The 113936-nt window shown below is 65.2% G+C and carries 106 protein-coding genes and 1 riboswitch (2 of these 107 cut by a window edge); of the genes, 54 read left to right on the top strand and 52 right to left on the bottom strand.

Translation table 11 applies throughout. The annotated features are described in order from the left end of the window. The 3 genes in view from J5251_RS06605 to J5251_RS06595 are tightly spaced (at most 45 nt apart) and all read left to right on the top strand, a layout consistent with a single transcriptional unit that may run on beyond the window. Positions 1–190, top strand: partial view of a DedA family protein gene (locus tag J5251_RS06605; protein WP_139004184.1) — the 3' portion only. 434 nt of this gene lie to the left of the window's left edge; only the last 190 of its 624 coding nucleotides appear in the window; the start codon falls outside the window, past its left edge; it ends in the stop codon at positions 188–190. Positions 191–224: 34 nt separating this feature from the next. Then, positions 225–1082: a tryptophan-rich sensory protein gene (locus J5251_RS06600; protein WP_208575580.1), complete on the top strand. Its 858-nt coding sequence runs from the start codon at positions 225–227 to the stop codon at positions 1080–1082. Positions 1083–1127: 45 nt separating this feature from the next. Beyond that, positions 1128–2024: an alpha/beta hydrolase gene (locus J5251_RS06595; protein WP_208575579.1), complete on the top strand. Its 897-nt coding sequence runs from the start codon at positions 1128–1130 to the stop codon at positions 2022–2024. 26 nt (positions 2025–2050) lie between these two features. Here the strand turns inward: J5251_RS06595 and J5251_RS06590 are convergent, their stop codons facing one another. Together J5251_RS06590 and J5251_RS06585 are read right to left on the bottom strand one after the other, a co-directional pair. Beyond that, the gene (locus J5251_RS06590; protein WP_208575578.1) at positions 2051–2359 is read right to left on the bottom strand and encodes a hypothetical protein; all 309 of its coding nucleotides are present in this window, start codon (positions 2357–2359) and stop codon (positions 2051–2053) included. Positions 2360–2368: 9 nt separating this feature from the next. Then, the gene (locus J5251_RS06585; RefSeq protein WP_208575577.1) at positions 2369–3310 is read right to left on the bottom strand and encodes a LysR family transcriptional regulator; all 942 of its coding nucleotides are present in this window, start codon (positions 3308–3310) and stop codon (positions 2369–2371) included. 100 nt (positions 3311–3410) lie between these two features. Here J5251_RS06585 and J5251_RS06580 point away from each other — a divergent pair, with 100 nt between their 5' ends. Then, on the top strand, positions 3411–4436 hold the full coding sequence (locus J5251_RS06580) for an MBL fold metallo-hydrolase (protein ID WP_208575576.1): 1026 nt from the start codon (positions 3411–3413) through the stop codon (positions 4434–4436). A gap of 62 nt (positions 4437–4498) precedes the next feature. After that, positions 4499–5842: an MFS transporter gene (locus J5251_RS06575; protein ID WP_244250832.1), complete on the top strand. Its 1344-nt coding sequence runs from the start codon at positions 4499–4501 to the stop codon at positions 5840–5842. Positions 5843–5933: 91 nt separating this feature from the next. On the opposite strand, the gene J5251_RS06570 is transcribed toward J5251_RS06575, so the two are convergent. The 12 genes from J5251_RS06570 to J5251_RS06515 all read right to left on the bottom strand — a co-directional run bounded on the left by J5251_RS06570 (position 5934) and on the right by J5251_RS06515 (position 20240). Further along, entirely contained in the window at positions 5934–7484 is a 1551-nt protein-coding gene (locus J5251_RS06570; protein ID WP_208575574.1) for an aldehyde dehydrogenase family protein, read from the bottom strand. Next, positions 7481–8254, bottom strand: coding sequence for an HD domain-containing protein (locus tag J5251_RS06565; protein WP_208575573.1), 774 nt, complete (start codon positions 8252–8254; stop codon positions 7481–7483). Before J5251_RS06565 ends, J5251_RS06570 begins: the two co-directional genes overlap by 4 nt. An 8-nt stretch (positions 8255–8262) precedes the next feature. Next, positions 8263–9585, bottom strand: coding sequence for an NAD(P)/FAD-dependent oxidoreductase (locus tag J5251_RS06560; protein ID WP_208575572.1), 1323 nt, complete (start codon positions 9583–9585; stop codon positions 8263–8265). A gap of 2 nt (positions 9586–9587) precedes the next feature. Further along, positions 9588–9908, bottom strand: a complete 321-nt coding sequence (locus tag J5251_RS06555) for a 2Fe-2S iron-sulfur cluster-binding protein (RefSeq protein ID WP_139004173.1) — start codon at positions 9906–9908, stop codon at positions 9588–9590. A 35-nt stretch (positions 9909–9943) separates the two neighbouring features. After that, positions 9944–10750: an SDR family NAD(P)-dependent oxidoreductase gene (locus J5251_RS06550; RefSeq protein ID WP_208575571.1), complete on the bottom strand. Its 807-nt coding sequence runs from the start codon at positions 10748–10750 to the stop codon at positions 9944–9946. Positions 10751–10845: 95 nt separating this feature from the next. Further along, entirely contained in the window at positions 10846–12705 is a 1860-nt protein-coding gene (locus J5251_RS06545; protein ID WP_244250830.1) for a PEP-utilizing enzyme, read from the bottom strand. A 62-nt stretch (positions 12706–12767) separates the two neighbouring features. Next, a complete protein-coding gene (locus J5251_RS06540; protein WP_208575569.1) occupies positions 12768–13949 on the bottom strand; it encodes a PEP/pyruvate-binding domain-containing protein in 1182 nt (393 codons plus the stop codon). Positions 13950–13954: 5 nt separating this feature from the next. Then, positions 13955–15232 carry a cytochrome P450 gene (locus J5251_RS06535; RefSeq protein ID WP_208575568.1) on the bottom strand — a complete coding sequence of 426 codons (1278 nt, stop codon included), beginning with the start codon at positions 15230–15232 and terminating at the stop codon, positions 13955–13957. A 174-nt stretch (positions 15233–15406) separates the two neighbouring features. Next, complete coding sequence (locus J5251_RS06530) at positions 15407–16192, bottom strand: IclR family transcriptional regulator (RefSeq protein WP_208575567.1); 786 nt, start codon at positions 16190–16192, stop codon at positions 15407–15409. A gap of 81 nt (positions 16193–16273) precedes the next feature. Beyond that, the gene (locus tag J5251_RS06525) at positions 16274–16960 is read right to left on the bottom strand and encodes an HD domain-containing protein (protein WP_208575566.1); all 687 of its coding nucleotides are present in this window, start codon (positions 16958–16960) and stop codon (positions 16274–16276) included. Positions 16961–17035: 75 nt separating this feature from the next. Further along, on the bottom strand, positions 17036–19825 hold the full coding sequence (ppc, locus tag J5251_RS06520; protein ID WP_208575565.1) for a phosphoenolpyruvate carboxylase: 2790 nt from the start codon (positions 19823–19825) through the stop codon (positions 17036–17038). A gap of 28 nt (positions 19826–19853) precedes the next feature. After that, on the bottom strand, positions 19854–20240 hold the full coding sequence (locus J5251_RS06515; RefSeq protein ID WP_208575564.1) for a VOC family protein: 387 nt from the start codon (positions 20238–20240) through the stop codon (positions 19854–19856). A 146-nt stretch (positions 20241–20386) separates the two neighbouring features. Between J5251_RS06515 and J5251_RS06510 the strand changes: the two genes are divergently transcribed. Beyond that, on the top strand, positions 20387–21205 hold the full coding sequence (locus tag J5251_RS06510; RefSeq protein ID WP_208575563.1) for a DUF1684 domain-containing protein: 819 nt from the start codon (positions 20387–20389) through the stop codon (positions 21203–21205). A 5-nt stretch (positions 21206–21210) separates the two neighbouring features. Here J5251_RS06510 and J5251_RS06505 read toward each other — a convergent pair whose 3' ends face one another. After that, on the bottom strand, positions 21211–22401 hold the full coding sequence (locus J5251_RS06505) for an acyl-CoA dehydrogenase family protein (RefSeq protein ID WP_208576068.1): 1191 nt from the start codon (positions 22399–22401) through the stop codon (positions 21211–21213). Between the two features lie 34 nt (positions 22402–22435). After that, positions 22436–23212 carry an SDR family NAD(P)-dependent oxidoreductase gene (locus tag J5251_RS06500; protein ID WP_208575562.1) on the bottom strand — a complete coding sequence of 259 codons (777 nt, stop codon included), beginning with the start codon at positions 23210–23212 and terminating at the stop codon, positions 22436–22438. Positions 23213–23337: 125 nt separating this feature from the next. Between J5251_RS06500 and J5251_RS06495 the strand changes: the two genes are divergently transcribed. From J5251_RS06495 to J5251_RS06480, 4 genes are all read left to right on the top strand, one after another. Next, entirely contained in the window at positions 23338–24489 is a 1152-nt protein-coding gene (locus J5251_RS06495) for a glycoside hydrolase family 76 protein (protein ID WP_208575561.1), read from the top strand. Positions 24490–24652: 163 nt separating this feature from the next. After that, positions 24653–25708, top strand: coding sequence for an iron ABC transporter substrate-binding protein (locus J5251_RS06490; RefSeq protein ID WP_139004161.1), 1056 nt, complete (start codon positions 24653–24655; stop codon positions 25706–25708). Between the two features lie 293 nt (positions 25709–26001). Beyond that, positions 26002–27438 (top strand): ABC transporter permease, encoded by a 1437-nt coding sequence (locus J5251_RS06485; RefSeq protein WP_208576067.1) that lies wholly within the window; start codon positions 26002–26004, stop codon positions 27436–27438. 22 nt (positions 27439–27460) lie between these two features. After that, a complete protein-coding gene (locus J5251_RS06480) occupies positions 27461–28555 on the top strand; it encodes an ABC transporter ATP-binding protein (RefSeq protein WP_139004160.1) in 1095 nt (364 codons plus the stop codon). 20 nt (positions 28556–28575) lie between these two features. Here the strand turns inward: J5251_RS06480 and J5251_RS06475 are convergent, their stop codons facing one another. Continuing rightward, positions 28576–29166, bottom strand: a complete 591-nt coding sequence (locus J5251_RS06475) for a YdeI/OmpD-associated family protein (protein ID WP_139004159.1) — start codon at positions 29164–29166, stop codon at positions 28576–28578. A gap of 71 nt (positions 29167–29237) precedes the next feature. Between J5251_RS06475 and J5251_RS06470 the strand changes: the two genes are divergently transcribed. The 4 genes from J5251_RS06470 (at position 29238) to J5251_RS06455 (ending at position 32669) form a co-directional block, all read left to right on the top strand. After that, the gene (locus J5251_RS06470) at positions 29238–30005 is read left to right on the top strand and encodes a VOC family protein (RefSeq protein WP_208575560.1); all 768 of its coding nucleotides are present in this window, start codon (positions 29238–29240) and stop codon (positions 30003–30005) included. A gap of 160 nt (positions 30006–30165) precedes the next feature. Continuing rightward, a complete protein-coding gene (locus tag J5251_RS06465) occupies positions 30166–30705 on the top strand; it encodes an NUDIX hydrolase family protein (protein WP_139004158.1) in 540 nt (179 codons plus the stop codon). Positions 30706–30917: 212 nt separating this feature from the next. Beyond that, on the top strand, positions 30918–31820 hold the full coding sequence (locus J5251_RS06460) for a DUF6707 family protein (protein ID WP_208575559.1): 903 nt from the start codon (positions 30918–30920) through the stop codon (positions 31818–31820). A gap of 72 nt (positions 31821–31892) precedes the next feature. Next, the gene (locus tag J5251_RS06455; protein WP_244250828.1) at positions 31893–32669 is read left to right on the top strand and encodes an SRPBCC domain-containing protein; all 777 of its coding nucleotides are present in this window, start codon (positions 31893–31895) and stop codon (positions 32667–32669) included. Between the two features lie 44 nt (positions 32670–32713). Here the strand turns inward: J5251_RS06455 and J5251_RS20295 are convergent, their stop codons facing one another. Beyond that, the gene (locus tag J5251_RS20295; protein ID WP_244250827.1) at positions 32714–33259 is read right to left on the bottom strand and encodes an FUSC family protein; all 546 of its coding nucleotides are present in this window, start codon (positions 33257–33259) and stop codon (positions 32714–32716) included. After that, complete coding sequence (locus J5251_RS20290) at positions 33213–33713, bottom strand: hypothetical protein (protein WP_244250826.1); 501 nt, start codon at positions 33711–33713, stop codon at positions 33213–33215. Before J5251_RS20290 ends, J5251_RS20295 begins: the two co-directional genes overlap by 47 nt. A 104-nt stretch (positions 33714–33817) precedes the next feature. On the opposite strand from J5251_RS20290, the gene tgt reads away from it, so the two are divergent. Further along, a complete protein-coding gene (gene tgt, locus J5251_RS06445; protein WP_208575557.1) occupies positions 33818–35086 on the top strand; it encodes a tRNA guanosine(34) transglycosylase Tgt in 1269 nt (422 codons plus the stop codon). Here the strand turns inward: tgt and J5251_RS06440 are convergent. Then, positions 35052–35663, bottom strand: a complete 612-nt coding sequence (locus J5251_RS06440; RefSeq protein ID WP_139004154.1) for a DUF4126 domain-containing protein — start codon at positions 35661–35663, stop codon at positions 35052–35054. The two genes, tgt and J5251_RS06440, sit on opposite strands and share 35 nt — an antisense overlap. Positions 35664–35724: 61 nt before the next feature. Between J5251_RS06440 and J5251_RS06435 the strand changes: the two genes are divergently transcribed. Then, positions 35725–36516: a ZIP family metal transporter gene (locus J5251_RS06435; protein ID WP_139004153.1), complete on the top strand. Its 792-nt coding sequence runs from the start codon at positions 35725–35727 to the stop codon at positions 36514–36516. Between the two features lie 132 nt (positions 36517–36648). Next, the gene (locus J5251_RS06430) at positions 36649–37023 is read left to right on the top strand and encodes an SRPBCC domain-containing protein (RefSeq protein WP_244250825.1); all 375 of its coding nucleotides are present in this window, start codon (positions 36649–36651) and stop codon (positions 37021–37023) included. Positions 37024–37069: 46 nt separating this feature from the next. Here the strand turns inward: J5251_RS06430 and J5251_RS06425 are convergent, their stop codons facing one another. Further along, positions 37070–37774 carry a queuosine precursor transporter gene (locus J5251_RS06425; protein ID WP_208575555.1) on the bottom strand — a complete coding sequence of 235 codons (705 nt, stop codon included), beginning with the start codon at positions 37772–37774 and terminating at the stop codon, positions 37070–37072. A gap of 250 nt (positions 37775–38024) precedes the next feature. Here J5251_RS06425 and J5251_RS06420 point away from each other — a divergent pair, with 250 nt between their 5' ends. Further along, positions 38025–38525, top strand: coding sequence for a hypothetical protein (locus J5251_RS06420; RefSeq protein ID WP_139004150.1), 501 nt, complete (start codon positions 38025–38027; stop codon positions 38523–38525). Positions 38526–38614: 89 nt separating this feature from the next. Then, complete coding sequence (locus J5251_RS06415; RefSeq protein ID WP_208575554.1) at positions 38615–39460, top strand: hydroxymethylpyrimidine/phosphomethylpyrimidine kinase; 846 nt, start codon at positions 38615–38617, stop codon at positions 39458–39460. Positions 39461–39647: 187 nt separating this feature from the next. Here the strand turns inward: J5251_RS06415 and J5251_RS06410 are convergent, their stop codons facing one another. Next, the gene (locus J5251_RS06410; RefSeq protein WP_208575553.1) at positions 39648–40049 is read right to left on the bottom strand and encodes a VOC family protein; all 402 of its coding nucleotides are present in this window, start codon (positions 40047–40049) and stop codon (positions 39648–39650) included. A 171-nt stretch (positions 40050–40220) separates the two neighbouring features. Here J5251_RS06410 and J5251_RS06405 point away from each other — a divergent pair, with 171 nt between their 5' ends. From J5251_RS06405 to J5251_RS06395, 3 genes are all read left to right on the top strand, one after another. Further along, positions 40221–40652: an SRPBCC domain-containing protein gene (locus tag J5251_RS06405; RefSeq protein ID WP_208575552.1), complete on the top strand. Its 432-nt coding sequence runs from the start codon at positions 40221–40223 to the stop codon at positions 40650–40652. A 189-nt stretch (positions 40653–40841) separates the two neighbouring features. Then, the gene (locus J5251_RS06400) at positions 40842–42068 is read left to right on the top strand and encodes a glycine cleavage T C-terminal barrel domain-containing protein (protein WP_208575551.1); all 1227 of its coding nucleotides are present in this window, start codon (positions 40842–40844) and stop codon (positions 42066–42068) included. A gap of 118 nt (positions 42069–42186) precedes the next feature. Further along, a complete protein-coding gene (locus tag J5251_RS06395; RefSeq protein ID WP_205676776.1) occupies positions 42187–43413 on the top strand; it encodes an MFS transporter in 1227 nt (408 codons plus the stop codon). Positions 43414–43442: 29 nt separating this feature from the next. On the opposite strand, the gene J5251_RS06390 is transcribed toward J5251_RS06395, so the two are convergent. Next, complete coding sequence (locus J5251_RS06390) at positions 43443–44360, bottom strand: LysR family transcriptional regulator (RefSeq protein WP_208575550.1); 918 nt, start codon at positions 44358–44360, stop codon at positions 43443–43445. 273 nt (positions 44361–44633) lie between these two features. On the opposite strand from J5251_RS06390, the gene J5251_RS20285 reads away from it, so the two are divergent. Genes J5251_RS20285 through J5251_RS06370 form a run of 3 tightly spaced genes read left to right on the top strand, consistent with a single transcriptional unit; the run spans position 44634 to position 49555 of the window. Then, positions 44634–47006: a PrpF domain-containing protein gene (locus J5251_RS20285; protein ID WP_240792951.1), complete on the top strand. Its 2373-nt coding sequence runs from the start codon at positions 44634–44636 to the stop codon at positions 47004–47006. A 9-nt stretch (positions 47007–47015) separates the two neighbouring features. Next, positions 47016–49139, top strand: a complete 2124-nt coding sequence (locus J5251_RS06375) for a tripartite tricarboxylate transporter permease (protein WP_139004143.1) — start codon at positions 47016–47018, stop codon at positions 49137–49139. A 35-nt stretch (positions 49140–49174) separates the two neighbouring features. Next, a complete protein-coding gene (locus tag J5251_RS06370) occupies positions 49175–49555 on the top strand; it encodes a universal stress protein (RefSeq protein ID WP_139004142.1) in 381 nt (126 codons plus the stop codon). 64 nt (positions 49556–49619) lie between these two features. On the opposite strand, the gene J5251_RS06365 is transcribed toward J5251_RS06370, so the two are convergent. Beyond that, positions 49620–50915, bottom strand: a complete 1296-nt coding sequence (locus J5251_RS06365; RefSeq protein ID WP_139004141.1) for a Y-family DNA polymerase — start codon at positions 50913–50915, stop codon at positions 49620–49622. Then, positions 50908–51342, bottom strand: a complete 435-nt coding sequence (locus J5251_RS06360) for a LexA family protein (RefSeq protein ID WP_240792950.1) — start codon at positions 51340–51342, stop codon at positions 50908–50910. Before J5251_RS06360 ends, J5251_RS06365 begins: the two co-directional genes overlap by 8 nt. A gap of 198 nt (positions 51343–51540) precedes the next feature. Between J5251_RS06360 and J5251_RS06355 the strand changes: the two genes are divergently transcribed. Further along, positions 51541–52194: a response regulator transcription factor gene (locus tag J5251_RS06355; RefSeq protein WP_171059275.1), complete on the top strand. Its 654-nt coding sequence runs from the start codon at positions 51541–51543 to the stop codon at positions 52192–52194. Between the two features lie 606 nt (positions 52195–52800). Continuing rightward, positions 52801–55137 (top strand): glycoside hydrolase family 3 protein, encoded by a 2337-nt coding sequence (locus J5251_RS06350; protein ID WP_244250824.1) that lies wholly within the window; start codon positions 52801–52803, stop codon positions 55135–55137. Between the two features lie 71 nt (positions 55138–55208). Here the strand turns inward: J5251_RS06350 and J5251_RS06345 are convergent, their stop codons facing one another. From J5251_RS06345 to J5251_RS06330, 4 genes are all read right to left on the bottom strand, one after another. After that, positions 55209–56222: an ATP-dependent DNA ligase gene (locus J5251_RS06345; RefSeq protein WP_171059260.1), complete on the bottom strand. Its 1014-nt coding sequence runs from the start codon at positions 56220–56222 to the stop codon at positions 55209–55211. A gap of 22 nt (positions 56223–56244) precedes the next feature. Then, positions 56245–56493 carry a hypothetical protein gene (locus tag J5251_RS06340; protein ID WP_139004138.1) on the bottom strand — a complete coding sequence of 83 codons (249 nt, stop codon included), beginning with the start codon at positions 56491–56493 and terminating at the stop codon, positions 56245–56247. An 8-nt stretch (positions 56494–56501) separates the two neighbouring features. Further along, complete coding sequence (locus J5251_RS06335; RefSeq protein WP_208575549.1) at positions 56502–56816, bottom strand: hypothetical protein; 315 nt, start codon at positions 56814–56816, stop codon at positions 56502–56504. A 161-nt stretch (positions 56817–56977) separates the two neighbouring features. Further along, complete coding sequence (locus J5251_RS06330) at positions 56978–57928, bottom strand: AfsR/SARP family transcriptional regulator (RefSeq protein WP_240792948.1); 951 nt, start codon at positions 57926–57928, stop codon at positions 56978–56980. Positions 57929–58165: 237 nt separating this feature from the next. Here J5251_RS06330 and J5251_RS06325 point away from each other — a divergent pair, with 237 nt between their 5' ends. The 4 genes from J5251_RS06325 to J5251_RS06310 all read left to right on the top strand — a co-directional run bounded on the left by J5251_RS06325 (position 58166) and on the right by J5251_RS06310 (position 63088). Then, on the top strand, positions 58166–58696 hold the full coding sequence (locus tag J5251_RS06325) for a hypothetical protein (protein WP_139004136.1): 531 nt from the start codon (positions 58166–58168) through the stop codon (positions 58694–58696). A gap of 273 nt (positions 58697–58969) precedes the next feature. Then, positions 58970–60355: a multicopper oxidase family protein gene (locus J5251_RS06320; protein ID WP_240792947.1), complete on the top strand. Its 1386-nt coding sequence runs from the start codon at positions 58970–58972 to the stop codon at positions 60353–60355. Positions 60356–60441: 86 nt separating this feature from the next. After that, entirely contained in the window at positions 60442–60879 is a 438-nt protein-coding gene (gene lepB / locus J5251_RS06315; protein ID WP_240792946.1) for a signal peptidase I, read from the top strand. 337 nt (positions 60880–61216) lie between these two features. After that, a complete protein-coding gene (locus tag J5251_RS06310) occupies positions 61217–63088 on the top strand; it encodes a fibronectin type III domain-containing protein (protein WP_208575548.1) in 1872 nt (623 codons plus the stop codon). Positions 63089–63195: 107 nt separating this feature from the next. Here J5251_RS06310 and J5251_RS06305 read toward each other — a convergent pair whose 3' ends face one another. Beyond that, positions 63196–63894: an alpha/beta fold hydrolase gene (locus J5251_RS06305; protein ID WP_208575547.1), complete on the bottom strand. Its 699-nt coding sequence runs from the start codon at positions 63892–63894 to the stop codon at positions 63196–63198. A gap of 179 nt (positions 63895–64073) precedes the next feature. Here J5251_RS06305 and J5251_RS06300 point away from each other — a divergent pair, with 179 nt between their 5' ends. Continuing rightward, positions 64074–64400, top strand: a complete 327-nt coding sequence (locus J5251_RS06300; protein WP_139004132.1) for a GYD domain-containing protein — start codon at positions 64074–64076, stop codon at positions 64398–64400. Between the two features lie 916 nt (positions 64401–65316). Beyond that, positions 65317–67917, top strand: a complete 2601-nt coding sequence (locus J5251_RS06295; protein ID WP_208575546.1) for an ATP-dependent Clp protease ATP-binding subunit — start codon at positions 65317–65319, stop codon at positions 67915–67917. Positions 67918–68016: 99 nt separating this feature from the next. Here J5251_RS06295 and J5251_RS06290 read toward each other — a convergent pair whose 3' ends face one another. Both J5251_RS06290 and J5251_RS06285 read right to left on the bottom strand, forming a co-directional pair. Next, positions 68017–69639: a BCCT family transporter gene (locus J5251_RS06290; RefSeq protein WP_244250822.1), complete on the bottom strand. Its 1623-nt coding sequence runs from the start codon at positions 69637–69639 to the stop codon at positions 68017–68019. Positions 69640–69680: 41 nt separating this feature from the next. After that, positions 69681–70628, bottom strand: a complete 948-nt coding sequence (locus J5251_RS06285; protein WP_208575545.1) for a flavin reductase — start codon at positions 70626–70628, stop codon at positions 69681–69683. 119 nt (positions 70629–70747) lie between these two features. Between J5251_RS06285 and J5251_RS06280 the strand changes: the two genes are divergently transcribed. From J5251_RS06280 to J5251_RS06245, 8 genes are read left to right on the top strand one after another with little or no spacing between them, the layout of a single operon-like run. Then, complete coding sequence (locus J5251_RS06280) at positions 70748–71455, top strand: GntR family transcriptional regulator (RefSeq protein ID WP_432264413.1); 708 nt, start codon at positions 70748–70750, stop codon at positions 71453–71455. A gap of 48 nt (positions 71456–71503) precedes the next feature. Continuing rightward, entirely contained in the window at positions 71504–72622 is a 1119-nt protein-coding gene (locus J5251_RS06275) for an LLM class flavin-dependent oxidoreductase (RefSeq protein ID WP_139004128.1), read from the top strand. Then, positions 72615–73244, top strand: a complete 630-nt coding sequence (locus tag J5251_RS06270) for an amino acid synthesis family protein (RefSeq protein ID WP_208575543.1) — start codon at positions 72615–72617, stop codon at positions 73242–73244. Before J5251_RS06275 ends, J5251_RS06270 begins: the two co-directional genes overlap by 8 nt. Beyond that, entirely contained in the window at positions 73241–73792 is a 552-nt protein-coding gene (locus tag J5251_RS06265) for an amino acid synthesis family protein (RefSeq protein WP_208575542.1), read from the top strand. The genes J5251_RS06270 and J5251_RS06265 overlap by 4 nt, the downstream gene beginning before the upstream one ends. 2 nt (positions 73793–73794) lie before the next feature. Then, positions 73795–74547: an alpha/beta fold hydrolase gene (locus J5251_RS06260; RefSeq protein WP_208575541.1), complete on the top strand. Its 753-nt coding sequence runs from the start codon at positions 73795–73797 to the stop codon at positions 74545–74547. Then, positions 74540–76021 (top strand): aldehyde dehydrogenase, encoded by a 1482-nt coding sequence (locus tag J5251_RS06255; RefSeq protein WP_208575540.1) that lies wholly within the window; start codon positions 74540–74542, stop codon positions 76019–76021. Before J5251_RS06260 ends, J5251_RS06255 begins: the two co-directional genes overlap by 8 nt. Before the next feature lie 9 nt (positions 76022–76030). Continuing rightward, a complete protein-coding gene (locus J5251_RS06250) occupies positions 76031–76246 on the top strand; it encodes a tautomerase family protein (RefSeq protein ID WP_208575539.1) in 216 nt (71 codons plus the stop codon). Positions 76247–76251: 5 nt separating this feature from the next. Then, entirely contained in the window at positions 76252–76551 is a 300-nt protein-coding gene (locus J5251_RS06245; protein WP_208575538.1) for a hypothetical protein, read from the top strand. Between the two features lie 109 nt (positions 76552–76660). Here J5251_RS06245 and J5251_RS06240 read toward each other — a convergent pair whose 3' ends face one another. Both J5251_RS06240 and J5251_RS06235 read right to left on the bottom strand, forming a co-directional pair. Then, positions 76661–78076 (bottom strand): MFS transporter, encoded by a 1416-nt coding sequence (locus J5251_RS06240; protein ID WP_240792944.1) that lies wholly within the window; start codon positions 78074–78076, stop codon positions 76661–76663. Positions 78077–78092: 16 nt separating this feature from the next. Further along, the gene (locus J5251_RS06235; RefSeq protein ID WP_208575537.1) at positions 78093–79154 is read right to left on the bottom strand and encodes an MBL fold metallo-hydrolase; all 1062 of its coding nucleotides are present in this window, start codon (positions 79152–79154) and stop codon (positions 78093–78095) included. Positions 79155–79259: 105 nt separating this feature from the next. Between J5251_RS06235 and J5251_RS06230 the strand changes: the two genes are divergently transcribed. After that, on the top strand, positions 79260–80153 hold the full coding sequence (locus J5251_RS06230) for a LysR family transcriptional regulator (RefSeq protein ID WP_208575536.1): 894 nt from the start codon (positions 79260–79262) through the stop codon (positions 80151–80153). Positions 80154–80297: 144 nt separating this feature from the next. Beyond that, a complete protein-coding gene (locus J5251_RS06225) occupies positions 80298–80900 on the top strand; it encodes an NADPH-dependent FMN reductase (protein WP_208575535.1) in 603 nt (200 codons plus the stop codon). Between the two features lie 44 nt (positions 80901–80944). On the opposite strand, the gene J5251_RS06220 is transcribed toward J5251_RS06225, so the two are convergent. Then, on the bottom strand, positions 80945–82318 hold the full coding sequence (locus J5251_RS06220; RefSeq protein ID WP_208575534.1) for an FAD-binding oxidoreductase: 1374 nt from the start codon (positions 82316–82318) through the stop codon (positions 80945–80947). A 187-nt stretch (positions 82319–82505) separates the two neighbouring features. On the opposite strand from J5251_RS06220, the gene J5251_RS06215 reads away from it, so the two are divergent. Continuing rightward, a complete protein-coding gene (locus J5251_RS06215) occupies positions 82506–83234 on the top strand; it encodes a polysaccharide deacetylase family protein (protein WP_208575533.1) in 729 nt (242 codons plus the stop codon). 34 nt (positions 83235–83268) lie between these two features. On the opposite strand, the gene J5251_RS06210 is transcribed toward J5251_RS06215, so the two are convergent. The 3 genes from J5251_RS06210 to J5251_RS06200 all read right to left on the bottom strand — a co-directional run bounded on the left by J5251_RS06210 (position 83269) and on the right by J5251_RS06200 (position 86072). Further along, on the bottom strand, positions 83269–84297 hold the full coding sequence (locus J5251_RS06210; protein ID WP_208575532.1) for an NADP-dependent oxidoreductase: 1029 nt from the start codon (positions 84295–84297) through the stop codon (positions 83269–83271). A gap of 7 nt (positions 84298–84304) precedes the next feature. Continuing rightward, entirely contained in the window at positions 84305–85495 is a 1191-nt protein-coding gene (locus tag J5251_RS06205) for an NAD(P)/FAD-dependent oxidoreductase (RefSeq protein WP_208575531.1), read from the bottom strand. Between the two features lie 85 nt (positions 85496–85580). Next, complete coding sequence (locus J5251_RS06200; RefSeq protein ID WP_208575530.1) at positions 85581–86072, bottom strand: nucleoside deaminase; 492 nt, start codon at positions 86070–86072, stop codon at positions 85581–85583. A 54-nt stretch (positions 86073–86126) separates the two neighbouring features. Here J5251_RS06200 and J5251_RS06195 point away from each other — a divergent pair, with 54 nt between their 5' ends. Then, positions 86127–86411 (top strand): DUF6221 family protein, encoded by a 285-nt coding sequence (locus J5251_RS06195; RefSeq protein WP_208575529.1) that lies wholly within the window; start codon positions 86127–86129, stop codon positions 86409–86411. Between the two features lie 73 nt (positions 86412–86484). Here J5251_RS06195 and J5251_RS06190 read toward each other — a convergent pair whose 3' ends face one another. The 4 genes from J5251_RS06190 to treS all read right to left on the bottom strand — a co-directional run bounded on the left by J5251_RS06190 (position 86485) and on the right by treS (position 93253). Then, the gene (locus tag J5251_RS06190; RefSeq protein WP_208575528.1) at positions 86485–87945 is read right to left on the bottom strand and encodes an amino acid permease; all 1461 of its coding nucleotides are present in this window, start codon (positions 87943–87945) and stop codon (positions 86485–86487) included. 148 nt (positions 87946–88093) lie between these two features. Beyond that, positions 88094–89425: a serine hydroxymethyltransferase gene (gene glyA, locus J5251_RS06185; protein ID WP_208575527.1), complete on the bottom strand. Its 1332-nt coding sequence runs from the start codon at positions 89423–89425 to the stop codon at positions 88094–88096. Positions 89426–89573: 148 nt separating this feature from the next. Further along, positions 89574–89671, bottom strand: a riboswitch (glycine riboswitch). Positions 89672–89859: 188 nt separating this feature from the next. After that, complete coding sequence (locus J5251_RS06180; protein ID WP_208575526.1) at positions 89860–90750, bottom strand: hypothetical protein; 891 nt, start codon at positions 90748–90750, stop codon at positions 89860–89862. A 169-nt stretch (positions 90751–90919) separates the two neighbouring features. Further along, complete coding sequence (gene treS / locus J5251_RS06175; protein WP_244250819.1) at positions 90920–93253, bottom strand: maltose alpha-D-glucosyltransferase; 2334 nt, start codon at positions 93251–93253, stop codon at positions 90920–90922. Between the two features lie 244 nt (positions 93254–93497). Here treS and J5251_RS06170 point away from each other — a divergent pair, with 244 nt between their 5' ends. From J5251_RS06170 to J5251_RS06160, 3 genes are all read left to right on the top strand, one after another. Next, entirely contained in the window at positions 93498–94280 is a 783-nt protein-coding gene (locus tag J5251_RS06170) for an SDR family oxidoreductase (protein WP_208575525.1), read from the top strand. Positions 94281–94509: 229 nt separating this feature from the next. Then, a complete protein-coding gene (locus J5251_RS06165) occupies positions 94510–95733 on the top strand; it encodes an amidohydrolase (protein ID WP_208575524.1) in 1224 nt (407 codons plus the stop codon). Positions 95734–95757: 24 nt separating this feature from the next. Further along, positions 95758–96387 (top strand): trimeric intracellular cation channel family protein, encoded by a 630-nt coding sequence (locus tag J5251_RS06160; RefSeq protein WP_208576063.1) that lies wholly within the window; start codon positions 95758–95760, stop codon positions 96385–96387. A gap of 138 nt (positions 96388–96525) precedes the next feature. Here J5251_RS06160 and J5251_RS06155 read toward each other — a convergent pair whose 3' ends face one another. The 3 genes from J5251_RS06155 to J5251_RS06145 form a co-directional block, all read right to left on the bottom strand. Then, positions 96526–98112 (bottom strand): GMC family oxidoreductase, encoded by a 1587-nt coding sequence (locus J5251_RS06155; protein ID WP_208575523.1) that lies wholly within the window; start codon positions 98110–98112, stop codon positions 96526–96528. Further along, the gene (locus J5251_RS06150) at positions 98109–99548 is read right to left on the bottom strand and encodes an aldehyde dehydrogenase family protein (protein ID WP_208575522.1); all 1440 of its coding nucleotides are present in this window, start codon (positions 99546–99548) and stop codon (positions 98109–98111) included. The genes J5251_RS06155 and J5251_RS06150 overlap by 4 nt, the downstream gene beginning before the upstream one ends. A gap of 234 nt (positions 99549–99782) precedes the next feature. Next, a complete protein-coding gene (locus J5251_RS06145; protein ID WP_139004088.1) occupies positions 99783–100772 on the bottom strand; it encodes an NAD(P)/FAD-dependent oxidoreductase in 990 nt (329 codons plus the stop codon). Positions 100773–100890: 118 nt separating this feature from the next. Here J5251_RS06145 and J5251_RS06140 point away from each other — a divergent pair, with 118 nt between their 5' ends. After that, positions 100891–101478 carry a helix-turn-helix domain-containing protein gene (locus tag J5251_RS06140; protein ID WP_208575521.1) on the top strand — a complete coding sequence of 196 codons (588 nt, stop codon included), beginning with the start codon at positions 100891–100893 and terminating at the stop codon, positions 101476–101478. Here J5251_RS06140 and J5251_RS06135 read toward each other — a convergent pair. Continuing rightward, the gene (locus tag J5251_RS06135) at positions 101475–102191 is read right to left on the bottom strand and encodes an SOS response-associated peptidase (RefSeq protein ID WP_208575520.1); all 717 of its coding nucleotides are present in this window, start codon (positions 102189–102191) and stop codon (positions 101475–101477) included. The genes J5251_RS06140 and J5251_RS06135 overlap by 4 nt on opposite strands. Before the next feature lie 87 nt (positions 102192–102278). After that, positions 102279–102476, bottom strand: a complete 198-nt coding sequence (locus J5251_RS06130; RefSeq protein ID WP_208575519.1) for a hypothetical protein — start codon at positions 102474–102476, stop codon at positions 102279–102281. Between the two features lie 166 nt (positions 102477–102642). Here J5251_RS06130 and J5251_RS06125 point away from each other — a divergent pair, with 166 nt between their 5' ends. Continuing rightward, positions 102643–103884, top strand: coding sequence for a M14 family zinc carboxypeptidase (locus J5251_RS06125; RefSeq protein WP_244250818.1), 1242 nt, complete (start codon positions 102643–102645; stop codon positions 103882–103884). A 147-nt stretch (positions 103885–104031) separates the two neighbouring features. After that, a complete protein-coding gene (locus J5251_RS06120) occupies positions 104032–104625 on the top strand; it encodes a TMEM175 family protein (protein ID WP_208575517.1) in 594 nt (197 codons plus the stop codon). Positions 104626–104714: 89 nt separating this feature from the next. On the opposite strand, the gene J5251_RS06115 is transcribed toward J5251_RS06120, so the two are convergent. From J5251_RS06115 to J5251_RS06095, 5 genes are all read right to left on the bottom strand, one after another. Continuing rightward, complete coding sequence (locus J5251_RS06115) at positions 104715–105914, bottom strand: cytochrome P450 (RefSeq protein WP_208575516.1); 1200 nt, start codon at positions 105912–105914, stop codon at positions 104715–104717. A gap of 45 nt (positions 105915–105959) precedes the next feature. Beyond that, on the bottom strand, positions 105960–106922 hold the full coding sequence (locus J5251_RS06110) for a PDR/VanB family oxidoreductase (protein ID WP_208575515.1): 963 nt from the start codon (positions 106920–106922) through the stop codon (positions 105960–105962). A gap of 52 nt (positions 106923–106974) precedes the next feature. Then, a complete protein-coding gene (locus J5251_RS06105) occupies positions 106975–108306 on the bottom strand; it encodes an MFS transporter (RefSeq protein WP_244250816.1) in 1332 nt (443 codons plus the stop codon). Positions 108307–108463: 157 nt separating this feature from the next. Beyond that, positions 108464–109297 carry an IclR family transcriptional regulator gene (locus J5251_RS06100; RefSeq protein ID WP_139004079.1) on the bottom strand — a complete coding sequence of 278 codons (834 nt, stop codon included), beginning with the start codon at positions 109295–109297 and terminating at the stop codon, positions 108464–108466. Between the two features lie 133 nt (positions 109298–109430). Next, positions 109431–110228 (bottom strand): SDR family oxidoreductase, encoded by a 798-nt coding sequence (locus J5251_RS06095; protein WP_208575513.1) that lies wholly within the window; start codon positions 110226–110228, stop codon positions 109431–109433. Positions 110229–110384: 156 nt separating this feature from the next. Here J5251_RS06095 and J5251_RS06090 point away from each other — a divergent pair, with 156 nt between their 5' ends. From J5251_RS06090 to J5251_RS06080, 3 genes are all read left to right on the top strand, one after another. After that, entirely contained in the window at positions 110385–111764 is a 1380-nt protein-coding gene (locus J5251_RS06090) for an aldehyde dehydrogenase family protein (protein WP_208575512.1), read from the top strand. Between the two features lie 30 nt (positions 111765–111794). After that, positions 111795–112721, top strand: a complete 927-nt coding sequence (locus J5251_RS06085; protein ID WP_244250815.1) for an MBL fold metallo-hydrolase — start codon at positions 111795–111797, stop codon at positions 112719–112721. 83 nt (positions 112722–112804) lie between these two features. Next, positions 112805–113936, top strand: partial view of a CynX/NimT family MFS transporter gene (locus J5251_RS06080; RefSeq protein ID WP_432264420.1) — the 5' portion only. 32 nt of this gene lie beyond the right edge of the window; the window shows 1132 of its 1164 coding nt (coding positions 1–1132); the start codon lies at positions 112805–112807; the stop codon falls past the right edge of the window.

Here is a 113936-nt window from a genome sequence, read left to right as displayed (position 1 = left end):
CTGGGCGTTGTGGATGACCGGACTGGGACTTGCCACCGGGCTCGCCACCGATCTGCCGTTCTGGGTGAATCTTGTTTTGGGTACAGTGATTGGCATACTGGTGGGCGCGGCCATAGCTGCCGTCATCAGCCTGCGCCGCCGCAGCCTGCCGGCGCCAGTGCTCGGGGGTGCCATCGACATCGAGGAGTAGCAGGAGCGAACACCCCGCTTCGATCCAATCTGTTATGGACGCCGTAAAACCCTACCTCCACAACACCCGGAACTTCCTCGCCACCGACGTAGCACGCCAACTTGCGGTCAGCGCCAGCCTCGTGTTCGCGCTGCTGATCGGCGCACGGGGTACCGGCCTGCTGGGCGGCATCGCCATCAAGGAGGCGGCCGCGGGTGCGTTTGCCCCGGACTTCACCCTGCTGGCCCCGGCTTCGGGCGCTTTCAGCATCTGGTCGGTGATCTACCTGGGGCTGGCCGGCTACACCATCTTCCAGTGGCTGCCGTCGCAGCGCCGCACCCTGCGGCAGCGCGCGGCAGGCTGGCTGGTGGCCGCTTCGCTGGTCCTCAATGCCAGCTGGATCCTGAGCGCGCAGGCCTCGAATGTGGGGCTGAGCCTTATCGTCATGATCCTGCTGCTGGCCGTATTGCTGGCCGCGGTCTACGTCCTGACCCGGTATCCGGCCAGGTCCCTCGTGGAAGCGCTCCTCGCAGATGCTCCCGTGGGGCTGTACACCGGCTGGATTTTGGTGGCGGCCGGGGCCAATGCTGCCAGCTGGTTCATGCTGCGCGGCACCGACCTGTTCGGCTGGGGGGCCGACGTGTGGGCGGTCATCAGCCTTGGCGTGGTCTCCTTCGCCGGAGCGGTGGTGGCGATGACAGGCCGCGGCCGGATGTCAGCCGTAGCGGCCTTGTGCTGGGGGCTGGGCTGGATCGCCGTGTCCCGGCTCCTGGGTGATCCGGGCTCCGTGCCGGTGGTCATTGCGGCCGGATTCGGCTTCTTCTTTGTGCTCGTCTGCGGGGCGTCGCGCCGGTTCAGGGTGGGGCACGAGGAGCGCCGGGCCTTTCGCCGCGGCTACGTTCCGGAGATCTGAAATCCAAACAACGACGGCGGGCCACGGCGGCCAAGGGGAATCAGTATGACCAGCAACTACGGTACTTTCGTCCAATGTCCCGCAGGACCTGCCGGAGCGAGCGAGAGCACATGGTGGCAGTGGCGTGACATGGACGTCCATGTTGAGCGCATCGGTGTCCAGGATGCCCCGGTGCGGTTGGTGCTCTTCCACGGTGCCGGCGGCAACGCCGCTGCCATGCGTCCCTTCGCAGAACATCTGGCAGCGCTGGGAACCTATGTGAGCGTTCCGGATCTTCCCGGCTACGGCCTCACCCGGTCACCCGATCCGGCAGGTATCCGTTACGGACACTGGCAGCAGTTCGCCCAGGACTTCGTGCGCGCCGAATCCGACGACCGCCCGCTGGTCCTGATGGGAGCCAGCATGGGCGGGTTGCTCGCTTTCGAAGCGGCCGCCGCCACCTCGCTCGCCGCCGCCCTGGTGGTGACGTGCTTGCTGGATCCCCGGGACGAGAGGGTCCGGGCACGGCTGACCTGGCATCCGGTGCTGGGGAAAGTAGCCGGCCCTGCGCTGCGGCTCCTGGCCGGGTCGCTTGCCCGGGTGCGGGTTCCCATCCGCTGGGTTGCCGACATGCGCCATATCAGCAATGATCCCGGGCTGGTGCGTACCGTCCTCCGGGATGCACGCGGCGGCGGTGGCTCGATGTCCTTGGGCTGGATGCGCAGCTTCATGGAATGGCAGCCCGATGTTGAACCGGAAGACTTCCGCACAGGTCGGGTCCTGATGGTGCATCCCGCCGAAGACCGGTGGACGCCACTAGAGATCAGCAAGCCGTTTTTCGAGCGCATTGCGGCGACCAAACAGATCGTGATGTTGGAGAACGCGGGGCATTTCCCGATCGAGCAGCCCGGGCTGGATCAGCTCGTGGCTGCAGTCGGTCAGCTGGTGGCGGACCTCCGGTAGCGCTCTGCTGAGCCTGTAGGTCGAGGTCAGCGCAGCGTCTGCCACTTTCCCCGGCTGCGGCGCAGGACGGCGAGCCTCTCCGTGGTGGCTACCTGCTCAACGGCATGGCGCATGTTGACGGCAGCCTGGAGCGCTTGGCGGTTTTCGGCGTCGTACGCATTCGGATCCACGGTGAAACGCACGGTAATCCGCGGGACCCCTGCAACGACGTCGAGCTGGTTAGCTTCGACCACATGGGCGGAGCCGACGGCGTCCACGGCGGCCTCCATCACCTGCTCTGGAACGTGTCCGGGGCGCAGGCCAGTGATGTTGAGCTGGGCTCGGAAGGAAGGCACCGCTCAACTCTATCTGTGCGCGGCATCCTCCCCCGGCCCGTCGGGGGACGGAGCGGGCGCTACGGTCTGCCGGAGGAAACGGATCGCCTCATTGACCCGCCCCGGAATGCGCGTCCCCGGCGGCAGCGCCGCCACCACGGAGTTATGCGGCAGCTCGTCGGCCAGCGGAACATAAGCGACTTTGAGCCCGTCCCCCGTTGTGTCGTCTACCGGGCGGGTATTGACCATGGAATAGCCCAGACCGCGGGCGACGAGGGAGCGGATGGTTTCCATGTCCGTGCTGGGCCAGCGGAGCTTTGGCTCGACGCCTACGGCGCGTATCATGCCGGTCACTCTTTCGATGGTGGGCGGGACATCATGAAGGATGGCCCATTCATCCTGCACCTGGGCGAAGGTAATGGACTCCTGAGTTGCCAACGGGTGCGTCGCCGACAACATCAGGTGCGGCTGCACTCGGGCGATCTCCGCCAGCTCGACGCCGTCCACTGCCTGCAGCGAGTAGATCAGGGCAAGATCGATCCGCCCCTCCAGGACGTCCTGCTGCAGCTCGGCGGCGCTGGCCTCACGGAATGAGACGTCCACAGCCGGATACTCCCGGTTGTAATAGTCCACCAGACCAGGCAACAAGCGCGGGGACAGGGTGGGGCTGCACCCCGCACGCAACGGCCCGCGCATCTCATCGAAGCCGCCGGCCACGGCACCTTCGATGTCGCCGATCATGCTCAGGATGTGTCTTGCCCTCGCCGCGAGCTCCACTCCCGCCGGCGTTGCCACAACTTTCTTTGCGCGCGTCCGGATCAGCAGATCAACACCGACCGCGTGCTCCAGTTGGGCGATGGCCATGGACGCCGCCGCCTGCGAGATGTTCGATTCCCTCGCGGCCGCCGTGACGGAGCCGTGGTCCAGGACAGCAACGAAGTACTGCAGCTGGCGAATGGTGAATTCGGCCATCAACTCTCCTTATGAACTCCATCAAATTGATTGACTATACACCGTATGTGATGGGAGCCACACTTGAAGAAATCAACGATCTTCATTTCGAGGAGCATCCATGGCCGCGTCGAACCTCAAGCCCCGCATCGTCACCCTCGGCACGGCCGGCGGCCCCCGGTGGTGGACGCCCGCCGAGGAGAACAACCGGACCGGAATCGCCACCGCCGTCGTCGTCGGGGATTCCTTCTACCTGGTGGACTGCGGACACGGTGTTGGCCGCCGTTTGAGCCAGGCCGGCCTGAAGCTGACCAACCTCCGCGGCATCTTCCTCACCCACTTGCACTCCGACCACACTGTGGATCTGGCCAGCCTCGCCATCTTCGGACTTTACGACCTTCTCGACCGGCGCAACGATCCGGTCAGGATCATCGGTCCCGGAAACCGTGGCATGTTGCCGTACACCTCGCCCCGGGCCACGGTTGAGCCCGTCCCGGTGGCTCCGCACTGTCCCACTCCCGGAACCCGCGAAATGTTTGAGCAGCTGATGTACGCGCATGCCACTGACCTCAACGACAGGATCATCGACAGTCTGCGCCCGTCCCCGTTCGAGCTGTTCGAAGCCTCCGATATCGAGATTCCACAGGGCATCGGCTACCACCCGAATGAGAACCCGACGCCGGCCATGGATCCGTTCGTGATCTACGAAGACGACCTTGTCAAGGTCTCGGCCATCCTGGTGGAGCACCCGCCGGTGGCACCGGCCTTCGGCTTCCGCTTCGACACTGCCGAGGGCTCGGTGACGTTCTCCGGCGACACCACCTACACGCAGAACATGGTCACACTGGCTCAGGACACCGACCTGCTGCTGCACGAGGCGATCGACTTCGATTTTGTCGAGGCCCTGTACGCGGACAAGACGGATGAAGGTTCCCGCGCTGCCAGGGACCACCACTACAAGTCGCATACCAGCGTCCGCGACGCCGCGAAGGTCGCCAGCGAGGCCGGCGCCAAACAGCTGGCGCTGCACCACCTCGTTCCCGGCATGGCCGGAGATTCCGTCTGGAAACAGGCCGCCGAACATTTCCACGGCACCTTCCACGTACCGGCAGACCTCGAACACATCGGGCTCCGCCCGTCCCGCTGAATACCAGCGCTGCAATCATGAACCCCTCCCCAACTCCATCCACCCCGTCCTCAGGAGGAATTGTGTCCGAGTCACCGACGACCGTTACGCAGTCCGCACCGTCCGCACCGCAGCACCACTCCGGATCCGAGTCCTTGAACACGAAGGACATGCGCCGGATCCTGGCGTCCAGCTTCATCGGCAGCGCCATCGAGTACTACGATTTCATCCTGTACGCCACGGCAGCCAGCATCGTCTTCAATACCGTTTTCTTCGCCAATCTCAGCCCCGCCTTCGGTTTGTTCGCCTCCTTCGCGACGCTGGCCGCAGGCTACCTGGCGCGCCCGCTCGGCGGCATCGTTTTCGGTCACTTCGGCGACAGGCTCGGGCGCAAGAAAATGCTCGTGCTGTCCATGCTGCTGATGGGCGCCTCGACGGTCCTCATCGGCCTGCTGCCCACGACGGCCGTGATCGGAATCCTTGCGCCGGTCCTGCTGGTGACGTTGCGCGTCATTCAGGGCATTGCCGTGGGCGGCGAATGGGGCGGCGCAGCTTTGATGGCGCTGGAGTCCGCACCGCAGAAGAAGCGCGGCCTGGCCACTTCCTTCGCCACCGCAGGCGGTCCCGCCGGTGCCGTGCTGGCCACCCTGGTGGTTTCACTGACGTCCGCCCTGAGCGGCGACGCGTTCCTGCAGTGGGGCTGGCGCATTCCGTTCCTGCTCAGTGCGGTACTGATCGCCGTCGGCCTGATCATCCGGCTCAAGGTTGCTGAAACGCCCATGTTCCAGAAGCTGCAGGAAGCCGGCGAGAAGAAGCGCATGCCGCTCTTCGATGTGCTGCGCAACCATCCGCGGGCCGTGGTTGTTGCCCTGGTCGCGACCATGAGCTTCTACGCCTGCCAGGGCATCCTGACCGTATGGGGCGTGTCCATCGCCGTCGGCAATGGGGTGGACCGCTCCGGCGTGCTCAACTGGAAGGCGGCAGGCGCCGTCCTTACCCTGATCATGTGCTTCTACACCGCCCGGCTCAGTGACCGCATCGGCCGCCGCAAGGTCCTCACCGTTGCGGGCATCACCGGCATTGTGCTGGCCTACCCGCTGCTGATGCTGCTGACCAACGGAACGCTGTGGGGCTTCGCCGTCGCCATCGTGGTCGGCAACGGCATCGTGCAGGGCGCCCTCTTCGGTCCCATCGGCGCCTACATCGCCGAACAGTTCCCCACCCGCATGCGCTACACCGGGGCGTCACTTTCCTACCAAGGAGCTTCGGTGCTCGGGGCCGGCTTCACCCCGATGATCGCCACCGGCCTGATGATCGCGGGCAACGGCAGCATCTGGCTGGTCGGAGCATTCTGGATCGCCGTCATCCTCGCCGGCACCATTGCCGTCCGGGCTACGCCGGAAGGCACCAAGGTCAACCTCGACTGACGCGCAGCCGCACCGAACAACCGCAGAGGAAATGCCCGGAGGGAAAGTCCATCCGGGCATTTTCCGTGCGGCAGATGATGCCGTCGCAGGTTTACGGCCGGCGGTGGATGGACTTGTAGCTGAGGTAGGCGTTGAGCCCCTCGATGCCGTATTCCGTGCCGAGGCCCGAATTGTGCCGCCCGCCAAACGGCGCGGAATGGTTGGAGGCAAAGAAGTTGATGCCCACGGAACCGGTGTCCATCCGGTCAGCCACGGCGAGCGCAGCGTCCTGATCCGTACCGAACACCAAGCCGCCCAGGCCGAATTCGGTGTTGTTCGCCAGTGCGACGGCCTCGTCCACGTCCGTGTACTTCAGCACGGAGATGACCGGCCCGAAGATTTCCTCGCGGGAGATCCGCATTGACGGCGTGACATCGGCGAAGACCGTGGGTTCCACGAAGAAGCCGCCTTCGAGCCCGCCGCCCAGCCGCGCCGCACGCCCGCCCGTGGTCGCCCGGGCGCCTTCGGCCCGGCCGGCTTCCAGGTATTCCAGCACCGTCCGGTACTGGGATTCGGTGGCTGCCGGACCGAAGACCGTGGCGGGATCCAGCGGGTCTCCCTGTACGCCGGCGGCGATGGTGGCGGTCACCATGTCCACCACCTCGTCGTAACGTCCGGCGGGGGCCAGAATCCGGGTGGAGATGTAGCAGGTCTGGCCGGTGTTGCGCATGCAGGAGCGCACCAGACCGCTGGACATGGCATCCAGATCAGCGTCCGGCAGCACGATGGCGCTGGACTTGCCGCCGAGCTCCAGCGTGACCGGCCGCAGCAGTTCGCCGCATGCCGCGGCGATCTTGCGGCCTACCGGGGTCGAACCGGTAAAGGCCACCTTGTCCACGCCCGGGTGCCGCACCAGGGTGTCACCCAGTCTGCCGCTGCCGGTGACCAGGTTGACCACGCCTGCGGGCACACCGGCGGCGGCCACGGCGTCGACAATCAGCCGGAAGGACAGCGGGGTAGGCGAGGCGGGTTTCATCACTACGGTGCAGCCGGCCAGCAGCGCCGGCGCCAGCTTGATCACCATCAGGTTGATCGGGAAGTTCCACGGGGCGATCAGCGCGCACACGCCCACCGGATCCCGGCGCACCACCGACTCGCCGCCGCCCCGCGGGAACGGGCGAACGTCCTCGCGCTCCAGATAGTCCGCGAGCGTGGCGAAGTAGCGGAAGATGCTCGCCGCGTTGGCCGCGGCCCCGGTGGATTCCGAGACGGGGGAACCGTTTTCGCGGGTGTTGGTCAGCGACAGTTCCTCCGCCCGCTTGTCCACCTCGTCGGCGATGCGCAGCAGGTAGGCGGCCCGCTCCGATGGAGCCAGCCGGGACCATCCGCCGTCGAACGCCCTGCGCGCCGCACCGACCGCGGCGTCGATATCCTTGGGGGTTCCGTCCGGGACCGAGCCCCAGACCTGGCCGGTGGCCGGATCCGTGACGGGGTTGCGGCCGGTGCCGCGGGCGGGGACCCAGGCGCCGTCGATGAAGACATCGTCCACGTGGGTGTAGGGCAGCGTGAGCGCGGCGCGGGCGTCCACGGCAGGGCCGGAGAACGACGCCGCCGCTTGCCCGATTGCCTCGGTGGCAGTTGTGCTGTCGGCAGCGGAAGTCATCGGATCACTCCTGTCTTGAGCAGTGCGTTGGACCGTGCCAGGTCGGCCGTGCCCATCGCGTAGGCGGCTTCGGTGATGAGTTCGGGGATGATCTCCGCGGCCAGTCGGTCCGTATACACAGCAGGCGTCATGCCGAACCAGGACGAGGCCAGCGCGATGCCGGCGTGGTCGAAGCGCCACAGCCGGTCGGCGTCGCGGACCAGGGCATCCTCCAGCGAAAAGGCCACGTGGCGGGTGTCGTGCCCGTCGATGATTTCGCAGACCCGCGCGGTGAAGCCGTCGGAGTAGCCCAGTCCGGGCAGCACGCGGCGGGCCACCTTGCAGCCCTCGGCCTCGTGCTCGAAACGGATGGCCGCCTTCCGCCAGTCGCCCGTGAAGCCCTCGGAGAGGATGCGCGACTCATCCACGTGCGCCCAGCCGGTGTCATGCAGCACGATCGCCACGCGGACCAGCTCGGCGTCGGCCTCCGGGTAGGCCCGGCAGAGCCGTTCGGCGTAGGCCAGCGAGATGGGCAGGTGGATGTCGTTGCCGCGGCTGCGGGTTTCTTCCACCACGGCCTTCCAGAGCCTGTCCAGGTCTTCGGCCGCAGGTGTACCGGCGATGGGCGAGGTGTCCAAGGTGCCGGTGGCTGGAACGGGGCGCACCGGGTGCGCAGCGGCAAAGGCCGTGGCGCGGGGGTCCTCCGCGTGCGTAGCCGGATCCGCTGCGGGCCAGACGGTGCCGGCGGCGTCCCTGCTAGTCTGCGGACTCTGCGTGTCGGGGGTTCTCATGGGGCTCCTTAGCCGTCCGTGATGATGGTTTTCAGCACGACGGCGGGATCCGCCGCCGCGTCCGCGGGTATGTTTTGGCCCTTGGCCAGGGCGTTCTTGACCGACATGAAGTCCAGCGGTGCGTTGACACAGTCCGCGGCAATGATCCGGCCGTTGCGGTAGTAGAGCACGGAGAATTTACCGCGGTCGTCGTCGCGCCGGACCACTGTCCGGTCGTAGCCGAGGGTCAGGCCGGCGATCTGCAGTTTCAGGTCCGCCTGGTTGGACCAGAACCACGGGATGCCCGCATAGTCCTCGCGCCGGCCCATCAGCGAATAGGCTGCTACCTTGGCATGCTCGATCGCGTTGTTCACGCTTTCCAACCGGATGCGCTCGCCTTCCGGCGAACCGGGCAGCGGGTTGGGCATGTTCGCCACATCGCCCACCGCCACGGTGGTGCCGTCGGAGGCAAGGGCGTGCGAGTCCACCACGATGCCGTTGTCCACTTCCAGGCCCAGCTGCTCGGCCAGTTCGGTGTTGGGGACCACGCCGATTCCGACCAGCACCAGCTGCGCGGGGATCACCGTGCCGTCCTCAAGTTCGACGCCGGCCACGCGGCTTCCGTCGCCGGCTGCGGCCAGGCGCTTCATGCGGGCATCGAGCCGGATGTCGATGCCGCGGGCGCGGTGGGCCTGGAGGAAGTAGTCGCTGGTATCTTCGCCGACGGCGCGGCCGATCAGGCGCGGGCCGTACTCGAGGACGGTGACGGACTTGCCCATTTTATGCAGGCTGGAAGCCGCTTCCAGCCCGATGAAGCCGCCGCCGACCACCACGGCTTCGCGGACACCGTCCAGCTGTGCCTTCAGGGCCAGGGCGTCGTCCGCGTTGCGCAGGTAAACCACGCCATCCAGATCCGCCCCGGGCAGTTCGAGCTTCCGCGCCCGCGCGCCGACGGTCAGGGCCAGGCGCTTGAACCCGAATTCGGCTCCGGAGGCGGCGTGCGCGGTGCCGGAGCCGTCGTCGTTCTTATCAATCCTGCTGATGTACTCGCCCTTGACGAGCGTGATGTTGTGCTCGTTCCAGTACTCGTTGGAGCGGAAGATCAGCGATTCGCTCTCCACCGTGCCCTGCAGGAACTCCTTGGACAGGGCCGGGCGCTGGTAGGGCCGGTGGTCCTCGTCGCCGAGCAGCGTAATGTGCTCATCGAAGCCCAGGGCCCGCAACGAGACGGCCAGCTGCACGCCGGACTGGCTGGCGCCGATGATCAGCAGCCCCGTCCGGGCGGGCGCCTTCGGTGCTGCGGCGGCGCCGTCATTGGTCTTGGTTTCCGCATCAGCGGTTCCGGTGCTCATGATCAGACCTGTGTTTCGGGTGTGGTGACATGGATGTCCTGGCCGTCGCAGAGCTTCAGCTGGCAGGACAGGCGGGAGTTGTCCTCGCGGTCCACCGCGGTGCCGTAGAGCATTTCGTCCTCCATGTCCTCCATGGGCGGCAGCTCGGGCAACTCGTCCTCTCGGACGAAAACGTGGCAGGTGGCGCAGGACAGCGAGCCGCCGCATTCGGCGACAATGCCGGGGACGCCGTTGCGGACGGCCGTCTCCATGACCGAGTCCCCGGGGTTGCCGGTGATCTCGCGTGTGGTGCCTTCCGCGTCGGTGAAATAGACCGTTGGCATGGCTCCTCCTTGTGCTGGAAATTGAGTGGAAGCTGTTAGATGAACTGGCGGCCGCCGTCGACCACCATGGTTTGGCCGGTGATGTACGAGCTGTCAGGCCCGGCCAGGAACAGGGCGGCCCCGACGATGTCTTCGGGCTGGCTGGCCCGCTTGAGCGCCCCGCGGTCCACGCCGTAGCTTTCGGCGTCGTCCATCAACGAGTAGCTGGCTTCGGTGAGCGTAAAGCCGGGCGCGATCGCGTTGACAGTGATGCCGCGCCGGCCCAGTTCCTTGGCCAGCACCCGGGTCAGCGCAACCACCCCGCCCTTTGAAGCGACGTAGTGCAGCCACTGCTCGGAACCGGAGAAAATGGTGGCGCTGGAGAGGTTGATGACGCGGCCGCCGTCGGCCAGGTAGGGGCTCGCCGCACGGGTCACCAGCCACGGGCCCTTGAGGTTCACGTTCATGACCAGATCCCATTCGTCCGGGTCGATATCCTCGAAAGGCGTGCGGGTCACCGTGGCGTAAATGGCCGCGTTATTGAGTACGACGTCGATGCGCCCGTTCCCGAATTCCGCCACCTGGGCGGCGAGCGACTCCGTAGACGCGGGGTCGGTCACGTCGGCCCGGTAGGCCGCCGCGTCGGCGCCGGCTTCGCGGGCCAGCTTGGCGGTCTCTTCGGCCCCTTCCAGGTTCACGTCCGCGACGGCGACCCGGTAGCCGCGGCCGGCGAAGCCGAGGGCGAAGGCCCGCCCGAGGCCGCCGGCTGCACCGGTGATCAGCACGGTCCGCTGTGCCGTCCCGGGGTCCGCCCGCTCCCCTCGGGTGGAAGCGGCGTCGTTAGCGTCGGTGGGTTGCTGCATTATCGTCAAACCTTTGCGTTGGGTTGTGCCGGGCCGGGGCCGGGGGAAGTGGCGGCTCGCCCGGCCCGGCACTGGGAGCACCTGGCAGGGATTGCTCAGGCGTGGCTGTGGGCGCCGGGGCCGGATACGAGAGGTTCGAGTTCCCCGTTATCCAGGATCTGCACGGTGCCCTTGGTGCCGTCGACCCGCAGCAGTTGCCCGGTCTTGATGGTGGTCGAGCCGCTGCCCGTGCCGGTGACCGCCGGCAGCCCGTACTCGCGGCAGACAATGGCGGCGTGGCTCATCATGCCGCCGATGTCGGTCACGGTGGCCTTGATGTTGCCGAAGATCGGACCCCAGGACGGCGCGGTCACGGTGGCCACCAGGATCTCGCCCTGCTGGACCTCGGAAAGCTGGTCCGCATCCGTCACGACGCGGGCAACGCCCTCGACGACGCCGGGTGAGGCCGCCATGCCGCGCAGTCCGCCGCCCTCGACTTCCTCGCCCGCACCCAGCCACTGCTGGACCTGCTCGGTGGTAATGCCCCAGAGCATCCGGGTGAACGGTTCGGTGATGGACTCCGGCGGCGTGTTGAGCGCCGGCTGCGGACGGGCGGTCTTGAGTGCATCGACAATGCCGCGGCGGCGTTCGATCTCCTCCGGCCAGTAGGTGGGGCCGATCGGGTCGGCGCCCACGCCCCAGCCGGTGACCAGGTCGAAGAGTGCATCGCGGACCTCGTTGCGGGTCAGGTAGAGCAGGTCATCGGGTTCGGTCCAGAAGCCCTCGGCATGCATCATCCGGGACAGTTCCCGGATCTTGCGCCAGAAGACGCCCATGGTCCAGTGCTCGATGTAGAAGTTGTGGTTTTCCACGTACGGGTACGCCGTGGCGGCGAGCTGGCGCTTGGCGTCGAAGAGCGCCTGGGTTTCACCTTCGAGCAGGTCGCGGTACTCCTCGACGATGCGTTCCTTCTCCGCGATGAGCTCCTCGGTGGGGCGCATGATGTTCTGGCCCTCGCCGAGCCGGCGGATGTAATCGGCAATATAGCCCAGCGGGATCTCCTGGTGCTCGTACCAGTACTTGTCGTGCCCGTAGAAGCCATTGCCCACGGTGAAGTTGAACCACGGATCCTTGGCGCCTTCGTACTGGGCAATCCAGCGCTCCCCGCCCGGTGCAGCAGCGATGGCACCCAAGGTGGCATCGACGTCGTCCGTATTGCCGAAGGCGGACTCCAGGCGGAGCTCCACGGCGAGTTTGGCGAGCTTCTTGAGCTCGTCGTCGGGCCGGAACAGTTCCATGTCCACGCCCTGGACCATGGTCGCGATGGACTGGTCCGGGATGTTCGGGAAGACTTCCTTGCAGAAGTTGAAGAAGTCCAGGTAGGCGATGTAGCCCAGGTTCAGGAACTCGAAGTGGTACTGCCAGTTCTGGTAGGCCAGCTGGATCAGCCGGTCGTAGTTCTCCAGCAGGACTTCGGAGCCGTCCATCGCCTTGCCGGTGGTGATGTCATCCATCGGAACCATGTCCGGCAGCTTGTTGAAGGACAGCGTCTCCATCTCGTCAATGGTGCCGCGGACCTTCACATGCCACTGCCGCAGCAACTCCTCCCAGTTCTGGAAGTAGTGCCCCACGCGCTGCTCGAAATGCGGGACCCGCGCCGCGATCTGGTCCTCGGGGACCGGGATCGGGGACATGTACAGGTAGCCCAGGTGCACGCGGAATTCGATGCCGTTGGCGTTGGGAATCATCAGGTGCCGGGCGTTGTACTGGCCCAGGCACTTGACCGCGAACTCCCCGCCGATGGTTTCGAACGGCTTGTAGACGGTAGGCCAGTGCTGGCTGTCGCAGAACCAGAACTTCGCGTCTTCCTGCTCCTTGAGCTTGTCCTGGAAGACCAGATAGTACGGGTAGATCTGCTCCCAGCCTTCGGCGCCGGCGGGCACCGGCAGCTCGGAGGGCTTCGGAAAAGACTTCATGGACATGACGGACCTTTCGATGGTGGCTCGGCGGTGAGCCGGTGGGTCGGTAACGGTGGGTTTCAGACCGAGGGTTTGAGCAGCGAGGCGGTGATGCTGCCGAGGCTGAAGCCGCCGCTGGCGGCGGTGGAGTTGGTGGTCGGGGTCGAACCTGCTGACGGGGTGGTGTCCATAGTTGGGCCGGCTTTGGTGCCCGTGGCGCCGAAGGCTGCGGCGTATCCGCCAGTGCTGGATGTAGCGGTAACGGTTGGCTTGGAGGAATGCACGGTTTCGGGGCGGGACTGCAGCAGCAGCAGGTTCTCGCCATCGGGCAGATCCGCGTCCAGCGCCCATTCCACGTCCTGCGGGCATTTGTAGTGCTTCTCTGCCCGCTTGGCCATCAGGGCCACGGCCTTGACTTCCTCGTCGCTCAGGCTGCGGCGGGCGCGTCGCTCGGCGTCGACCTCCCGCTCCACCAAGGTACGTGCGGCGCTATCCGGAACGAGTTCGGCATGCTTGTCGCCCAGGTGGTCGGACACCAGCGCGAGGGTCACCTTGTCCAGCACGATGTTGTCCGGGGTGACCTGGCCCGAGACCACCATTTCACCGACGCCATAGGAAGAATCGATGGTGATCTTCGAGCGGTCCCCGTTGGCCGGGTCCATGGTGATGGCGACGCCGGAGACCTTGGAGTTGACCATCTTCTGCACTACCACGGCCATCGACAGGCCCTCGTCGGGAATGTTGTTCTTCAGCCGGTAGATGATGGCGCGCGACGTGTAGAGCGAGGCCCAGCACTGGCGGATGTGCTCAGTGACGGCCTTGACGCCCTCCAGCCACAGATAAGTATCCTGCTGGCCGGCGAAGGAAGCATCCGGCAGGTCCTCGGCCGTGGCGCTGGAGCGGACGGCCACCGGGACCGGTGTTTCGAACCGGGACATCAGGGAGTCGTAGGCCTCGATGGTCACCGCCCGGATGGCCTCTGGAACAGGCCGCGAGCAGATCTGCTCGCGGATAGCCGCCGAGACCTTGTCCACCTGCGCTATGTCCTCGGGATCGAGGCCCGCCAGCAATTCGTTAATCTGCCGGGTGATGCCAGCTTCGGCCATAAACGCATCGAACTCCGCAGTAGTGACCACAAATCCGGGCGGAACCGGCATGCCGGCGGCGGTCATGGTGACCAGGGACGCGCCCTTGCCGCCGAGTGTTTCGAGCTTCGGTTCGAGGCCGCCGTCGAAAAACTGGATGTACTCGTTGCTTTCCATGTGCTTTATGCCTCCCAAGTAACGGGAACGGATTCGGGGACCCGGAAGGACAGGTTTTCGCGGAACGCGATGTCCTCGGGATCCTGCAGTTTCAGGTTCGGGGCAAGCCGGGCGACTTCCTCGAGGGCGATCTTGGCCTGCAGCTTGGCCAGCATGTTGCCCAGGCAGTAGTGGATACCGAAACCGAAGGACAGGTGCTCGCGGGCGTTGGGGCGGGAGATGTCGAAATCCTCGCCGTTCTCGAACTTGCCCTCTTCACGGTTCGCCGAGCCCATCAGCAGCAACAGCTGTCCGCCTTCTTCGATCTTCACCCCGCCGACTTCGGTGTCCTTGAGCGCCTTGCGCCGCCAGCCGACAATCGAGCCGGAGTAGCGCAGCACCTCGTCGATGGCGCCGGGGATCTTTTTCGGCTCCTCGACCAGCACCGCCCACTGTTCCGGGCGGGCCAGCAGCACGCGCAGTGAATTGGCGATCAGCGTGGTGGTGGTTTCGTGGCCTGCGAACAGCAGGCTGTAGAGGACCGACGCGATCTCGTGGTCGGAGATCTCCGCGCCGTCGTTCTGTGCACGCACCAGGTCGGCGGTGAGGTTGTCGCCGCCCTCCTCATGGGCCACGCGGACCAGGCGCAGGCATTCCTGCCAGTACTCCACCAGGTTGTGCGCATGCGGGATCTGCTGGTCGTCGCTCAGGTCACCCCAGGTCATCGCCGCGCGGGAATCGCTCCAGCGCTTGAACTTGTCGACCTGGCTGACATCGGCGCCGATCAGCGTGAGGATGGTGATCGTGGGGACGTCGTAGGCCAGATCCTTGACCAGGTCGCCGGTGCGCTCGGGCCGGGCCAGCATCTTCTCCACCAGGTCCACCACGTTCTGGCGGATGAAGGGCTCCAACGCCTTGTAGCGGCGGGGCGTGAAGGCCTTCTGCACGACCGAGCGGATCCGGGTGTGCTCCGGCGGGCGCCGGGCGGAGAGTCCCGAGTATGCGGTGAAGCCGCCCTCTTCCATGATCTTCTTGGCGGCCGGGCCGCGCTCGCGGACCGGGGCCTGCGCGTTTTCGCTCGAGAAGGTCTCCCAGTCTTCGAAAACTGCCTTGATGTCGTCGTAGCGGGAAACTACGTAGTAGCCGATGCGCTCGTCGAACATGACCGGCTGCTCGGCCCGCAGTTCTGCGTAGGCGGGGAAAGGATCCTTCATCTGGAACGGTTCGTAGCCGTGGTGCCCGGCAGGCGCCTCGGCGCCGTGGCCGAACTGGCAGCGGGCCGCCGTTTCCGTCGAGGGTGACATCTGTTCTCCTTGGGGTTGGTTCCCGTTGGCGGTTGCTGGACCATACAACGGGTTCGTTCACACCAGTGTTGCCCACATCACCCGTGGCGCACATCACGCTCTTCCACTGAGTGGAAAGCGAATAGAACGACGACGACGGCGTCCTGTCGTCGCTGGAGCCGTCCGCAGCCGCAGCTATTTGCGGTGGCTGCCCAGCAGCGTTTCGAGTGGGATGTGGGCCGTTGCTCGCTCAATCTGCACCGAAACCCCTTTGAGCACAGGCAGGTGCCGGTTCATGGTGGCGGCCTGCGCTGTCGGCAGCACCAACCCCAGTCCCGCACCAATGACGCCGGTATGGAAGACCGGAACGGCGATCGAGCAGGATCCGAGCCGGACTTCCTCCAACGTGGTGGCAAAGCCCTGCTCACGGATGGTGTCGAGTTCCTTGGCAAGCCGCCCGGCGTGGATATGTGTATGCGCCGTGGTACGTTCCAACTCGCGGTTCAGATACGCGATGCGGACCCATTCTTCCTCGAAGGCCAGGATCACCTTGCCGACGGCGGTCGCATGCATCGGCAGCCGCCCGCCGACCCGTGAGGCGCGCGGAACACGCTTCGTGCCGTAGATGCGCTCGATGTAGAGCACCTCATGTCCTTCGCGGACCGCGAGCTGGGATGTCTCACCGGTGAGGGAGAACAGGTCCTGGACAAATGGCCGCGCGGCTTCGCGCAGTTGCCGTCCGGCGTTCTGCGCCAGCTCCCACAGCCGGATACCCAACTGGTAGCGGCCGTTGGCTCCGCGCGAGAGGAATCCCCAGTCGGTCAGTTCGGCGACCAGCCGGTGCGTGGTGCTGAGCGGCAACCCGGATCCCGCTGAAATCTCCGTGAGGCTGAGCGATCCGCGGGCCTTTTCGAAGGCCTCGAGGATGGCAAGGACCCTGGAGGTCACGGATCGTCCCGCATCGCGGCTTCCGCCCGCCATCGCTACCTCCTCGTCCGGCCGCTCCCAGCCCGCCCATTCGGGCCGGTCCAGTCCGGCTGCTGGCGCCGGCCGAAACCGAGTCTAGTCCTCTGACAGCAAGGCACGCCGCTGCGGCCACAGGGTCACCGACTCCAGCGCCGACAACGCCCGCGCCATCGCTTTCGCCTCCTCAGTGAACAGGTGGCCATGGACCCGCTGGCTGCACAGCCGCACGGCCTGCTCCCGCTCCAGCCCGAACCAGTCCATCACAGTGTCTATGCCGTGCGGACTCAACCGCCAGGTCTTATCCGAGTCCTTCACAATGGCGTCCTCGACCGAGAGGGCCTCGCGCCGCGAATCGTGTCCGTCGATGATCTGCAGAATCGCGGGTACCTTGGCCGCGTCGTAGCCGACCTCGGCCAGAATGTCCGCGGCCAGGCCGGCCCCTTCCTTTTCATGCAGCAGCACCAGATCCGGCCGACCGCCGCCCGGAGCGATCGCAGCGAGCACCTCCTCCGGAGGCACCTGCGACCAGCCGATGTCGTGCAGCATAATCGCCGGAAGAACGACGCCGGCATCCGCCGCCGGATGCAAGTCCAGCAGGGCACGGGCCAGGCCGAAGGCATACAGCGTGTGCGCGTCGTTGTCGCGGATGGCCAGCAAGGGTGCTGCCAGTTCCCAGATCCGGGCGAGCACCGGGTCCAGCGCGATCACGCCGTCGGGATTTGCAGCAATGGCGCCGGTGACGTCGTGGCCGTACTGGTTGGCGGCAGGCAGGAGCTTGGTCATGCTCCCACCGTGGACCAGCAGCGTGGCCGTGGCAACAATCGGATTCCGCTGGCCGGAAGCGACGCCCGGGCAGGCTCAGCCGGTGTTGCGCAGGCCTGCCGCGACGCCGTTGACCGTGATCAGCATGGCCCGCTGCAGGCTCTCATCCGGCGCGCCGCCGCCCGAGGTCCCGTTCGCGCGCAGCCTGCGCAGCAGCTCCACCTGCATGTAGGAGATCGGATCCAGATACTGGTCCCGCACCTCCAACGACTTCTTAAGCACCGGCTGGTTGTCCAGCAGGCGCACTTCGCCGGTGAGGCGCCGAACCTCGGCCACCGTGAGCTCGAACTCTTCGCGGATCCTCTCGAACAGGTGCTGCAGCCGCTCCGGCACCAGCGTGGCCACATAGTGCGCGGCGATCTCCAGATCCGTCTTGACCAAGGTCATCTCCACGTTGGAGACCACGGTCTGGAAAAAGTGCCACCGGTCCGCCATCTCCTGAAGCACCTCCCCGTGGCCGGCTTCGCGCGCCGCCTTCAGCCCGGAACCGACGCCGTACCAGCCGGGCACGATCTGCCGCGACTGGGTCCAGCCGAAAACCCACGGGATGGCGCGCAGCCCTTCCAGACCGGCACCTGAATCCGGGCGCATGGAAGGACGTGAGCCGATCTTCAGCGAGCCCAACTGCTCCACCGGCGTCGAGGTGAAGAAGTACTCCGGCAGGTCCGGATCCTCGATGAGCCCGCGATAGCAGCGGAAGGACGCATCCGAGACGGTTTCCATCACTTGGCCGTAGCGATGGCGCTCGCCGGCGGAGGTACGCGGTTCGCGGTGCAGCGCAGAGCCTTCCAGCACAGCCGCCAGCGACAATTCCAGGTTCTCCCGTGCCAGCGTCTGCAGCGAGTACTTGTCCGAAATGACTTCGCCCTGCTCGGTAAACTTGATTTCGCCTTCCAGCACGCCGTTCGGCTGGGCCAGGATGGCGTCGTAGGTAGGTCCGCCGCCGCGCCCAACGGAGCCGCCGCGGCCATGGAAGAGCCGCAGCCGCACCCCATGTTTGGCGGCAACGTCGCGCAGGACCCGCTGGGTCTGGTGGATTTCCCAGAGGCTGGTCAGCACACCGGATTCCTTGTTCGAATCCGAGTACCCGAGCATGACTTCCTGCACGTCGCCGCGGAGCCGGACAATCCCGCGGTACTGCGGATCCGCCAGCAGCCCGTCCAGAATCCGCCCGGACCGGCGCAGCTCCTCCACGGTTTCCAGCAGCGGCGCGAAGCCGACGCGCGCAAACGCGTCCTCGCCGTGCAGCCGCAGCAGGCCGGCTTCCCGCGCCAGGACCGCGGCGGCGAGCACGTCATCCGGTCCGCGCGTCATGGACACGATGTAGGTTTCCACCACGTTCGAACCGTAAGTCTCCAATGCCCGCTGGATTTCGCCGAACACTGCGTACGTCTTGGCTTCCTCGCCCGCCAGCGGAGCCGGCACCGGCGCCAGCGGCCGGCGGGAAGCGAGCTCCTTCGACAGCACCGCCTGGCGTTCCGCCCTCTCCAGGTCTGCGTACGGCCCGGACAGTTCGCCCAGCCGGTCCATCAACACACCAACAACGGCGTGGTGCCGCTCGGCATGCTCGCGGACATCCAGCGTGGCCAGGTTCAGGCCGACGGCGGACATGATCCGGCGCACCCCGGCCAGCGCTCCATCCGCGGCCAGTGAGGACCCGTGGGCGCGCAGCGATCGTTCCAGCAGCCCCAGCTCGTCCAGCACCTGCGTTGCGGAGGCGTAGTCCCGCCCGGGCTGGTGGGCGGTGCCGTTTCGGACACGGGCGGAGGTGTTCATCAATTTGGCCTTGATGCAGGTCAGTTTGAGGCGGTACGGCTCCTGCGCGTTCAGCACGAGCACGCGTTTATCCAGCCCGGGCAGCTTTTCCAGGTCCTGCTGAATGGAATCCAACAGCTCCGGCTCCGCTTCGGCGAGCGCTGTGGAGTTGGACAGCACTGAAATCAGCTCGTCCACCTGCTCGATCCCGATCCGCACGGCGTGCTGGTTCTGCAGGGCGAGGATCTCCCTGGTCACGTCTGCGGTGACGTTCGGGTTGCCGTCCCGGTCGCCGCCGATCCAGCTGCCGAACCGCAGCGGCGAGCGCTCGGCGGGCAGGACCGCGCCGTGGCCGTCCAGCAGCTCCGCCAGTTCGGCCAGCAGCTCCGGCACCGCGCCGCGGAAAATGTTGTCGAGGTAGTAGAGGGCGTTGCGGGCCTCGTCCACCGGACTGGGCCGCACTTGCCGCAGCTCGTCCGTCTGCCACATCTGGTCGATGATTTCCGCCAGCATGCGGTCCTGCCGCCGTCTGGCCACGCTGTCCTCGGCAGTCCGCACCGCCAGCACATCGGAGAGCTTGCGCAGCTTATCCAGCACCGAACGGCGCGATGCCTCGGTGGGATGTGCGGTGAAGACCGGCCGCACATCCAGCGCGTCCACGGCCTCCTGCAGCACTGCGGGACCTGCTTTCGCGGCGACGTCCGCTACGGCCTTGGCCAACCAGCCGTCCTGTTCCGGGCGGGTCTGCAGGGTCCGGACGCGGTGGACCTGCTCGGCGGCATTGGCCAGATGGAAGTAGAAGGTGAAGGCCCGCACCAGCTGCGTCGCCTGGCGGATGGGCAGTCCCGCCAGTAGTTCGCGCACCTGGTCCGCGACGTCACGCGCCGTCCACGGCCCGCTGGCTTCCCCGCCCCCGCGGGCCGCCTCCTTGGACTCCTTGGTTAGCAGCCGTACCTGCTCCACCAGCTCCAACAGCTCCGGGCCGTGCTGGCGCACCAGCGATTGGCCCAGCAGCGTGCTGACTCGCCGGACATCCGCGCGCAGCCTGGCATCGAGATCCCCTTCAGGCATCAAAATCCTCCTGTGCCATCAGCTGGCCCTACAGATTGAACGCAGACGCGTGCGAGGGCTGGTACAGCAGGATGTCGTCGGCGCCGGGCACCTGCAGCATCGCGCCCGTGCCGAAGCCCATGTCCGTTGATTCTGAGCTGAAGCCCGCGCCGCGGCTTTCCAGTTCGGACCTGGTGGCCGCCAGATCGTCGCACATCAGGGCGATCTGGTGGTGCCGCGGGGCGGAAAACTCCTCGCCTTCCCAGACGCCGCGGGTCGGATGCACACCCAGCTCGCTCGGACCGGTCTTGAAAATCAGCCAGTCCTCGCCCGAGCCGGCGTCGGGAACCGCGGGCCACTGCAGTACGTCGCGCAGGAACGCCCGGGTAGCCGTCGGATCATCGGAGTAGATCAGCGTGTGCACGGAAGTGATCATGGACCTAGGCTAGCGCCCGGCACTGCCTCCGGAAACCTCCCCCCTGGCGTCCCGGTACGGCTTGTCTTGCGGCAGGCCCCGGGGCAGACTGTGCTGATACAGCCCCGGGTGGGCGGTGACAGCCTCAGTCGGCCCCAAGGAGCGCAATGACCAGCCTGGAAAACGAGATCACTACGGCCGAAGCCGAGTTCGGTGCCTGGCACAGAAAGCGCAACGACGCCTTGGCCGAGGGTTTCGGGCTCCTGACCCTCACCTCGTTCCAGCGGCTCGCCACCGAACCGGCCGCCGTCGACCTTGTCCCCGGACTTTGGAGCGCCGACCGAGCGATGGCGGCTTTGAACGCCGGCGCCTCGGATGGCTTTGTGATGCACGACGGCGGCACACCGGTCCACGGGACCCTCACCCAGGCGGTGGCCGAGCGTGGCCAGAAAATGTGGGTGCGCTGGTGCGGCGGCCCTGAAGTGATTGCGGTGGAACTGGCCAGGCGGGACGGCCACTATCTGATCCGCACACGCGCTGCCTCCACCCCGGCACAGCAGAATTTCAGCGGCGTGCCGGTCTTCGACTTCGATCCGGGCTGGATCATCAAGGGCAGCTATCTTGCCTACGACTCGCCCCAGGTCGCGCGGATCTCCACGGCCCGCAGCGATACCTCGCTGACCGCGGTGCTGGCCGGCGAGATCACCTTCAACCGCCAAGGCTCACGCTACCGGCTGCGTGCCGAATTCGAACCGGGCACCGGCGCGCTGCGGGTGACCTTCCACGACGCGACCAATGGACTAGGTACGGCAGCATGGCGCTTCCTCGACGTGCCGCCGCCTGCGCTGGACGGAACGGTACTGCTGGATTTCAACCGCGCGCAGAACTACCCGTTTGCCTTCACCGAGTACGCGGTGTGCCCGGCGCCGGTGGCAGGGAACCGGCTTCCCCTCGCAGTCACCGCCGGGGAGAAACTGCCGGCCTGACCGGCTCAGGCGATGGCGGAAATCCCTGTCACCGCCCGGCCAACAATCAGGCTGTTGATCTCGTACGAACCCTCGTACGTGTAGATCGCTTCGGCGTCGGAAAAGATCTTGGCCATCAGATAATCGGTCACGATCCCGTTGCCGCCCAGAATGGACCGGCCCAGCGAGACGGTTTCGCGCATCCGCGCCGACGTGTAGGACTTGGCGAGCGCGGCCTGCGCCATGTCGGCGCCGCTGTGCCTGGTGCCCCGCGGGCCGGTGTGGCCCTCCTCCTGCAGCTGGGCGACCCGTGCCAGCAGGCCCAGTGACGCCGTGGCATTGCCGAGCATCCGCACCAGCTGGTCCTGGATCAGCTGGAAGCCGGCGATCGGGCGGCCGAACTGCTCGCGTTCCAGCGTGTACCTCCGGGCCACCTCGTAGGCAGCGAGCTGCTGGCCGACCGCCTGCCAGCCCACCATGATGCGCGACCCCCGCAGCAGGTGTTTGGTGTCGTCGAAGCTGCTGATCCCGGCGAACCGGTCCGCTTCCGCAACGCGGACGTTGTCCAGGATGATGTCCGCGTTCTGCACCGTGCGCAGGGAGATCTTGTTGCCGATCCGCTCCGCCCGGAACCCCTCCAGTTTCGAGTCCACTATGAACCCGCGCACCTGGTTGGTGTCTTCGTCCCGTGCCCAGACCAGCATGTAGTCGCAGAACGTGCCGTTGCCGATCCAGCGCTTGGCCCCGTTGAGGATCCAGTCTCCACCCTCGCGGCGCGCCGTGGTTGCCATGCCGCCGGCGACGTCGGAACCGTGCTCTGGTTCGGTCAGCGCGAAGGCGCCGGTGATGCGCAGCGCCAGAGCGTCCTCGAGCAGGCGTGCCTTCTGCTCCGCACTGCCGAACTCGTACAGCGCCTGCACAAACAGGTCGTGGTGGACCATGAAGAAGGTGGCGATGGACGTATCCGCCCGGGTCATTTCGGCGATCACCAACCCGGCGAAGAGGTGGCTGTAGCCCTGCTGGACCGGCGTGCTCAGCTCCAGCCCGGCCAGCCCCGGCAGCAGCTCCACCGGAAAGCGGCCGCGGTTCCACCAGTCCACCGCATGCGGTTCCACCTCGGCGGCGAGGAACTCGCGCAGCTGGGCCAGCTTCAGCCGCTCCCGGTCGCTGAGCAGGGACTCGAACCCGTAGAAGTCCGGCCGCGGCAGGTCCGCCATGTTCACATTGTTCACGATATTCTCCGTGCCGGCATTAGCGCGGCGCCATCCGGATGGCGCCGTCCAGCCGGATGACCTCCCCGTTGAGCATGGCGTTGTCGATGATGTGCGCGGCGAGGTTGGCGTATTCGCCGGGGCGGCCCAGCCGGGACGGATGCGGCACCTGCTGCCCGAGCGAATCCTGCGCCTCCTGCGGCAGTCCGGCCATCATCGGCGTCTCGAAGATGCCCGGGGCAATGGTAACCACACGGATCAGCGAGCGCGCCAGTTCGCGGGCGATGGGCAGCGTCATAGCAGCCACGCCTCCCTTGGAAGCGGCGTACGCGGGCTGGCCGACCTGCCCGTCGAAGGCAGCCACGGACGCAGTGTTGATGATGACGCCGCGCTCGGGCCCGCCCAGTTCCGTGCTGACCGGTTCCGTCTCGGCCATGGCGGCGGCCGCCAGACGGATCACGTTGAAGGTGCCGATGAGGTTGATCTGGACTACCTTGCTGAAGTTCTCCAGCGGCAGCACGCCGCCGCGTCCCAGCACCTTGCCCGGGGTGGCAACTCCGGCGCAATTGACGACGACGCGCAGCGGGCCGAGCGCAACGGCCGCATCAACCGCCGCCTGCACGTCTTCTTCGCTGGTCACATCGGCCGGCGCGAAGACCGCCCGCTCCCCCAGTTCCGCCGCGTACTCGGACCCCGCGGATTCCGGGAGGTCAACCAGCACCACGGAGGCACCGGCGTCGTACAAGCGGCGGGCCGTGGCAGCCCCCAGACCGGACGCACCTCCGGTCACCAGCGCAACGGAATTGGCAATTTCCACGTCATCCTCCTGAAATGAATCCTTTCCGCCAGCCTAGTGTGGTCCGGCGCACAGCGCATTCGGCGGCTGTCCACTGGGCAAAACGCCTTCGTGAATCCTCGGACCGGGACAGCTACGCTGGTCAGATGGTCGCAGAGTCCAGCAAGCTTCCCGGCGAGCACCCGCCCCCGGCCAAATTCGCCGCGGGCCGGGCGGACGAGGCCGCCGCCGCTGTCATTCGGCACTTCGGCCAGCATCTGCTGGGCCTCCCGTTCACCCATCTGGGGGCCGTGGCCAGGCCCAGGCAGAGCTACCTGCCGCTGGTCGGGCCGTGGCACTACTGGTGGCAGGCGCACTATCTGGACTGCCTTGTGGATGCGGGCCGGCGTGAGCTGGAACGCCAGCAGCATTTCGACGGCGGGTTCGGCGCCAGCGCCGGCGAGCTCGGGGCGCGCCTGCTGCGCAGCATCAAGTGGCGCAACTGCTTCCGGTACACCAACTCCTACTATGACGACATGGCCTGGCTGGCGCTGGCGGTCGGCCGACTGGACACGCTGGCCGCCACGGCGGACAAGCCGCGGTTCCGCAACCGGGCCGCTGCCCGCGCCTTGCTGCCGGCGCTGGAATCAGCCCACACAGCGGACCTGGGCGGCGGGCTGTTCTGGAACACCAAGCGCGATTTCAAGAACACCCCGGCGACGGCCCCGGCCGCCCTCCACTTTGCCCGCATCGGCCAGACGGACCGCGCGGCGGCCCTGCTGGACTGGCTGGATGACAAGCTTTACGACGGCGTTTCCGGGCTGTACCAGGACGGGCTGCGCCTTGTGGACGGAGAGCCGGTGCTGGTGCCGGACATTTACAGCTACAACCAAGGCCCGGTGCTGGCAGCGCTGTTGGAGGTTGGCCGGGACGCGGACGTGCAGCGTGCCGCGGACCTGATCAAGGCGGTGGCCGCCGGGCTCACCACCGACCATGACGGCCTGCCCGTGCTGCGCACCCACGGCGACGGGGACGGCGGACTGTTCACCGGGATCCTGGCGCGCTACATGGCGGTTGCGGCCAGCTCGGAACGGCTGCCCGCGGATGCCCGGGAGCAGGCCCGGATGCTGGTAGCCAACACCGCCGCTGCGTTCTGGTCCGGACGCCGGCTGGAGAACCACCGCACGTGGGAAGTGCTGGTGTTTTCCAAGGATCCGGCCCTGCCGGCCAAGACCACTTATCCCCCGGGCGAGCGCGTGCAGCTTTCCACCCAACTGCAGGCCTGGATGACGCTCGAAGCCGCCGCTTCCGTCGCCTGACCAACCGGGTCGTTGTCACCTTTCGACAATAAGTTACGTGGCCGTTGCTTATTTCGTTTGGCTTCTGCCACAATGGCTGAGCACAGGTGAGCTAAGCCTTACCTTAGTTATCGGGCAATGCGGTGGGGACCGCGCCCGTCCTCATTTTCTTGAAAGGTTCTCCATGAAGATCCGATTTCCGCAGCTTTCCGCAGCCGCCATCGTCGCCGCCGCTGCACTGACCCTGTCCGCCTGCGGCTCCGGCTCCGAGTCGCCGGCACCCGAAGGATCCACCGCCGCCGCAGCAGCAACCGGTGAAATAACCGTTTACAACGCCCAGCACGAATCCATGACCCAGGCTTGGGTGGACGCGTTCGAGGCCGAGACCGGCATCAAGGTCAACGTCCGCCAGGGCAAGGACACCGAGATGAGCAACCAGATCATCGCCGAGGGGGATGCCTCCCCTGCCGATGTCTTCATCACCGAGAATTCACCAGCCATGACGCAGGTGGAAAACGCCGGACTCTTCGCCGACATCTCCCCCACCGTGCAGGACAACGTGCCGGAACAGTACCGGCCGTCGTCGAACAAATGGTCAGGCGTAGCGGCCCGGTCCACAGTCTTTGTGTACAACAAGGACGCCGTGAAGGAAGCCGACCTGCCGGCGTCGATCATGGATCTGGCCGATGAGAAGTGGGCCGGAAAGTGGGGAGCGGCTCCGGGCGGAGCGGACTTCCAGGCCATCGTCTCCGCCATGCTGGAGCTCGAGGGCGAAGAAGCCACCGCCGAATGGCTCAAGGCCATGAAGGAGAATGCCAAGGCCTACCCGAAGAACGGCGCTGCCATGAAGGCCGTCAATACCGGAGAGGTCGACGGCGCCGTCATCTACCACTACTACTACACGGCGGACCAGGCAGAGACCGCGGAGAACTCCGGCAACGTCGCCCCGCATTACTTCAAAAACCAGGATCCCGGTGCCTTCGTCAGCGTCTCCGGCGGCGGCGTCCTGAAGTCCTCCCAGCACCCGGAAGAGGCAATGCAATTCCTTGAATTCATCACGTCCAAGCAGGGCCAGGAGTCTCTGGCCGCTGGCAGCGACTACGAGTACCCGGTAGGCAAGGACGTCACTCCGCGCGAAGGGCTCATTCCCCTCGAGGAGCTCGACGCTCCCTCCGTTGATGCCGCCAAGCTGAACAGCCAGAAGGTTGTCGAGCTCATGACGGATGCCGGCCTGCTGTAGCACTGCCCATGTCGGTTCATCCACGAACGCGCACCGGTAGCCGGGGCCCTGCGGTCCCGGCTACCGGTGCGCCGTCGGGCGCTGCTTCATCCCGCATCGTTCCGGCGGCTCCCCTTACCGGCCTTGCTTCGCCCGACGGCCTTCCGTCCGGCCCCAAGCTGCCCGGCCCGCCCCCTCCGGTTCGGAGTACACTCCGGCGTAAGCGCAGCGCTGCGCGCCGGCCGTACGGAACGGTAGCTGCCGCCGTCGTAATTTCGCTGGCGACCCTGGTGCCGCTGGGCTTCGTCATCGTGATGACGGTGGCCACCGGCTGGGAGACGGCGGCGGAGCTCATCTTCCGGCCGCGCGTGGGCGAGCTGCTATTCAACACCGTGGCACTCGTGCTGGCTGCGGTTCCGCTGTGCATCCTGATCGGCATTGCGGCGGCCTGGCTGGTGGAGCGGACGCAGCTGCCCGGCGCGAGGTTCTGGTCCCTCGTGCTCGCCGCGCCGCTGGCTGTTCCCGCGTTCGTCAACAGCTACGCCTGGGTCAGCACCATTCCGTCGCTGGGCGGGATCGGCGGCGGCACACTGATTTCGGTGCTCTCCTACTACCCGCTGGTCTACATTCCAGCGGCCGCTGCCCTGCGCCGGATGGATCCCGCGCTCGAGCAGTCCGCGGCGTCGCTCGGGCTGGGACGCTGGCGCAGCTTTTTCCGCGTGGTCCTGCCTCAGCTCTGGCTGCCGATCACCGGCGGCGCCCTGCTGGTGGGGCTGCACCTGCTGGCCGAATTCGGCGCGTTTTCGATGATCCGGTTCGCCACCTTCACCACCGCAATCATGGAGCAGTACCAGTCCACTTTCAACGGCTCGGCGGCCAACATGCTCGCCAGCGTGCTGGTCTTCATCTGCCTGCTGATGCTGCTGGCCGAATCCCGCCTGCGCGGCAACGCCCGGTACGCCCGTTTGGGCTCCGGGGTAGCCAGCCGCCCACCAGCCCTGCCGCTCGGACGCTACCGGCTTGCCGCCGTCGCCGGTGTGCTGGCCCTGGCGGTGCTGGCGCTCGGGGTGCCGCTGGGCAACATCCTGCGCTGGCTGCTGGCCGGCGGAGCCGAAGTCTGGGACCTGCCGGTGATCGGCGAGACGCTGCTGCAGACCCTCGGTTTCGGCTTGGCCGGCGCCCTGCTGACCGTGGTGCTGGCCTTCCCCGTGGCGTGGCTCGCCGTGCGGTACCCGGGCTGGTTCACCAAGCTGCTGGAGAGCACCAACTACATCACGTCCGCGCTGCCCGGCATTGTGGTGGCGCTGGCGTTCATCACCGTGGCGATCAACTTCGCGCGGCCGCTGTACCAAACGGCGCCGCTGGTCATCGCCGCCTACGTGCTGTTGTTCCTGCCGCGGGCGCTGGTGAACCTGCGCGCCGGGCTGGCGCAGGCGCCGCTGGAGCTCGAAGAGGCCGCGCGGTCGCTGGGCATTTCGCCGTTCAGGGCGTTCCTGCGGGTGACCCTGCGCCTGACCGCGCCCGCTGCCGCCGGCGGGGCGGCCCTGGTTTTCCTGGGCATTGCCAACGAGCTGACCGCTACCCTGCTGCTCGCGCCCACGGGTGTGAACACGCTGGCCACACGATTCTGGGCGCTGAGTTCGGAGATCGATTACACCGGCGCCGCTCCGTACGCGCTGATCCTGATCCTGCTCTCGCTGCCGATGACCTACCTGCTCTACACCCAGTCGCAGAAGGCGGCCGGGCAATGAACGTTGTGGAAGGACCCTGCTTGTGAGCCCCGCGGACATTCCGGCGCCGGAAAGCCACCTGGTCGTCGACGCCGTCACCAAGTCCTTCGGCGATACGTCCGTGCTCCGCGGTGTCAGCCTGTCCGTGCAGAGAGGAATTACGACGGCGATCGTGGGCCCCTCGGGCAGCGGCAAGACCACCCTGCTGCGGCTGATTGCCGGTTTCGAGGCGCCTGACTCCGGCTGCATTACGCTCGACGGCGACGCGGTGGCCAACGGCGGCCGACTGGTTCCGGCGCACCGGCGGAACGTGGGCTATGTGGCCCAGGACGGGGCGCTCTTCCCGCACCTGAGCGTGGGCCGGAATATCGCTTTCGGGCTGGAGAAGAAGCGGTTCGGCTCCCGGGCGGCGGTGGAGGGCCGGGTCGCCGAGCTGCTGGCCATGGTCTCGCTGGAGCCCGGACACGCCGGACGCCGGCCCGACGAGCTCTCCGGCGGCCAGCAGCAGCGCGTCGCCCTGGCGCGGGCGCTGGCCCGCGAGCCGGAACTGATGCTGCTGGATGAACCGTTCAGCGCGCTAGACGCCGGCCTCCGGGTAGCCACCCGCAAGGCGGTGGCCCGTACCCTCGCGGCAGCCGGGGTAACCACCATCCTGGTCACTCACGACCAAGCGGAGGCGCTCTCCTTCGCGGACCAGGTGGCGGTGATGCGCCGCGGCATGCTGGCCCAGATCGGCAACCCCTTTGTGGTTTACACCCGGCCCGCTGACCGGGAGACAGCAGAGTTCCTCGGCGATGCGGTCATCCTCAACGCGGAACTGCAGGGCTCCCTGGCCACCTGCGCCCTCGGCGGCATCCCGGTCCGCCGGCCCACGTGCCAAGGCAAGGTGCACCTGATGCTGCGCCCGGAGCAGATCCGCATCTCCGACAGCGGCCCTATCCGCGGCACCGTGCTGGAGACGGACTTCTTTGGGCCGGAGGTGACGGTGCGGCTGGAACTTCACGGGCCCCAGGATGCGAAGGGGAACAGGCAACGCGGGGAGACCATCACCATCCGCCACTGGAACGCGACGCTGGCCAAGCCCGGCTCGGAACTGTTCCTGCGCGTGATCGGCGAGGGCGTGGCCTTCCCGGCCTGAGTCTTTCCCGAACCCCTAAGCTACGGCTTCTTCTTCTGCGGGTACGGTGCCTCGTGCCGGGCCAGCATCTCCACGAAGCCGGCGATCTTCTTGCGGCGGGCGTCCTCGGTCTTGAGCTGGCTGAGCCGGAAGATCAGTGCGAACCGGTTCTGCGAGGTCAGCACGTCGAACATGGCCTGCGCCCGAGGCACGGCAGCGATCGCTGCGGCGAGATCCTCGGGTACCTCCGCGGTCGCGGGTCCGGCATAGGCCTTGTCCCACCGCCCATCGGCCTGCGCCGCCGCGACCGCCGCGCGTCCGGCGTCGTGCATTTTTCCTGCCGCCTCCAGCTGCTCGATCCGTGCCACGTTGCGCAGCGACCAGATGCTGCGCTTGCCCCGGGGGCTGAACCGCTGGAAGGAACTCCCGGCGTCGCGCCGCTTGGCCTGCCCGTCGATCCAGCCGAAACACAGCGCTTCTTCGAGGGCGCCGGCATAGTCGAGCGTGGTGACGGTTCCGCCCTTCTTGTGCAGCACCAGCCACACGCCGGGCGAGCTGTGATGGTGCTCCTCCAGCCAGGTGCGCCAGGCGGCAGCATCGGGCAGCAGCAATTCGGGGAGTTCGACAGCCATGCGCAAACACTAGCCGCGCAACCGGCCACCACGCCATACTCTGGAAAGAGGCCGCTACCGAGGAGACAAAAATGCTGCGCGTCCGCCCCGTCCACTACACGTCCCGCATGCACGAGTACAAGGAACTGCTGACCGCGCTAGGGCTCGCCGTCACCGCCGACTACGAGACCTGGATGGAGTTCGACGCCGGCCACGGGCGGCTCGCGGTCCACGCCATGCCCGCCGGGCCCGACGACGGCATCACCTCGCTCGGCTTCGAGGCGCGGGACCTGGAGGAATTCCGCCGCCGGACGGAGGAAGCCGGGACGCGGGCCGAGCCGTTCTCCGCAGACCACGGCGGCAGCGTGAAGGTCACGTCGCCGGAGGGCACCGTGTTCCTGGTGGACCGGGCCAACGAGGGGGCCGAACCGCATGACGCCGATCCGTCGCTGACAGTAGCCGCGGTATGGACCACGACCGAGCTGCCCACGGCGGCCAAGGTCCTCGCGGCTATCGGTGCCCGCCGACGCTCCCCGGCACGGACTGGCGGCCAGACCGAGTTCAGCCAGGCGGACTGGGAGCTGACAGACGTGGGCCGGGTTGACTTCGCCACCAAGAACGGCGGGATTATCACGGTGCAGCAAGGCGCTGCCGCCGGGATTGCCATCGGTTTCGAGTACGACGGCGGGCTCGAGGTTCTGCGCGACAGGTTGGCCTCGGCCGGGTTCCAGTCGCGGCTGGCCGAGGACGACGCCGGCGGCCGTGTGCTCCTTGTGCCGGACCCTGACGGCTCTGACAGTGCAAGCGGCGCGGGCGGCGGGAACATCAGGATCCGCGAGGCAACCGTACACCAGTTGTGATCCGGGCTCCCTGCCTGCCCTCTTGTCCCCGCCTCCAGTGGTCACCGCCGTCGTTCATTGTTCCGGGACGCACACCCCGCGCTTACGCTCTACGGAAAACCCGCGCCCTCCCGGCTGGTCACGCGTGACGGGCGCATCAGCCGTGCGGTAGAACAAGTACATGAATGTTCGCACTCCCGACCCGTATCCAGGCTGGCTCTCCGAAGAGGATCTCTACGAGGCCCGGCAGCGTTTGCCCATGGTCTATGTGGAGGCTGTTCCGGTTCGGCTGGACTCCCTCGGCTATGTGACCGAGGTCGGGCTCCTGCTGCAGGCCTCGGACGAGGGGCAGATGGTGCGGACCTTTGTCTCGGGGCGGGTGATGTACCGCGAGACCATCCGTGCCGCGCTCATCCGGCATCTGGAAAAGGATCTTGGGCCGCTGGCGTTCCCGCAACTGCCGGCCTCCCCCGTGCCCTTTACCGTGGCCGAGTACTTCCCCTCCCCGTCGGAAACCGGGATGACGGATGACCGCCAGCACTGCGTCGCGCTGGCCTACCTGATCCCCGTCACCGGTGAGTGCGAGCCCCGGCAGGACGCACTGGAACTGACTTGGATGACGCCGGACGACGCCCTGAGCCCGGAGGTCCAGTCGGAGTTCGTCGGCGGACGCGGCAACCTGCTGCGCCACGCGCTGGCCCATGCCGGCTGGTGCCGCTGACCGCCAGGAGCCCTCACACTACGGCGGCTCAGCGCAGGCCGGAGTGCAGGCGTGCCGCCAGGGTGCGCTCATCATGCCCGGCCTGATAACGACGGCGGAGGTCCGGCTTCATGCCGGCTGCTGCCACGTGCTACCGGCGTGGCGCAACTTCGGCTTGAGAGGTAACAAATTCATATACTGAGGTTTGACCCTGAGCTTTGGAGGACCACCCAATGACCGAGCAACAGCCACAGACATACGTCCATAATGTCAAAGCTGAGGCGGTTGAACCGGGCCATATGTTTCTGCGTAGGCGCGGAAAGCAATCGGCCGCGGTGGTGTCCTCCGCCGTCGAAAAGGATGATTTCGGCTCGCCGGCGCTGGTGATCGCCAAGCTGGCCGACGGAACGCAGGTGCGCATCGCCCACGGTTCGAGCATCCGGGTTGCCTCCACGCGGCCCTTCCAGAAGGCTCCGACCGTCCTGACAAACAGCGACCTTGAACTGATCCCCGCCGAGGAGGGCACGCCGGAGGCGGTCATCGTGGGCACCGCGCGGGCCCATCCGAAGGACATCAGGGTCCAGCGCCTCGCCGCCCGCCTGAGCAAGGGACTGAACACCAAGGCCGGCAGCAACCTGCAGGATGTCCGCGATCTGGCCCACCGGCTATTCGTCGACCTGGCGGATGAGGACAACGCCCTTCATGTCTGCCGCCTGGTAACGGACCTGCCCTTCGACGGCAACTTCGGGCGTTGGAAGTGGATCCAGTCCACGCTGGCGATCGCGGCCTACATCACCCATGAGGCCGGCGATCTCGAGGAGTCCCAGCGGCTCGGCGACGCCATGCGCGCCCCGGACGAGGCCGAAGAGGAAGATCCGCTGCGCGCCAAGATGAACGCCGTGGTACGCCAGCGCCAGCTCAACGAGCCCAACCTCTACGACTCGGAGATCCACCGGGCCATGGCCTCCGGCGACCAATCGGCGGAGCACGAATGGCGCGTCGAACGCCTTTCCACCCTGATGTATCTGCGCACCCACGGCGGCTCAGAGACCCTCGAGCCGGCCGAGCTGGACCGCCGCATCGCCAACGAACTGGTGGCCATCCGCGCGCTGAACGGCAAGCTGACCGCTCCCTGATCTCCGGCCTCCCCACACCTCTGGCCAGTCCAAGGAGCCGGGGGTAAAGTCGGCCTCATGACGGATAGCGCTGTGAAAACAGAATCTGGTCCCCGCAAGCTCAGCGTCCACATCAACGCAGACGCCCAGCAGGTATGGGTCATGCTGCGCGAACCGAAACGGCTTGCTCAATGGCACGGCTGGGAGCTGGACGGTCTCGATGAGGAGATCAAAGAGATCTACTTTGCCGGCGCCGTCGAAAACCCCGACCACAAGAAGCTCACGCTGGGCAATGGCGATACGTTCATCATCGAGCCGGTTGAGGACGGCGTCCAGCTGACACTCGAACGCGGACTCCTGGACCCGGCATCGGAGATGGGACATTGGGACAAGGACCTCACCGAAGGGTGGAACACGTTCCTGCAGCAGCTGCGTTTCATGCTCGAGCGGCACCCGAACACCCCGCGGCAGAGCACCTACTTTTCCGCTGATTCCGTGCCCGAAGGCGGCCTCCTGCAGAGCCTGGGCCTAACGGACCTGCCGGAGCCTGGCGACCCGTACGAAGCGACCCTGAGCACGGGCGAATCGATCAGCGGGAAGGTCTGGTTCCGTACCGAAGCGCAGCTAGGGCTGACGGTCCAGTCCTATGCCGAGCACGGTGACGGTCTGCTGATCCTCGCCACCATGCCCCAACTCATGGACGAAAGGCCCGACGGCGGCACGCAGGTTCTGATTACCACCTACGGCTTGGGTGCCAAGTCGCTGGCCGAAATCCGGGAAACCTGGGACGGCTGGCGGACCCAGCACTTCCCCTCCTCGGAGCCGATGTCCACGCGCAGCCGCTCACGTGACGAGCTGCCCGTGCGCTAGCTTGCCGGCGGCGCCTTCCAAGCCACGGTTGCCCGGAAAACGCGTCAGGCCTCGGGATCCTGGTGCTTCCGCAGCCGGCGCCGGGCCTTTTCCCGCAGCGTTCGCTGGTGCATCAGGTAGACCAGGCTGAGGCCTACCAGCGCGCCGATGGCCGTCTGGATGGCACGGTCCACCATCAGGGCGGTCGGGTCCGTAGGTGCTGCCAGCTCGGTCATCAAGAGTGCCAGCGGCGTGATGAAGATGAGCGCCAGGGCGTAGTGGCGCAACACAAACATCTCCGCAGCGAACTGCAGCACGATCACTATCAGCACCATTACCCACGGCGCCGGATGCGGTGCCAGCAGCAGTCCGGCAGCAGCCACCCCGGCAAACGTACCCAGGATGCGGTGGACGCCCTTGTTGACACGCTGCGCCAGGCTCGGACCGGCGATCGGCGCCACGGCAGCGACCATCGCCCAGTAGTTGTGGCCCAGGCCCACCGTGGTTGCCAGCGCTCCCGCAGCAAGGGCGGCCAGGGCGTTGGCGCCGGCTTCGACGCCGAATTCACGCCACTGCCCGGGAGTCAGGATGCGGCGTTCGGGCGCGGCCATGGAGGTCCGCCAGGCCGGATGCAAGCGGCGTCGTGAGCGGGATGGAGCCGATGGCGGCGTAGCCGAAGGTAAAGAAGATGACCCCGGCCGGACGCAGCTGGAAGTAGTTCACCGCCAGCGACCACAGCCCGGCCACGATGGTGGTGCCGAAAACGATCCCCCAAGGCCCGGCGCCGGCCGCCGAGGTCAGGGCGCCCACAAACATAACCAGCAGAATCAACACACCAAACCGGCCCTGATGGCGAAGCCTCACGCCGTGGGCCTCGCCGCGACCGTAAATGCCGGTAAAGGCACCGAAAGCGGCGAAAACCATCAGGTCGAAGCGGCCCGCCGCCAGCAGGACGAGCAGCGGCAGTCCCACGCTGACGGCACAGCGCGTGGCCACAACATGGTCCCGGCGGGCAGGACCCACACGGAAAAACTCGCGCACATGGTGTTTCACGGTGACGGCCACGACAACAAATTATCGCGCCAACACGAGGCTGCCTCAATTTTGTGAGCAGTCAGACAGGGCCCGGGCGGAACAGTCCGCTCCGCGGGATAAGGCAAAATGGATAGGTGCCGCAATCTGATTTTTCCTTCACCGTAGGCAAACGCCTGTCCGAAACTGCCCTTCCCACCGCCGCCCAGGTCGCGGCCAACGGCGGTGAATTCAGGGGGCGCACCGGCATCATCGCCACCCCGCATGGCGAAATCCAGACACCGGCCTTCATCGCCGTCGGCACCAAGGCCACAGTGAAGGCCGTGCTCCCCGAGGCCATGAAGGACCTCGGCGCCCAGGCCTTGCTGGCCAACGCGTACCACCTCTATCTGCAGCCCGGCCCGGAAATCCTGGACGAGGCCGGCGGCCTGGGGAAGTTCATGAACTGGACCGGCCCCACCTTCACCGACTCGGGCGGTTTCCAGGTGATGAGCCTGGGCTCCGGGTTCAAGAAGGTCATCAACATGGACGCTGCCGCGGAGGCCGGGGCCGGTTCCGGCGCCGATGACCGCGTAGCGGCAGGCAAGGAGCGCCTCGCCCATGTGGATGACGACGGCGTCTGGTTCAAGTCCCACCTCAACGGCGACCGCCACCGGTTCACGCCGGAGATCTCCATGCAGGTCCAGCACCAGCTCGGGGCGGACATCATGTTCGCCTTCGACGAGCTGACCACGCTGATGAACTCCCGTGCCTACCAGGAGCTCAGTCTGGAGCGCACCCGGCTCTGGGCCGAGCGCTGCATCGTCGAGCACGAGCTGCTGACCGAGGAGCGTTCGCACCGGCCGTACCAAGCGCTGTTCGGTGTCATCCAGGGCGCGCAGTACGAGGACCTGCGCCGCAAGGCCTGCAGCGATCTCGGCGCCATGAACTTCGACGGCTTCGGCATCGGCGGGGCGCTGGAAAAGGAGAACCTCGGCACCATCGTGCGCTGGTGCAACGAGGAACTCCCCGAGGACAAGCCGCGCCACCTGCTGGGCATTTCCGAACCCGACGACATCTTCACCGCCATCGAAAACGGCGCGGACACCTTCGACTGCGTCTCCCCCACCCGGGTGGCCCGCAACTCCGCCTTCTACACGCCGGACGGCCGGAAAAACCTCTCCAACGCCAAGTTCAAGCGGGACTTCACCCCGCTGGTGGAGGGCTGCGACTGCTACGCCTGCGCCAACTACACCCGCGCCTATATCCACCACCTGTTCAAGGCCAACGAGATGGTCAGCCACACCCTGATCTCCATCCACAACGAGCGCTTCACCGTGAAACTGGTCGACGACGCCCGGCTGGCCATCGAGGACGGCTCCTTCTTCGACTTCAAAAACGAGGTCTTGGGACGCTACTACGCCTGACCCCCGGCCGGCGGAACCGGCGGTACAGCAGCCACAAACCAAGTACGACGGCGGCAATCACCACGATCACGAGCGCCGGCAACAGTACGGCGGCCAAGGCGAGCGACAGGCTCGCGGTGTCCTCTACGGTGCTGACCACCGGCGCCGCTGTGCCGACGGTCGCAGCGTTCAGCACCGGCCGGGTCATCATCTTCACCAGGTGGACGGCAAACGCAATGACAATGCCGATAACCACGGGGACCCAGGCGTCGCCGCCGAAGAAGGAATCCGGGTCCGGGACGGTTACTGTTTCCGAGGACACCCCGCTGCCGAAGACGATGCCGCCGGCGGCTGGCCGGATCACCGTCTGGATCCAGTCGTTGATACTGTCCACCATCGGGATTTTGTCCGCGGCGATCTCCAGTACCAGCAGCAGGCCCACAATCAGCAACACCCACCCGTTGCCCAGCCACGCCCACTCGGCGGGCAACTGGACCAGGTCCGTGTACCGGTCCAGCAGGCCAAGGATCAGCATCGGGATGAATGCATTCAGTCCCGCTGCCGCAGACAGTCCCGTGCCGGTCAGGATTTCGAACATGGCATAAGAGTAATCCCAAATCTGCGGCTCCGACGTGGCCAAACGCTTCTATACTGGCGCCATGGGACCGTCACTGGTTTTTGGCGCCGTGGCTTCCAGCGCACTGGTGCTGGGCGCGCTCATCGGTGTGAAGTTCGAGCTGCCCAAGCGGTTCCTGGCCATGCTGCTTTCCTTCGCGGCGGGCGCCCTGATCACGGCCCTGAGTTTCGAGCTCTTCCAGGATGCCTACCGGCACGGCGGCATCTGGCGCGCCGCCATCGGTCTCTTCGTGGGCGCAGCCGTCTTCACCACTTTAAGCGCCTTGCTTGACCGCTGGGCCCAGCCCAAGTCGCGGCCTACCCCGGCCGACCAATATCAGGGCAGTGCCAAGCTGGACACCAACGCGGCTGCCGAGGACCGCGCGCCCACCAAGGAATCCACCCGGGGCGCCGCCGGCATGGCGCTGCTGGCCGCCGTCACGCTCGATGGCGTGCCGGAGAACATCGCCCTGGGCGTCTCGCTGACGGAAGGAACCGGCGGGCTGGCACTGCTGGCCGCGATCTTCGTGTCCAACCTGCCGGAAGCGCTCGTCGGCGCTTCCTCCATGCGCAGCCAGGGCAAGACCACGGGCAAGATCCTCGGCCTGTGGCTGGTGTGCGCAGTGCTGCTCGTCGCCGCCGTCGTTATTGGGGCCGGTCCCCTCTCGGGCAGCGACCCGGAGACCATCTCCCTGCCGCTGGCTTTCGCCGCCGGCGCGGTGATCGCCTCGCTGGCGGACACCCTCATGCCCGAGGCGTTCGAGCACGGCGGCCCGGCAGTTGCGCTCAGTACCGCCGCCGGTTTTGTCCTCTCGTTCGTGCTGTCGCTCGCCTAAGCTAGCCGCCCCATTCTCCTCGCCACCTCCCCGCCGCATCTTCCGGTGGCCGGGCCATTGACGACTGCCCTGCGAGCGGGTAATCCGGTGTACATGACTCCAACAGGATTAACGCAGGATGCAGGCTGGGAAATGGGAGTCCGCAAGACGGTTCCGGCACCGTTGCCCCAGGTCTGGGACTTCCTTATCGGCGAGGGGCTGCCGCTCTGGCTGGGCGAAACGACCCTGGGCACCCGCCGCCGCGACCAATATGAAACCACGGATGGCACCCGGGGCGAAATCCGCAGTTTCCACCCGCACGAGCGGATCAGACTGACCTGGGAGCCGCAGGACTGGGATCACGATTCCATCCTGCAGATCACCCTGATGCAGGTACAGGCAGGCACTGCCATCGGCTTCCACCAGGAGCATCTGGCCAGTGCCGCGGAGCGGGAGAAGATGCTGGATCACTGGCACGACGTTGCCGATCGGATCGCCGCTGCCCTTGGCAAGAGAACTCCGCGCTAGGGCGCTGCCGTCAGAGTGCGGCCCAGGGTGAGGACGCCGCCTGCGCTTAAGACGCAGCCCCGTACGAAGGTTCCCGCTTCTTCACCCAGCCGATGGCCGCCGTCGTAAGCGGAACGAAGAGGAACTCGACAAGCGTCTTGTAGACAAAGCCGACGACGACGTAGTTCACGAACGTCGGGAAGTCCGTGATGCCGATGACCGAGGCCGCGATCGAGCAGAAGATCAGGGTATCCGCGAATTCGCCGACGCCGGTGGAGCCCATCAACCGCGCCCAGAGCCTGCGCTCCCCAAAGCGCTCCTTCATCTTCACCAGCACCCAGGAATTGAGCGTCTGGCCGACCAGGAAGCCCAGCAGGCTCGCGAGCACAATCAGCGGCACCGGGCCGAGGGCCAGTTCCAGCGCTTCCTGTTTGGCGATGCCGAAATCGTCGTCGAAGCCGGGCAGCGCGATGATGACCCAGTAGCAGAACGAGGCGAAAACGGAGAGGGCGAACGTGGTGAGGATGGCCTTGCGCGCCACCTTGAAGCCGTACACCTCGCTGACAACGTCGCCCAGGATGTAGGCCAGCGGGAAGAGGAAGAAACCGCCGTCGGTGATGATCGGTCCAATGGCCACGCCCTTGGAGGCGCCGATGTTGGACAGGATCAGCACCACCGCCATGGCCGCGAGCATGATGCCGAAGTAGGGGCTGCCGATTGAGGCGAAGTTGGCCGGAGCGTGGCCGGGGCGGGATTTCTGCAGGTCAGTCATTGTGGTTTTGTACCTTTGGGAAGTAGTGGTTCGCGCAACGCCGCGATGCTGCCGGTAGTGCCGGCGTCGAAAGCGTTGGCTGTATTAGCACTGGGCCCGTCTGCGCCCGGACCGGCATCAATTCTCCCACGTCGCCGGACGAGTGGTTGCGTTACGGGCGCTTCGATCTATTCTGGGGTAAGACCCTCAGTCCGGCGCCGGCAGGGGACAGTGCCGCGGCGACTGCCACTGACCTCGGAAGGGGCATGCAATGACGCAGGACGGGACCAACGCGGATCCTCTCGAACCGGGTCTGCCGGAGGACGAGCAGTTCGCGGATGAACTGCTGGACCACAAGCCCGGCCACCGCGTCACGTTCGGCCCGCTGGCGTTCTTTACCGGTTTCTTCGTCACCATCGCCGCCTTCTCGCTCACCCTGATGCTGATCTCGATCGTCGGCGGCACGTTCAGCTGGCGGCAGGTCTGGCCGACCTTCGGCATGGCGTTTGTCGTGCTGCTCTACGCCGCCGGCATCGGCCTGATCATCGGCGCGCCCATCGCCTTCCTGTTGGGCCTGGCGCTGCGGCCCGTCCGCCGCCAGTGGGTCCACGTGCTGGTGTTCTTCGTGGTCATTACGCTGGTGGCCTGGCTGATCTTCAGCGTGATGTACGGCGGGGCGGCATGGGAGACGCTGCTGCTGGCAGCGCTGATCGGGCTGTGCGCCGCCATCGGCCGGGCCTCCGTGTGGAAGCTCGTGACCGTCTACGACTGAGGGGCGTGTGGTCCTGCGCTGGGACCGGCCCGAGCAGTGAGAAGGCGCCCGGTTGGCCATCGGCGGGGGTCACGATGGAAAATGGACGCATGCCTTCTTCCACTGACATTTCCGCAGACGCTGCCCTGACTGCCCGTCCCGCCATTACGCTGACGATTGCAGGCTCCGAAGCCACCGGCGGCGCCGGGGCCCAGGCAGACCTGAAAACCTTCCAGGAACTCGGTACCTACGGCATCACCGCCCTGACGTGCATCGTTTCCTTCGACCCTAAGGACAGCTGGAACCACCGCTTCGTCCCGGTCGATGCGAACGTCATCGCCGACCAGCTCGAAGCCATCCAGACCTGCTATGAGGGCTCGCTGAAGACCGTCAAGATCGGCATGCTGGGCTCCCCCGTCACTATCGACACGGTAGCCGCCGCGCTGAGCAACCAGGAGTGGGACAACATCGTGTTGGACCCCGTGCTGATCTGCAAGGGCCAGGAACCCGGCCACGCGCTGGACACCGATCAGGCGCTCAAGGCTCAGGTCCTGCCGCTGGCCACCTTCGTCACCCCGAACCATTTCGAGGCCGAATCCCTGTCCGGCATCACGATCAGCAATGTCGAGGATCTGGAAAAGGCTGCCCGCATCATCCACGAAGCCTCCGGCGCTGCGGTGCTGGCCAAGGGCGGCGTACGCCTTGAGGGCCCGGATGCCGTGGACGTCTTTTTCGACGGCGAGACCCTCGAAGTGCTCAGCGCACCGAAGGTCGGCGAGGTAGCCGTTAGTGGCGCGGGCTGCTCGCTGGCCGCGGCCGTTACCGCCGAACTGGCCAAGGGCGCCACTCCGCTGGAGGCCGCGCGGACAGCCAAGGCCTTCGTGACCGAGGGCATCAAGGCACGCGTCTCCTCCCACGCCCCGTTCGACGCGCTGTGGCAGGGCTTCGCCAACTAAGGCGCGGGTCCGGTAGCGGGTCCGGTCGCAGTCAAACACTGGTTCGCCCCTTTGCAGGCATAACTGCCCACGTTTAGGCCTAACTTCCCAGCTTTAGCCTTCAAGCAACGCTCCGACTTCGGGCGATGTTTTGGGCGTGTTTTAAACATGGGCAGCTAGCCGCGGACGACGCCGCCGGCGGGCGCAGTCAGAGGTCCCGGGGGTTCCGCGTGTCGCGCCGGATCGGGTGGTCCGCCGGGACCTCCACCAGCACGATGCGCACGCCATCCGGATCGGCGATCCACATCTCCAGCAGACCCCACGGTTCCTCCACCGGCGCACGCAATATGTCCACGCCGGCGGCCTGAAGCTTCTTCCACTCGGCCTCGATGTCGCGGACCTGGATCCACAACTCCAGCCGGCAGGCACCCTCGTCACCGCGCTGCCCGGATACCTCGAGGAGACCGTTGCCCAGGAAAAATACGGTGCCCGGGCTCTCGGGATCGCCGAACTCACGGTAGACGGCCAGACCCAGGATGTCACGGTAAAAGACCTGGCTCTTCGCCGGGTCGGAAGGCCGCAGGAGTATGCGGCTGCTCAATGGCTCCATTCCGCGATCTTGTCCCAGCCATCCCCGGGCGTCAACCGGTGGCAGGTCGGCGGCGATACGTAGGCACTGGCCCGCTTCGAGCGGGAAGTGGAACAGCCAGCACTCCCGAACAGCCCTCAGCGGGAGTACTCTAGGGCCAGCGCCGATGCTGCTTCGACGAAGGAGAAGGCTGTGCCCGGGAACTATGTCGCCACCTCGACAATCTTGATCGACGCTCCGACGAGCCAAGTCTGGTCCGTCATCACGGACCCCGAATCGATCCAGGAGTTCATGTTCGGCACCACTGTCGTCACTGACTGGACCGTTGGCAGCCCGATCAGTTGGCGCGGCGAGTGGAAAGGCAAGGCCTACGAGGACAAGGGCGTAATCCTCGAGGTCGATCCCGGGAAGCGGCTGGCGCACACACATTTCAGCCCGCTCTCCGGCCAGGCGGACGCACCGGAAAATTACCACACGCTGACCTGGACGCTGGAGAACAAGGCGGACAAGACCATGCTGACGCTCTCGCAGGACAACAACGCCAGCGCCGAAGAGGCGGAGCACTCGAAGGGCATGTGGGACAGCTTGGTCCAGGGCGTAAAGACCGTCGCCGAGCGGAGCTAGCCTGGCTGGAAAGTCGGGGCCGTCCACGTTTAGCACGCCGGCAGCTTCAGCAGGCGAAGCCGCGCACCGCTACCCCTTGACTGCCCCTCGTAGCGACTGCAAGCATGAACGGCACATGGCGCAGCGTTGCGCAGCATGCGCAATTGAGGAGTTCGGACTAGCGCCAACCTCTCGAAGGAGCAGCACCTCATGTCGCAGACCATTCCCGGTTCCGGTCCGGCCCGGCAGTCCGCCGCAAACCTGCCAGGCCCTGTCCCGCATCCGGACATCACGCTCTATACGCGGCTGCGGAAATCACCCTACTTCTGGAAGTCGCGGGAGCACGGCGTAGCGGCGTACAGCGTCTACAACCACACCTACCACCCGCGTCACTACGGCGATCCGGTCAGCGAATACTGGTCCTTGCTGAACGATGTCACTATGTGGGACGTCGGCGTGGAGCGGCAGCTGCAGATCAGCGGCCCGCAGGCTTTCGAGTTCACCAACATGCTCACCCCTCGCGATCTGCCCAAGTGCCAGGTAGGCCAGTGCAAGTACGTCTTCATCACCGCTGATGACGGCGGAATCATCAACGATCCCATCCTGCTCCGCGTGGCGGAGGACAAGTTCTGGCTCTCGCTCGCAGACAGCGACGTCCACCTCTGGGCCATGGGGCTGGCGCACGCCGGCGGCTGGGACGTCACCGTCGAGGAGGTCGACGTCGCCCCCGTCCAGATCCAAGGTCCCAAGGCCAAGGGGCTGATGAGCGACCTCTTCGGGCAGCAGATCCTCGACATGCCTTACTACCACCTGCAGCATCACACGCTCAACGGGATGGACGTCGTAGTCAGCCGCACCGGCTACACCGGCGAGATCGGCTACGAAATCTACCTCTACAACGCCACCCTGAACGCCGGGAAGCTGTGGGATACGATCTGGGAAGCCGGGCAAGCCCATGACCTCCGCGTGATCGGACCCTCCCACATCCGCCGGATCGAGGCGGGCATGCTGGCGTACGGCTGCGACATCACGCTGGGCACCAATCCGCTGGAAGTCGGCTACGACTACGACTGGATGGTTGATCTGGACCAGGAGGCCGACTTCATTGGCAGGGAGGCGCTCCGCAAGGCCCGCACCGACGGGATCGGCCGGCTCATCGTCGGCGTGGAGATCGGCGGCGACCCGCTGGGCAGCTACAACGACGGATCGATGATCGAACCGTTCCGCGTCACGACGCACGGCGGCGTTCCGGCCGGCGAAGTCACCAGCGCCTGCCACTCCCCGCGCTTGCAGCGCAACATCGGCCTGGCCATGGTCCTGATCGCCCACAGCCGCCTCGGCACTGAACTAACCATCCACACGCCCGACGGCGCACGCCCGGGAACCGTCGTCCAGAAACCTTTCGTGGATCCCACCAAGGCAACACCCAAGGACTGAACAACCGCAGCCATACACCGCATTATTACGACGCCGGGGCGCGTCTTACGTGACCGGCGTCGCCTTTGAGCGCCTGCGGATAATCTGGACGGACAGACCCGAAGGCGGAAGGAGAGCTGTGGCGGCTCCGGTCATGACTCGGCAGCGCACGGATGCGGCTTGGATCGTCGTCGTGCTTGCGGGCATTACCGCAGCCATGCATATCTGGAAGCTGCCGTCAGCGATCCCTGTTATCCAGTCCGAACTGGACATGTCCCTGGTGGAGGCCGGGGTGCTGCTGGGACTCGTGCAGGTGGCTGGCATGGCGGGCGGACTGGCCGTCTCCCTGTTCGCCGAGATGATCGGCGCGCGCCGCTGCCTGCTGATCGGACTGGGCCTGCTGTTTGCCGGCTCCGTGGTCGGCGGCTTCGCGGAGACCGCCGGACTGCTGATGGTTTGCCGGGCCGTGGAAGGTGCCGGATTCCTGCTGGCTACCGTCGTCGCACCCGGCTTGATCCGCGCCAACACTCCTCTGCGCAGGGTCAACACCGCCGTGGGTTTCTGGAGCGCCTATCAAGGATGCGCCACCTTCGTTGGCCTGATTGCGAGCGCGCTGGTGCTGCAGGTGACGGACTGGCATACCTGGTGGTGGATCATGGCGGCCCTCACGCTGGTGCCGGTGCCGCTGGTGCTCGCCTTCGTTCCGAAGGATCCGGCGGGCGACGGCAACGGGCTGAAGGCAGCGGTACAGCGGATCGGCGTGACCGTGCGGTCGCCGAAACCGTGGGTGGCTGGCGTCGTCTTCGGTTGTTACACCATCCAGTGGATGGCCGTGGTTGGCTTCCTGCCCACTATTTACCAGCAGAACGGCGTCAGCGGGATCTGGCCGGGCGTGCTCAGCGCGGTGGTCGGCGGCCTCAATGCGGTCGGCGCAATCGCCACCGCTCCCCTGTTGCAGCGCGGCGTCACCGCGCGCCGGCTCATCATCCCCACCTTCATTCTCATGGGTACGACGTCGTTGCTCACCTTTGCGGTGGACTGGACCACTGTGCCGGGAGGCATTGCAATCCAGTTCGCTTGCGTGGCGGCCTTCTCCCTGGTCGGGGCCGCGATACCCTCCACGCTCACGCGGATGGCTGTCGACCTGGCCCCGCCGGGCGGCTCCACCCCGGCGGCTATGGGCCTGATGCAGCAGATCTTCAACGTCGGCAACTTCACCGGGCCGGCCATCGTCGCCTGGCTGGCCACTGCCACCGGGGGCTGGGACTCCACTTGGTGGATGACCTGCACCTTCGCCGCGCTCGGGATCGGGCTGAGCCTCTACCTGAGCGAGAAGCGCCTCGGGCTGAGCTTCGCGCACCGCTAGCTGTACCCCGGCGGCCAGTTGCACCGGCATCAATCGTGGACGCCGGCGCTCCATTGCTCCCCGACGGCAAGCAGCATTGACTGGAATGCCACCTCCACCGGCGCCCTCACCCTGTCGTGGCGTTGGGCCAACATGACCCGCCGCGACGGAACGGAATCGCCCAACTGCAGCACCCTGACGCCGGGGTGCTGATTGACGACGGCGGTCTGCGGCGCCAAGGCGATGCCGAGCCCGACGCTCACCATCGCCTGTGCCTCCTGGTAGTCGTTGGCCTGGAAGGCAATATGGGGTGCGAAGCCGGCGGAATTACAGCTCCGTTCAAGCACCTCGGCGACCGGATGCTCGTTGGCCCGGACAATCCACTGCTCCTGGGCGAGATCAGCCATGTCCACTTTGCCCTCCCCTGCCAGCCTGTGTTCGGCGCCGACTACCAGCACTGTGGGTTCGACGAAGACCTGCGTGAGCTCGAACATTTTCGGATCGAGCCGGTGCCAGTCGTACTCCCAGAGAAGGCAGAGCCCCACTTCGCCTTTGGCAAGCAGTTCCACCAGCCCTTCGAGCCTGCTGCTGCGTACATCCAGCCTGATGGCAGGATACTCGCGGCGGAACCTGCTGATAACGATCGGCAGGAACGATCCTCCCAGCGTCGGAAAGGTGCCCAGGCTCAAGCTGCCCCGCTTGAGTCCCGCGATCTGCGCAAGGTCGGCAACGGCTGCGTCCATTTCCCGCAGGATGGAACGGGCATGGCTGGCAAGGACGTGTCCGGCATCAGTGGGGACCATACCCCGGGAGCGACGCTGGAGCAGCGGCTGCCCCACCTCTTCCTCAAGCTTGCGCAGCTGCTGCGATACCGCCGATGGGGTATAGAACAACTCGTCCGCTGCAGCGGTAACGGAACCTGTCTCGACAACCTTCAGTAATATCTGCAGTCTTTTGATGTCCAGCATGGCCCACTCCTTTTAGCGCTGCTTCAACATACTGTAGAAAACGAGTCTTGGCTACATAATGCCTCGACGCCCAACGTGTCCGCGGCCGCTGATGGGACAACTAGCTGGTCGATATCGGCGTTCCAAGCCCCAGACTGCGGTAAATGAAGAAACACTACAAGCAACTCTATTTTTAGTAACTGGTAATTAATTCTGGCTGCCCTCACTATCGAATCAACACACTTCGTGGGCCCCATCACATCTGGGGCACCCACTCTCCGATTCGCAAAGCAGGTGAGAACAATTACCAGATCAGTCGACGCCGTCTGGATGCGCGGCGGAACCAGCAAGTGCTGGGTGTTCGAACGGGAGCAGCTGAATATCCCTGGCTACACAGTGGACGAGGTCCTGCTACGGCTTTTCGGCAGCCCGGATTCACGACAGGTCGACGGCGTAGGCGGCGGGACCTCGACAACCAGCAAGGCTGTCATCCTGAGCCCCTCCCAGGAAACCGATACCGATGTTGACTACACCTTCGCCCAGATCGGCATTGACGAGGGCAAGGTCGACTGGGGCAGCAACTGCGGCAATTGTTCTGCCGTCGTCGCCCTCTACGCGATGGACCGCGGCTGGGTCCAGCCACAGGGGGACGAGACGCTGGTCCGCGCCCTCAACACGAACACGCAACAGCAGATTGTGCAGCGGGTCGCGACGGCGGGCGGCAAATGGGAGCCCGAACTCGACACGATGATTCCCGGTGTGCCCTTCGCGGGCACAGAAGTTGGCTTGGGCTTCGTCGAACCGGCCGGCAAGACCACCGGCAGCCTTCTGCCAACAGGCAACGAATCCGACCTGCTGATGGTGGACGGCCGCGCCGTCGAGGCTTCTATGGTTGACGCCGGGGCGCCGCTGGTGATCATTTCAGCCACCACAGCGGGGCTCGGCGAGACGGATTTCCCGGAATGGGGCCTGGAAGTACTCCCCGAACTGGAGAATCTGGACGCGATCCGCCGCGCCGGCGCCGTCGCCATGGGCCTGTCGGCCACGCCGGAGAGCGCCGAACGCGCCATCCCGAAGCTGGCCATCGCCGCTCCGTCTGACAGCCCGGGCGAGGCCGATGTCCAGATCATGATGCTCTCCATGGGCAACCCCCACCCCGCCTTGGCCATCACGGGGAGCATCGGCCTGACGCTGGCTGCGGGTACGCCCGGCACAGTTGTCGAACGTGCCCTCAAGTCGCCTGCGGGCGCTTCCTTGAACATCCGCACCCCGGCAGGAATCATTTCCACGTGGCGCAGCACCATGGATGGCAGCGAAATCGTTGGCTCCGTCCGCACCGCCAGGATCCTGGCCCGCGCTTCACTTCCGCTGCCCCCACTGCCTGCCGCGAAGGCGCAGGCAGTGGAATCCGCCAGGCCCAGACAGTCAAAGGAGACACCGATGGTCCAGTTGCCCCATGGGACGGCGAATAACGACGGCGGCAACGGGCGCCATGATTTGCCGCCCACCGACAAAGACTGGACCGAGCTGAGCGAACTGGCCGATCCGCCGCAGCATTCGCGCCGCACCGTACTGACCGCCGTCGGGCTCTTCGCCGCGCTCGGCCTGGGCACCACCGTTTTCGGCGGCGGCTTGCTCCGTCCGCCTGTGACGACAGCGGACGGAGACTATGCCGGCGAGACCATCAAGATGGTCATTCCGCTGGCGGAGGGTGGCGGCACCGATACGTGGGCCCGCTTCATAGGCACGGAGATGGTCCATTTTGTTCCCGGCGTTCCCGGATTTGCACCGACCAACGAGTCCGGCGGTGAAGGCATCACCGGAAGCAACCACTTCGCCACTTCCGCTAAGGACGATGGCACCGAGCTGCTTGTCAGCACCGCAACAACGGTGGTCCCCTGGGTTCTCGGCCGGCACGCGGTCAAGTACTCCTTCAGCGACCTGACACCGGTGCTGGTCAACGGGACCGGCGGAGTCATCTATGCCCGGACCGCCGCGGGCATTAAGTCCGTCAAGGATCTCATCGGCCGCGACAAACCGCTGGTCTTCGGCGGCATCAGCGCGACCGGCCTCGACCTCACTACCCTCGTCGCCTTCGACCTGCTCGAGGCGGAAACCACCGCCACGTTCGGGTTCGAGGGACGCGGGCCGGTTAACCTGGCACTCCAGCGCGGAGAGATCGATATCGATTACACCACCACCTCTTCCTATGGCTCGGCTGTTGAAGGCATCGCGGAGGAAGGAAAGGCCGTAGTCCTGATGTCCTTCGGCCAGTTGGACGCCGACGGCAAGGTCGTCCGCGATCCGAACTTCCCCGACGTCCCCACCGTCGTCGAGGTCTACCGCGAGCTGCACGGAACAGAGCCGGGCGGCGAAAAGCTCGAAGCGTACAAGACGTTGCTCGGCCTGACCTACACGTATCAAAAGGGCCTATGGGCTCCCGCCGGCACCCCGGACGAAGCCGTGAAGCTGCTGCGCGAGTCCGCACACAAGATGGCCACGGACAAGGCCTTCAACGCCAAGGCGGACAAGATTCTGGGCGGTTACCCGATTACGGCCGATGCACAGTTGCCCGCACGCGTGGCCGAGGCCTACACCGTGACGGCTGCAACCAAGAAGTATGTGCTGCGCCTGCTCAAAGACACCTACGACATCGAAGTCGACTAAGGAAAAACAATGCTTGATTCAGCTATGGCCGCATTGGCCTCATTGGCGGACCCGGCGCTGCTGTTAATGCTGCTCGTCGGCGTTGTGGCAGGCCTGGTCATGGGCCTCATCCCGGGCCTCGGCGGCACCGGAGCGGTGGCAATCCTGCTGCCCATCACCTTTGGCATGGAACCCGCACCGGCACTGGCCCTGCTCATCGGAGCACTCGCCGTCGTCCATACCTCCGACACCGTCTCGGCGGTACTGCTGGGCGCACCGGGATCGGCTTCTGCCTCGGTGACGATGCTCGACGGCTACTCAATGGCGCGCAAGGGCCAGGCTAAACGTGCGCTCAGCTTGGCCTTCCTCTCCTCCATGGCCGGCGGCATTATTGGTGCCGTTGGTCTGACGCTGGCGATCCCGCTGGCCCGGCCGCTGGTGCTCTCCTTTGCCAGCCCGGAACTCTTCATGCTGACCGTCCTCGGTGTCGCGCTGGCCGCGGTTCTCTCACGCGGCAACGTGGTGAAGGGCTTGGTCGCCGGCCTCATGGGCCTCCTGCTCGGCATGGTGGGCACTTCGCCCACGACAGCCGAAGAGCGCTTCACCTTCGGCAGCCTGTTCCTCGGCGACGGGCTCTCCCTGGTCGCCGTCGCCCTGGGCATCTTCGGCCTCGCCGAGATCGCGTCGCGCGCCAGCCAGCGCCGCGGCGAAAACGCTCCGGTCAAGGTCACGGGCGGCTGGGGTTCGGGTATCCGCGAGTGGCTCACCCACTGGTCGCAGGTCATCCGCGGCTCGCTGATCGGCATCTGGGCGGGTGTGCTCCCCGGCGTCGGCGCGACCGCGGGCACCTGGCTGGCCTATGGCCAGGCCGTGGCTACGGCGAAAGACAAGCGCCAGTTCGGCAAGGGCGACCCGCGCGGCATTGTCGGGCCGGAAAGCGCCAACAACTCGGTCGAGGCCGGGGACCTGATCCCCACGCTGCTGTTCGGCATCCCCGGCGGCGTCCCATCGGCGATGCTCCTGGGCATGCTGCTGACCTACGGGATCCAGCCAGGACCGTCCATCATCACGGACCACCTTGATCTGATGTACCTGATCGTCTGGTCCTTCGCCATTGCCTCCGTGCTCGGCGCGCTGTTCTGCTTCCTGACCGTGCGCCCGCTGGCCTCGCTCACCAAGGTTCCGTTCGCCGTTCTGGCATCCGGCCTCGTTGCGATCATGCTGCTGGGCTCCTTCCAGGAGGGCGGCCAGCTCGGCGATCTCTGGGTCATGGTGCTGCTGGGCGTGGCCGGCTGGGTCCTGAAGTCCACCGGCTTCCCGCGGGCTCCGTTCCTGATCGGCTTTGTCCTGGCCATTCCGCTGGAACGCTACTACTTCCTGACCGACAGCCTGTACAACGGGTTCGAGTGGATGCTGCGTCCGGGCACCATGGTGTTCCTGGCGATCTTGGTTCTGCCGATCCTGTGGAACATCTTCAAGTGGATCCGTGCGCGCCGCCGGCTGGACCGCGACGACGACCCGCAGCAGGAGAATGCTGTCGACGCCGAAAGCCCGCTAAAGAACTCCACCTGGTCGCTGGCCACCGCACTGGTAGTCATCGTGATCTTCGCTGGCTCGCTGGTCATCTCCTCCGGGTTCTCCCCGGAAGCACGACTGGTCCCGCAGCTGGTGGGCTGGGGCGGTCTCATCATGGGCCTTGCCCTGCTCGGCCAGGAAATCCTTATCCGGCGCCGGGCAGGGCAGCTCCAAGCCGCCATGCCGGAGCAGGCTGCGGTGGAAGCGGCGGTGCCGTCGTCCATCTCCACCGGGTCCGTCGGCGCTGTGGCCACTGCCGCGCCTTCGGCGGTGTCCGCGACCAGCAACGCCCCTGCGAACGGACAGACGTCCCCGGGGTATGGGCCGGGCTGGACCAAAGAGGCAGGATTCGCCTTCAAGACCTTCGGCTGGATGGCAGGGTTCCTGATTTTGATCGGCATCCTTGGCTACCTCATCGCCGTCATGATCTTCGTTCCGGCCTTTCTGCTCATCGTCGCCCGGGCCAAAACCAAGACGACGATCATCTACACGGCGGTTCTCTACGTAGTACTGCTGGCCCTGCCGACACTTCTGCCCATCGATCTACCGCAGGGCTGGCTCAGCCAGCTTGTCGGCTGAGCCAGCGAACGATACGAAAGCGAAAGGAACCACCGATGACAATCCTCGCTTGCTTTACCGATACCCCTGAAGGCCGAACCGCCGTACGCCGCGCAGTCGAAGAAGCCGGACGGCTCGACTCCGATGTCTTGATCGCGAATATCGATACGGACAGGCGGGAGCTGTCGCTGGCGGAATTGGACATCGATCCGGCCGCGTTCAGCAGCGGGGGCCGTACGGTTGCCGTGTTGCCGCCGTCGTCGGTCATCCATGACGCAGCGGATCTGGTGCTGCAGACCGAGCAGGAGCGGAAGGTCGCCCTGATCGTCTTGGGCCTGCGCCGGCGTTCCCGAGTGGGAAAGCTCATCCTCGGCAGCCACGCTCAGCGGATCCTGCTCGACGCCGGCTGTCCGGTCCTCACCGTCAAGGCGAACTAACCGGCCATGAAACTCGTCCCGTGCATTGCATGCAAGCAATGCCCGGGACGAGTTGTTTAAGGCCTCAGGCACGTACCACCGGCAGGTCGCACCACTCGGTGGTGTAGCGCGGGGAGGAGAAGTCCCGCTTCATGGACCATGCGGCCGGAACGGCCAGCCCGCCCTGGCCGAGGCCGATGGCAGCTTCGCCAAACTTGGCCCGGACGCTGCCCAGCAGATCGCCGATGTGCCGCTGGTCCAGATCGCTGACAAAAGGGTCCAGGGTCTGCTGCCCGTCGGCCGGCTCGAGTCCGGTAAACAAAACGCCCGCCCGCACATAGGACGTCCCGGGAGAGATGCAGGTCCGCATCGTGGCCACCGCCGCGCGGGTCAGTTGAATGGGATCCTGCGTAGGCACTGGCAGCCGTGCGGACGCAGAGGGAAAGGACTTGTCCCCGTCGCCGAACCTGCTGGTTCCCGCGGTCACCGTCAGCACCGAGGCGCTCAGACCCTCGGCCGCCATCCGGGCGGCGCCGCGCTGAGCGTAGACCGCCATCACCTGGTCCATCTCCTCTGCGCTGGTTACCGGCGTCGAGAAACTACGCGAGAACATGATCTGCTGTTTGTCGGCGCGTTCCTCGGAATGCGGGATGCAGGCAGTTCCGTTGAGTTCCAGCACCGTGCGCTGGAGCACCACAGAGAACCGCTTGCGGATCAGCTGCGGATCCGCCGCCTTCAAGTCCGCAACGGTCTCGATTCCCATGGCATTCAGCCGCTTCGCGGTCCGGCCGCCCACGCCCCACAGTCCCGTGACGGGCACGCGCGCCTGGATCCGGGCGACTTCCCCGGCTGGCATGGAATCCAGCGAGCAGACACCTTGCATGTGCGGGTTGCGTTTGGCGATGTGGTTCACGAACTTGGCGAGCGTTTTGGTGCCGGCCACTCCTACACACACCGGCACGCCCACGTGCCGCATGACTGCCGCCCGGATCCGTGCGGCCGTCCCGAGCAGTTGCCGCTCATCCCCGGGCAATCCCAGGAAACACTCGTCGATTGAGTAGACCTCCTGCCAGCTCCCGAACCGGCCTAAGACCTCCATCACCCGCGCGCTCAAATCGCCATAAAGCTCGTAATTGCTGGATCGGGCCACCAGCCCCCACCGCTCGGCCTCCGGCGAGACCTTGAACCACGGCGTTCCGGTGGCGATGCCCAGCTGCTTCGCCTCCTCAGAGCGCGCCACGACGCAGCCATCGTTATTGGAAAGTACGACGACGGGACGCCGCTCGAGCGCGGGATCGAAGACCCGCTCGCAGGAGACATAGAAATTGTTGACGTCCACCAGCGCGATGCGTCCGCCGTAGAGGGATCGTTCGCTAGACATGGTGCAGGCACCGGGTGGCGACGCCCCAGATGCTCAAGTCGGCAAGCTCGGGCACTTCGGTGGGGACTCCGCCGTCGTCCGTCTGCAGGCTGACGTGGCCGCCGGAGAGATGCAGGCGCCGGACGATCAGTTCGCCGTTCACTACAGCCACCACCACTGAACCGTCCCGCGGGGGAAGGGACCGGTCCACAATGAGCTCATCACCGTCGCTGATTCCCGACGCCGCCATGGAATTGCCGCTCACGCGCATGATGAAGGTGCAGGTACGGTCGCGGATCAGATGCCGGTTCAGGTCGATGCCGCCGTGGAAATAGTCCTGCGCAGGAGAAGGAAACCCGCGCGCATCCCCCGGCCCGCCGCCGTCGTTAGTCTCCGGACCTGGACCGGATGGTGAAGGCGTTTCCATACCGAACATTGCAGCCGCCATCCTTCGAATGTATCTTCGATAGATAACCTTAGCACTGGGCGAGTAGGGAATTTCTTGAGCTAATTTTGCGCAGGAACCGAGCCCTGGCTTGAGTTGCCGCTGGCAGGATTATGGTTACAGACGATGGGGACAGCACAGATCCGGGCACGAGCCCAGACCATCTCCTCGGCTGAGCCAGACAGGGTGGGGGCCCCTCAGATGAATGAACCAGCGGACAAGCGTCCATGCATTGTGATAATCAGCGGCCAGTTGCTGTTCGCTGAACTGCTGTCCGGGGCGCTTGCATCCCACAACCTCATCTCCGGAGGCTTTGCCGGCAGTACGGCGGAGGGCGTCGAGTTGTGCCGCGGCCTGGAACCGGACGCGGTGGTCCTTGACTACCGGCTTCCTGACGGCGAGGGCCTGGAGGCGGCCGAGCAGATCCTATCCGATTCACCGGCAACGCGGATCATCCTGCTGACCGCGCACCCGTCCCACGACCTGCTTGGTCGTGCGGCCGACCTGGGCATCTGCGGACTGCTGCCGCTGCACGGCACAGTCGATTCGCTGTTCGATGCGATCGAGCACGCTCGGCCCGGCGCCATGGTGATCCATCCGTCCTTCCTGGTACCAGTCACGCCACCCACCGGCGCGCCCGGCCTGCCGACCTTGAGCAGGCGCGAACGGCAGGTTCTGGCGCTCCTGGCCGAAGGTTGCGACGTCAAGACTTCGGCCAAACGGCTGAATGTCACGATCAGCACCTGTCGTGGATATGTGAAATCCGTTCTGTCGAAGCTGGACGCGCACACGCAGCTGGAAGCAGTGGCCGTGGCCAGGCGGATGCAACTGCTGGAACCGGCCCAGCCGGTTTAGCAAAAACCGTGCAGCGTGGCAATCAGGCCATTTCCAGTCAGATTTTTCAAGGAGCAAGGTTCCAACTGCGATCCCCAGAACAGGGGGTCGGTTGGGGATTGATTTTTGGGACTGAGATTTTTCGAAGGACAGCAGGGCAAGCTTGGTCCCATCTTGATCCCCAGAAACCGCTGACACTGGTCCCGAAGTGATCAAGACTCCGGAGTCCGGCGAAGCTCGCCCCAGCCCACCGGGCTCCGGATCCCCATATCCCAACAGACGACCGGGAACTTCAAAGAGGCCGAATAGGTAACCCGATACTGAGGTAACCCTGGGACGGCATTCGGGCCCAGTTCGGGAACCCGGCAGACTCCTTATCCGAAGCCGCAGGTAGTCCCGGCTTTGTAGAGGGCGCGGACGATGTCGTCTGGATTTTTGCGATGCTGTGGGTCGCGACCCCGAACGGGGGCAACAGATGGCAACTCCTTTCCACCGTGTGGAGAGTCACCGAGACTGGGGGTCATGCCCGGGATGCACCCGGGTGCCGACGGCCGCGATCGGGGCCTCGGTACATCGTGGGGAGCGCCCGGTAGGCGCCTCTCCGAATCCGTTCAAAGGAGAACTTCGTTGACCACAGCCAATTCGCGCGTGAGACGACGGCGCGGCATGGTGGGCCTCGCCGCCGCGCTGCCGCTAACCTTCATCCTGGGCGCCGGCGCCGTAGCCGCTGCACCCCAGTCCACTGATGAGGGCAATCACGGAAAGCCCGCGGCGCTGGAGGCCCGTGCCAAGGAAATCATCACGGTCAAAGGGCGGCAGTTCAAGGACCTGAATGGCAACGGCAAGCTCGACGTCTACGAGGACTGGCGAAAGCCGGTCGAGGCTCGAGTTGCAGATCTCGTCGGGCAGATGACGCTCGAGGAGAAGGCCGGGCTCATGCTCATCGACACCGTGAACGCCTCGTGCGACCCGGCGACGGGCGAGTTCGGCACGGTGCCCGACACCGCCCGCGACTACATCGGCACCCAGCAGATGCACCGGTTCATCTTCCGCAACGTCGTCGACAGCGGTGAGCGGGATGCATGCCAGACCAGCGGCGGCGGCTTCGCGACCAACGTGCGCGTCACTCCAGGCGAGGCTGCGGCGTTCATGAACGACATCCAGGAGCTAAGCGAGGCCACCCGCCTCGGCATCCCGGTGCTGTACAAGTCGAACGCCCGCAACCACATTGATCCCCAAGCCAGGGCCGGCATCAACGAGGCCTCCGGTGCATTCTCCGCGTTCCCGAAGGAAGCCGGCATCGCAGCCGCCGCCCTCGGCGAGCAGGCAAAAGCCACCGGCGAGGCAACCGACGGCGACATGTCCGCCGTCGAGGAGTTCGCCGACGTGATGGGTGAGGAATGGTCCTCCATCGGTCTGCGCGGCATGTATGGCTACATGGCCGACCTGTCGACCGAGCCGCGCTGGTACCGCACGCACGAGACGTTCACCGAGAACGCCGATCTGGGCGCGAACATCATGGGCCAGCTCGTGGAGTCGCTCCAGGGTGAGGTCGGCAAAGACGGCAACTCCCTGAGCGCAGAGACCGACGTCGCGCTCACGATGAAACACTTCCCGGGCGGCGGCCCGCAGGAGCTCGGCCTCGACCCGCACTACGCCTTCGGCAAGGCGCAGGTCTACCCCGGGGATGCCTTCGGTTACCACCTCAAGCCCTTCGAGGCCGCCATCGAGGCCGGAGTCTCGTCGATCATGCCGTACTACGGCGTGCCTGTCGACGTCACTTACGAGGGCGTGGATTACGACGAGGTCGGCATGGCCTTCTCCGACCAGATCGTTAACGGGCTGCTGCGCGACCAGATGGGCTTCGACGGCTATGTCAACTCCGATACCGGCATCATCAACGACCGTGCCTGGGGACTCGAGGACGCTACGGTTCCTGAACGCGTCGCCGCGGCAATCAACGGCGGCACCGACACGCTCTCCGGGTTCCACGAGGTGCAGACGATCATTGACCTCGTTGACTCGGGCCTCGTGACCGAGGACCGGGTGGACCTCGCCGCCGAGCGGCTGCTTGCCCCGATGTTCGAGATGGGCCTGTTCGAGGACCCGTACGTCGACCCCGAGGTCGCGACGGCCACGGTCGGCAGTGACGAGAACCGCGGGGTCGCCCTCGACCTGCAGCGCAAGTCCACCGTGCTGCTGCAGAACCAGGAGATCGACGGCGACTCCGTGCTCCCGCTCGACGGCGGCGAAACTGTGTATGTGCTCGGCAACGTCGACGCAGCAGAGGTTGCGGCCTCCGGCTATGAAGTCATTGACGGCAACGACCCGGCCGAGCAGCGGACTGCCGCGGAAGCCGACGTCGCGCTCATCTCGATGACTGCGAGGAACGTGAACACCGGCGCTTACGTCAGCAATGACCCGGCCACGGGGCTCAACCCCGAGAACATCAACCCGAGCGTTATCGAGGGCTTCGAGGGCCTCGACGGGAAGAGCCCGTTCGGCGCGGCGGACGCGTGTGTGGTCAACGGTGGTGGCGCGTGCACCGACAACGGGCTGCGCTTCGGCGGCTCCTTTCCGTGGGAGTCGAACACGCTCGACTTCACCGGCATGAAGGACGCCGAGTCTTGGGAAGTTACCCCGTCGCTCGACGCAGTGCAGCAGGTGATGACCGAGGTCGGTGCCGAGAACACCGTGCTCGATATTTACTTCCGCCAGCCGTTCGTGCTCGACGAGGCCAGCGGTCTGCGCGACGCCGGTGCAATCCTCGCCAACTTCGGCAACACCACCGCGACGCTGATGGACGTCGTCTCGGGCGAGTTCAACCCGCAGGGCCGCATGCCCTTCGCGCTGGCCGGAACCCGTGAGGCGATCCTCCAGCAGAACAGCGACACTCCGGGCTACGACGAAACCGATGACGGGGCGCTCTTCCCCTACGGTTTCGGCCTCAGCTACAAGGAGTAACGCTTTCTCTTCCTTTGAAGCGGCGGGCCACCAAAACGGTGGTCCGCCGCTTCACCGTACCGCCAGAATGGCTAGGCCAGGGCGGCCGGTGGCGGCGGGACGTCATCCGGGTCCAACTCCGGGCGGTAACGCAAGTAGCGCAGGGGGTGCCGGAAGGACTGTCCGGACCAGGCCGTATCGGCGGAGACCTCGATAACGATGGGTTCGATGAGGGTCAGCTCGGTCTCTTCCCGGGTGGCGTTGAACCGGTCCATCGCGGTGGATTTCACGCGTTGCGGCCATGGATGCTGGCCGGCCGGTGGCTGGAGCCGCGACCCCAGCAGTTTGGCCGCCGCTGGCTTGAGCGGAACAGAGCGCCCCACTATCCGCAGTTCACCGTCGATGGGGAGGCCAACGACGATTGCCTGCGGCTTGGCCATCGGGCCGATGACGGCTGCGCAGACGACGTCCAGGGTTTCCCTGTGCTTGACCTTGAGCCATTGGCGCTGGCCGCCGTCGTAACTTTGACCGGCGCCTTTGATGACCAGACCTTCGACGCCGGTTGCCGGCAAATCCCGGAACCAGCCGGCTGCTTTTTCCGGATCCGCAGTTACCGGCGACAACTCCAGCGGGCCGGACCATTCCTTGGCCAGTTCCTCGAGCAGCGCGCGGCGGTCGCGCAGCGGCTCCTGCCGAACGTCATGACCGGCCACTGCGAGCAGATCGAAGGCGACGAAGTGCGCGGGCTTGTCCTGCACCTGACGCGACAAGGAGCGGGCGGAGACATTCAGACGCTGCTGCAGGAGCGAGAAGTCCAGCCGGTCCTGCGACCAGATCACCGCCTCACCGTCCACCAGGCAGCCGGGCGGCAGTTGCTCCTGAGCAGCTGCCACGAGATCCGGGAAGTAGCGGGTGAGGTCCTTGCCCTGGCGGGACTGGAAGAACGTGTCAGCACCGTCCCGGCAGACAAGGAGCCGGTAGCCGTCCCATTTGGGTTCAAAGAGGCATCCCCCCGGCAGGGCGTCCGGTTTGGGGATAATTGGGACGCTACGGGCCAACGCCACCTCCAGCGGTGGCCGCAGCTCCGGCGGCAGGCGGTCGGACACTAAGCGAACCGGAACACCATGCTTACACCGGTGCCCCGGCAGGACGTCCGTTCGAAGCTCTTCGCAGGAGGTCGTTCGCGTCCCTGCGGTCGAGTTCCTGCCGGATCTCGTCGACGCGGAATTCCGTCTCCCGGTCCGGGGAACCTGCACGCTGATACTCCAGATCCAACTGCCGGTGCAACAGGCTGTTGAGCACATGGAGCCGTGTGTCTGAGAGCGTGGTCAGGTCAGCGGGGAAGGGCGCATTCGGTGGCAGACTGCTGGCAGTCATCGATACACCTACGCTGCTGCCGGCTGTGCCGGCCTGATCGGCTGGCTGTTTGGCAGTTCACCCTGCACGCAAGCGCCTGAATTCGCGGGAAGGACAATGCTCAGGCTGCCGATTCCCGCAATCTCCAGCTTTCCGAGCATCTCGCCCAACTCGGTGTAGCCGAGGGCGTCCAGGACAGCTGGCTCCAGATTATCGGCCTCGCGCAGGTCAAGACTTATCTGCGCATCAGGGGCCAGGCCTTTTATACGGGTCAGCAGAGGCAGGAGCGCCGTATAGTTCCGGGCCGTTACACAGCCGCGGACTTCGACGCGAACCGAAGACATATCGGTATCGAGGCACACGCACACATTCAAACTATGTTCCATGAGTCCTTCTCAAAGGAATGGGAATTGCGGCGCCTGCTTCACCGCTTCAAGACTAGGCATGAGCCTGTCACGTTCACAATGCCTCGGGATCGTTTTGAGCCGCGAAGAGGGAAATTACCTCAGGCAGAGGCGAGTGCCCTGCGCAGGAACGAGTCGATCACGCTGCCGGCGGTCTCGTAGACAGTAGTGTCACGGCCATCGGCTTGTTTCAATGTGCACGCTTTGCCGGTCCGGTTCTTGACTCGCTCGTTCAAGCAAATCAGCGCGGACAGCACTTCCTCCAGCTCCGCGTCCTCGTCGGACGTGCAGCGAAGCAGTCGGGCATGTGCGGCCTGCAGCAGCGGTCCTGGATTGCAGTCCAGCTCACGCCGGAACAGTAACCGGCAGTTGTCGTAGGCCTGCAGCGCTTCAATGTAGCGCGTGCCTTGTTCCAGTCCGTCCACCAAAGCGGTCCATGCGCGTTCATTCAGCGGCTCTGCCGCAACAGCCTGCCGCGCCCAGCGGACGGCTTCGTCCGTTTTTCCGAGTTTCACTGCCATCTCGGCTGCCCGGGCACTGCAATCCGCAACTTGCGCCGCATGCCTGACACGGGCTGACTCCGCCCATTCGAAAGTCAGTTCATCGCTCAGCAAGGGCGCGGACGCCAGCTCCAACGCGCTGACGAGCTTGGGATAAGCCTCCGCTGGTTTGGTGCCGTCCGCCGTACCGATGGCCCGTTCGAACAGGTCAAGATCCACCTGAACCAGCTTCGGGTCCAAAATGTAGCTGCCCTTATCCGTGCGCAGCGGGCCGTTTTTCGCCTGCCCTGGCTGGATGTTCCTGCGGATGACGCTGACATAGCTTTCCACCGTGGCGCTGGCCGTCGACGGCGGGTTGCCATGCCAGAGAATGTTGATTATTTGTTCCCGGGGAACCGGCCGGCCCAACTGCAGCGCCAAAATTTCCAGGATCTGACGGGCCTTTGGGCTGCCGAGCTTCGCCGCCGTCAATACCTGCCCGTCCCGCTCCACGCGCAAAGGACCGATGAGTCTGATGGAAATACCCACGGATGGACCAATAAGTCTGTTCATGATGCGCCCCAACCCCCCGATAAACCAACGCCCTAGCGGGCATCTGACCTAATAGTCAGCGCACTGCGGCCGGTTCACCAGCCCACGGTTGAGGGTGGAATGCCCCCTCAAATTCGGGGAGCAGGCGCCGGGACCTCGGACCCTAGTGCTGGAGGAAAAAAGGCATCCGATAGAAAACCGCGAAATCGCAGCGGGCCGCTCGAAGTTTTTTGCAAGTTTTCGGCGAATCATGGCGACATGTCAGCAATAGATGTCAGAACTGACGGCCGGGCAAAAACCGGCCGTCGCACGATCGTCATTCCCCTGGCGCTCGTGGCTGTGCTCGGACTTGCGTTCGGGTACCTGTTCCTCACTGCAGAGGTGAAAACCAGTGCTCCACTGGGCGCATCTGCTGAGGTTGAAGGCGGGGTGGCCAGCATTACCGGGGTCATTCCGCTCGAAAGCGATGGATGGCAGCCGCCCTCTCCTGTGGCTGCACTCCAGACAGATCCGCAGGAAGGCGCTCACCGCGTTCGCATCCAGGTGCAATTCACCGCTTTGGAAAAGACCGGCCTGCCGCTTGATCCTGGCGGATTCTTCGTTGATGGACTCGGCTCGGGAAAGCCCGGCCCGCTGTGGACCTCGTCGTCCTCCACGACGCTGGCCCAGGGTGAATTCGTCAACACCACCATGGTGTTCGAACTTCCGGACAAGGCCATCGCCTTGGTCCTCGAAGACGCCGCCGGCAGCCGACTCTCCCTCGGCGTCGAACACCACACGGCTGGCTAAACAGCCAGCCTGGTCCACGAAGTCATCTTTGGGAAGTGACTCGATATGTCAGTAACAAGACGGCAACTCCTCACCTGGGGAGGTCTAGGAGTTGTCGGGGCCGGTTTGGTAACCGTCCCCATTTCTACCGTGAGCGCCAAATCGGCGAGCCAACTAAGTGCGCGGGATATGCCTCGGCCGTACACGGCCACGTTTACTAGACCGCCAAGGCTAAAGCCGGATTCAATCAGCTACGAATCCGACGGCACACCGGTCAACCACTACACGCTCGCAATGCGCCAAGCGCAAGCCCAGATCCTGCCGACCAAGAAAACCGGAATTCTGGGCTACAACGGAATATTTCCTGGTCCGACGATCGAGCTCGACCAAGGCACCAAGGCCGTTGTGCACATGCGCAACCGAATGCCGAAGAACCACCCGCAGTGGAACCATCACCTGTTAGCGGCATCGACGCATCTGCATGGTTCAGCGTCGCTGCCTCAGTATGACGGCTACGCAAGTGACGTCATCCAACCAGGCTTTTGCAAGGACTACCACTACCCGAATTTCCAGCCTGCACGGACTCTTTGGTACCACGACCACGGCGTGCATTTCACCGCACAGAACGTTTATTCCGGGCTGGCCGGGGTGTATGTGATGCATGACGAGGTGGAACGGGAATTGCTGCCGCAAGGCGACTTTGATGTGCCCCTAGTGGTCAGCGATGCGATGTTCGCGTCCAACGGTTCCCTCGCCTATGACGATCGCGAACGCTCCGGTCTCTGGGGCGACGTCATTCTGGTCAACGGGCAGCCATGGCCGGTGATGAAGGTACAGCCTCGGGTCTACCGTTTCCGGGTCCTCAACGCCTCCATTTCGCGGTCCTACCGGTTCGCCCTCAGCAGCGGCCAGCCCTTCCACATAGTCGGAACGGACGGCGGCCTCATGCCGGCGACCCAGTCCGTCAAGAATTTCCGCCAGGGCATGGCAGAGCGGTACGAGGTCCTGATCGACTTCAGCAAATACACGCCCGGGACACGGGTGGAGCTGAAGAACCTCTCCAACGAAAACAACCGTGATTACGACCACACCAACAAAGTGATGAGGTTCGACGTCGTTGCTGCCGCCGCCGACATGAAGTCGGACCCGAAGTGGAACCACATTCCTACCACATTGGTGGACAGCGAAGTCATGTCACTGACCGACGACGACGCAGACAAAAAGCGACGCTTCCGGTTGGAAAAGGACGGCGTGGTTGAACCGTGGACTTTCAACGGCGTCACGTGGGAAGACGTGATTGCCAGCAACTTCAAGCTGGCCAGCGCAGATCCAGCGTTGAACTCGGTCGAGCTGTGGGAGATCGAGAACAAGTCCGGCGGGTGGTTCCATCCGGTGCACATCCATCTTGTCGACTTCCGGGTCCTCAGCCGCAACGGCAAGGCACCTTTTGCCTGGGAGCGGGGGCCGAAGGATGTGGTTTACGTCGGTGAGAACGAAAAGGTGGACCTGGTCATGAGGTTCGGCCCGCATGAAGGCCGCTACATGGTCCACTGCCACAATTTGCCGCACGAGGACCATTCCATGATGTTCCAGTTCCGGGTGGGCCTGGGCGAGGACGATCCGGACCCCTGCGATCCGATGACGGCGGCCATGGCTGAACTCGACACTGATCCGGACTAGCAGTCGTGCCGGCCGAAGCGACACAACGTCCCTCCGTTTCCAGTCCCCGGAAACGGAGGGGCCGGGCAGGACTGGTCCTGCTCGGCGTGGCCGGTCTTCTGGCCATCCGAATCTGGGTAGTGGAACCCGCCGTCGTCGACTCCGACAGCATGGAGCCCACGCTGAACCCGGGCAGCCTGGTGTTTGTTTTCAAGGCAGCACCTCAGCTGTCCGGGATCCATCCCGGCGACGTGGTTGTTTTCCAGTCACCCGAGGACAACTCGACGGTGATCAAGCGGGTGGTGGCAATGGGAAACCAGACCGTGGAGGTTCGGGACGCCGTGCTGTTTGTCGACGGCGTCGCTCCGGATGAACCGTTTGTGGATTACAAGTCCATTGACGGCACCCACTTCTCCTTGCGGCACGTTCCTCCTGGCGAGGTGTTTGTCATGGGAGACAACCGCGAGCGCTCCATCGATTCCCGAGATTTCGGCACGCTGCCGCTTTCTTCCCTCCAAGGCCTGGTGCTTGGAGCGGGAAGGTAGGGGCGAATCCGGACATCTGTTCCTTTGGCGTGCCCGCCGAATCTTTCGACCGGGAAGCCAAGGAATTTTCAAGAAGCAGCAGACAGTCTCAATCCCATTCCTGGATGCCATAGACGGCAGCGGCACAGGAACACCGGGGGAAATGTCATCAGCTCGGATCGAGGGTCAGCCGACGGCCCGGGCACAAAACAGTGGACCTGCCGGTCCACACTTCCTGAAGGGTAAGAAAATGCAACACAGACCAACTGGCCAGGGGCAGCGTAGGACGCGCACAGCTCTGGTCACCCTTACCGCAGCCAGTCTTTCCGCCACGGCCTTGTTCACAGTGCAAGCCGCGATGGCAGCCAATCCGCCAACAGGACCAGGCAACATCGAAATCTTCGCCAAGCGCGACATGGTCGCCATCGAAGGCTACGCGGCGCAGGCCGGGCAGAAGGCCGATATCACGGTCACCCGCGGCGGCAGCGTCATCGGCATGACCAGCGGCACCGTCGATACCACCGGCTTCCTTGAGGTCAACCATCCCGGCGGTGTCTGCTGGGGTATGGTCACGCCGAATATCCAAGGCGGCGACGAGGTCAAGGTGCAGTTCGCCGATGGCAGCAGCGACGGCGCCGTCACCGGATCCGCCAAGATCGATTCCGTCGAGAAGGTTGAGCTGCCGGCCACGGCAGCGGCCGGCGACGTGGAAGGCCAGGTTGTCGTCAAGGGCACCTACGGCGAGGACGTCGATCCCGCCCGGATGGAAGTCGAGATCGTCAACCCGGACATGCGCGACATGGGCATCGGCGAGCGCGCCATCGGTTGGCCGTCGGACGATGCGCCGACCACCTACGCCATCGAGGGAACCGCGGCGAACAACGAGTTCACGGTGACCTACGGCTTCTTCTCCGCGGCTGAGCGGGACGCAGCTCTGGCCGGCGATCCCGCGGTAGCCACCTGGCAGGCCGACGCCACCGGTGGGGTGGAGATGCAGCTCGGCCTGACCATCTCCGAGTTCAAGGAAATCGACGGCCCGGGCTTCGGCGGCTGCCCGGCCGGACCCACCGGCCAAGCCGCGAATCCGCCCGCCAACGTCTTCGCCAGCGCCAACGGCAGCGGCAGCATAACCGCCACCTGGGAGCGAGCGACAGTTCCGGCCGACGCTCCGGCCATCACCGGCTACAAGTTGATCGCCAAGGACACGGTACTCAACCAGGAAGTCAGCACCTACGTCGGTGCGGATGCAACCACCGCGACGCTGCGTGGACTCGTGGACAGCCAAGCTTACCCCGTAGAAGTTGTCGCGATGAACGGCCAGTCAAGCAGTACCGCTGCCTCCGGTGGGACCGTCATGGTCAGTGACGCCGCGCCCAGCGAGCCCGGTGCGCCTGCTGCGGCCAGCGGCGTAAGCGTTAAGGACGGCGCCATGGCCGGTTCAGCGGAGGTCACCTGGACCACGGCCGCCGCGAACGGTTCCGCCGTCACCGGTTACCGGGTGGATGCCATGGCCGCAGACGGCACCGTCGCAGCCAAAGCTGACGCCGGAGCCGGCGCAACTTCGGCCACGGTAACGGGCCTGACCGCAGGTACCGAGTACGGCTTCGTTGTCACTGCCATCAGCACGGCCGGAGAGACGCCGGCCGAACCCGTTCAGTACGCCGTCGGCTCACCTGAACTGACCGCACCTACTGCACCCACCGTGGTACGCGTCGTTCCCGGTAACGGCTCTGCCAACGTCGAGTGGCTGTCCGCCACCGCAGGCAACACTCCGATCACCGGCTATGTCCTCACCGCGACCCCGGAGTCCGGCGCACCTATCAAAGTTGAAGCGGCCGCCAATGCCACCAGCGCCTCACTCACCGGGCTGACCAACGGCACCACCTACACGCTGAGCCTCGTCGCCGCCAGCGCCGCGGGCAACAGCGAACCGGCATCCTTCGGATCCAATGCATCCGTGACGCTGACTCCCAACGACCAGCTGACGGGTACCGCCGAGTTCCGTACGCGGGAACGGGAGTGGCGCATCAGCGGCAGCGCCAGCATCACCACCAGCAACACCATCACTATCACCAACGCTGATGGCGCCCGTATCGGCACTGCCACCGTCGGAGCTGACGGCGCCTGGACCTACCGAGGCCGCAACTCCACCTCCGCCTACACACCGACTATCAAGGTGACATCCTCAGCTGGAGGAGCAGCGACGATCAACGCGACCAGCCGCCGCTGACGCAAAACCACGGCCGCCTGCCCGTCAACCAAACGGGCAGGCGGTTCATCGTCCAGAGGCCTGTCCGCCGGATCTCCCCGGCAAACAGGGCCTTTGTCGTGTTCGATTCAACGCTCGACGGCGGCAAGGATGGCCGCGCCGAGCTCGGCAGGTTTAGTGAACTGCGGCCAGTGCCCTGTGGGCAGGTCGACGTACTCGACGTCGCGGATCCGGGCCAGCTCTGCCACATAGGGGTGACCGGACGCGATCCACTCGGTGAGCACTGACGACGGGAACTCGCACGCGATGACGGTGGCCGGGACGTCGAAGCGCCGTTCGTCGGCCAGGTGCTGTTTGTCGTACGCGACCCCGCGCGGCTGTGGAATGGCCTGCGTGCGGAAGGCCGCCCTAAGTTCGTCGTCCAGATCCACGAGATCAGCTTCGTCAAAGCCGTCCCACGGCGGCAGCGGGATTTCATCATCCTCCGCCGGCAGCTCATCATTGATGACGCCGCCCTCCGCCAGCGGACCGCTATCCACGTAGATTGCGCGGGCCACACGCTCCGGCCGCGCATCGACGGCGGCGTGGATGATGGCACCGCCTCCGGAGTGGCCGACAAGCACTACCGGCCCGTCAATCCCATCGACCGCCGCCACAACGGCGTCGATATGGTCCCGCAGCCGGATGCCCGCCCGCGATGCGTTTACGGACTCCAGCCCTGGCAGCGTTAGCGGGTGGACTGTGTGGCCTGCCGCGACCAGCGTCGGCGTGACCTCAGACCACGAGGAAGCGTCCAGCCAAAATCCGGGCACAAGGATGATATCCATGCCCGGTACCCTACGCGGGCCCACTCGCAAATGGTACGCATCGGCCCGAACCTGCTGCCGCCAGCCCGCAGAAAAGAGCCGCAATCAGGACGGTAGATACCCGATCTTTTCGCGGCTGCCGGATCTAGACTTTAAGCCGAACCGCAACTTCGCCGGTCCGGTGGACGAGAGGAATAGACATGCCGCTCTATCTTTCAAGGTTCAGCTACACACCGGAGACCTGGGCCAGGTTGATCAGCAAGCCGGAGGACCGGCGCCAGGCCGCACAGGCGTACATCGAGGCGGTCGGCGGCAAGCTCCACGGCTTCTGGTACGCCTTCGGTTCCTATGACGGATATACGCTCTGGGAAGCTCCGGACAACGTTTCCATGGCCGCGGTAGCGCTCGCCATCACCGGAGGCGGTGCGCTGAGCACCTTGGAAACCACTGTGCTGATGACGGTCGACGATACGATGCAGGCGCTGCGGCACGCCGACCAGGTCCGCTACCGCGCCCCCGGCACCTGATTGCCGCCAAAGGCTTCCCCAAGGTTGTTTCCAGCTTGCATTCAGCTTGCGCTCCTACTTTGAGAACCTCCTTCCGGAGCTGCAGCCGGAGTTCATCCATCCTCCCCGCTGTGTTCCGGGGCTATCCCCCGGTGCGTCCGGAAGGGGAAATTCACAGCTAGGGCGCTTCGCCCGACGGGAAAGCGTGCCCGGAGACGACGACGTCTCCGCGCCTCGATTCCGAATCTATCTATGCAATTGGGGCAGAACCACGTACAACCACATCCGGAAGACCGTAACCGCCGCACTAGCAACCGCCGTACTTGTAGCGTTAGGAGCCGGACCTGCTACGGCGGCACGGAGCAGTTATAAAGCGCAGGTTTACAACCCAGGAACGTTCCCGGCCCAAGGACGGACACTAAGCGCCGCCCGCAGGGGCTGTCCGGCAGTCCCCCTTGCCGGCCCGCTAGGGGCTCGGCTCATTGCAGGGCCTCCTCTGCTTCCCCCGGTCCGGTGAAATCGCAGGCACCGGGATGGCGTTCGGGTAGGAGGCAGGTCCGGCCGGTCGGAAGGTGGAGGTTGGCGCAGCGGCCGGCCCGCGCTACGTCTTCACGGACATGAAGGTTGGCCAAGTCGGGCCGTTCGTGGCCTACGTTGTGCGGCTGTGGAGCGGTGGGATCTGATTCTTGGGCGTTCATCTCTACCAACCGATCTTCGTAGTGGACGGTCTGTGCGGATTCCAGCCATAGCGGCACTGCTTCCAGTCTGCCGGTGCCATGTTAACTGCGAGATCGTCTGGATGTTCTTTCCAAAACAGACGAGGCCGGAAAATCACAGACCTGAGCCGGCTTCGCTCAATATTTTCACGTCGGCGGAATAATCCTCAGACACCAGCGTTAACATGAGTCGAAGGTACTCAAGTTCCTGAGGAGGATACATGCCATTGTTCTTCGGACCCGCAGCATCAGGCAGCGGCTCATTCGACGAATTCCTGGCCCGCTACCTGCAGGGCCAGCGGGCCGCCCAAGCCCGGCGCCCCATCGACATCACCCGGCTGCTTAGCCGCCGCTCGCATGAACTGCTCGGTCACGCGGCTCGCTTCGCCACCGACCACGGCCACTCCGAGGTCGACGCACTGCACATCCTGCGCGTCATGGTGGAACAGGAGCCGACAGCCAGCCACCTCAAGCAGGCCGGCGCCGCACCGGCCGCCATCGCCAAGGCCGCTGAGCAGCGCCTGCCGGGAGAATCGGACGAAAAGCCGGACACTCCGCCGTCGCTCACCCAGTCGGCACAGCGCATACTGCTGGACGCCCACCAGGTAGCCCGGTCCTTCGGGTCCACTTACATTGATCCCGAGCACCTCTTCATCGCGTTCGTCCTCAATACGGAGTCACCCGCGGGACAGGTACTTGCAGCTGCGGGCGTTACACCGCAGTCGCTGCAGGAAGGTGCCAGGGAAGCCCAGACGAACGGTGCTGGCGACCGGCAGGGCTCAGCCGCGGCCACCGAAAAGTCGCAGACTCCGATGCTGGACCAGTTCGGTACAGACCTGACCGCCCTGGCCCGTGAAAACAAGCTGGATCCGGTGATTGGCCGGTCGGAGGAAATCGAGCAGACGATCGAGATCCTGGCCCGGCGTACCAAGAACAACCCGGTGCTGATCGGCGAAGCCGGCGTGGGCAAGACCGCTATCGCGGAAGGCCTGGCGCAGGCGATCGAGGCCGGCGACGTCCCGCAGCAGTTGCGCGGCAAGCGCGTGGTCTCCCTCGACCTGCCCGGCATGCTGGCCGGAACCCGCTACCGCGGCGACTTCGAGGAGCGGCTGACCAAGACGATGGACGAGATCAGCGCCAACAGCCAGAGCATGATCGTGTTCATCGACGAACTGCACACCGTGGTCGGCGCGGGCGGTTCCGGTGAGGGCGGGATGGACGCCGGCAACATCCTCAAACCGCGCCTGGCCCGGGGCGAACTGCACCTGGTCGGCGCCACCACGCTCGGCGAGTACCGCAAGATCGAGAAGGATCCGGCGCTGGAACGCCGCTTCCAGCCGGTCACGGTAGGCGAGCCAAGCGTCGAGGACGCCATCCGGATCCTCGCTGGCTTGAAGGACCGTTACGAGGAGCACCACGGCGTCACCTACACCGATGAGGCGATCCGCGCCGCCGTCGAAATGTCCGCCCGGTACATCACCGACCGCTTCCTGCCGGACAAGGCGATTGACCTGATCGACCAGGCGGGCGCGCGGCTGAGCCTGCAGCGGGGTCCGCGCGTCGACGTCGCGGCACTGCGCGAACAGGCCGCCGCCCTGGAAGCATCCAAGGACGCCGCGGTAGCAGAGGAGCACTATGAGGAAGCCTCCCGCCTGCGCGACGGGATCGAGGCGCTGAACCAGCAGATCGCCGCCGCCGAGGGACCGCAGGCCGGCCACAGCGCAACGGAAGCCAGCGACGGCGGCGCGAGCACCGGCGTCGTACGCTCACCGTCCGTGGTGGGCGAGACCGAGATCGCGGCGATCATCGCCCGCGCCACCGGCATTCCCGCCGCACGGCTGACCGAGGGCGACCGCGAGCGCCTCGCCCGGCTTGAGGAAGACCTGCACCAGCGGGTCATCGGGCAGGACGACGCCGTGACCGCCATCGCCAGATCCGTGCGCCGGAACCGCACCGGCATGGGCGACGAAGGCCGGCCCGTGGGCAGCTTCCTGTTCCTCGGCCCCACCGGAGTGGGCAAAACCGAGCTCGCCAAGGCTCTGGCCGAGTCGCTGTTCGGCGATGAGAAGGCCATGGCCCGCTTCGACATGAGCGAGTTCGGCGAGCGCCACACCGTTAGCCGCCTGGTCGGGGCTCCCCCGGGCTACGTCGGCTACGACGAGGCCGGCCAGCTGACCGAACGCGTGCGGCGCCAGCCGTACTCCGTGGTGCTGCTCGACGAAATCGAGAAGGCCCATCCGGACGTGTTCAACCTGCTGCTCCAGGTGCTCGACGACGGCCGCCTCACCGACAGCCAGGGGCGCACGGTGGACTTCCGCAACACCGTGGTCATCATGACCTCGAACCTCGGCTCGGAGTTCCTGGCCAGCAAGGGCGGCGCTCTGGGGTTCACCGCCAATAACGAAGGCGACGGCTTCGGCTCCGAACCAGAGTTGCGCGCCCGGGTGATGGGCCGGCTGCGCGAGAGCATGCGGCCGGAGTTCCTCAACCGGATCGACGAGATCGTGCTGTTCCGCAAGCTCAACCAGGAGCAGCTGCGGCAGATTGTCCGGCTGCAGCTGGGCAAGACCCAGGCCCGGCTCCAGACCCAGGGCATCAGCCTGACGGTCAGCGAGGAAGCCGTGGGGTGGATCGCCGAGGCCGGTTACGAACCGGAGTACGGCGCCCGGCCGCTGCGCCGCGTCATCCAACGCGAGCTCGATGACCGGATCGCGGACCTGCTGGTGACCGAGGCACTGCATGACGGCGGACGGGTCACCGTGAGCGTCGACGGTGGGCAGTTGCGGGTTTCCGCGAGTGTGGAAGCACCGATGGCCGCGTAACGGTCTGCGGCACCTGTTGCCTGACCTGTCAGGCAGCCAAAGAGCCGGCCGGGAAGAATTGCATCTTCCCGGCCGGCTCCTTGTCTGACCAGCAGCTACCTAAGCGGGTGTGTTTTTACCCTTTTCATCCAGGTCCTTGAGCCGTGCGTGCCGTAGAGCCTCGAACTCCCGGTCCTTCCTCAGTTCCATGACCAAGCATGTTCCGAGGAGTGCCACGATGACCGTGAAGGGCAACGCTGAGAGCATCGCCGCCTGCTGCAGGGCCGTTAGTCCGCCAACCAGCAGCAGGAGAACGGCGCAGGCTCCGGTCAGTCCGCCCCAAAGCCCGAGAACCGGCTTGCTCGGTTCCAGGCTGCCCTTCGAGGACAGCATGCTCAGGACAAACGTATTCGCATCGGCCCCCGAGATGAAGAAGAGGGCAACAAGGACAACCGTGACTACTGCCGTGAGCTGGACGAGCGGTAGGTTCTCCAGCATTGCAAAGAATGCGCTATTGATGTTCTCGGTTGTCGCCGCACCGATACCCGCGCCGTTCATGTCCATCTGAATGGCGGAGCCGCCGAAGATGGTAAACCAGGCGAAGAAGACCAGGCTGGGCACGCCGAGCACGCCTGCCACGAACTGGCGGATGGTGCGGCCGCGGGAAATCTTCGCCAGGAAGACTCCGACGAAAGCGCCCCAGCTGAGCCACCAAGCCATCATGAAGTAGGTCCACCACTGCATCCACTGCAGATCATCCGGAGTGCTGGGGGTTATCAGGCTGACCTGCAGGAAGTCGCTGAAGTACTGCCCGACAGACCGGAAAAACAGGTTGGAAATGAAGTTGGTGGGGCCGGCAATGAAGACATAGATGGCCAGCGCCAGCGACAGCGTCATAGTGATCTGGCTGATGTACTTGATGCCGCGGTTGACACCGGAAAGCGCCGACAGCGTGAACAGGATGGTTACCACAGCAATAATCAGTATCTGGGTGACGAGGCCGGACGAGACCCCGAACACCCGTCCCAAGCCCTCGGCGATCTGCGAAGCGCCCAGCCCCAGCGAAGTCGTGGTGCCAAAGAGAGTGGCAATGATGGCGAAAACGTCGATCATCTTGCCAAACCAACCGTCCACCAGCTTGCCGAAGATCGGACGCAGCATCGGGGAAACCAGGCCGGGGCGCTTCTTACGGTGCGTTGAATACCCGATCGCCAAACCGAAAATTCCGAAGACTGCCCAGGCATGCGGGCCCCAATCGAAGAAGCTGAACTGCATGGCTCGGACTGCGGCTTCCATCGTTTCGGGCTGCGCCAGAGCATGCGGCGGGGCCATGAAATGGGAGATGGGTTCCGCCACACCGTAGCTGATGAGGCCGATCCCCATCACAGCCGACAGGATCATGGCGAGCCAGGCCCATGTACTGTATTCGGGCCGGTCGGTATCGGAACCGAGTCGGATGCCACCAAAGCGGCTGAGGCCCAGGTAGAGCATGAGACCAATGCACAGCAGAGTCACCACTAGGTAGCTCCACCCCACGGAGGCTGCTACCCAGTTCATGCTGGCCGTCATGACGTCGCCCAGACTCTGAGGCGACACCGAAGACCACAAGACAAAGGCCGCGATCAGGGCGATGGACGACCAGAAAACGGCACCAAGACGCCGCGATCCGGTGTCTTCCGGCTCGTCCGGCAGGTTGTCTTTAGGCACGTCATCCGCCGTCGGACGGGTGATTTGTTGAACCATGAGTGGTCTCCGAATTTCAGGTGTAGGGCGTCCCGTGGACGTCAGAGCTGGGACAGGCCTTCGCTGTCGAAGAAGCGGCCTGCCTGATATACCATCGGCGCCGTCTCGCTCACTTCTGCGTGGCGTACGCGGCAAATGAAGATGGTGTGGGTCTTCGCCTGGAAGCGTTCCCGGATCTCGGCTTCAAGCGCCGCGGAAGATCCGTCGATCAGCGGTGATCCGTTGGGTCCGGTGTGCCAGTCCAGGTCGGCAAACTTGTCCGCGGATTTTGATGCGAAAGTGGAAACGGTGTCTTTTTGCTGGTTGCTAAGGATGTTTATGCCCAGGTGGCTCGAAGCGAACAGGGCGGGGTAGGTGGAGGACGTTTTCTGGATGCAGACCATGACCAGCGGCGGTTCCAGCGAAACGGACGCGTAGGCGTTGACTGCCAGCCCCTTGGGAACGCCGTTTTCGTTCGTTGTGACCACGGTAACGCCGGTCACGAACTGCCTGTTGAAGGTTTTCATGATTTCGAGGTCTGGCTCACCCGCGAGAGAATCGACGACGACGCCTGGGTCTGCCGGTGCCATCGCGTCGCCCAGGTGGCGGATGCCGAGGGACGCGAGCAGTTCGCTGCTGTCCCAGGTAACGGTTTCCTGCTTGATCCGGCCGTTCTCCATGGTCAGGAAATTGGAACCGCGTGTCTGTACTTGGCGTCCCGTGGGCGGTACGCCCATGAACGGAGCCGTATGCGTTCCCGTTGAGGTCCAGAAGATCGCCGCGGTCTCACCGTTCACGACTACAGCGTCGACGGTAGTCACCAAGTCTGGGAACCCTTCCCTGATCGCGAGGATTTCATTTTGGTGTTGCGTGAGGCTAGAGGCCTTTCCACTACCCTTGCTGACCCTGACGTAATCAGGAGTGACCAGCGCTGCAAGCGCTTCCACTTCCCCCCGGTCCCAAGCGGCTTCCCAAGCGTTCGCTACTGCGTTCTCAAAAGTCTGTTGCATGGCAGACAGCGTAATCTGCATCACGCCGAGCGGTCAACAGGCAATCCAAAAAACTCCAAAACTCCCGAAAAGATGGGATTTTTTTCAGGAATTGCCGCATCCACTTGACGACGTGATGCATGCAACATAATGTCTCATGTATGCAACAGACGATCGTGAATCAGCCGGGCAGAAACGGTGCCCTTCAAGGAGAGCCTCTCCTCGATAAGGTGCGCACGCTTATCCTCGGAGGCGACTTTCCCCCCGGAGCCCCGGTGTCCGAGGTCTTCCTCGCACAGGAATTCGACGTCAGCCGCACTCCCATCCGCGAGGCATTGAAGCAGCTGCAGCATGAAGGCCTGGTGGAGATTCGCCCTAAGGTCGGCACCTTCGTCCGTGAACCCACGCGACGCGAGATTGTCGAACTGTTCCAGCTCAAGGAAAGCTTCGAAGGACTCGCAGCAGGCCTGCTGGCCCGCCGGGGCAAAGTACGGGAGATTTCAATCCTTGAACGCAACGTGGAGGAGTCCGACGAAGCGGCGGCCGAGCAGGACGTCGAACGCTACGCCGAGCTGGTCCACGAGTTCCACCACACGATCATCACGGGTGCGGACAACAGCAAACTTGCCGAGCACTACGAGCGGCTGATGAACCAGCTGGCCTACCACCGGCTGGTACTGCGCACGGCCGGCCACCCTGGCCGCATCAGCTCCTCCACCTCGGAACACCGCACCGTGCTGGCCATGATCAAAGACAAAGACCATTTCGGTGCCGAAGCGGCCATGCGCAACCACGTCTATGCGTCCTCCCGCGAAGTCCTGACGGACTCGCGCGACCGAACTGACTGAAGACTTCCTTAGCTAAACCATTTTTGAGCCACCCTGAAAGGACCAACCATGCGCTTTTCAATTTTCCACGGCCTCGGCGCCCCCGGCGATCTGGCCAACTACAACCAGCATATGAAGGACGCCCGCGAGTATGCGGTCGCTGCAGAGAAGTACGGCTTCTGGTCCACCTGGTACACGGAGCACCACTTCGGGCACGAGGGGCAGGAGCTGACCCCCAACCCGATCATGATGGGTGTCGACATTGCCGCGCGCACCTCGAAGATCCGTATCGGCCAGGCCGCCTCGATCGTCACCTTCTGGCACCCGCTGCGGCTTGCCGAGGATCTCGCCCTGCTGGACCAGCTCTCCGACGGCCGCCTCGAAGTAGGCGTGGGCCGGGGCCTGTATGGCCGCGAAGCACTGAACCTGAACCCGGCGGCCGATCCGCGCGACCAGGAAAAGAACCGCGCGCTGTTCGCCGAGACCATGGAGATCCTGCAGAAGGCCTGGAATAACGAGTTCTTCAGCCACAAGGGCGAGTTCTACGAGTTCCCCGCGCCGGGCGTGAAGTGGAGCCACCCGCTCTCGCCCGCCACCCCGGACTTCACCGAAAACGGCGAGATCACCAAGATGGCGGTAGTCCCCCGCCCGTTGCAGCCCGAACTCCCGCTCTGGCAGGTCATCGATACACCCCGCTCCATCATCAGTGCCGCTGAAACCGGCGTGCAGGGCATCTTCTGGCTGCCGCCGGTGTCCGCGCTCAAGGGGCGGTTCGAGCTGTACCGTGAACATGCCTCCAAGGCCCAGGGCCGCGAGGTTCCGCTCGGCGAGGGCATCGCCCTGGTCCGCGATGTCTACGTGGCGGACACGATGGAGCAGGCACGCGAAGAGTTCGAGGAAGCGGTCCTGAACACCTACAAATGGATCACCCACTGGCGCGGCCTGTCCAACCTGATGGAAGAGGGCGAAGATCTAACCGACGAGCACAAGCTGGACTTCGACCTCCTGATGGACCGCAACATGCTGGTCGGCACGCCCGAGTTCGTCACCGAAAAGATCCACGAACTGAAGCGCGAAGTCGGCCTTGAGCACATGATGCTCTGGACCACGCACCCCGGCTTGAAGCACGAAAAGGCAATGCGCAGCCTCGAGCTGTTCTCCGAGAAAGTGAAGCCCCACTTTGACTAGCATTGAGCAGCCCACGCCGGACGTAGCCGCCGGCATCCGGAAGATCGTCTACTACCAGGAAGAGATTTTGGTAGAGAACGGCACCATGCCACCGGTGCCGGCCCTGCGGGCCACCGCAGCCGCTGTTATTACCAACCCTTGGAACGGCACCGGACCGGACACGGATCTGGGACCCGAGGCCCAGCGGGTCGCCCCGCACATCGCCAAGGCGCTGACCGACCGTCTGATTGACGGACTCGGCGGCGTTGAGGAGATCGAGGCCTTCGGCAAGGCCGCCATCGTCGGAATCGGAGGCGAGATCGAGCACGCGGGTGCACTGATCCATACTCCGTTCTTCGGCAACCTTGTCCGGGAGTACCTCGACGGCTCGTCCATCATCTGCTTCGCCGACGACCGGGCCGAAGCGGGGCAACCGCTGGTCGTGCCGATGTGGCACAAGACCCACGCGGCAACCCGCAGCCACTACCAGACCATTACCGCCCGGATTCCGGACGGGCCCCGGGCGGACGAGATCGTCGTCGTTGCCGCGGCCTCAACCGGACCGCGTCCGCACGCCAGAATCGGCGACCGCAAAACCGACCCTGCAGTAACTTCCCGCACTCTTGAAGGAGCCACCGCATGAACGTCCGCAAGATCGTCACTCTGGTTGAAGAGACCCTCACCGAGGGCGGCCGGCCCGTCGAACCTAACGCCCGTGTCGTTGTCGTCGCCGCGATCATCGAGAACCCCTGGCACGGACAGGGATTCGTCGAAGACCTCACCGCCGGCATCGACGCGGTAGCGTCCGACATCGGCGAACTCCTCGCACCGCGCGTGGTCAAGACACTGGGCGGGAATGTCGAAGCCTACGGCAAGGCCGCGATCGTCGGCCTGGACGGCGAGATCGAGCATGGTTCGGCCCTGATCCATACGCTGAAGTTCGGCGACCACTTCCGCAATGCGGCCAACGCCACCACCCTGCTGCCTGCTGTGGAAAAGCGCGGACCGGCCGGAGTCACGTTCGACATTCCGCTCAAGCACATCACCGACGCGACCATCCGCTCGCACCACCAGAGCATTGAGGTCCGGCTGGCCGATGCACCGCACCCGGGCGAGATCGTCATCGCCCTCGCCGCTGCGTCCCAGGGACGTCCGCAGCAGCGGTTGGCAGCCCTGTCAACGGAACAGTAGCCATGGACGCGAAACTGCCGATCGTCCTGCTCCACGGTGTGGGGCTGGACAGCACCATGTGGGACCAGTTCCGGGACGAAGTAAGCCGGGCCAGCGACCGTGAGGTCCTTGCCCTGGATCTGCCCGGCCACGGCAGCCGGCCGCCGCTGGAACGGGAAGTTTCGCTTGGCGACCTGGCGGACGACGTCGCGAACCGGCTCCCAGCGCGAGCCCACCTTGTCGGGTTTTCGCTGGGGGCACTGATCGCACAGCATCTGGCCCGGTTCCATCCGGAGCGGGTGGCCACCCTCACCAGCGTCAGTTCGGTCTGCCTGCGGACGCTTCAGGAGGCTGAATCCGTGGATGCCCGGCTGCAGAATGCCGCCACGGACTTCTCCGGGAGCGTGGAGGCGTCCATCCAGCGCTGGTTCCCGGCCGATGCCGGCACGGATCCGGCCACGGTGGCCGGTGTCCGCCGGACGCTGCTGGCCAACGATCCGAGCTCCTACCTGCATGCATACCGCGTGTTTGCCACAGCCGACGCTGAAATCGGGGCCGAGCTCGGGACCATCGCGGTGCCGTCCCTGGCCGTGACCGGAGACCAGGACCCGGGCTCCACGCCGGAGATGACCCGGCGTTTAGGCGAGGCAATTCCCGGCGCCCGCACCGCCGTCGTACCTAATACGCGGCACATGCTGCCCGTGCAGCGCCCGGCGGAACTGGCACGCATCATCATCGAGTTCATCGAAGAATCGAGTCGAGATATCCATGACTAGGCAATACGAGCACTTCATCAACGGCAAATGGGCCACCCCTGCCGAAGGCGCCTATTTCGAGAGCACCAACCCGGCCACCCTCGAGGTCCTCTACGCTGCCGCCCGCGGCAGCAAGGCCGATGTCGACACGGCCGTCCGCGCTGCCCGCGCAGCCTTCGAGAATCCGCTCTGGCGTGACCTGAGCCAGACCAAGCGCGGCCATCTCCTGCGCAAGCTGGGCGACCTCGTCGGCGAGCATGCCGAGGAACTGGCGCAGATGGAAACCGCGGACAACGGCAAGCTGCTGCGTGAAATGCGCGGGCAACTGGCAACACTGCCCGAGTACCTGTATTACTACGCCGGACTGGCGGACAAGGTGCAGGGCAGCCAGATTCCAACAATGAATCCCGCCGTCCTCAACTACACCCAGCGCGAACCGCTCGGCGTGGTCGGCGCCATCACCCCCTGGAACTCTCCCCTGACCTTGACGACGTCGAAGCTTGCCCCAGCGCTGGCTGCCGGCAACACCTTGGTCATCAAGCCGTCCGAATACACCTCCCGCACCGTGCTGCGGCTGGCCGAACTGACCGTCGAGGCCGGGTTCCCCGACGGTGTGGTCAACGTAGTGACCGGCCTGGGCGCCGAGGCCGGCGCCGCGCTGGTGGACCACCCGGAGATTGCCAAGATCTCCTTTACCGGTTCCACCGCCACCGGTTCCGCCATCGCGGCTTCCGCGGCAGCGCGCTTCATCGGCTGCACCTTGGAACTGGGCGGCAAGAGCCCGAACATTGTGTTCGAGGACGCCAATATCTCCAACGCTGCCATGGGAGTGGTCGCCGGCATCTTCGCCGCTGCCGGCCAGACCTGCATTGCCGGCAGCCGCGTCTTCGCACACCGGTCCGTGTACGACGAGCTGCTGGAGAAAGTCTCCGCTCGGGCAAAGAGCATCGTGATCGGCGATCCGCGCGAGGACAGCACCGAACTCGGTCCGCTGGCATTCGCTGCCCAGCAGGAAAAGGTCGGCTCCTACGTTGAGTTGGGCGTCTCGGAAGGCGCCAAGGTACTGACCGGCGGCGGTCGGCCAGAGATTGATCTGCCCGGTTACTTCTACGCGCCGACTGTCCTGACCGACGTCGATAATTCGATGCGCGTGGTCCGCGAGGAGATCTTCGGACCGGTCGCTGCCATCATGCCCTTCGACTCCGAGGAAGAGGTCCTGCGCTTGGCCAATGACACGCAGTACGGCCTCGCCGCCGGCGTCTGGACGCAGAACCTGGCCAGGGCGCACCGGATGAGCCGCCGGCTGGAGGCCGGCACCGTCTGGGTCAACACCTATCGTGCGATGTCGCCGATGTCGCCGCGGCAGGGGTTCAAGAATAGCGGCGTGGGCATCGAGCACGGACTGGAGTCCATGCACGAATACACGCGGTTGAAGAGTGTCTGGATCAACACCGATGAGGGCCCCGTAGCGGACCCGTTCGTCATGCGCGCATAGGAGAAACGAATGCCACTGATTGAGGTGTCCATTGCCGAGGGCCGCACGCCGGATCAACTGCGGGAACTAACCGCTGCCCTGCACCGGGCCGCAGAAGAATCCGTCGGCGCGCTTCCCGAAAACACCACGGTGATTATCCGTGAGGTTCCGACCACCCACTGGTCCAAAGCCAACCAGACCATCGCGGAACGACAGCAGGCATCGCCGGAACCCGAGCGCGCCTGATGTATGTGAAGGTCCATTCAGCCAGGGAAGCTTCCGTACAGGACGTTGAAAACCTCCGCGAGCTTGCTGTCCGTGCTCACGGCGTGGACGTGGACGGAATCTCTGCTGCGCTGCAGGCCAACGGCTTAGGTGCGGTGGATGGCGACCACGCCTGGCTGGACGTGGAGAGGCTTCGCCGCAGCGGGCCGGCCGAACTGTCCGAGTGGAGCGAGGGCTTCGCCGGGATGATCTCGTATGCCGGGAAGCAAGGCTGGCTCAACGAGGACGGCACCAAGGTCCGCGCCCATTTCGAACACATGGGGTAGAAGAGACGCAGTGCCCCACGAGCCGGCCGGACGAATCTATCGTCCGGCCCGAGTACGACGCATGAGAGCCGGCCGGGAAGAGTTGCATCTTCCCGGCCGGCTCTTACCTTTAGGCTCGTACCGCTGCTGTTTCGCCGTCGTTCTGTGTGGAGGTGCTGGTTCCTTCTGGGGCGGCTACCGCTGCCGGCCCGTCCAGCTGCTGGATATCCTGGCCCGACCGGTCCTTCGCCGCGAGCAGTGCCACCAGGCTCATGCCGGAGAACGCGATCCAGAGGCATGCCACCATCCAGAGGGAACCGCCACCGGCGACTACCAGCGCCGTCGCAATCAGCGGTGTGAAACCGGCACCCAGGGTGGAGGCCAGCTGATAGCCGATGGAGGTGCCGGAATAGCGCACTGAGGTCGGGAACAGCTCGCCTACGAAAGCGCCGTACGGCCCGGAGGTGAAGCCCTGAACAACTGACAGCCCAAGGAAGATCGCGAGCATGAATGCCACGGTTGAACCCATTTCCAGCAGGGACATGACGGGGAAGGCCAGCAGCATGGCGCCGATGTTGCCCCAAATCAGAACCTTACGGCGGCCCAGCCGGTCGGAGAGCTTGGAGGCAATGATGATCATCAGAATCGTGCTGACACCTCCAAGGGCCTTGAGGTTCAGCACCTCTGTCTGGGCCAGTACCGCCTGCTGCACTGCATAGGAAATAGCCCAGGCGCCCATCAAGCCCTGTGCCATCTGGCCGGAGAGTCCGGATGCAACGGCGATCAACAGCGACTTGGGGTGCTCGCGGAACAGCTCGGCTGCGGGAACACGCTTCTTCTTCGCCTCGCTTTTTGCCGAGATCTCCTTGAAGACCCGGGACTCCGAGACCTTCATCCGGATGAAGATCGCCAGCCCCATCAGGACAGCTGAGAGAATGAACGGCACTCGCCAGCCCCACTCCAGGAACTGTCCGTCGGGCAGAGTTGTCATCGCCGAGAGCATCAGTGTGCCGAGGATTGTCCCGGCAGGTGCACCCATGTAGGCGAAGGCCGACGCGAATCCGCGGGATTCCTTCTTCGCGTTCTCAAAAGCCAGCAGCATCGCCCCGCCCCATTCGCCACCAACGGCGATACCTTGGAGCAGGCGGAGCGAAACAAGCAGGATGGGAGCCCAGACGCCGATCTGCTCGCTCGTCGGCAGCAGACCGATGAGCGTGGACGCGATGCCCATCATCAGGACCGTACCGACGAGAATCGCCTTACGCCCCAAGAGGTCACCGAGATGGCCGAAGATGAAGCCACCCAAAGGACGGGCAATATACCCCACGGCGAGGGTGCCGAAGGAAACGAGGATTGCCAGGTTCGGGTCCATTCCCGCGAAGAATACCTGGTTGAACACGATACCGGCGGCGGTGGCGTAGAGGATGAAGTCGTAATATTCGACGGCGGTGCCCAGGAAGCTGGAGAAGAGGATCCTGCGCATTTCGCGCGGGCCCGCGGTATAGCTTCCGCCGGGCGCAACCGGATTCTGCGGCTGAGTGGTCATGACGTGTCCTTAATCTTTACCGGGCGGCAGCACTGCCGGCGGTGACGGGCATGGCCAGCACTTCGGTGTCGTGGCGGCCGAAAGGGATGACCTCGAGATCGTCGGGGATGCTCAAGGTCCCGTTGTAGGTGGAGCGGGCCTCGGCCCAAGCCTCCGGCGGTGAATAACTCGGAACCAGATGGTGCAGCGCAAGGTGGCGAGCACCGGCGTCGTTCGCAATTTGGCCGGCCTCCGCGGCCGTTGTGTGGGCACGGCGGTGGTGGTCCATGGTGGCCTGGAGCATCTCCGCGTCAGAGTACTGGCGGGCGAGAATTTCCAGGTTGATTGCCTCGTGCAGCAGCAGGTCCGTGCCGCTGGCCAGGCGCACCATGTTGGTGCAGGGGGCGGTGTCGCCAGAGATTGTCACGGAGCCGGCCTCGGTATCGAATCTGAAGGCAAAGGCAGGCGCCGTCGGATGGTGCGAAACCAGGATGGCACTCACGGTAACGTGCGCATCCCGGAACACCTCGAAGGGCTCCATCTCCGGGGCGACGTTGACATCGGGATCAAATCCGATGCCCGCGGGCAAAGTGATCTCCCGCGGCTCAAACTGCTCGATCGGGCTTTTAGCGAGTGAATCGAAAATCCGGTCGTTGCAGTCCGTGGCATACGCGCCCAGCAATCCCTCCACCAGCCCAGCGACACCCGGCGTCGGCCGCAGCGGCGCGACAGGCATTGGGACGGAGGTGGCGCGCGGCGAAAGCGGCGGCAGTTTACCCCGGTCTCCCGGCCCGACGATGGGGATGGGCCCCCGCGGAGAGTTCTTCAGTTCGAACGCGCCGAAGAGCAGTAGCGAGGGCAGGTCCACGGTGTGATCCGAGTGCATATGGGTGATGAAAATACCGCCCAGATCCGCCATGTCCAGGCCGGCCGCATTGGCCTGACGGCCCGCTCCCTGACCGCAGTCCACCAGGTACCACATGTTATTGACGACGACGGCGGTGGCAATGCCGAAACGCGGGGTGCCCTGATGGTCCTTCCACCAGCGGGGGCCGCCGGCAGTGCCGAGGGTAATCACATAGGGGGCCTGATGCTGCATGCGGCCAGTCCTTCCGAACGGGAGAAATAGTTCCTTATTCGAGGATGGTGCGCCACATCACATTTGTCGAACTACAATAATTGACCAGACCCACAAGGAGAACTTATGAAGGAAATCACCCTCCGCCAATTGGAGTACTTTGCAGCCGTGGCGGAGACGCAGTCGGTGACTGAGGCGGCCCGGCGCTGCCATGTTTCTCAAGCAGCCGTGAGCCTGGCGTTGGCCCAATTGGAGGAGGCCGTCGGCGCAACGCTCGCCATCCGCCGGCGGGGCAAAGGCATGGCACTCACGGCCGAGGGACAGGCTGTCGCCACCCGTGCACGTCAGGTAGCTGAACAGATCGCAGATCTGGCCTCCGCCGTGGAGCGGGTGCACGGCGAGCTTTCCGGCAGGCTGGTGATCGGCGTGTTCCGGACACTGGCCATGCATGCCATCCCGCCTTTGGTGGATTGGTTTACGGCACGGCATCCGCAGGTGGAACTGGACTTTATTGAAGGCGCAGGACCGGACATACAGGAGGCAATGCTGGCGGGTCGGGCCCAGCTGTGTGTGCTGTATGAAGCCCAGTTGATGCCTGATTGCGCGCCCGAGTTGCTCATGGAGGCGAAGCGGCAGGTAGTGTTCAGCCCTGATCACCCGCTGGCCGCCAAGGACAAGGTGAGCTTGGCAGAGTTGGCCCAGTATCCTGCCATACTGATCGACGAAGAGCCTGCCCTCCAGCGGACTATGGCGGAGTTTGCCAGGGCTGGAGTGGAACCATTAGTTCGGTGGCGCTCCGCCAGCGTCCAAGCCATCCAAAACGTTGTGGGCCGCAACCTGGCCTATTCGCTGCTGATGCAACCGTCGTCGGTGAGCCCGGAAGGCCGCCCGCTGGTCTTCCGGCAGTTGGCCGGGGACGTTCCGAGCAACTCGGTCTTGGCCGTATCGCCCGCGGGAGTTGTACGCAGCGCCCTTGTCAATGAGGCGTTGACGGCGCTGCACGCGCACTGGAAGGACTGACCCAGCGGCAGACGCGGCAGAGGTGTGGACGCGGCACGGGCAGTGTGTTGGACTGAGGCTGGCGCTCCGCTTTGCCGCCGCGCCGGGATTGTCCATCAGCCGCAAGAGGCCGGCTCGGCCGGCCGCCGTGGAAGGAATGTACGTATGCCCACCTACCAGATCGGTTATTTCGTCGGGAGCCTGGCCAGCGGCTCCATCAACCGCACTCTCTCGAAGGCTCTGATCAAGCTCGCTCCGAAGGGCCTGGAATTCAACGAGATTCCTATTAAGGACCTCCCCCTCTACAGCTCGGATTACGACGCCGATTTCCCCGCGGAAGGCCGGGCATTGAAGGAAGCGGTTGAAGCCGCAGACGGGATCTTGTTCATCTCGCCCGAATACAACCGGTCCATTCCCGGTGCTTTGAAGAACGCGATCGACTGGGGCTCGCGTCCGTGGGGTACCAACTCCTTCGCCCGCAAGCCCACCGGCATCATTGGCGCTTCCCCTGGCGGCATCGGCACGGCCGTCATGCAGTCGAGCATGCGGAGCGTGCTGAGCTTTCTCGACGCCCCGCAGCTCAACACCCCCGAGGCCTACATCAGTTTCAGGCCGGAAGCATACGGCGACGACGGCGAGGTCAAGGACGAGTCCACGCAGAAATTCCTGCGCCACTATATGGACGAGTACTGCGCCTTCGTCCAGCGTGTCCTTGATGCCAACGCGGCCGGGCACATCGGTGACGAGGACGCCGATTCGCGCAAGTAATCACGCCTAGCCCGCCGTCCCGCCGCGCCTTCGAATCGAGGCACTTAAATCGCCTTGCCGGGGTTGAGGATGCCCTGCGGGTCCAGCGCGCGGCGGATGGCGTGCTGGACCTCAAGCGAGACATCGCCGAGTTCGTCCCGGAGCCAGTCGCGCTTGAGCAGGCCCACGCCATGCTCGCCGGTCAGCGTTCCGCCAAGATTTTGGGCCAGCCGGAACATTTCACCGAGTGCCGCTTTCGCCGGCCCTTCAGTCACCGATTCATGCGGATCCACCACGATAATGGGGTGCAGGTTGCCGTCCGCGGCGTGGGCGATCGTGAAGATGCGCACCCCGGTCCGCCGGGAGATGTCCGCCAGCCCGGTGACTGCGTCGGCCAACCGGCCGCGCGGCACGCCGATGTCCCCGATGGATACCCGCCCCATCTTTTCTAGCGAAGGAATGGCTTCGCGCCTGGCCGTCAGGAGCGCCTCTGCCTCCGCCGCATCGGCCGCGCGCCCCAGTTCGGCGGCGAAAGGCTCGACGGCGTTGACCAGCACGTCCATCTCGAGGTCGGCGCCGAAGCCGTCTGTCTGCGCGAGCAGGAAAGCGCCGCCACGGCTGCGGTAGTTGGTTCCCAGCGCGGCGTCGATGGCGGCGAGCGTCGGGCCGTCCACCAGTTCCAGCACAGCAGGCTGGAGCCGCGCGGCAATCACTGCCGAAGCTGCAGCGGCTGCGGCGGCCACGTCGGGGAAGAAGGCCGCCACGGTCGCCGTCGCTATTGGTAGTGGACGCAAGCGGAGCGTCGCTTCGACGACCACGCCCAGGGTGCCCTCCGACCCGATCATCAGTGCGTTCAGGTCGTATCCGGTGACACCCTTGATGGTGCCGCGGCCGGTGCGCAGTTCGCGCCCGTCGGCCAGCACCACGCGCAGCCCGAGAACCGATTCACGGGTCACGCCATACTTGGCGCAGCGCATGCCGCCCGCGTTGGTGGCGATATTTCCGCCGATCGAGCAGATGGCCGTACTGGCCGGATCCGGCGCGTAGAACAGCCCGTGTTCAGCCACGGCCGCGTTGAGATGAGCGTTCAACACACCGGGTTCGACGACGGCGACCTGCTCGACCGGATCGACGCTGAGGATGCGGTTCATCCGCGAGAGATCCAACACCACCTCCCCCGCGGACGCCGAGGAGGCACCCGCCAACCCGGTTCCGGCACCCCGCGGCACCAGCGGAACCTTGTGCGCGGCCGCCAGTTTCACCGCCTGCACCACGTCCGCCACCGATTCGGCGTAGACCACCCCATCCGGCAAGGACCGCGGGACAAAGCCCGAGCGGTCCGTGTTCGCCGCTGCCCTGTCCGCACAGTCGACTGATGCCCTGCGGGCAGCATGCAGGACGGCGGCAGACGCTCCCAAGACGTCGGGAGAAACATCCATTCCCACGAAAACTCCTTCGTTTCCTCCGGCAAGTGATGCCGATCATACTGCATGCGCCGCTGACGAAATTTTGCTCGTTCAAAGTGTTGACCTAGGTCGCAGCCGGGCGGATACTTGCCTGATCCGGCTGTCATTGGGGAACGCTGGCCCACCGCGTTATGTGCCGCCGGTGGAAAGCGGGTGCGCAATGCAACGCCGCCATCGAATCGCCGCATTGCTGTCCATCGTGGCCTTGAGTCTAGCCGGGCAGATCCTCCCGACCGCGGCGAACGCGGCTCCGGCGTACAACATGCGCAATGGGCCGAATTACACCGAACGGGTGGTGCTGACGTTCGATGATTGCCCACGGACTTTGTCGGCCTACAGGTCAGTGCTGAACTACGCTCGGCGGGAGAACATCGGGCTGGTGTTGGCACCATCCGGCGATTGCATAACCAGATTTAGGCGCGAGTACGGGGTCGATATTGTCCCGCTGGCCAGGCGCAACGGCCAATACGTCATCAATCACAGCATCAGCCATCGGGATCTCCGGCAGTTCAACTGCGCCGGAGTGGCCGCCGAGCTGCGGGCCCCGGGGGTTGTCACCAACTTTGGCCGGCCGCCGCACGGCGGGCTCAACGAGGCCGTCCTCTGCGGCTACCGCCGAGCCGGCATGCTGCCGTGGCTTTGGACCGGCAGCACCAGGGACTGGACAGGCCTGTCCAGGAGCGAGGTGGTCGATTCGGTCGTCGCCCTAGGCCGAAAGGGCGGCACAATCCTCATGCACATGCAGTGGCAGGGCTTCCACCCCAGGGCGCTGGACCGGATGAAGGAAGGATTGGAAGACAAGGGACTCCGACTTTGCAGGGCCCATGGAGGCGCAACCGGGCGGATCACCACCAGCCCGGCGCTCCTACCGCTACGGTTGCCTTGCTGATTAGGCGGAAATCGCCAATACCGTCAGGGCACTATCAGACCCGGATCAGCAGCTTGCCGAAGTTACGCCCCTCGAGCAACCCCGCGAAGGCCGACGGCGCGTTCTCCAACCCGTCGACAATGTCCTCGCGGTACTTCATCCTGCCGTCGGCGACCAGTTCAGCCATGTCCCGCTGGAAGTTGTCCCAGTGCTTGGCCCGGAATTCAGTCTGGATGAAACCGCGCACCGTCAGGCTCTGGTTCAGGACCGTGCGCATGAAACCGGGCAGCCGGTCCGGCCCCTCCGGAGCGTCGGTCGCGTTGTACTGCGCAACCATCCCGCACACCGGCATCCGCCCGTACAGGTTCAGCAGCGGCAGCACGGCCTGGAGCACCCTGCCGCCCACATTCTCCCAATACACGTCGATCCCGTCCGGGCAGGCAGCCTTCAGCTCCTCGGCGAACGACTCCGAACGGTGGTCCACGGCGGCGTCGAACCCCAGTTCCTCAACCAGGTAGGCGCACTTCTCCGGTCCGCCGGCGACGCCGACCGCACGCGCTCCCGCCGCACGGGCCAACTGCCCGACGGCGGAGCCCACCGGTCCGGCTGCTGCCGCGACCACGAGGGTCTCCCCCGCCTTGATGCGTCCGATCTCCGCCATGCCGGAATAAGCGGTGAAGCCGGGCATGCCCAAGACGCCCAGCGCGGTCGATTCCGGCTGTCCGTTGTCGCTGACCGGACGCGAGTATTTACCAGGAACGACGGCGGCACTCTGCCAACCGCCGTATGTCGCCACCAGCTGTCCCGGTTTAAAGTCGGGGTCGCGGCTCTCGACGATTTCGGCAACCGTCTCGGCCGGAAGAACGTCACCTACCGGCGTCGGCGTGGCGTAGGACTTTGCTGCGCTCATCCGCCCGCGCATGTAGGGGTCCAGCGAAATGTACCGGTTGCGCACCAGCAACTGCCCGTCGGCGAGCGCGGGAAGCTCTGCGCTTTCCGTCCGGAAAGTCTGATCCGTCGGTGCACCATGCGGTCGTTCGGCGAGCACGATTCGGGTGGTGTGGTTTGCCGTCGTCGTTGTCATGTTCTCCTTAAGCACGGCCTTTTAGAATCAAATGCCAGTAGATCTGAGGGAAGATCCGCCTGTCCAGCACCCATGCCCAGCGCCGCTCCTTGGCTGGGTTCAGCCACGGGATACTGGGCATCGGGCGGTATTGGTGGTCGAACTCGGCGAAAAGAACGGTGTGACGCGTGAGCGTGAAAGGGCAGACGCCGTAGTGGTTGTACCGGTTCTCCGGCTCGCGCCCGTCCAGCACGGCCTTCAGATTCAATGCCAGCATCTTGACCTGTTTGCGCAGGGCGCCGCCGCACTTTGAGTTCAGGGTCGCGGCGGCATCCCCCAGGGACCAGACATTCGGGTAGCGGCGGTGCCGCAGCAGTTCCGGGTCCACTTCCACACAACCGGTTTGGTCGTCCGGGGCCGGCAACGTGGTGGCCTTCAGCCAGTCCGGCGCCGATTGCGGGGGCACCACATGGAGCAAGTCATAGCCGAGGTCTTCGACGCCTCCCGGGCCTTGCAGCCGGATGGTCCGCTCCGCTGCCTCTATGGAGGCCACAGTGCTGGAGGTCCGCAGCTCGATCCCGTACTCCGCGATTTTGCGCTCCAGCACCGCATCAACGCCGTCCACTCCGTAGACAGTGGGCGTTGGCACCACCAGCACCACCCTGATGTCTCCCAGCACGCCCTGCTCACGCCAGAAGTCGCACGCCATGTAGGCAATCTTCTGTGCCGCCCCGGCGCACTTGGCCGCGCCCGGTGGCTGGGTGAAAACTGCAGTGCCCGAGCGCAGTCGGCGGACCAGCTCCCAGGTCTTGGTTGGCATCCGCGACTCATAATTCGACGTTCCGTAAGGAGACTCGATGGCATCAGCCATCCCGGGAACGGCCTGCCAGTCCAGTTGCAGTCCCGGACAAACCACCAGCTGGTTGTAGCGCACCCGCCGGCCGTCGGCGAGCACGACCGCGTTGTCATCAGGTTGGATGTCCGCAGCCGCGCCACCGATCCAGTTGACTCCGCGCGGCATCACCTTCTGCTGTTCGCGGACTGCTTCTTTCATCTGGGCGGCCCCGGCACCGATGTGGGAAAACAACGGCTGGAAGTAGTGCCACGGGCTCGGTTCGATCAGCGCAATATCCTCGACCTTGTAGCGCCGGAGCCGGGCGGCCAGCGAAATGCCGGCATTGCCGCCGCCGATGATGAGCACATTGTGATGGGTGTCCACCTCAACAGTGCACAGCATCGGGCCGTGCCGGTCAATGGGAACTGGTCAATTCACCACGCGTCATGTCCAGGGGACCATGCCGGAACTAGGCGGGTTCTTGCGGGAAGTGGAACTTCCGGTGCAGTGCCTGGACGTCGTCGGCCAGTGCCATCGCGGGGCCATCGACCTCCACACCGGGCGCCACGGCCTGTACGGGCAGCGGAGTGACTGGTCCCGGGGCCACTTCCCACTCCTTCAGCCAGCTGCCCAGCTGCTCCGAGGACGCGGCATAGACAATCCGGCCCAGCCGGACCCAGGCGTGCGCGGCCGAGCACATCGGGCAGTGCTCGCCGGAGGTGTAGACCGTGGCCGCGGCACGATCCAGCGGGCTCATGTTGCCGGCGGCCCAGCGCGCTATCTCGAACTCCGGATGCCGTGTCTGGTCACCGCCCTTGACCCGGTTCCTGTCCTCGAAAAGCACGTGGCCACCGGCGTCGACGAGGACCGAGCCGAACGGCTCATCGCCATCCTCGAGTGCTTCGCGTGCCAGGTCAACGCATCGGCGCAGGTGCTCAAGATCCGTTTCGGTGATACCCATGGTCTCGATTATGGCCCATGGCCTTTTGCCTGTGGAATGGTCCAAGATGGCGACATGGGTGATCTTATCGATTTTCTGCTCGCGAGGATCCAGCAGGACGAGGCTCGGATACGGGCGCTGATGACAGACGTAGGCATGGTGGGACAAACGGTCCTGCGGCACCACCTGACACAGAATCTGGCCGAGTGCGATGCCAAGCGGCGGGTGATCGCCCATGTGAGGGACGTTGACTGGGACCATGAACCGGCCAGCGACTATGACTACATGCTGACCTTCCTGCAGCATATGGCGCTTCCCTATCAAGCCCACACCGGCTACCAGTCCGCTTGGCGGCTCTAGAAAACCGGAACGGCGGCCGGGCAGGTGGATTCACCATGCCCGGCCGCCGTCAGGTAGCCGCTTTCCGCCGTCGTTAGCTGGACACGGAGGCGGTTTCCTTCACCTCGGCGTGGTCGGCGATGACGCCTGCCTTGAACGTTTCGTAGCGGGCGGCATGGAGCGGATTGCGTCGCAGGATCGCCCATGCCGCGCCCAGTACCGCGAACCAGATGGGCGTGATCAGCAGGGCCAACAACGTATCCGGCTGTGTGGTCAACGCCCACAGCACGAAGCCGAAGAATCCGAAGACCACCCACACCATCACCGGACCACCGGGCATCTTGAACTTGGAAGCCTGGTGCAGGCCGGGCCGGCGCTTGCGGAAGGCAAGGTAGCTGGCCAGGATGATGGACCAGACGAACATGAAGCACACGGCCGAAACCGTAGTCACCATGCCAAAGGCCTTGCCGACGTCGTCGCCCGCGTAGAGCAGGGCCACGGACGAGAACAGCAGCACGCAGGTCAGGAACAGCGCGTTCCTCGGCACCTTCTGCCCTGACAGCTTGCTGAAGATTGACGGAGCGTCGCCGTCCTGCGCCAGACCGAAGACCATGCGCGAAGTGGAGTAGATGCCCGAGTTGGCGCTCGACATGGCGGAGGTCAGGACCACCAGGTTGATCACCGTAGCGGCCATGCCCAGCCCGGCCAGCGAGAACATGCCGATGAAGGGGCTGTGTCCGGCCTCGAACTGGGTCCACGGAGTAACTGCCATAAGGATGACGAGTGCGCCTACATAGAAGAGCAGGATGCGGACCGGAATCGAGTTGATGGCCTTGGGCAGGTTCTTCTCGGGATCCTTGGTTTCGGCAGCGGTGGTACCCACCAGTTCGATGCCCACGAAGGCGAACACGGCGATCTGGAAGCCGGCCACGAAGCCCATGAACTCGTTCGGGAAGAAGCCGCCATGGATCCACAGGTTTTCGACAGTGGCCGGGCCGGCTTCGGACTTGAAGCCCGAGAGGATCATGAACAGACCGGTGAGGATCAGGGCCACAATGGCGACGATCTTAATCAGCGCGAACCAGAACTCCGTCTCGCCGAACGCCTTGACCGTGACCAGGTTCAGCACCAGCAAAATGCCGATGGTGACCCCGCCCGGGATCCACAGCGGAATGCCCGGAACCAGTTCGTTGGCGTACCCGGCGATGGCGATGACGTCGGCAATGCCGGTTACGACCCAGCAGAACCAGTAAGTCCAGCCGGTAAAGAATCCGGCCCAGGGGCCCAGCAGGTCGCCGGCGAAGTCGCTGAAGGACTTGTAGTTCAGATTGGACAGCAGCAGTTCGCCCATCGCCCGCATCACGAAGAAAAGCATGAAGCCGATGATCATGTAGACGAAGATGACGGAGGGCCCGGCTGCGGAGATCGTTTTCCCCGAGCCCATGAAAAGCCCCGTGCCGATGGCACCGCCGATCGCGATCAGCTGGATGTGGCGGTTGCTCAGCTGTCTTTCCAGATGGGGTGCGCCGGATGACTGCACTGTTGCATCTTTCATTTACTACTCCTTCAGAGCGAGGATATTTCGCATGGCTGCATGGCCCGGGTTGCGGGTTTGCATGCAGGTTTGATCAGGGTGCCGGCCGCTTCCCCCATGTCGGCGACCGGCCCCTGGGCAGGTGCCCCGCGGTCCCTGCCTGTCCCGGTTAGGCTCGGGCTGTTGCCAGCGGTGCCACGTTCGGGTAGAGCGGGTGCGCGGCGGCCAAGGCCTCCACGCGGTGGCGCAGGTCGGCGAGGCTTGCATCGTCCTCGGCAATCAGCGCTTCAGCAATGATGTCAGCCACCTCGGTGAAGGCAGCTTCGCCGAAGCCGCGGGTAGCCAGTGCGGGCGTTCCGATCCGCAGGCCGGAGGTGACCATCGGCGGGCGCGGGTCAAACGGAACGGCGTTGCGGTTGACGGTAATGTCGATGGCCGCAAGGCGGTCCTCGGCTTCCTGGCCGTTCAGTTCGCAGTTGCGCAGGTCGACCAGCACCAGGTGCACGTCGGTGCCGCCGGAAACCACGGAGATTCCCTTGGCGGCGACGTCGGGCTGCATCAGGCGCTCGGCCAGAATGCTGGCCCCGGCGAGTACGCGCTCCTGGCGCTCCTTGAACTCCGGCGATGCGGCGATCTTGAAGGCTACGGCCTTGCCGGCGATGACGTGCTCCAGCGGCCCGCCCTGCTGGCCCGGGAACACTGCCGAGTTGATCTTCTTGGCGACGTCGGCGTCGTTGGTGAGGATGATGCCGCCGCGCGGTCCGGCCAGCGTCTTGTGCGTGGTTGAGGTGACAACGTGGGCGTGCGGCACCGGGCTGGGGTGCAGTCCGGCGGCCACCAAACCCGCGAAGTGCGCCATGTCAACCATGAGGTAAGCACCGACGGCGTCGGCGATCCGGCGGAATTCGGCAAAGTCCAGCTGGCGGGCGTAGGCGGACCAGCCGGCCACGATCAGCTGCGGCTTGTGTTCGTGGGCCAGTCGCTCCACTTCCACCATGTCGATCCGGTGGTCGTCTTCGCGGACCTGGTACGGAACCACGTTGTACAGCTTGCCGGAGAAGTTGATCCGCATGCCGTGGGTCAGGTGGCCGCCGTGGGCCAGGTTCAGACCCATGATCGTGTCGCCGGGCTTGATCAGCGCATGCATGACCGACGCGTTGGCCTGCGCACCGGAGTGCGGCTGGACGTTCGCGTAGGCGGCCCCGAACAGGTCCTTCACCCGGTCGATGGCCAGCTGCTCGATGACGTCGACGTGCTCGCAGCCGCCGTAATAACGCCGTCCCGGGTAACCCTCGGCGTACTTGTTGGTCAGCACGGAGCCCTGCGCCTGCATGACTGCGGCGGCGGTGTGGTTCTCCGAGGCGATCATTTCCAGGCCGTCGCGCTGGCGGGTGAGTTCGTCGTCGATCTTGGCGGCGACCTCGGGGTCCAGCTCGGATAGCTGGCTGTTCAGGCTCGGGGACACGACCTGCTGGAAAGTGGACGGTGACTGGATTGTCATAAGGAACTCCATATTTCAGGCAGCGCACAACACGCCACGATGATTCGGGTTCCTCCCCGCTCTGTCTGGGACCTGAGAGTTTCCGCCGCCCCGTGGGGGCCGCTTGCACCGTCGGTGAGCCGGTTGCCCGGCTGCTTTCCAGAGTTGCCTAGCCGCGGCGGTACGTGGGCCTGAGAGATTCCTGGGGAGGAGTTGCTCCTACGGCGCCTGACGAACGTACCGGCAGGACTCTCCCGCCGCAGATCAAAAGCGTTGGGCCACAGCTTCGTGACCCGCCTCACAAACCTTAGCGGCCCGGCGGGACGTAAGCAACATCATTTCTTAACTGCCTAGTCAGTGGCGGATCCGCTGCAGGCAACGGTCGACGCCGGCACTTTCCGGAGTGCCGGCGTCGCCTGTGCGGAGCGGGAAGGGCGGGACGGAAAGGTCAGGCCTTATTGCCCGCTGCCGGTCTGGTCACCTTCGGTCAAACCGCCGTCCACCGGTGCAGGATCGGCGGCACCGCTGTCATCAGGCACCGCTTCCTGCCCGGTGTCCTGCTGGCCGGTGCCCGGGTCCGTGATAACTTCCGGATCCGAAACTTCGCCGTTTTCAGAGCCGGGCGCGGGAACCGGTTCGGGCACGGTCTCTACCGGCGCTGTGCCGTCGGTCTGGCCGGTGGCCGGGTCCGATCCGTCTGTACCGCCGGAGGTCTCACCGGTAGTCCCGGTCTGGCCGGCGCCGTCGTCGACCTGCCCGGGCTCAGCCTCGCCCGGCTCCGTGGTTTCGCTGCCATCCTCGGCGGGGGCCGTGGTTCCGGTCAGGACGCGGCCCAGGGTGGTCTGCTGCTCGGCGGCCGGGGCGCTGCTGGTCGAAGATGCCACCAGCGCCGAAATGGGCTTGCTGGTTCCCAGTTCGACCATCGTGATGCCGGCCATGGCAATCAGGAAGGAGGCTGCGCTGACCACTCCGATCTTCGCCCAGGTCCTGGGGGTAAAGCGGCGGGCAGTGAGCTTGGCCTTGAAATCCGCAACGGCATGGGGAACGCCGGCGCGCGCGGTTCCGTCGTCGCTCGCCGGAAGGCCGCCGTTGCGCAGGCCGCGCAGCCGCGGCACGGGCAGGGTCTTCTTGGCCGCAACGGCGGCAGAACTCAGCGTCCTGGCGTACACGGCTGCGGCCACCGTGGCGATGACCGAGCCGAGGGCAGCGCCGATCAGCGTTCCCGCGACACCAAGAAAGGAACCCGCCAAGGCCGAGGTCACAGCGGCCAGGGCGGACGCAATAGTTTGGGCACCGTTGAGGCCGAGGAGTTTCGGCTTATCTTCGGCGGAGGAGTCTTCAGCCATATTTCACACACGCTTCGGGTAGGCAAAGTTACGGAAAGGTAACGCCGGTCCCCCCGAACAGGTTCCCCGCCTACCGCGTTTCCTTGTGAGATGCTGCTCACATTTCCGGCGCGTTGACCATTGCCCCAGATCAGGACGTGACAGGGGCTCCGTGCCTGCGCCGCGGGCTCTAACCCGCAGCCGTGCCCGCGTCCTTGTCCGTGCCAGCTTCCGCCTCTGCGGCCGGCTCCTCTTCTTCGGGCAGGGTCACCAGCAGCGCGGTTCCCTGGTACGGCTCCAGTTGGATGTAGAAACTGTGCAGGTCATCCACGCTGCCCACCTCTTCACCGCTGAACAAATCGGTCACCAAGGCTCCGGTTTCCAACTGCTCGGAGCGCACCGTGCCGGCCATCTCCTGGTCCGAGAAATTCAGGACAGTGACTTCGCAATCCCCCGACTCAAGCTGGTGCACCATGACCAGCATGCCCCGGTGCGAGACGTCCGGAACGTCCAACAGGGCGCTCTTCGCGATGCCGTACTGCTCGCGGACGGCCAGGATTTTGGCCAACTGCCGGGCGAAAGATGATTCGTCCGCGAGCTGGTCCGGCAGCGTCCCGTACAGGCTCACGGCCTTGGGCATGCCGGAGGTCGGAGCCTGCCCGGTGTGGTTGACACCCATTAGGTCATGAGCGCCCCGGTTGATCCAGCGGGTGTCGCCGCGGGACAGCAGCGGGGCAACCTGCGACCGGTCCAGGGTCAGCATGCCGCACAGGTCCCACCCGGAGAGCGCAAAGACTCCCGGCTGCAGCGCGTTGTACATTGCCAGCAGCAGGTGCACCTTGCGGACCTCGAGGGTCTGCTCCGGGGTGATGGTGCTCAGGTCCTTGATGCCCAGCACCGCGGTAATCACGCTCGCCGTCGTGCACGCAATGCCGTTGGCCGTGAAGACCAGGTTGTACGGAGCGGCCTCCCCGGTGATGCCGTCCCGCAAGGTCTGCTGCACCTTAAGGGCCAGTTCGGCGCCGGTCAGTTCCTCGCCGTCGAGCTCATAGATATCGTCTTTGTGCTTGGTGGTGAAGTGCACCAGTTCATAGGTCAGCTCGTCATGGTTCTGCAGCGCGTGGACCAGGGAGGCCTGATCCACGCCGATCTCCATGGCCAGGCGCAGGGTCAGCCGGAGGAATTCGGTATCCGCGGTGACCAGGGCATGGTGGTAGCCGGGGCGGGTGACAAAGTCGTAGGACAGGTCGGGGCCGTTGGCCGAGGTGGACTTGATGTCGTCGATGCTCAGGTTCAGTTCCTGGAACGTGAAGCCACCGACCTTGCGGACCATGCTGCCGATGATCTGGTTCGCGGCCTCGGAAATCGGATGGCCTTCCGACCAGCCCGGCGTCTCCTCGGCGCTCTTCTCCACACCCAGGAAACCGTTGGCATCCAACCGCAGCGCGCCGGTGCCCAGGTCCACCAGCGAGTGCAGCGCGTCGCCCATCACCAGGCGCATGCCGGAGAAGGTGGGATCCAGCCAGTTGATGGACGGCTGCCCCGCCTTGAAGTAGTGCAGGTACACCCACCGTCGCATTTGGCCGGTAACGTCCAGGACCGGGGCCGTGGCGCTCCAGTTGGTTTCCTTGACTCCGGGTTCGTAGAAAATGACCCGCTGCAGCTCGCCGATGATGTAGCCGGCCTTCTGGAGGGCGCGTTCGGTTTCGGCGTCGATGTTGACCGCATCTTCGCCCTCGGGCACGTCCGGCAGCAGGTGCCAGTCCGACTCCGGGATGTCGATCATGTGGTAAATGCCCGGGTAGTCACGGAAGTTCATCTCGGCCAGCCGGAAGTCCGCGCCCTTGCCGGTGTGTCCGGGCACAATGTCATCCACGATCGTTCCGCCGTGGTCGTTGGCGACCTGGCACATCTCGCGGAACTCGTCCTCGGTGCCGAACATTGGATCAATCGCCATGCTGATCCGGTCGAAGTGGCCGTCCACGCTCGGCGTCTGCTCCCAGCCCGAGAGCCCGCCGGCGAGTTTCACCGGTCCGGTATGGATGGCGTTAATGCCGATCTGCTCGAACGCCTCCCACAGACCAGGGTCTCCCAAAGCACCGAGGAAGGACTGCCCGGGCTTGGTCATGAAGGACAGCGGGTAGGCGGTGAACCACACGGATGCCCGCTCCACCGCGGCCCGCGGATTCGGCCAGGCGAAAGGGTTCTGCCACATGCTGGCCTGGCCCGAGAGCTGGCGGGACAGCACCTTGGCGTCGCCGAGCATGGACTGGTTGCGCAGCCATTCCACGTAGACATTGTTGCGGGCATCCGGCTCGAACGGCGGCTGGCCCGCATTGAAGTGCCGCCGCCGGGCCTTGGGGCGCAACGCCCGCGGACGCGCCGGATAGAACTGCTCGTCGAAGTTGATTTCCGGAATGTGCGGCTCGAGCGCCTCCTCCTGCACGGCATCAGGTTCGGCAGCTTCCGAGTTGCCACCCGAACCGTCGTCGAGGTGTTCCATCGAAGAAAGCGAATCGACCATCGAGATATCTCCTTGATCATCCTGCAGGCACGGGCCAGTACTGACTTCTTCCACACTGCCAGACACAGGGAAACGAGACCAGTGCACCTCCGCAATCAGGCGTGCAACGGACAAAACCGCGGCATGGCGGGCGTAATGTCCGCGGAATCACATCCGATTGCGGATGATCATTCGCCATTCATGCGTTTGCATAGATAGCAGCCGGCCAACCGGCCGGTCCATCGAATGGGAAAGAAGGCAGAACATGCAAAGGTTCTCAGGTAAATCCGTCATCATCACCGGCGCCGGATCCGGGCTCGGCCGTGCGGCGGCGCTTCAGATCGCCAAGGAAGAAGGAAAGCTGACCCTGGTGGACCTCAACGAGGCCGGCCTGAAGGAGACCACGGAAGACATCCGCCAGGTTGCCCCCGACGCCGAGGTCCTGAGTGTCACCGCCAACGTCGCCAACGAGTCCGAGGTCGAGAACTACGTCGCCGAGGCCGTCAAGCGCTTCGGCAGGATCGACGGGTTCTTCAACAACGCCGGAATCGAAGGCAAGCAGAGTCCCACCGAAGACTTCGGCTCCGATGAGTTCTCCAAGGTGGTCTCCATCAACCTCAACGGTGTCTTCTATGGGCTCAAGCATGTCCTGAAGGTCATGAAGGAACAGGGCTCCGGCGCCATCGTGAACACCGCGTCGGTAGGCGGCATCCGCGGGGTCGGCAACCAGTCCGGTTACGCCGCGTCCAAGCACGGCGTCGTCGGGCTCACCCGTAACTCGGGTATCGAATACGGCCAGTACGGCGTGCAGATCAACGCCATCGCCCCCGGTGCCATCATGACTCCGATGGTCGAGGGCTCGCTCAAGCAGATCGACCCGGAAAACTGGGAAGAGGTCGGCAAGGGCTTCGTCGAGCCCAACCCGATGAAGCGCTTCGGCAAGCCCGAAGAGGTCGGCCACCTCGTCGCCTTCCTGCTCTCCGGCGATGCGGCTTTCATCAACGCCGCGGTCATCCCGATCGACGGCGGCCAGTCCTACAAGTACTAACCCAAAGCCAGCCTGCCGCCGTCGTCGTCGTCGTTATGAGGTAATAACGACGGCGGCGCGGAGCGCCTTGCGCCGCTCCGCTGGCCTTGAGCGCGACTCTTCACGGTGACGACGGCGGAGGGTCGCGCTTTCATTGTTACGATGAGTCGAACCGCGCCCTCCGCTTGAGTGCAGGCACGTTGCACAGCCTCCAACTGCCGTGGAAGCGCCTGGAGAAAACGAGGAAACAATGCCAGCATCCGTCCGGCTGACCGACGAGCAGCGCACCCGCATGCATGACCTCTACCGTCAGCTGCACGAGCATCCCGAGCTCTCCATGCAGGAACACGGGACCGCCGCACTGATTCAAGCCGAGCTGGAGCAATGCGGGATCGATACCTTCGGCTGTGGCGGCACCGGCGTCGTCGGCGTGCTGCGCAACGGCGAAGGTCCGGTGGTGGCGTTCCGTGCCGATATCGACGCGCTGCCGATCAAGGAAGACACCGGCCTGCCCTATGCCAGCACCGCTACCGGTACTCTTGCGGACGGCACCGAAGTTCCCGTCATGCACGGCTGCGGCCACGATGCCCACGCCGCAGCCCTCTTGACGGCCGCCCGGATCCTAGCCGGCATCAAGGACCGGTGGGCAGGAACCATCGTGTTCCTTTTCCAACCCGGCGAAGAAACCGCGGCCGGCGCCAAGGCGATGGTGGAGGACGGACTGTGGGCGAAGGCGCCCAAGCCCGAGGTGGTCTTCGGCCAGCATGTCATGCCGGGCCTGGCCGGCACCGTGCAGTACGTGCACGGGCACCCCATGACGCAGGCGGATTCCTGGAAGGTGACCCTGCAGGGCCGGCAGTCCCACGGCTCGCAACCGCAGGACTCCATCGATCCCATCGTGCTCGGCGCCCACATCATCACCCGCATCCAGACCATCGTGTCCCGCGAGGTGGATCCGCGCCGCTCGGCTGTGGTCACCGTCGGCACTTTCCACGGCGGATTGAAGGAAAACATCATTCCCTCCAGCGCGGAATTCACCCTCAACGTGCGCACCTTCGACGAGACAGTGCGCGCCACCGTGCTCGGTGCGCTGCGGCGGATCATCAAGGCAGAGGCCGATGCGTCCAACGCACCCGAACCGGTCATCGAGGAGCTCTCCTCCTTTCCACCGAACTCCAACGACCAGCAGGCAACCGACGACGTCGTCAAAGCCTTGCGGCAGGAACTCGGCGAAGCCAGCGTCGTCAAAGGTGAACCGGTGATGGCCTCGGAAGACTTCGGCAACCTGGTTGAGCCCATCGGCGTTCCCTCTGTCTATTGGTTCTTCGGTGGCCATCCGGCCGAGACCCTGGCCGGCGACCGCATCCCGGTCAACCATTCGCCGCACTTCGCCCCGGTTATGGAACCGACGCTGTCCACCGGTGCCCGTGCCGCCGTTGCCGCAATCCTGTCCAAGGTCGGTCTTGAGCGCTAGGCAGCAGGGGACGTAGCCGTGGACATCCTGCTGATACTGGATCTTTTCGGCACGTTCTTCTTCGCGATGTCGGGCTGTCTCCTGGCCGCCCGCCGGAACTTCGATATCGTCGGCTCCCTGCTGCTCGGGTCCCTGGTGGGGCTCGGCGGCGGCGTCATCCGCGACGTGATCATCTCCCAGGCCGTCCCGACCGCCTTTGTCGAACCCATCTACCTGATTGCCCCGGTTCTGGCGGCCGCCGTGGTCTACTTCCATGTGCTCGGTGTGCAGCGGTTCCGGCGGACCCTGCTCATTTTCGACGCCGGCGGGCTGGCCCTGTTCTGCGTCACCGGCACGCTGAAGGCTCTGGATTCCGGCATGGGTCCCGTGACTTCCGCGGTGCTCGGAATTACGACGGCGGTCGGCGGCGGCGTGCTGCGCGATGTGGTGGCCAACGAGGTGCCCCAGATCTTCAACCCCCGTGGTGTCTACGCCGTCCCGGCCATGCTCGGCGCTTCGCTGGTCACCCTTTTCTCCCAGCTGGGCTGGTTCAATGCCTACACCGGCACCGCGATCGCCGCCGTAGTTTTCTTGTTGCGGGTGCTGTCCCTGAGGTTCGGCTGGCGGATTCCGCTCGCGGGCGGGGCGAAGAACCCGAGCTCGGCCACGGACTAAGCCGCCCCCGGGCCACCCCAGATAACTGGCGGCCGGCGATAGTGCTGGCCGGATGCCAAGCAACCCTCCGCCGGCTAACGATGGCGGAGGGTTGCGTTGCATCTGGCGGCCGGACTACTGCGCCGGGTGCCGCTGGCTTTACACCGTGAGCGCCCCGCCTGGTACAGTCGCGGCCTCGTCGCTCACGGTGGCTGCTTCGTTCACCAGGAGAGCCGCGGCACGTTCACCGATCATGATCGACGGAGCGTTGGTGTTGCCCGTAGGTACCAGCGGCATGATGGAGGCATCGGCGATCCGGATGCCGTTGAGGCCATGGACCTTCAGCGTGCGCGGATCTACCACCGCATCCTGATCCAGCCCCATCCGGCAGGTGCCGACCTGGTGGTGGTAGGTAACCACGGAATCACGCACGTACTGCTCCAGGTCCTCGTCGCTGTCCGAGACTTCCGGTCCGGGATAGAGCTCCTCCGCACCCCAATCGGCCAGCGCCGAGGTGCGTCCGATCTCCCGGCACTGCCGCACCGATGCCACCAGGGCGTCGACGTCGGCCTGTTCCGACAGTGCGCCGAGGTCAATGGCGATCGGATCGCTGGCTTTGGGCCCGGTGAGCCTGATTTCGCCGCGGCTCTGCGGCCGCACGAGCCCGCCGAGCATGGAAAAGCCGTTCTCCGGCCCGGTCATCTCGCCCTTTGCGTAGCCCTGCGAGTACATGGGCACCGAGAAGAAGATTGGCTGGGTATCGGGCACGGCCAGATCCGGGCTGCTCTTTGCGAAAAAGTGCACCTCCGCCGGGGCCACTTCCGATGCCGGCACCGGCTTGCTCGTGGTGAAGACCACCGGCGAGAGCAGATGGTCCTGCAGGTTCTTCCCCACGCCGGGCAGGTCGTGCACGGGTCGGACGCCGGCTTCGCGCAGTTCGTCGGCTGGTCCGATGCCCGAGCGCAGCAGCAGCTCCGCCGAGTTGATGGCACCAGCGGACAGGATGGTCTCAGCTGCCCGCAGCGTCTTGGTTTCGCCGTCGTGCTCGAACTCGACGCCGGCCACCGTGCCGTCCTCGACAATCAACCGGCGGACGTGCGCACCGGTGAGCAGCGTGAGGTTGGCGTTGTCGACTACCGGCTTGAGGTAGGCGTGCCACGTGTTGAAGCGCTTCCCATCCCGGACGTTGAGCTGCATCCGGGACACACCCTCGACGTCGCCCGAGTTGTAGTCCTCATTGAGCTTGATGCCCGTTTCCACCGCCCCTTCCAGCATCGCTTCCTGGATGGGATTGCGCGGGAAGTCCTGGGCGACATCAAGCAGACCCGAGTCGCCGCGCGTTTCGGAGCCCCCGCCGTCGTACTTTTCAATGGATTTGAACACCGGCAGCACGTCTTCCCAGGACCAGCCGGGGCAACCCAGATAGGCCCAAGTGTCGTAGTCCTGCTTGGCGCCGCGGACCCAGATGGTGGCGTTCAGGGCGTGCGAGCCGCCCATCACCTTCCCGCGCGGCAGGTGAAGCGTGCGGCCGGAGCAGCCCTGCTGCTCGGTGGTCTGGTAGTCCCAGTCCTGCGGACTGTGCCAGAGGGCACCGAGGTTGTAGAGGTGCGCAATGTTGGGATTGGTGTCGTCATCGCCTGCTTCGAGGACGGCGATGCGCTTGCCCGCATCGAGCAGTCGGCGGGCGACAACGTTGCCCGCCGAACCGGCGCCGACAATGATGTAGTCAAATTCCTGCGCGTTCACTGGCTGATCACCTGCGGGGTGCCGAGGGCCTTGAGGCCGGCCACGCCGAACTCGAGGCCGTAGCCGGACTGCTTGGCTCCGCCGAAGGGGACGCGCGGGTCGACCGCGCCGTGCTTGTTGATCCAGACCGTGCCGGCCTCGATGCGTGCGGCGACTTCGCGGGCCTTGGCGGGGTCGGAGGACCAGACCGAGGCGCCGAGGCCGACGTCGAGTCCATTGGCCATTTCGACGGCCTCGTCCACGCTGTTGTAGCGGATGATCGGCAGCGCCGGGCCGAACTGCTCCTGGGCCACCAGCGGATTGTCGTTGTCGATGTCGGCCACGAGGGTGGTCGGGTAGAAGTAGCCGGGCTGGCCGGGCTCGGGGTTGCCGCCGGTGAGCACCTTGGCGCCGCCGGCCTTCGCCTTCTGGACCAGGTCCGCGACGATGTCGAACTGGGCCTTGTTCTGCAGCGGGCCCAGCACATTGTTCTCGTCCAGCCCCACGCCCATCGGCATGTTCTGGGCGACCTCCACCAGTTCCTCGCAGATCTGGTCATAGAGCGAATCGTGGACGTAGAGGCGCTTGAGCGCGGCGCAGGTCTGGCCGGTGTTGATGAACGCGCCCCAGAACAAATCCTGGGCGATGGCCTTCGGATCGGCGTCCTCGAGCACGATGCCTGCGTCGTTGCCGCCGAGTTCCAGGGTCAGCCGCTTCACCGTGTCCGCGGAGGAGCGGATGATCGCCTTGCCTGTGGCGGTGGAACCGGTGAACATCACCTTGTCGATTTCAGGGTGGGATGCCAGCGCTTCGCCGACTTCGCGGCCGCCGGAGACCACGTGCAGCAGGTCCGCCGGAAGCGCCTGGTTGATCACGGCGGCGAGTGCCAGCACGCTCAGCGGCGTGTACTCGGACGGCTTCATCACCACGGTGTTGCCCATCCGCAGCGAGGGCGCGAGCTGCCAGACGCTGATCATCATCGGCCAGTTCCACGGGCCAATCGCGCCGACGACGCCGAGCGGGCGGTAGTGCACCTCGGCGTAGCTTTCGCCGTCGTCCACCACGACCTCGGGCTCCAAAGCGAACGACGCCGTGGCACGCAGCCAGGCGGCGCAGGCACCGACCTCGAAGCGGGCGTTGGGGCCGTTCAGCGGCTTGCCCTGTTCCCGCGAGAGCAACTCGGCGAGCGCCTCGGCTGACGCCTCGATGGCGTCAGCTGCCTTATTCAGATACTCGCTGCGCTTCTCGTGGCCCAACGCAGCCCACTCCGGCTGCGCGGCTTTGGCGGCAACAACCGCGGCATCCAGGTCAGCGGCGGTGTGGACAGGCGCTTCGGCGACGACTTCGCCCGTGGCCGGATCCTTGATCGGCCGAGACTCCCCGGTCGGGGCAATTGCGGCCAGCAGGTCCTGGTAAGTCTGGAAGGCGGTGCTTTGGGTCTCGGTCTGGGCCGACATCGAAGTCTCCTGTTCGTTCGGCGCCGGTCTGACTCCGGCGCGGTGGATCGCTCAACCCCTACTGTGCCTTGGACCACAGTGCACCGTCTTGTGTTTCCCGGCAGAGCGCTTGACTACCAGCGCCGAAGTTCAGACATTCCATCGCTCCACCCCGCGTTTCAACTCTCCAACCTGCCCCGTTAACGGCGCCTCCTGTCCAAGCACGAAAGCCATTCTGAATAATCGGCGTCGCTGCTAGACGGACACTGCGCGGGCTTCCACAGCCAGCCGCGTGTCTTCCATCATCAGGTCGGCGTTGATCATCGCACCCGTGTTGACGCCCGCGGCCGCAGCCACAATCACCTGGGCCATCAGGTTCGTGACATTGCCCGCAACGTAGACGCCCGGCACGGACGTTGCCCCCGTCGGTTCGGACGCCACAAACGTTCCCACCACTAGGTCGCCGAAGTTCTGCTCCGCTGTTTCCATTCCCAGATCGTCCAGGAAGCCAGCCCGCGCATCCATCCGGGTCATGACCGCAACCGCCTGCCTGGCGATGACTTCCCCGGACTTCAACCGCACACCAGTCAAGACGTCCGCGTCTGCCTCCACAGCGGCGACCTCGCCGGTGACCACGGTGATGCCGCGCGCCTCCAACTGCTCCCGCTGCTCGGACGAAGGCGCCTCGGCGGTGTGCAGGAACAGTGTCACGTCATCGGTCCATTGCCGCCACAGCAGCGCCTGGTGCATCGCTGGCCCGATGTTCAGAGCGATGACGCCGATGGCCTGGTCGCAGACCTCCCAGCCGTGGCAATACGGGCAGTGCAGGACATCGCGTCCCCAGCGATCCGCCAGCCCCTCGATGGCAGGCAGCCCGTCAACCAGGCCCGTCGTCACCAACAGGCGGCGGCCCCGCGCGGAACGTCCGCCGTCGATCCCGACCCGGAATCCGCCGTCGTCCTCCTTGTGTGCGGTGGTCACCGTTCCCGGGATAATCTCCGCGCCGTAGCCGACAACTTCTTCGCGACCGATGGCGTACAGCTCGTCCGGCGGAGTGCCCTCGCGGCCCAGGTAATTGTGCACGTGGCCGGCCGGGGCATTCCGCGCCTCGCCCGAATCGATGATCAGCACCGAGCGGCGGGCGCGCGCCAGAGTCAACGCGGCACCCAGACCGGCAGCACCACCACCCACAATCACGACGTCGTACAAATCCTTGGCCGGCGCAGTTGCTGTTGATTCAGCCATGTCCATGTCCTCCTTGTTCAAACCGTCCCGCCGGTCCTGAGGATCCTGCGGTTTCTTAAGTGTTCGCCCTGGGGACCAAAAGTGGCAAGTAAGTTTGCTGGAATGGCAAAGTGGGGCTATGACCGAAAACTTGGGTTCAATGCTCGACGCCGTTGGCCCCCGGCTGAAGTCCCTGCGGCAGGAAAGGCAGACCACGCTGGCTGAGCTGTCGGCGGCAACGGGCATCTCCGTGAGCACGCTGTCGCGGCTCGAGTCGGGGCAGCGGCGGCCCACGCTGGAGTTGCTGCTGCCGCTGGCGCAGACCTACGCGGTGCCCATCGACGAGCTGGTCGGGGCCCCGCCAACCGGTGATCCGCGGGTCCACCTTCGCCCGATCAAGCATCACGGCGCCACCATCCTGCCGCTCACGCAGCGGCCGGGCGGGCTGCAGGCCTACAAGTACGTCCTGCCCGCCGCCACCCGTCCGGCCGAACCCGATCCGCGGTCGCACGAGGGATACGAGTGGCTGTACGTTCTGAGCGGGCGGCTGCGCCTGGTGCTGGGCGACAAGGAACTGGTGCTGGTGCCGGGCGAGGCCGCGGAGTTCGACACCCGGGTCCCCCATTGGATGGGAAACGCCGACAATGAACCGGTGGAGTTCCTCGCACTCTTTGGGCCACAGGGAGAACGTGCCCATCTTCGTGCCCGCCCCAAGCGCGCCCCCTAACCGGCGTCGGGATCTTCCTCGATGAGGTCGGGCCCGTTGTTGCGGACGTTGTTGACCTTGCTGCTGACGCGGCGCGGAACCAGGTGCGGTTCCGGAATCGCGTCGAGCAGCCCCTGCACCTCGGCCTTGTCCGTCAACTGCGGATTCAGCCAATCCTCCTGCAGGTCCCGCGGCACGATCAGCGGCGTCCGATCATGGATGTGCCCGAGGGCGTCCGCGGCAGCTGTAGTGATGATGGTGCAGGACATCAGCCACTTTTCCGGATGGTCCTTGGGCAGGGCCGGGTCGGGCCACCATTCGTAGAGACCGGCGAACGCGATCAACGGCTCCGATTCGGAGAACAGATACGTGGGGATTTTCCCGCCGTCGTCCTTCTTCTCCCATTCGTAGTAGCCGGCGGCCGGAACCAACGCCCGCCGCTTGACGGCGGCCTTGCGGAACGACGGCTTCTCGGTCACCGTCTCCATCCGCGCGTTGATCAGCTTGGCGCCGGATTTCGGGTCCTTGGCCCACGCCGGGACCAAACCCCATTTCGCCGTGGCGAGCCGCCGGGACAACTCGCCGTCGCGGTCCAGCCGCTCGGTCACAATCCGCACCCCGTCGGTCGGCGCGACGTTCCACGACGGCGGCACATCGTCCCCCACCGTCTCATCGGTCCTAAACGAGGCGACCAGGTCGGCTGTGGCCTTGGCCATTACGTAGCGTCCGCACATGCGTCCATTGTGCCGCAGCGGCGGAGCGCCTGCACCCGCCAGGCCCGGCCTCATCTAATCCGCCCGGCCCCCGATCCACGGCGATCTTCAGGCGCCTTCCCTGCGGGCATCGGCCCAGTTCTCGGCGGCGGTCAGATGTCTGCGTGCCGCTGCGACAACGGCGTCGGGCCGGGGATTCTTCCACTCCTGCTCAAGTTCCCAAAGCGTTCTCGCGACTGCGCGGCGCGCAGCTGCCACCACCGGGGAATCCTCCTGATGGCTACCGATGAAAGGGATCGTGCTCATGCGGTGTATTCGCAGCCGAGGACGTGGCGGATTGGAAAGCCGTGACGGCTGGGTCGCCCATAACTATCTGGCGGGTCCGAGTGCGGATTTAACGACTAACCCTTGACCCTAGAGGATGCTCTGGCAACGCTTGGTTTGTCCCAATCACTCGCATGAGGAGAAACCAGTGAGCAATTTCGCCAGAAGTCCCCGCAGATTCCTCGGCGCCGTTGGTGCAGCAACGATGCTGTGCACGATGGTTACCGCTGTCCCGGCTGGTGCCGCTCCAGGAGAATCAGGCGCGCCCGGCGCGGGTATCTGCAAGACGTCCGATGATCCTCAGTTCAGCGGCTGGACCACTTATGAGGAGCTCGGCCCGAAGCTCGAGCGCATTGAGAAGAACAGCAGCGGTCGTGTAGATGTCGAAGTCGTGGGCCAATCCGCCCTCGGCCGTGACCTCTACACGGCGCGCGTCGGAACGGGTGACCGTGTGCTGCTCGTGCAAAGCGCCGTCCACGGCAACGAACGGACCGGCACGGAGGCCCTCCTCGGGATCCTCCAGAAGCTGGGCTCCGGCAATGATGCCGAAACGCAGCGCGCACTCGAAGGCGTCACTTTGGTCGCGATGCCAATGGTGAATCCCGATGGCGGCGAACTCAACCGCCGCACGAACGTCATGTCCTGGAACGACGTCGAAAGTCTCTATCCCCAGCTCGAAGGGTCGCAGCCGGCCTGGTACCACCGTCCGAGCAACGGCGGGATCAATCTGCCCGGCTTCGACCTGAACCGCGATTTCAACGCCGACCTGGACTACGTGCCTCAGCCCGGAGATCTTCCAGGACTGCAGGAGGACGCCGGATTCTTCCTCGCACCGGAATCCCGAACCATCAGGGATGTCTACGTTGACCTGCAACAAGAATTCGGCGAGGTGGACGCCGTCGTCGATCTGCACCACATGGGACCGTGCGACCAGCAGACGGGAGGCGAACAGGACGGCAAGCACATTTCCGTCGCCCTGGACTACCCGCCGCTGGGCATCAACGACGGCGCCGCTTACCAAGCGGACTGGCCGCTACTCGATCAGGACAAGTCCCGCCGGTACGCGCTGGCGGTAGCCGATGGGATCAAGGACAGCTACGGCTCGCAGTCTCCGCTTGCCGCCGTCGGACGTTATTTCCATCCGGAGGAGCGGGAGTATGCGGGGCAGGGCCGCTCCGCATTTGCGCTGAACGGCTCGGCGACCGTGCTTTTCGAAGTGCGCGGCCAGTCCGATGACTTCGGCCAAAAAATGAAGGGGATGCTTGTCCAAACCGTCCAGACCGGGTTGGAGTCGCTGGTTGATTCGATGGCCACCGGTGAAGTCGATTCGCTCGACGGCGACGACTTCTTCGACTACCCCGACTACGGCTGGGACCAGACGGCGGACTGAGTAGAAGCCGGACGCGAAACCAGAGCAGGAGCCGCCGCCTGGTCAGGCGGCGGCTCCTGCGTCTTTGCCGCCCAGGCCCTCCGCCGGAGGCTAAGTCTTCCCAACCGGGCCTGAATCAACCATGATTTCGTGCATGAAAGTCCGATCATGAACAAAAACCGGCTGGAAGCCTTCAGCGACGGGGTCCTTGCGATCATCATCACCATCATGGTGCTGGAACTTGATGTGCCGGAGGAGCCCACTTGGCATGCTTTGTTCGAGCAAGCCCCCGCATTTTTCAGCTACCTGCTCAGCTTCGTTTACGTGGGCATCTACTGGAACAACCACCACCACATGCTTCACCTGGCCGGGAAAATCAATGGCACGATCCTCTGGGCCAACCTGCACCTGCTTTTCTGGCTTTCGCTGTTTCCGTTCACCACGCATTGGATGGACCGAACGGGCTTCGTCAACATCCCCGTCCTTGTCTACGGTGCCAACCTTCTGCTGGCCGCCATCGCCTACGACATCCTTGAAGCCGGCCTCGTCCGCAACCAAGGCAAAGACGGCGCACTGGCACGGGCACTGGGCCGGGACTGGAAGGGGAAGGTCTCCCCTGTTATCTACATCCTGGGTATGGGGGCCGCCTTTGTGCAGCCGCTGATCAGCATCGCCGCTTACACCGTAGTTGCCGCGCTATGGCTGATTCCGGATCGGCGGGTGGAGCGCTTCCTGTCCCACCAAAGCAGCAGTGAGGGCTGACCCCCTTCCATATCAGGGCAGCCACAAAACGACCTCCGTGGTGCTGCTTCCGTTTCTCAAAACCAGCACCACGGCGTCACTAGATTGCCCTACGCGGGGGTGATGCGTACGGGCAAGGATTCGAAGCCGCGGAGCACATTGTGCAGGATCGGAACCGGGGCGCCGTCCGGCTCGATCGTCTCTACTCGTTCCAGTAATTCTTGCAGGACAATTTCCATCTCAAGGCGCGCTATCGGCTGACCAACGCACTGGTGCAGGCCCATGCCGAAAGCGACATGGCCTGAGGCGCTGCGGTCCAGGTCGAATTGATCCGCGTTGTCGCCCCACTTGCGGGGATCGCGGTTTGCTGCGCCCAAGAAGACGAGAACCTTGGAACCTGCAGGTAGCCGCACTCCACCGAGTACGGTGTCCACGGCGACCGTACGGTGGAACTTCTGGAACGGTGATTCCAGTCGCAGCGCCTCGTCCACGGCGAACTTCGACAGCTTAGGGTTCTCCCGGAGCCGAGCCCAAGCTTCAGGGTAGCGGGCCAGCACGGAGAGGGTATTGCCAATACCGAAGATGGTGGTGTCCACGCCTGCGGAGAGCAGCGCCCGCACCAGCAACGTGGCCTGCTGCTCGGTTATCAGCCCATCCGCCACGCGGTCCCAGATCCTGGCGCCGAAACCTGTGTCGTTCAGGTTTTCCCGCTCGCAGTTGCGCATGACCGCGGCGGCATGCTCATCACCTTGGGCGAATGCCTGTTTGAAGATGTAGTTCTCTGGGCCGAAGGCGTTGAAGACCATGTTGCCGTACGGGAGCAGGTGCTCGCGGCCCACGTCGGGAATACCGACGGCATCGGGGAAGACGCGCAGAGGATACTTCTCAGCGAGGTCGGTGATGGCGTCAAAGCACCCCCGCTGCGCAAGCTGCTCCGTGAGCTCGACCGCCGGTGGGGTAAACGGTTCGCGCAGTGCGCGGACGGTGCCGGGGTTGATCACGCCGGTCAGCGCGCGGCGCATCACAGTGTGGATGGGCGGATCCGACTCGAGAATGCTCGGCGGGCGCCAGCCGGAGTCCTGGCGGATATCGCGCGGACCCAGTCCGCCGGAGGAGATGTAGGTCTCGAAGTCGGTGAGAACCTCGTAGACCTCTTCGTAGCCGGCAACGGCAAAGCTGCCGGTTGCTTCCAGGTAGGAGACGGTGCCTGCATCCCGGAGTCGGCCGAGGAACGGGTACGGATCGAGAAGGTTTGCGGTTTCGAACGGATCCTCGCCCAAAACGTTGGCTTCATGCGTGGTGACGGTCATTGGGATGCTCCTGTTTACGGGGGGCGGAAGGCTAAGGGGCAACGACTAGAGGTCAAGGACGAGCCGCGGGCAGCCGGCGGCGGCTCGCGAAACGCAGACCAGCATGATCTCGCCGGCGTCCTTGTCTTCCTCGGTCAAAACAGCGTCGCGGTGCTCGGGTTCGCCGGAAATGATCTGGGTTTCGCAGGTGCCGCACAAGCCGCCACGGCAGGAGGAGAGGACGCGGACGCCCACCTCCTCGACGGCTTCCAGGATGGTCTTGTCATTGGGAACGGTGACCGTGGTCCCGGTCCGGGCGAGCTCGACCTCGAACGGGGCGTTGGCCGCACCGGCACCGAGCGTGGAGGCGACGAAACGTTCTGTGTGCAGAGCTCCCGGAGGCCAGCCCATGCAGCGTTCCTCGACGGCACCGAGCATTCCGCCTGGGCCGCAGGCGTAGACCAGCATGTGAGCGCGGGGCATGCCGAGGATCTCGTCAAGGTCAAGCCGGCCCACCTCGTCCTCCGCGATGATGCGGATGTGCTCCGAGCCGTAGCGGTCCTCGAGCTGCTGGGCGAAGGCCATAGTGTTCCGGCTGCGGCCGCCGTAGATCAGGGTCCATTCCTTGCCGGCGCGGTCCGCCGCCTCCATCATCGGGATCAGCGGGGTAATCCCGATGCCGCCGGCGATGAAGAGGTAGCGGCGGGAGTCGCGGAGCGGAAAGTTGTTGCGCGGTTCCGAGATGGTCAGCTCGGTGCCGGCCAGCAGCGCATGCACTGCTTTGGAGCCGCCTCGGGAGTCCGGTACGTGCAGCACTCCGATCCGCAGGTGGTCCAGCTCTTCCGGTGAGGAGCAGAGCGAGTACTGGCGAACCAGGCCGTCGCCTACATGGACGTCGATGTGCGCGCCAGGCTGCCATGGCTGGAACGGCTTGCCGTCCGTGCGGCGCAGGACCAGGGAGACTACCTGGTCGGCCACGGTCTCCACGTGATCGACAAAGGTATCGATGGTTGCTGCGGTTGCAGTCATGAGGGTTCCCACTTCCTTGAAAGGTTTGCCTGCCCCTCGGGCCGGCAAGAGTCTAGACGTCCAGTCCCAGCCGCTTGCGGTCGCGCTGCTGGTTGATGAAGAGCACGGACAGGATCCCGACGCCGAGCATCATTGCGCCCGTCAGGACGAAGGCGTTTTCATAGCCGACGGCGGCGCTGGAAGCGGATCCAACCAACATGCCTACTATGGCGGGTGCCAGCAAACCTCCACTGGTCAGGATGGCGTTGCTGTACTGCAGCATGGCGCCGCGTTGGCCGATCGTGGTGGTTTCGGCAACCACCAGGTAGGTCAGCGCGAAGATGGCAGGTGCCGTGCCGAAGCCGAACATAAAGAAGATAATCGCCAGCACAGGCTGTTCCACCATGGTGCCGGCGAGGACCATCACGCCGGAGAAAAGTGCCGTTGAACCAAGCACCAGCCCCCGGGAGTAGCGGGAGCGCAAGCCCCGGGTGGCCAGCCGCTCGGTGAGCCAGCTGAGGCCGACAGTTGCTGCTGCACCCCACACTGCGGGCAGTGCGATCAGGGAGCCGGCCTGTTGGGTGCTCATGCCCATGACGTTCTCGAAATACGCCGGCAGCCAGGTCATGGCCACCGTGAAGGTCCAGTAGGCGAGGAAGGCCGCGAGGACGGAGAGCAGCCAACTCGGAGTAGCGATCGAACGCCAATAGGAGACTTTCCGGTCCGCCGCATGCAACGCATGCTCCTCGGCCTTGTCCGGCGTGGTGCCCTCAATCTTGTGCTCGGCACGAATAGAGGTATAGGGCCCCTCCTTGCCGACGAAGAACCAAATGGCGGCCCAAACCACACCGATCAGCGCCAGGAAGATGAAGGTGGACTTCCAGCCGAACTCCGCGGTGATCCAAGCCAGCACCGGCGCGAACACCACAATGCCGAGGGTCACGCCCGAGGAGGCGACGGCGGCCGGGGTGGCGCCCTTGGCACTGGGGAACCATTTATAGACGGCATGCATCGTGATCGGCGCCAGCGGTCCTTCGCCTGCACCCAGCAGGACGCGGCTGAACCACAGCGCCGGCAGCGATGCGAAGACGAAGATGGGCACCTGCGCGATCGACCAAACCAGGCACAGGGCCAGCAGGATCCATTTGGAACTGACGCGGTTGGCAATGGGTGCCGCCGCGAACTGGGCTACACCGAAGAGGATGAAGACAGCACTGCCCAGCAGGCCGAAGGTTTCAGGGCTGATGCCCAGGTCACGCATCAGGGGGACCGCGACAATGCCCAGGATCGCCTTATCTGCCCAACTGATCATCATCAGGACCAGCAGGAACACGGTGATCGTCCAGCCGCGGCGGGACCGGCGCCGGGCATCCCATAGGGCCGGGTCGGCCAAGTCTGCAGCCACCTCCGACGCCTTGTGAGGGACATGTATCGCCATGGAAAATCCTGTCTGCCGTGACGGCCGTCTACTGGGGTTGTGACGTGAAATACGCTTATTCGATGTTAGGTGTCGCGCAGCACAGCACCTGCGTAGCTTTCCGTCCAATGGAAAGGATCTTCAGTTATTGTGGCCACTGCTCGGTACCGAGCCGGCGAGCGATGCCGCGGGCGGCTATCTTGAGCACGGGGACCACTGCACCGAGCGAGGCAGGCCTGCCCTTGGTCACGACGCCAAGCGCAGCCGCCACCTGGTTGTTCGGCAGAAACACCGGCACGGCCAGCCCGTAGTTGTCCGGCCCGGCCTCCTCGTCCGTGGTTGCGTACCCGTTGGTCCGCACCTGCTCGATCTCGGCGGCCAGCACTCGGGAATTAGTGATAGTCCGCGGCGTTAGCCGCTCCAGGCCGCCGGAAGCGGAGGTGAACAGGTCCTCCGGACCGTAGGCGAGCATGATTTTCCCGGCAGCACTGGCGTGCAGCGGGAGCCGCGCGCCCACTCGACGGAAAGGAAGGCCCGCTCCGGTACCGGACATCCGCTCAACCAGCAGAACCTCCTGCCCATCGAGGATGAACAGGTTCACCACGTTCTGGGTCACAAAGAGGACATCCTGCATAAATGGGGCGGCAACTTCGGCAATGTTCTGCTGGGCCGGGGCCAGTAAGCCCAGCCGCCAGATCCGCTGGCCCACCCTGTACTCGCCGCGGCGCTTTTCCAAACCACCCCACGCGACAAGTTCCCCAGCCAGGCGGTGCGCAGTGGCCACGGGGAGCCCGGCCCGTCGGGCCATGGCGCTAAGGGTCTGTGCGGAGTGCTGGGAGTCGAAGGTGCCGAGCAGAGCCAGCGCCCGGGAAGTCACGCTCGCGGCCGGCTGGGCAGCGGCGTCGTTGTCCCGGCCCTTCACCGCCGGAGTCTTGGCCGGAGGACGTGAGGTCCGTCCTCGTGGGGCAGCGTTGGCCATACCGCACCCCCCCCTCCTGACCTAGGAACACACAGACGGCGGCCGCGCCATCTGTTGTCATTTTAAGGCCCGACGCCGGGGCGCCACCTTTCGCACCTAAGGTGACGCCCCGGCCTTGTCTCTAGCAGGAGAATTACACGGTCTGGGCGGCGAAGACGGAGCCGCGATAGGCCGCTAGGCCTCCATCCACGCGGATGTCCGAACCGTTAACCCACGCCGACTCCGGGCGCAGCAGGAAGTCGATGACTCGCGCGATATCCTCGGGCTCGCCGAAACGGCCCACCAAGGCACCGGCGCCTTCGACCTTGTCGCGGCCGTGATCCTTTTTAAAGTCCTCCAGGATTGGCGTGGACACCGGCCCGGGGCTGACGCTGTTGACGCGGATGCGCTTCGGTAGCAGTTCGGCAGACAGATGCTCGGTGAGGAACCGGACGCACTGCTTGGAGAAGAGGTAGGATTCGCCGGTGATTTCCTCGTCGCCGGCCAGCGCCTCCAGTGCGGCGGCCTGGTCCTCAGCCAGCGCGAACTCGGCGCAGCGGTCCTTCACATTGCGCCATTGCACGCCGACATTGGACGCCAGGTTGACGACGGCGGCACCCTCGTCCATGAGCGGGGCCAAGGCCCGCACCAGGCCTCGGACGCCGAAGACGTTGACGGACAGGACGGTGCGCCACGGTACCGTGCCCGGAACACCGGCGATATTTGCCAGGCCCGCGATGCCCTGCGGGGCGGCCTCAGCCACGGCGGCCGCAACGGCGTCGATGCCGGCTTGGGTCGAGAGGTCGGCCTGCACGAAAGTGCCGCTGAAGGATTCCGGTGCGTTGCGGTCAATGCCGATCAGGGGCACGCCGCGCTCCGCCAGGACCTGCGCCGTGCGGGCGCCGATGCCGGAGGAGACCCCGGTGAGGACGATGGGCTGGTTTGCGGACATGGGGCTCCTTGATAGTGCGTGACGGGCTTCACTCCATGGTGGCAAGTATGCGCCTCCCGTGAACGCTGCCTTTCCATTGGACGGAAAGCGCTGTGCAGATTGTGATGCAGGCTATGACACTGGAAAGAGAATCCACTGCCCGCCGAAAGGAATACCATGACGGCACCCCATTACGAAGTGCTGGATCCGGCGACGCTTGAACTCGTAGGACAGGCGCCCGAGCACACCGGGCAGGACGTCGAACACGCCGTTGCAGCTGCCCGTGCTGCTGCTCCCGGCTGGGCCGCAGACCGCGAGGCCCGCCGCGATGCGCTGCGTGCCGGAGCCAAACTGATCCGCCGCGACCTCGACCGCCTCGCAACCCTGCTTTCCCTCGAGCAAGGCAAGCCGAAGACCGAGGCCGCCGGAGAATTCACGGTAGCAGCGGGCCTGTTCGAGTATTACGCGGACCTGGCGTGGGACGAGATGGAACCGTTGGCGCCTCGCGCGGACCGCACCCTTGAGGTGCATCATCGTCCCGTGGGCCTGGTTGGCACCATCACCCCGTGGAACTTTCCCATCTCGCTGCTCAGCGTAAAGCTGGCCCCGGCGCTGGTCGCCGGCTGCACCGTCATCTCGAAGCCTTCACCGTCCACCCCGCTGTCCACAATTGCGCTGGTCGACCTGCTCAACGAAGTACTGCCAGCCGGTGTGCTGCAGGCTCGGACAAGCTCGCGCCGCACGGTCAACGTTGCCCTGAGCACCTCCCCCGGCATCCGGAAGATCTCCTTCACCGGTTCCACCGAGGTGGGCATCTCCATTGCGCAGCAGGCTGCTCCGACGGTGAAGCGTGTGACCATGGAATTGGGTGGCAACGACCCGGCCATCGTGCTCGACGACGCCGATATCGCCGTTACCGCCCGGGGCATCGTCGGCAGCGCTTTCCGCAATGCAGGCCAAGTTTGCATGGCCGTCAAGCGCGTCTACGTCCCGCGTAGCCGCAGCAACGAACTGGCCGAGGCCATCGCCGCCGAAGCAGCCCGCCACGTGCTGGGACACGGCATCGACGATGGCACCACCATGGGCCCCATGCACAACGAATCACAGCTCAAGCTTGTCCGCGGATTGGTGGATTCGGCGGTGGGCTCCGGCGCACGCGTTATCACTGGCGGCCAGCCCGGTTGCGACCTGCCGGGCTACTTTCTCTCGCCCACAGTCGTGATCGATGCTGAACCCGGCATGGACTTGGTGGAGCAGGAACAGTTCGGCGCAGCGCTGCCCATCGTGGCCTACGACGACCTCGAAGCCACCATTGCCCATCTCAATGCCGGAGAATTCGGTCTCGGGGCTTCAGTGTGGAGCCCCGATGCCCAGCGTGCCTACGACACCGCGTCCCGGATCGAGGCCGGCACGGTGTGGATCAACCAGCACACCCTGGTGGAACCCGATGCCCCGTTTGGCGGCTGGAAGTCTTCCGGCGTTGGACGCGAACGCGGCCGCTGGGGGCTGGAGGAATATCTGGAAACCCGCGTTATCAATGCCCGCCCCCACGCCTGACCCGCACCCCCTCTTCTCAAAGGATTTATCTTGAGCGTCGAACTCATCACCCTCGGCACGGCCGCCGGGCCGGCCTTCCGTGGACCCGAAAACGGGATCTCCAGTGCCCTCGTAGTAGGCGACGCTTTCTACATGGTGGACTTCGGAATGGGTTGTTCCCGCGCCGCACATGAGGCAGGCCTGCGGGGCAAGGACCTGGCCGCCGGCTTTGTCACCCACCTGCACTCGGACCACGTGGTGGAACTGCCCGGCTTCCTGCTGTGGAACTGGGGCAACCCGGTGGATGGCTTCACAACGCCAGTCTCCGTCCTGGGCCCCGGCAAGGACGCCACGCGTCCGGCCGGCGAGACGCTCTCCGGCACCCGGGAGCTCGTCTCGCACGCGCTGCAGGCGTTCTCCTACGACATCGACATCCGCGTTCATGATGAGGCACGTCCAGACCTCGCATCTCTGCTGCACACCGTCGACTTGGATACGCCAGCACATGGCTCCCCGGAGGCTGCCCGCCCGTTCGACGTGTATGAGGATGACCGGGTCAAGGTCACCGGCATCCTGGTGGAGCACCCGCCGGTGCGGCCTGCACTGGCCTTCCGCTTCGATACAGACGCCGGATCCGTGGTCTTCTCCGGGGACACCGCCGAGTGCGACTCAATGGCAGTCCTCGCCAGCGGGGCCGATGTCTTGGTGCACGAAGCGGTGAACCTTGATTTTTACGCGGGCAAGGGTTTCGCACCGGAGTTCCTGAACCACCAGCGCATCTCGCACACCCCTCCCGAGGGCGCCGGGCGCGTGGCTTCCGCTGCGGGCGTTGGCCGCCTGGTGCTGTCCCACTTGGCCGGACGCGCCGATCCTGCGTGGTGGGGCAGCCGGGCCGCGTCGACCTTCGATGGCCCGATCGACGTGGCCGTGAGCGGCCAACGCTTCGGCGTTGGCCGCCCCGTTCTCGCACGCGCCTAGAAGGGCTGCCCTTGGCCCTCCCGTCGCTCACTACCGGAGCATTTGATCGACGAGCGACGACGGCGGACGCAGCCTGGCTTGCCGTGCTCGCGGCGGGAATCGCGGCCGCTATGCACATCTGGAAACTGCCTGCAGCCCTGACGGACATCCAATCCGACCTCGGCACCACGCTCGTGCAGGCCGGCCTTCTGCTTGGCATCATCCAAGTAGCGAGCATCGTCGGCGGACTGGCCACGGCGATCGGCGGGGAGATGATCGGACTGCGCCGCCTGTTGTTGGGCGGCCTGGTCCTGCTCAGTGCAGCCTCTTTGCTCGGGGCAGCCTCGACCAGCACCGGCGTTCTTATGGCCGCGCGCGCCCTCGAAGGGGTGGGCTTCCTGCTCGCCGTCGTTGTTGCGCCTGCGCTGATCCGTAAAGTCGCGCCGCCTCAGCGCCTGAATCTGGCGCTGGCAAGTTGGGCAACGTTCCATGGCATGGCGACCTTGGCAGGCCTCTCGGCCGGCGCGTTGTTCCTCCAAGCGTCCGGTTGGCGCGAGTGGTGGATGGTCATGGCCGTGGTTACGCTCCTGCCGGTGCCACTGCTGCTGCGCCAGGTTCCGAAAGATACCCCGCCGGCCGACGCTGGGCTGCGCGCTGCCGTGCGCCGGGTGAAGCGTACCGTTGCCACCGGACCACCCTGGATTACCGGCGTGGTCTTCGCCTGCTACACCGCCCAATGGATGGCTGTGCTTGGCTTTCTGCCCTCGATTTACCGCGCGGCAGGCCTCGAGGGTCCGTGGCCGGGCGTCTTGAGTGCCATCGTGGGCGGGGTCAACGCGATAGGGGCAGTCAGCGCTGGACCCCTTATGCAACGCGGGCTGTCCGAGCGGACTATCGTCTTCTGGACCTTCCTCGCGATGTCAGCTACATCCACGGCTACCTTCGCCGTCGATTGGACCGGTCACGGCAATGGATTCGCCATCCAATTGGGCATCATCGCGGCATTTTCCGCCATCGGCGGTCTCATTCCCGCCGCGTTGACCCGTTACTCTGTGCACCTTGCCCCGGCGGACGGGTCTGTTACGGCGGTGTTGGGCCTGACCCAGCAGATCTTCAACGTGGGCAACTTCCTCGGGCCAATGCTCTTCGCCATGCTCGCAACTTATGCAGGCGGATGGGGCAGCACTTGGTGGTTGACCTGCGGCTTAAGCGTCGCCGGCATCCTCCTGCTCGCCT

It is taken from the genome of Arthrobacter crystallopoietes (assembly GCF_017603825.1).
Classification (GTDB): Bacteria; Actinomycetota; Actinomycetes; order Actinomycetales; family Micrococcaceae; genus Crystallibacter; species Crystallibacter crystallopoietes_B.
This window is presented reverse-complemented; position numbering and strand designations above follow the sequence as displayed.

Excerpts from the sequence above, each read along its gene's own strand:
- J5251_RS06600 (WP_208575580.1), top strand. The coding sequence starts at position 225 with ATGGACGCCGTAAAACCCTACCTCCACAACACCCGGAACTTCCTCGCC.
- J5251_RS06595 (WP_208575579.1), top strand. The coding sequence starts at position 1,128 with ATGACCAGCAACTACGGTACTTTCGTCCAATGTCCCGCAGGACCTGCC.
- J5251_RS06585 (WP_208575577.1), bottom strand. The coding sequence starts at position 3,310 with ATGGCCGAATTCACCATTCGCCAGCTGCAGTACTTCGTTGCTGTCCTG.
- J5251_RS06580 (WP_208575576.1), top strand. The coding sequence starts at position 3,411 with ATGGCCGCGTCGAACCTCAAGCCCCGCATCGTCACCCTCGGCACGGCC.
- J5251_RS06570 (WP_208575574.1), bottom strand. The coding sequence starts at position 7,484 with ATGACTTCCGCTGCCGACAGCACAACTGCCACCGAGGCAATCGGGCAA.
- J5251_RS06565 (WP_208575573.1), bottom strand. The coding sequence starts at position 8,254 with ATGAGAACCCCCGACACGCAGAGTCCGCAGACTAGCAGGGACGCCGCC.
- J5251_RS06560 (WP_208575572.1), bottom strand. The coding sequence starts at position 9,585 with ATGAGCACCGGAACCGCTGATGCGGAAACCAAGACCAATGACGGCGCC.
- J5251_RS06555 (WP_139004173.1), bottom strand. The coding sequence starts at position 9,908 with ATGCCAACGGTCTATTTCACCGACGCGGAAGGCACCACACGCGAGATC.
- J5251_RS06550 (WP_208575571.1), bottom strand. The coding sequence starts at position 10,750 with ATGCAGCAACCCACCGACGCTAACGACGCCGCTTCCACCCGAGGGGAG.
- J5251_RS06545 (WP_244250830.1), bottom strand. The coding sequence starts at position 12,705 with ATGAAGTCTTTTCCGAAGCCCTCCGAGCTGCCGGTGCCCGCCGGCGCC.
- J5251_RS06540 (WP_208575569.1), bottom strand. The coding sequence starts at position 13,949 with ATGGAAAGCAACGAGTACATCCAGTTTTTCGACGGCGGCCTCGAACCG.
- J5251_RS06535 (WP_208575568.1), bottom strand. The coding sequence starts at position 15,232 with ATGTCACCCTCGACGGAAACGGCGGCCCGCTGCCAGTTCGGCCACGGC.
- J5251_RS06530 (WP_208575567.1), bottom strand. The coding sequence starts at position 16,192 with ATGGCGGGCGGAAGCCGCGATGCGGGACGATCCGTGACCTCCAGGGTC.
- J5251_RS06525 (WP_208575566.1), bottom strand. The coding sequence starts at position 16,960 with ATGACCAAGCTCCTGCCTGCCGCCAACCAGTACGGCCACGACGTCACC.
- ppc (WP_208575565.1), bottom strand. The coding sequence starts at position 19,825 with ATGCCTGAAGGGGATCTCGATGCCAGGCTGCGCGCGGATGTCCGGCGA.
- J5251_RS06515 (WP_208575564.1), bottom strand. The coding sequence starts at position 20,240 with ATGATCACTTCCGTGCACACGCTGATCTACTCCGATGATCCGACGGCT.
- J5251_RS06510 (WP_208575563.1), top strand. The coding sequence starts at position 20,387 with ATGACCAGCCTGGAAAACGAGATCACTACGGCCGAAGCCGAGTTCGGT.
- J5251_RS06505 (WP_208576068.1), bottom strand. The coding sequence starts at position 22,401 with ATGGCGGACCTGCCGCGGCCGGACTTCTACGGGTTCGAGTCCCTGCTC.
- J5251_RS06495 (WP_208575561.1), top strand. The coding sequence starts at position 23,338 with ATGGTCGCAGAGTCCAGCAAGCTTCCCGGCGAGCACCCGCCCCCGGCC.
- J5251_RS06490 (WP_139004161.1), top strand. The coding sequence starts at position 24,653 with ATGAAGATCCGATTTCCGCAGCTTTCCGCAGCCGCCATCGTCGCCGCC.
- J5251_RS06485 (WP_208576067.1), top strand. The coding sequence starts at position 26,002 with ATGACGGTGGCCACCGGCTGGGAGACGGCGGCGGAGCTCATCTTCCGG.
- J5251_RS06475 (WP_139004159.1), bottom strand. The coding sequence starts at position 29,166 with ATGGCTGTCGAACTCCCCGAATTGCTGCTGCCCGATGCTGCCGCCTGG.
- J5251_RS06470 (WP_208575560.1), top strand. The coding sequence starts at position 29,238 with ATGCTGCGCGTCCGCCCCGTCCACTACACGTCCCGCATGCACGAGTAC.
- J5251_RS06465 (WP_139004158.1), top strand. The coding sequence starts at position 30,166 with ATGAATGTTCGCACTCCCGACCCGTATCCAGGCTGGCTCTCCGAAGAG.
- J5251_RS06460 (WP_208575559.1), top strand. The coding sequence starts at position 30,918 with ATGACCGAGCAACAGCCACAGACATACGTCCATAATGTCAAAGCTGAG.
- J5251_RS20295 (WP_244250827.1), bottom strand. The coding sequence starts at position 33,259 with ATGGCCGCGCCCGAACGCCGCATCCTGACTCCCGGGCAGTGGCGTGAA.
- J5251_RS06440 (WP_139004154.1), bottom strand. The coding sequence starts at position 35,663 with ATGTTCGAAATCCTGACCGGCACGGGACTGTCTGCGGCAGCGGGACTG.
- J5251_RS06435 (WP_139004153.1), top strand. The coding sequence starts at position 35,725 with ATGGGACCGTCACTGGTTTTTGGCGCCGTGGCTTCCAGCGCACTGGTG.
- J5251_RS06430 (WP_244250825.1), top strand. The coding sequence starts at position 36,649 with ATGGGAGTCCGCAAGACGGTTCCGGCACCGTTGCCCCAGGTCTGGGAC.
- J5251_RS06425 (WP_208575555.1), bottom strand. The coding sequence starts at position 37,774 with ATGACTGACCTGCAGAAATCCCGCCCCGGCCACGCTCCGGCCAACTTC.
- J5251_RS06420 (WP_139004150.1), top strand. The coding sequence starts at position 38,025 with ATGACGCAGGACGGGACCAACGCGGATCCTCTCGAACCGGGTCTGCCG.
- J5251_RS06415 (WP_208575554.1), top strand. The coding sequence starts at position 38,615 with ATGCCTTCTTCCACTGACATTTCCGCAGACGCTGCCCTGACTGCCCGT.
- J5251_RS06410 (WP_208575553.1), bottom strand. The coding sequence starts at position 40,049 with ATGGAGCCATTGAGCAGCCGCATACTCCTGCGGCCTTCCGACCCGGCG.
- J5251_RS06400 (WP_208575551.1), top strand. The coding sequence starts at position 40,842 with ATGTCGCAGACCATTCCCGGTTCCGGTCCGGCCCGGCAGTCCGCCGCA.
- J5251_RS06390 (WP_208575550.1), bottom strand. The coding sequence starts at position 44,360 with ATGCTGGACATCAAAAGACTGCAGATATTACTGAAGGTTGTCGAGACA.
- J5251_RS06375 (WP_139004143.1), top strand. The coding sequence starts at position 47,016 with ATGCTTGATTCAGCTATGGCCGCATTGGCCTCATTGGCGGACCCGGCG.
- J5251_RS06370 (WP_139004142.1), top strand. The coding sequence starts at position 49,175 with ATGACAATCCTCGCTTGCTTTACCGATACCCCTGAAGGCCGAACCGCC.
- J5251_RS06365 (WP_139004141.1), bottom strand. The coding sequence starts at position 50,915 with ATGTCTAGCGAACGATCCCTCTACGGCGGACGCATCGCGCTGGTGGAC.
- J5251_RS06360 (WP_240792950.1), bottom strand. The coding sequence starts at position 51,342 with ATGGCGGCTGCAATGTTCGGTATGGAAACGCCTTCACCATCCGGTCCA.
- J5251_RS06355 (WP_171059275.1), top strand. The coding sequence starts at position 51,541 with ATGAATGAACCAGCGGACAAGCGTCCATGCATTGTGATAATCAGCGGC.
- J5251_RS06340 (WP_139004138.1), bottom strand. The coding sequence starts at position 56,493 with ATGACTGCCAGCAGTCTGCCACCGAATGCGCCCTTCCCCGCTGACCTG.
- J5251_RS06335 (WP_208575549.1), bottom strand. The coding sequence starts at position 56,816 with ATGTCTTCGGTTCGCGTCGAAGTCCGCGGCTGTGTAACGGCCCGGAAC.
- J5251_RS06330 (WP_240792948.1), bottom strand. The coding sequence starts at position 57,928 with ATGAACAGACTTATTGGTCCATCCGTGGGTATTTCCATCAGACTCATC.
- J5251_RS06325 (WP_139004136.1), top strand. The coding sequence starts at position 58,166 with ATGTCAGCAATAGATGTCAGAACTGACGGCCGGGCAAAAACCGGCCGT.
- J5251_RS06320 (WP_240792947.1), top strand. The coding sequence starts at position 58,970 with ATGCGCCAAGCGCAAGCCCAGATCCTGCCGACCAAGAAAACCGGAATT.
- J5251_RS06310 (WP_208575548.1), top strand. The coding sequence starts at position 61,217 with ATGGCAGCCAATCCGCCAACAGGACCAGGCAACATCGAAATCTTCGCC.
- J5251_RS06305 (WP_208575547.1), bottom strand. The coding sequence starts at position 63,894 with ATGGATATCATCCTTGTGCCCGGATTTTGGCTGGACGCTTCCTCGTGG.
- J5251_RS06300 (WP_139004132.1), top strand. The coding sequence starts at position 64,074 with ATGCCGCTCTATCTTTCAAGGTTCAGCTACACACCGGAGACCTGGGCC.
- J5251_RS06295 (WP_208575546.1), top strand. The coding sequence starts at position 65,317 with ATGCCATTGTTCTTCGGACCCGCAGCATCAGGCAGCGGCTCATTCGAC.
- J5251_RS06290 (WP_244250822.1), bottom strand. The coding sequence starts at position 69,639 with ATGGTTCAACAAATCACCCGTCCGACGGCGGATGACGTGCCTAAAGAC.
- J5251_RS06285 (WP_208575545.1), bottom strand. The coding sequence starts at position 70,628 with ATGCAACAGACTTTTGAGAACGCAGTAGCGAACGCTTGGGAAGCCGCT.
- J5251_RS06280 (WP_432264413.1), top strand. The coding sequence starts at position 70,748 with ATGCAACATAATGTCTCATGTATGCAACAGACGATCGTGAATCAGCCG.
- J5251_RS06275 (WP_139004128.1), top strand. The coding sequence starts at position 71,504 with ATGCGCTTTTCAATTTTCCACGGCCTCGGCGCCCCCGGCGATCTGGCC.
- J5251_RS06265 (WP_208575542.1), top strand. The coding sequence starts at position 73,241 with ATGAACGTCCGCAAGATCGTCACTCTGGTTGAAGAGACCCTCACCGAG.
- J5251_RS06260 (WP_208575541.1), top strand. The coding sequence starts at position 73,795 with ATGGACGCGAAACTGCCGATCGTCCTGCTCCACGGTGTGGGGCTGGAC.
- J5251_RS06255 (WP_208575540.1), top strand. The coding sequence starts at position 74,540 with ATGACTAGGCAATACGAGCACTTCATCAACGGCAAATGGGCCACCCCT.
- J5251_RS06250 (WP_208575539.1), top strand. The coding sequence starts at position 76,031 with ATGCCACTGATTGAGGTGTCCATTGCCGAGGGCCGCACGCCGGATCAA.
- J5251_RS06240 (WP_240792944.1), bottom strand. The coding sequence starts at position 78,076 with ATGACCACTCAGCCGCAGAATCCGGTTGCGCCCGGCGGAAGCTATACC.
- J5251_RS06235 (WP_208575537.1), bottom strand. The coding sequence starts at position 79,154 with ATGCAGCATCAGGCCCCCTATGTGATTACCCTCGGCACTGCCGGCGGC.
- J5251_RS06230 (WP_208575536.1), top strand. The coding sequence starts at position 79,260 with ATGAAGGAAATCACCCTCCGCCAATTGGAGTACTTTGCAGCCGTGGCG.
- J5251_RS06225 (WP_208575535.1), top strand. The coding sequence starts at position 80,298 with ATGCCCACCTACCAGATCGGTTATTTCGTCGGGAGCCTGGCCAGCGGC.
- J5251_RS06220 (WP_208575534.1), bottom strand. The coding sequence starts at position 82,318 with ATGGATGTTTCTCCCGACGTCTTGGGAGCGTCTGCCGCCGTCCTGCAT.
- J5251_RS06215 (WP_208575533.1), top strand. The coding sequence starts at position 82,506 with ATGCAACGCCGCCATCGAATCGCCGCATTGCTGTCCATCGTGGCCTTG.
- J5251_RS06210 (WP_208575532.1), bottom strand. The coding sequence starts at position 84,297 with ATGACAACGACGACGGCAAACCACACCACCCGAATCGTGCTCGCCGAA.
- J5251_RS06200 (WP_208575530.1), bottom strand. The coding sequence starts at position 86,072 with ATGGGTATCACCGAAACGGATCTTGAGCACCTGCGCCGATGCGTTGAC.
- J5251_RS06195 (WP_208575529.1), top strand. The coding sequence starts at position 86,127 with ATGGGTGATCTTATCGATTTTCTGCTCGCGAGGATCCAGCAGGACGAG.
- J5251_RS06190 (WP_208575528.1), bottom strand. The coding sequence starts at position 87,945 with ATGAAAGATGCAACAGTGCAGTCATCCGGCGCACCCCATCTGGAAAGA.
- glyA (WP_208575527.1), bottom strand. The coding sequence starts at position 89,425 with ATGACAATCCAGTCACCGTCCACTTTCCAGCAGGTCGTGTCCCCGAGC.
- J5251_RS06180 (WP_208575526.1), bottom strand. The coding sequence starts at position 90,750 with ATGGCTGAAGACTCCTCCGCCGAAGATAAGCCGAAACTCCTCGGCCTC.
- treS (WP_244250819.1), bottom strand. The coding sequence starts at position 93,253 with ATGGTCGATTCGCTTTCTTCGATGGAACACCTCGACGACGGTTCGGGT.
- J5251_RS06170 (WP_208575525.1), top strand. The coding sequence starts at position 93,498 with ATGCAAAGGTTCTCAGGTAAATCCGTCATCATCACCGGCGCCGGATCC.
- J5251_RS06165 (WP_208575524.1), top strand. The coding sequence starts at position 94,510 with ATGCCAGCATCCGTCCGGCTGACCGACGAGCAGCGCACCCGCATGCAT.
- J5251_RS06150 (WP_208575522.1), bottom strand. The coding sequence starts at position 99,548 with ATGTCGGCCCAGACCGAGACCCAAAGCACCGCCTTCCAGACTTACCAG.
- J5251_RS06145 (WP_139004088.1), bottom strand. The coding sequence starts at position 100,772 with ATGGCTGAATCAACAGCAACTGCGCCGGCCAAGGATTTGTACGACGTC.
- J5251_RS06140 (WP_208575521.1), top strand. The coding sequence starts at position 100,891 with ATGACCGAAAACTTGGGTTCAATGCTCGACGCCGTTGGCCCCCGGCTG.
- J5251_RS06135 (WP_208575520.1), bottom strand. The coding sequence starts at position 102,191 with ATGTGCGGACGCTACGTAATGGCCAAGGCCACAGCCGACCTGGTCGCC.
- J5251_RS06130 (WP_208575519.1), bottom strand. The coding sequence starts at position 102,476 with ATGAGCACGATCCCTTTCATCGGTAGCCATCAGGAGGATTCCCCGGTG.
- J5251_RS06120 (WP_208575517.1), top strand. The coding sequence starts at position 104,032 with ATGAACAAAAACCGGCTGGAAGCCTTCAGCGACGGGGTCCTTGCGATC.
- J5251_RS06115 (WP_208575516.1), bottom strand. The coding sequence starts at position 105,914 with ATGACCGTCACCACGCATGAAGCCAACGTTTTGGGCGAGGATCCGTTC.
- J5251_RS06110 (WP_208575515.1), bottom strand. The coding sequence starts at position 106,922 with ATGACTGCAACCGCAGCAACCATCGATACCTTTGTCGATCACGTGGAG.
- J5251_RS06100 (WP_139004079.1), bottom strand. The coding sequence starts at position 109,297 with ATGGCCAACGCTGCCCCACGAGGACGGACCTCACGTCCTCCGGCCAAG.
- J5251_RS06095 (WP_208575513.1), bottom strand. The coding sequence starts at position 110,228 with ATGTCCGCAAACCAGCCCATCGTCCTCACCGGGGTCTCCTCCGGCATC.
- J5251_RS06090 (WP_208575512.1), top strand. The coding sequence starts at position 110,385 with ATGACGGCACCCCATTACGAAGTGCTGGATCCGGCGACGCTTGAACTC.